Source organism: Clostridium sp. (assembly GCF_018372875.1).
GTDB lineage: Bacteria > Bacillota > Clostridia > Clostridiales > Clostridiaceae > Clostridium.
This window is the reverse complement of record NZ_JAHAIF010000004.1, coordinates 1-107797: the sequence shown is the minus strand read 5'-3', so window position 1 is coordinate 107797 and position 107797 is coordinate 1. Positions and strand designations below refer to the sequence as shown.

Sequence of the window (107797 nt, the reverse complement as noted above, 5' to 3'; positions counted from 1 at the left end):
ATATTAATATTATACGGAAAGAAGAGAATTCAAATTCATGAATTCTCTTCTTTCTTTTTATCGGATTGTATCAAATTTATTTTGATACAGCCCCTTTTTTATTGTATATTATATGTAAAGAAAATAAAAGTAGATAATAGCGAAAAAATATGAAAAATGGATAATAATAAAAAGGTTTTCATAATGAGCGAAAAAAATAGAAAACAAGAGGAAAAGCTAGTAAAATAGTGTATTGATAATATAATAAAGGGAATACTTATAAAGACGTGCTAACTTGACATAATTTGATTTTTCAGATAAAATAATAACAAATACTGGTTTATCATATTCCTATAAACAGTGAGAATTATATGATACCTACTATGCTTTCTTGTTTACTTATAATAGAAAGTTTACAAGCTAGGAGGTGTTTACGTGCAAACGTATATGATAATATTAATAGACATTGTTGTTTTATTAGTTTTAGGAATAGTATTTTATAAAACGATTCAAGCAGCATCAAAAAAGAAAATAGAATTACTTGAAAAAGAAGCTACAACTGTTTTAGAAAATTCAAAGAAAGAAGCAGAAGCTTTAAAGAAAGAAGCTATTTTGGAGGCAAAAGAAGAAGTTCATAGATTAAGAACTGATTGTGAAAGAGATTCACGAGAAAGAAGAAATGAAGTTCAAAGGCTTGAAAGAAGATTAATACAAAGAGAAGAGTCTTTAGATAAAAAGAGTGACTCTTTACAAAAGAAAGAAGATGCACTAAATGAGAGAGTGAACGAAGTTCAAAAAATGGAGGAAAAGGTTCAAGAAGTTTATAATCAAAGAAGAGAAGAACTTGAAAGAGTTTCTGGGTTATCATCTGATGAAGCAAGACAAATCCTTTTAGAAGAAGTTCGTAAAGAAGTATCTCATGATGCAGCTTTAATGATTAAGGACATCGAGAGTAGGGCAAAGGAAGAAGCAGATAAAAAGGCAAGAGAAATCATTACCACTGCTATTCAAAGATGTGCAGCAGACCATGTGTCTGAAACAACAGTACATGTAGTAGCCTTACCAAATGATGAAATGAAGGGTAGAATAATAGGTAGAGAAGGTAGAAACATTAGAACCCTAGAGACATTAACAGGAGTAGATTTAATTATAGATGATACTCCGGAAGCAGTTATCTTATCAAGTTTTGATCCAATTAGGAGAGAAGTTGCTAGGATGGCACTAGAAAAGTTAATAGTGGATGGCAGAATACATCCGGCAAGAATCGAAGAGATGGTTGAAAGAGCTCAAAAAGATGTTGAAAATGACATTAAGGAAGAAGGAGAACAAGCAGCACTAGAAACTGGTGTGCATGGACTTCATCCAGAACTTATAAGACTACTTGGTAGATTGAAATATAGAACAAGTTATGGACAAAATGTTCTAAAACATTCCATAGAAGTTTCATATTTGGCTGGTTTAATGGCTTCAGAATTAGGATTAGATGTTACTCTAGCTAGAAGAGCTGGCTTACTACACGATATTGGAAAGGCTGTAGATCAAGAGCAAGAGGGACCTCACGCTTTAATAGGTGGAGATCTTGCTAAAAAGTATCATGAGTCACCAATAGTAGTTAATGCAATTGCGGCCCATCACGGCGATGTTGAAATGCAATCTTTAGAAGCTATATTGGTTCAAGCGGCAGATGCTATATCAGCAGCTAGACCAGGTGCAAGAAGAGAAACTCTAGAAGCCTATATCAAGAGATTAGAAAAATTAGAAGAAATTGCAAATTCGTATGAAGGTGTAGAAAAATCATATGCCATTCAAGCTGGTAGAGAGATTAGAATTATGGTTAAACCAGATCATGTTGACGATTTAGGTGCGGTTGAACTTGCACATAACATTGTTAAAAGCATTGAAGAACAGCTAGAATATCCAGGACAAATAAAGATAAATGTTATAAGAGAAACTAGAGCAGTAGATTTTGCAAAATAAAGAATCAGAGTTGTTAATATTATTCAATATTAACAACTCTTTTAAATTTATTATTATTTTGGAAAAAAAGTAGATAAAAAAAAGGATTTTAAAAGTTTACATAGAATATATTTAATAGAGAAAGTAATTATATTTTATTTTGTAAACGATTAGTAGGTCTGGGAGGAGAAATAGAAATGGAAGTATTAAAAGTATCAACAAAATCCAATCCAAATTCAGTTGCAGGTGCCTTAGCTGCAATTATAAAAGAAAAAAATATTGTAGAAATACAAGCTGTAGGAGCAGGCGCAATTAATCAAGCTGTTAAGGCTATAGCTATCGCTAGAGGCTTTGTTGCACCAAGCGGTAAAGATATCGTTTGCATTCCAGCATTCACTGATATAGAAATTGATGGTGAAGAAAGAACTGCAATTAAGTTAATTGTACAACCTAGATAAGAAATAGGCTAAACTTTATTATGGTATAAAGATAAGATTTATAAAAGTCTTGAAATTCTTTTCAATCTCATATATAATAATAAAAGTTAAGTGAAAGCTTATAGAATATTTAAAGAGGTGAATGTAATGGTTTCAAAAGAAGTTGTAGTTAAGAATGGAACTGGTTTACATGCTAGACCAGCAACTTTATTAGTTAAGAAGGCTTCATCTTTCAAATCAGATGTAAGCATAGAATTCAATGGTAAGAAAGCAAACGTTAAGAGCTTAATAGGAGTTCTTTCATTAGCTGTAACTAAGGATTCTGTAATAAACGTTATTGCTAACGGTGATGATGAAGCTTTAGCTGTTGAAGAAATAGTTAAGTTAATTGAAAACTTAGAAGACTAGTATGTCAAAAAGGTTTCTCGTAAGAGGAACCTTTTATTTGTTTTCAAAAATATATTTACATCTAAATACTAGTGATATTAGATCAATGCTACTTAAGAATATAAGAAAATAGAAAATTCTAAGTATTAAGGCAGAACCAAATGAAAGCATATAAAAAATATTGATATTTATTAAAGCAAGAATGCCATAATTGAGCCCACCTAAAAGAGAAATTAAAAAGGAAATTTTATCGAAAATATTTAATTTACACATTATATAGTTCACTCCTATCAAAAGTTTATTCTAATTTAATTTATATGTAAACAAAACATAAATATTACTAGGTGAAATATTTTTTTGATAAAGTAATGTAAAACTTAAAAATATATGATATAATACGAATGATGTTTCTAGAAAGTAAAAATATATTCGTATGGAGGCAAGTGATGAGAAATTTATATAATAGTCCATTAAATTCAAGATATGCATCAAAAGAAATGAGTTACATATTTTCAGATGATATGAAGTTCACAACTTGGAGAAAGTTATGGGTTGCTTTAGCTGAGTGTGAAAAAGAATTAGGCTTAAACATAACTGATGAACAAATTAATGAGTTAAAAGCTCATATTAATAATATAAATTATGAAGATGCAATTAAGAGAGAAAAAGAAGTAAGACATGATGTAATGAGTCATGTATATGCCTATGGATTACAATGTCCAAGTGCAAAAGGAATCATACACTTAGGTGCTACAAGTTGTTATGTAGGTGATAATACAGATGTAATAATTATGAGAGATGCACTTTTATTAGTTAAGAAGAAGATAGTAACTGTATTAGATAGATTAAGCAAGTTTGCTATGCAATATAAGGATATGCCTACTTTAGGCTTTACACATTTCCAACCTGCACAATTAACTACTGTTGGTAAGAGAGCTACATTATGGATGCAAGATTTAGTAATGGATATTGAGAATATAGACCATTTATTATCAACTTTAAAGTTAAGAGGAGTTAAGGGAACTACTGGTACTCAAGCTAGTTTTATGAACCTATTTGAAGGAGATGAAGCTAAAGTTAAAGCTCTTGATAAAATGGTTGCTGAAAAAATGGGATTTGATAAGAGCTTTGGAGTAACAGGTCAAACTTATCCAAGAAAGCTTGATTCAATAATCTTAAATACATTATCAGAAGTTGCACAAAGTGCTTATAAGTTCTCAAATGATTTAAGATTGCTTCAAAATATGAAGGAGATGGAAGAGCCATTTGAAAAGCATCAAATTGGATCATCAGCTATGGCATATAAGAGAAACCCTATGAGAAGTGAAAGAATGGGAGCTCTTGCTAGATACGTTATAGTTGATGCATTAAATCCAGCAATAACAGCTTCAACTCAATGGTTTGAAAGAACTTTAGACGACTCTGCCAATAAGAGAATTTCAGTAGCAGAAGCTTTCTTAGCTTTAGATGGTGTATTAAATCTTTATATAAATATATCAGAAAATATGGTTGTTTATGATAAAGTAATAGCAGCTCATGTTAATAATGAACTACCATTTATGGCTACTGAAAATATTATGATGGAATCAGTTAAAAGAGGCGGAGATAGACAAGAACTTCATGAAAGAATTAGAGAACATTCAATGGCTGCAGCTCAAAGGGTTAAGGGTGAAGGTTTAGATAATGATCTTATTAAGAGAATCATTGCAGATGATAGTTTTAATCTTTCAAAAGAAGAAATTTTAGCTATAATAGATCCAACTAAGTTTGTTGGTAGAGCCCCAAGCCAAGTTGTTGAATTTATTGATGAGTATATTACTCCAATCATAGAAGATAATAAGGATGCTGTTGATATTCATAGTGAAATCAATGTATAGTTTAGTAAAAAGCCTGAGCATGGTATGCTTGGGCTTTTCTGCTATAATAGTTGAAGTTAAATTAATGACTTATCTTTGATCATCATTAGAAAGAGTACGAAAAGTAACACACTTATCTACTAAAATTGAAGACAATATCCCCTCATTGATATCATCAAAGTTTGATTTTATCCTTTATGAGAGGGGATTTTTAGAGATTATATAGAAAATAAAGTAATAAAAAGAAAATTAAAGAAAAGAAGGATGCATAAGGAAGATTAATATAATTTATTGCAATAAGGAAATTTGAAGGGCACACAAATTGTGAACTAAATGAATTAAATGTTACAATTGAGTAAATATAAATAATTACAAAGGAAGGTTTAAGCTACTTTGTAATTATACACAAGATAAAAGAAAATAAAATTACAATTTTAGATCCTGCCAAGGGGGAAGAGAAAAAGACAGTTGATGAATTTTTTGAGACCTTTGACGGGATTTTATTACTTTTAGTACCTATATTTAAGAGTCTATTTAAGGAGCAGTTTCCACTATATTATATAAATAAAGGAGGTAATGGAATATGTATTATTTTTTATTTGTAGTAGGAATGTTGATATTAATACCAATTTATAGATACAGTAAAAAATCAGAAGAGCTAAAGAGAATAATGGAGAGTAATTGTGAAGATTCAAATGCACATATCGAGTACATTAGATTAAGAAGAAGAGTAAATATATTAAGTGGCATAGAATTTTTACTTATGTTAGTTTTTGCTATATTATATCAATTTTAGATGATTTAGTTATAGGGGGGTATAAGAATAAGAAATTAGTTTTAAGAATGTTAATATGAGTAGAGTTTAAGAGACGATTATTGATTAAATAAATAATATAATGCAGTGGACTAGGGAAAGATTCTCTAGTCCATTTTTATAGGAGTAAATTATTTTTTTGTATCCTTCATCTGACAAATATTTTGAGTCAACATCCAGTATTTCTGATATAATAGTTATAGTTAAAGAAAACATTTACACCATCTGATAAAAGGAGTAGGAAATTAATTATGAAAAAATATATTATTGCTTTAGATCAAGGAACAACAAGTTCAAGAGCTATTGTATTTGATAAAAATCAAAATATATTAGGGATAAGTCAAAAGGAAATAACACAAATTTACCCTAAAGAGGGATGGGTAGAGCATAATCCTATGGAGATTTGGGCTAGTCAATATGGTGTACTTCAAGAAGTAATGGCAAAGATTAATATTAGCCCTAAAGATATAGCTGCAATAGGCATTACAAATCAAAGAGAAACTACTATAGTATGGGATAAGACAACAGGAGAACCAATTTATAATGCAATTGTATGGCAATGTAGACGTACTTCAAAGATGATTGACCAATTGAAGGATAGTGGAATAGATAAATATGTACAAAAGAAAACAGGTTTAATTCCTGATGCATATTTTTCTGCAACTAAAATTAAGTGGATTTTAGATAATGTAGAAGGTGCTAGGGAAAAAGCTGACAAAGGAGAGTTATTATTTGGAACAGTTGATACATGGATTACTTGGAAGATGACAGAAGGAGAAGTGCATGTTACTGATTATACAAATGCTTCAAGAACTATGTTATATAACATAAGAGAATTAAAGTGGGATGAGGAATTATTAAGGATTTTTAATATTCCACTATCTATGTTACCACAGGTTAAAAATTCTTCAGAAGTATATGGTTATACGAGTTTAAGAGAATGGAGAGCTCCTATTGCAGGAATTGCTGGAGATCAACAAGCAGCATTATTTGGTCAGACTGCTTTTAATAAGGGAGAGGCTAAAAATACATATGGTACTGGATGTTTCTTATTAATGAATACAGGAGAAGAATTGGTAGAAAGTAAAGAAGGTTTGCTTACAACCATTGCAATTGGCATTGAAGATAAGGTTCAATATGCACTAGAGGGTTCTGTATTTGTAGGAGGAGCAGTAATTCAATGGCTCAGAGATGAGCTTAAATTGATAAGTGATGCAAGTGATAGCGAATATTTTGCTAGTAAAGTAAAAGATAATGGAGGAGTTTACTTGGTACCTGCATTTGTTGGATTAGGGGCTCCTTATTGGGATATGTATGCAAGAGGCACTATTTTTGGTTTAACAAGAGGAACTAATAAAAACCATATAATTCGTGCAGCTCTAGAGTCTATTGCTTATCAATCAAAAGAAGTAATGGAGACAATGGAAAAAGAATCAAATATAAAGATAAAAAGGTTAAAAGTTGATGGTGGAGCAAGTAGAAATACACTTTTAATGCAATTTCAATCAGACATTATGAATGTAGAAGTTTCTAGACCAATAATAACAGAAACTACAGCGTTGGGAGCAGCTTATCTTGCAGGATTAGCAGTAGGATTTTGGAAGGATAGAAATGAACTATCAAAGGGATGGTATGAAAGTGAAAGGTATTATCCAAACATGGTAGAGGAAGATAGAAATAAGCTTTATTCTAAGTGGAAAAAAGCTGTAGAGAGAAGTTTAGGATGGGAAGAATAATATAAATAGAAGCATAGTACAAACTATGCTTCTTAATTTTAATAGGTATACTAAAAATTAGCGCCATTCCATCCCCAATTATCAACTTCTTCATACTTGATATATATAGTCTCACCAGGTATTCCAAGTTCTCTAGTGAATAATTCACATAAGTGCTTTGTCATTATATTTAATGAATCCTTTGAGGTTTTGCCGAAAATTTTTACTTCTATAAAAGCTCCAAGTTTAAGTTTTTCGCCTTTAAAATAAAGTGTGTAGTCATCTTCAAAACCTATCATTAAAAAGTTTTCACTTTTCCCAGGAATGTCACAAATTATTTTTCCTAGTTCTTCCTTTAGCTTATTAACTTTATCTTCTGATAAACTTACTGTTACTTTAGAATTAATATATGGCATTTAAATCACCCCTAATCATAAATAATATGTTTTATATCCATATTATAACAATTAATTTTGAACTCTACAAATTAAAATGACTTTTTAAAAATTTTATTTAGATTAAAAAAACAACAAAATAATGGCTTAATTAGTCAAAATATGATAAAATGTAGAAAAAGTAATTTATTAATAGGGGTGAGCATTATGTCCAAGGTTGTTAGTTGTAGCCTGATTATAAGAGATGATTTTAATAACGTGTTATTGCTTAAGAAAAAGGTTAAAAGAGGACAAATTGAAGAATGGTCTCTTTTAAATCAAAAGAAGAGAAGTAAGGAAGAGCATGAGAAAACAATACATAGAGGTGTTAAGGATATATTAAAATCTATTGTTTTTGAGTTAGAGCCTATAAATGAATATTCTATAAATGAAGATGAAAGTGCTATGGTATACTTAGGTATACTAAAAGAAAAAATAACTTTGGATAAGAACTACAAAGAAGCAAAATGGATTAATGTAAATGATATAGATAATTTTGAAATTAATAACTTAGATAAAAAAATTCTTAAGGATTATTTTGCAAAAAGATAGCTAAAGGCTATCTTTTTTACTTGGTATTATGGATATTTTAATAAAATATCTATACTATAGAAGTAGGAAAAGTGTTATAGTATTATGTAATTAATCAATGAAGAAAAGAGGTGAAGCAATGCTACAGCATTTGTGGATAGGTCAGGCTATAATCATCTTAGTAATATTACTTGTATTACTTGGAATAGGTTTTATTTCAGATTTGCCATCAGTGTTAGGTCTTAGTTTCACTAAGAAAGAAACTATAGAAAAATATATTGAAGATAATTTTGTTTCAAAGAAGAAAAAAGAAAAGACAATTTGTACATTTAGAATGATTGGTAGTAGATATTTAAATGATTTAGAAAATGTATATATTTTTATTTGTATATGTAGATATAGAAAAGAAAAAAAAGATTTAAGTTTATTAGATGTAGAATATAGAAAAGGAATAGTTACTTTAATCAGGAAGTTTGGTATTTATAAAGTTATTGGTGTAGAGACAAAGGAAGAAAATATAAGCGGATATTTTCCTGAAGAAATAATGAGTAACAGTGATTATCAGGAATCTACTAATGATAGAGAGAAGAGATTATTAAAAGAAGCAAACCAAAAGAAAGCAAATAAGAAATTTAAGATGAAGAAGGTATATAGAGTATAAAAACGGGAGATTAATTTCCCGTTTTTATTTTGGTTGAATTACACGTATTTTATCGTAGATAAAAGGAAATATTTCACTAAGAGGAAAGTTTAGCTTATCATAGCTATGACAACAATATAAATATTCACCGTAGCCAAGAGCTTTAGTTATTACACCAGAGTGAGAAAAGTATCCTTTGTTATTAGCGTAAAATTGTATTATATCACCTTCTTTATAAGGGTGTTTTGAGGTTATATCAACACCAATATCATTTTTGATAAGATAATTATATAATTCAATAACTCTTATCCAAGAAGTGCTGTAAGGTCTCCAACTATTTGTTATTGGAATATGACCTGCATGTAAACATTGAGATACAAAATTTGTACAGTCTCCTCCAGAGTTATCAAAGCTTTTATATTTAGTATTATAGTTTAAAGCATGTTTTTGAGCATATTCGCTAGCTAATTTAGCATTATAAATGCCTCCCCTAAAAAGGATAGGTGCGTTTGAGGTCATAATAATTCTTTTATAGTCTATAAGAAAAGAATTAAGAGAAGATAATTGCTTTTCTAAAAAGTGTAATCTATAGTCTAAGTCAAGGCATTCCTTAATATTATTAAATAGATATCTTTTTGAAAGCTTATCATATGTAGATGGAAACATATCTTTATTGCACATATCTAATATAGTCCAAAGTCTATTTACTTTTTTTAAAATAAGGATAAAGTACAGTCTTTCAGAAGACTTGGTTTTAACTTTGCTATTAATATAGTTAAAAGAATGAATAGTCGAAATTTTTACTCGGAATATTGATTTTTCTTTCTCTATAGCTATGTTTTCTATTTTATATTTTTCATTTTGAATATTATACCCAAAGGTCTTTCTTATTTTATCTTTATATTTATTTTGTAGAGAAATTTCTTTTAAAATATTATCATTCATTATATGGGATGATAATTTCTTTAAATTAGATGATGGATTTTGTAGAAGATAGAATAATTTGTAGATGTATAGCTTTACCATTATAACCTCCTATTTTCTTGAGATATTACAGTATATATTGAATGTATGGATAAATGTGAATGTAGATGATATAATGTTTTTGAAATTAATTATGTTACAATAAGAGGAGGATTTATAATGAAGATTTTATTAATATCAATAATTTTTGTTATGATAGCAATTAATATTTCTTTATATATATATTTAAGAAAAGTATCAAAGAGAGTAAGAGAGTCAGAAGAAGAAAATGAAGTTATGAGTAAGAAGGCTATGAAGCTTACTATAATATCAATGGTATGTTCTTTTATAACAATTATAGTGGTTAGTATATTAGCAATATTAAATATATGGGCGTAGAAAATAGAATAATAAGATTCAAAGAGAAGTTGTAGAACAATTTCTCTTTTTTTCTTGGCAAATAGAATTATTAAATGGAAAGATAGGAATAATAGTAATGAAGAATATATAGGAGGTAAGATAATGAAAAAGTTTATTTGTACTGTTTGTGGTTATATACATGAAGGTAGCGAACCACCAGAAGTTTGTCCTATTTGTAAAGTAGATAGTTCAAAGTTTGAAGAAATTAAAGGTGATTTACAATGGGCTGATGAACATAGAATTGGAATTGCTAAAGATTTATCATCAGAGGTAATTGATGATTTAAGAGCAAATTTTATGGGTGAATGTACAGAAGTAGGTATGTATCTTGCTATGTCTCGTCAAGCAGATAGAGAAGGATATCCAGAAGTTGCAGAAGCTTATAAGAGAATTGCTTATGAGGAAGCTGAACATGCAGCAAAATTTGCAGAAATATTAGGAGAAGTAGTAGTTGCAGATACTAAATCAAATTTGGAAGCTAGAGTAGAAGCAGAATATGGAGCTTGTGAAGGTAAGAAAAAGCTTGCTACAGTAGCAAAACAAAATAATCTAGATGCTATACATGATACTGTTCATGAAATGTGTAAAGATGAAGCTAGACATGGAAGAGCATTTAAAGGATTATTAGATAGATATTTTAGTGGAAAGAGGTAAGATGTTATGAATAGAATAGATTGTAGTGTTACAAATTGTTCACATAATAAGTGTGGAACCTGTTATGCTAATAGAGTTAATATAGGGGGAAAAGCTGCGGCAGTAGATGAAGAAACATGCTGTGGATCTTTTTTAAATAGGCTTTTATACAGTGATCTTACAAGCAACACAAATTCTGATGGGGAGTGTAATAGCTTGGTATGTTTTGTAAAATCATGCAAGTATCATGATAATAATTTATGCTCATTAGAGGAAATACAAGTAGCTGGAAATAATGTAGAAGTGTATACAGAAACTAAGTGTCATAGTTTTAAACTAGAATAGTTTTCCAAAGAAACCTTCAAGTCACTTAGCAGAATATACAAAAGAATGCTGATAATACTGCTGTATACATTAATAAATTTGTACTAGATGGTCCAACAGAAGAGAATTAATATAAAGAAGGACATACAAGAAATTGAAGATTCTTGTATGTCCTTTTTACCATCCTCCAGAAGAGCCTCCACCACTTGAAGAGCCTCCACCAAAGCCACCAAAGTTCCCTCTGCCACCAGATCCGCCTCGAGGCCCACCTCTACCAATATTACTCCAAAATATTATTTGAAGTAGAGTTGAGGAAATTCTTCCACCATTCAGTATAATATCAATTAAAAATAAAATGAGTATTATACCTCCTGAAAATGCAAAACCTCTTGATGAACTTTCAGATGTATTATCATAACTAGGAACCGTAAGATGTAAGGATTTATCTAAAGTTACATTGTATTCTTTAGCAATTATATCACAAAATGTGCTATAGGAGTTCATTACACCTTTACTATAATTTCCTTCTAAGAAGCTTGGTTTAGCTAAGGTTTCCATAACTCTATTACTTAAAACATCAGGAATAGCACCTTCTAATCCTCTACCAACTTCAACTCTCCAAGTCTTATCATCAATAGAAATAAGAACTAATAAACCATTATCTTTATTTTTTTGGCCAATTCCCCAACTACGAAATAACTCTAATGAATAATCTTCAATAGGTGTTCCTTTAGTTGAGTTAATAATTACTATAGTAGCTTGTGCGCCTGTTTTTAGTTCAAGTTCTCTTCCTATTCCTAATATATTTCCTTTTTCAGGCTCCTTTATAACTCCAACATAATCATTTAAATATTTAAGATTTGTTTGAGTTGGTATAGAAATTGCTGAACTTATGGAGTTGCAGCTTAATAGTAGTATTAATAAAAGAGAAGATAAGAATTTTAATACTTTAGATTTCATATTTATTGTTGATTAAAATCTACTGAAGGCACCTCAACTGCACCTGCACTAGCTTTATATAAAGGTTTTTCTTGAAATCCAAAGAGTGATGAAATAATTGTGGTAGGAAATCTTCTCCTTTTAGTATTATAGTTTGTTACAGCAGCATTATAGTCTTGTCTAGCAATTGCAATTCTATTTTCGGTGCCCTCTAGCTGTACTGAAAGATCCCTAAAGTTTTGATTTGATTTAAGGTCTGGATATCTTTCAACAACAACAAGAAGTCTAGATAATGCATTAGACAATTGGCTATCTGCATCTGCTTGTTCTGTTACTGAAGTGGCTCCAGCAAGTTTACTTCTTGCATTTGCTATATCAGTAAATATATCTTTTTCTTGAGATGCATATCCTTTTACTGTGTTAACAAGGTTTGGAATTAAATCTGAACGCCTTTGAAGTTGGGTATCAATATTTGATTCTGCTTTATTAACACTTTGTTCTAAATTGACTAAGCTATTGTAGCTACCAACAATGGGAATGGCAATAACTAAAATTACAGCTAGAACTATTAAAGCTATTTTTAGTCCATTATTCATTTTGAAATTCATAGTATCACTCCTTTCTTATATTGTTAGTATGTGCAATAAAAAATATATTTATATAATAAAAGTGTGTTGTTATAATAATTAATATTTTTATAACAACACACTTTTAAGTTTTTATATATGATTATTCAAAATCTAATTTATAATCAGCTGTATAATTACCATCTTCACTATCTTTAATGAACATTTTTACTTTAGGCATACCTTTCATACAAACATCTTTCATAAGTATAGAGGTTTGATTGAATATTATTAGCATAGGATATGATATAAACATTTTATTCCCCCTTTTTTATAAGTTTTTAAATATAGTAACATGCTGTGGTGATAAATACGATATATTGTAAATGATACCATAAATGTTATAATGTTAATATATGTATTTTGTTGTGGGGAGATGAATATATGAATTTTATTAGAATGGCAAAAGATAACTTACTTAAAAATTTAAAAGAATATTACGTATGTATGGGAACTTACGCAATTTCAGTTATAGTAATATTTAATATTTTAAATTCTACTTATGATAAAGAGATATTTTATTCTAGTGATATGAGTGGTGAAGTATTAATATCTAATATGACAATAATGCTTGTAATTGTAATTATAGCTTTTTTAATGTGTTGCTATATTAGTAATTATTATGGAACTACAAAAGTACGTGATATAGGTATTATTGGCATAAGTGGAGGATCAGTTGAAAAGACGGCTATTTATATAGGTGTCCAAAATATTATATTACAAGGCATTGGAATTATTATTGGATTATTATTAGCTGTACTATCTTCACCTATATATAATTATTTCATAAAAATAAATTTAGAAATAGAAAGACCAATATTATATATATCTCCAGAGGCAATAGGACTTACTATAGTAGTTATAATAATTGAATTTGTTATGTCTGTTTTAGTATCTACAGGTTTTTGCTATAGAAGAACTATTTTGGAACTTATGAATTATAATAGAACTACATTTGAAAGAGATAAAAGGCTATTTAAAAAGCCAACGGCTATGTATTTTATAACTTATATTTTAGGATTAGTATCAATATATTATCTTGCAGGAGAAAAGGTTGGTCCTGTAATTTGGTTAAATATGATTATGTGTGTTGGAGGTGCTATGGGAACCATAAGATTTGGTATCCCCAAATATTTAGATAAAAAAAGGAAATCAGGAAAGTTATATGATTCTGAAAGAAGTGTGTGGTCAGGAAATGTAATAAATTTAATAATGAAAATATCCCCTCTAATGGCATTTATAATGGTAGCAATATCATCTACAATAGGGCCTGTATTAAATTCTATAGATGTGTCATATTCAACTATATTTATAACTAATATACAATTATTTAGTTTATTAGCATTGTTAAGCTTTGCAATTATTTTTAAGATGTTAATTGAAATAAATAATAGGAAAATAATTTATAGAAACTTAAAGTTTATTGGGTATAGTGATGAAAAGTTAAAATCTATTATAAAAAAGGAAATGTTTATATTTTACTCTATATTTTTAGTATTAACATTTATTCCTTTAATTATAATGGGAGCTTCATCAATAATTAGAAATTGTTTATTAATAAAAGAGCTAATTCAAATAATTATAGCACCCTTAATTACTATTATTATATTAGGGGTTATATCTTATAAGTTATATAAAGATAGAGTGTTTAGAATGATTAAGGGGTGATTAGAGATGGAAAAAGTTATAGAAGTTCAAAATTTAACAAAGATATATGGAACTGCAACAAGTAAGACAATAGCATTAGATAATATAAATTTGGAGGTTTATAAAGGGGAATTTGTAGGGATAATGGGACCATCAGGTTCAGGAAAAACTACCCTTTTAAATATAGTTTCTACAATAGATAACCCATCAAAAGGATTAGTTGAGTTAAATGGAATAGAAGTATGTTCAATGTATGATACTCAATTAAGTAAGTTTAGGTATGAAAATATAGGATTTATATTTCAAGAGTTTAATTTGATTGATAATATAACTGTTGGAGAAAATATAGCTATCCCACTAACTTTATCTAAAAAGTTAGGCACAAAAGAAATTAGGGAAAAAACTGTTGAGTATGCAAAAAGATTAGGAATAGAAGAAGTGGTAGATAAATATCCTAATGAGTGTTCGGGGGGACAAAGGCAAAGGGCTGCAATTGCAAGAGCTCTAGTAAATAATCCTTCTATAATTGTTGCTGATGAACCTACAGGAAACCTTGATAGTAAGAATTCTCATGAGTTGTTAAAGATATTAAAAGAATTAAATAGTAAAGAAGGAAAAACAATAGTAATGGTAACTCATGATTCAATGATAGCAAGTTACTGTGAAAGAATATTGCTAATAAAAGATGGGAAAATAGAAGAATATTTAGAAAGAGAAGATTTATCACAAAAGGAATTCTTTTATAAAATAGTGGACATGACATCTAAGGAATCACAAAGTTTCTTAAGTGAAATGGAATAATAAATAATAAAAAGCTAGAGTATAGAATTTTACTCTGGTTTTTTTAATATTATAGATATGTAAATAATGGTTTATATTGACAGTTATCTACAGTAAAATTAATATTATATTAAGAGATAGGCATAAATAAATGGTATATATAAGGGGGATCTATGAGTATTATAAAAAGATTTACAAACATAATGACATCAAACATTAATTCTATTTTAACAAAGGAAGATGCTCCAGAAAAGCTAGTTAACGAATATTTAAGAAAAATCGAAGATGATTTAGGAAGTGTTAGATCAGAGGCTGCAACTAGTATAACTGAAGAAAAGAGAATGAAGAGAACGTTAAGTGAATGTAGAGATGAGATAAGAAAGGCTGAGAGATATTTAAAAAGAGCTCAAGATGACAGGGATAGTTCAAGGGAAAGTGAGTTTCTAGATAAAATAAATGAGCTAAAGATTAAAGAAAGTAAACTAGTTAGTGATTATAATGTGATTTTAGACAATTCCAATAAGATGAAACAGATGGAAGAAAAATTGACAAAAGATATTAACAGCTTAAAGGAAAGAATGAATACAATTAAAACTACATTAGATAGAGCTAAAGTCATTGAAGAGAGAAATCTTCCAGGAAAAAGTGGTGGGTCTATAGAGGATAAGGTTTCAAAATTAGAGGAAGAGGCAGACAAAAAGTTATTTAAGGCAAAAGCGTTGGAGGAATTAAATAATTTATCAAGTGATAAAGCAGAGGAAGAGGAGTTAAAGAGGCTATTTGATGAGTTAGAAAAAGAATAAGGGGGAGGGTAATATGTCTAGTACAGTTTATAAATGTGAGGGCTGTGGTGGTGTAATGGAGTTTGATGCTAAAGCTCAATGCTTAAAGTGTCCAAACTGTGGTAATAGTGAGAATGTAAAATCTAATGATGGAGTTATAGAAGAACATACATTAACAATAGATGCTAAAAGAAGTATAAAGGTAGAAGTGAAAGAAACTCAAACGATGGAATGTAAAGGTTGTGGGGCTTTAATTGAGGTTTCAGGATTAGAGACGGCTAAAAAATGTCTTTATTGTGGTTCTTCCTATGTTTTAGCAGATAAGCAAGAGGAGACATTAATACCTGATGGTGTTGTTCCTTTTAAAATTGATAAAAATGATGCCCATGAAAGATTTAATACTTGGATGAAAAAAAGATTATTAGCACCAAATGAACTAAAGAATTTATATCAAAGAGGTGGCTTCCAAAGTATTTATGTACCTTATTGGACCTTTGATGCACAAGCTTCTTTTAATTACACTGCAGAAGGTGGAAGAGATAGGACTGTTACTAGAAGAGGAGCAGATGGTAAGACATATCGCAAGGTAGTTACTGATTGGTATTTTACCTCAGGCCATATAGAAAATTTCTTTGATGATATACAAGTGCCAGCTTCAATTAGATATAAGAGTGGGCTATTTAAAGGAATAGAGCCATTTAATTTAAAGCAGTTATTACCCTATTCACCTGATTATATATCAGGACATTTATCAGAGAACTACAGCGTAGATTTAGAAAGTGGACATAGAGATGCAATAGGTATTATGAATGATGGAGTAAGATTTATGGCTGAAAGTAATGTTAGACGTAGATATGATAGAGTTAGGAATGTAAGATTAAGTGGTGGATATTCTAATGAAACATATAAGTATATTTTAATTCCTGTATATTCTACAACATATGACTATAAAGGTAAAAATTATACGGTTATGATAAATGGACAAACAGGAAAAGTTAGTGGATTATATCCATATAGTATTGCCAAAATAGTATTAATAGTGATAGTTTTAATTATAGTATTTTGTTTATTTATGTATTTAAGCAATTCATAGGAGGAGAAGAGCATGGGTTTATTTTCAAAACAATTTTCAAATGTAGTTGAATGGGAAGAGTATAGAGATGATTTGTTATTTTGGAAATGGGATAATAAAGAAATTAAAAAGGGTTCAAGATTAATAATTCGACCAGGACAAGATGCCATATTTATGTATAATGGAAAACTTGAAGGTGTATTTACCGATGAAGGAAGTTATGATATTGAATCTGAAATTATTCCTTTTTTATCTACATTAAAAGGCTTTAAATTTGGGTTTAATAGTGGAATAAGAGCTGAGGTATTATTTATTAATACTAAAGAGTTTACTGTAAGATGGGGAACAAGACAAGCTATAAATATTCCTAATCAAGCATTACCAGGAGGAATGCCTGTAAGAGCAAATGGAACATTTAATTGTAAGCTTTCAGACCATATGGCGTTTATAGATAAAATAGCTGGTATAAAGCATCAATATTCAATTGATGAAACTAAAGAGAGAGTTTTATCTTTCCTTGATCAATTATTAATGAAGTGGATAGTTAAAGAGGGAAAAGATATGTTTAATCTTCAAGCTAATTCTTTTGATATATCAAGAGGAATTTGTGAGGATTTAGACTATGAAATGAGCAAAATTGGAATATCCATAACTAATTTTAATATAGCAAGTTTTTCATATCCTGAAGAAGTTCAAAAAATGATTAACAAAATAGCTTCTCAAAGTATGGTTGGGGATATGAGTAAGTATCAACAAGTTAGTATGGTTGAAGGAATGACATCTGGAAAGATGAATGGTAGTAATGTTGCATCTGATATGGTAGCAATGCAAATGGGTATGTCAATGGGACAACAAATGATGAATAATATGCAACAAAGTAGCAATAATACTACTAAGAATAATAATGTTCAATATTCAAGTAATGGGGCTTATCCAAAGTTCTGCCCAAGTTGTGGGACAAAGACTTCTGGAGGAAAGTTCTGTAGCGAGTGTGGTCAAAAACTTTCATAAATATAAGAACTCTAGTAAATAATTATACTAGAGTTTATTTATATTATTGAAAATTTATTATTCAGATAATATAATAAGTATAAATTTTAAACACAAGAGGTAAAGTGATGGATTTTATAAAAAACTTAGGTGATAAAGAAGCACAGGCTTTTATAGAAAATAATAAAGAATTAGTAATTCTAGATGTTAGACGATATAATGAATTTAAAACAGGCAATATACCTAATTCTATTAATATTCCTGTAGAGGAACTTGAATGGGAAATTGAGCAGTTAGAAGATTATAAAGATAAACCAATTTTAGTTTATTGTAGAGCAGGACATAGAAGTGTTGTTGCATGTAATATACTTAATGATGCAGGATTTGAAAAATTATATAACTTGTCATATGGTACACTAGGATATACAGGAAGATTAGAGCCTATTTAAATGCAATAAATAGATAAAAAAATAGAGCGAATTATTTTCGCTCTAAGTCTGGGTTTAAATCATATATGAAATTAAAATATTGATTTGAAAGTTATTTATATCTTAATTATTGACAGAACAAATTATTTTAAACAAGTAAAGTTAAAAATATAAATTATTAGGGTATAAAAAAATTTTAGTTTGGTAAACTAATAGTAATCCTAAATTCATAAAAAATTATAGTTATTAGGTGGAATAAGTTTAAAATCTATTCCACCCTTTTTTTATAAAAAAAAATGATGTAATATATAATTAAGCTTACAAGGGGAGGAATAAGGATGGGTTTTTTAGAATTATTAAAGAGGTCTCAAAAGGAAAGCTTAATGTTAGTACAAGCTAAAGAAGCAGAAAAATTTTTAAAAATGAAGGAAAAAGATGATAAGCTAAAAATAGAAAAATATACTGAAGAAGGTATTTTATATTGTCCAAAATGTTTAGCTACAAATTTAAAAACCACAAAGAAAAAGTACAAGATTCTAAATACTGGTGGTGAAGCTATGCTTACAGATTTTGATGGAAATGTTTTGGGAAGTGTATCATCTAAAAATTTAGATTTAGTATGTGCATGTTGTGGGCATAAGTGGAATAATAAATTAAATAAGAAATAATAAGATAAATTTATAATATTAAAGGGTTATTGTTGAAACATACAATAACCTTTTCATTCTTTAGGAAAATATAAAATTTTAAATTAGCTATAAATTAAAGTTATTATTACAATTTCATATTAAAAAATATAAAATAAAGGATAATAATTTTATACTTTCCTTACCTTTAGTACGGGTGGGGTGGATATTTGTTTTGATGTGACTTGGAGATTGCGACGGAACAAGCAAAATAAATATCCACCCCACTTTTTTAATATACATTAAGTTTGTAGAATATTGTACCAGTACAATTGAACAAGTGTTCAGTCTATGTTAGTATTTATCTATATTTATAGAGAAAGGAAGATTGGGGATGAATAATAAATTTGTTTATACACCTGGGCCAACAAATGTAAGAGAGAATGTTAGATTAGAAAGAGCTAAAGTAACTACTAATCCAGATATGGACACTAATTTTGTTGAATTTTATAAAAATACATGTGATAAAGTTAGCAAAATTCTTAATACTAAAAATGAAACATATATTTTATGTGGTGAAGGGATATTAGGCTTAGAGGCTGCTTGTGCAACACTAACAGAACCAGGAGATAGGGTTTTAGTCATTGATAATGGTATCTTTGGAAAAGGGTTTATGGATTTTGTAAAAATATATGGTGGAGATGGTGTGTACTATTCATCAGATTATAGAAAAGAAATTGATATTGACAAATTAAATGAGTTTTTGCAAATGGATCATGATTTTAAATATGCAACTTTAGTACATTGTGATACTCCTACTGGAGTTAAAAATAATCTTTCTACAATATGTAGCTTATTAAATGAGTATGGAATTTTGTCTGTAGTAGATTCTGTTGCAGGAATGGGTGGAGAAGAGGTTAAAGGCGATGAATGGAAAATAGATGTAATTTTAGGGGGTTCTCAAAAGGCTTTTTCAGCACCTACTGGATTGACTACAGTAACTTTAAGCAATAGAGCTAAGGAAGTTATGGAAAGTAGGAAAACTCCTGTTATGGGGTTTTATTGCAATTTAAATATATGGAAGAATTATTATAGAGAAAAATGGTTCCCTTACACAATGCCTATTAGTGATATTATGGCACTAGATCTAGCTTTAGATAACATACTTAAAGAAGGAATAGAAAATGTGATACTTAGACATAATAAAGTTGCTGAGGCTACAAGAAAGGCACTCCAAGAGTTTGGATTAGAATTATTTTTAGAAAATGGATTTTGCAATACTGTAACAGCCTTCAAAGTTCCAGAATATATTGGGGCAGTTAAATTAAAAAATTACATAAATGATAAATACAACGCAATAATTTCAACATCACTTAAACCTTATGATAATGAAATAATTAGAATTGGACATATGGGGGAAAATGCTAGAATAGAGGAAATATCCTATGTATTAAACTTGATTGGAAAAGCTTTAAAAGATTTAGGATATGTGTCAGAAAAAAATCTATTAGATATATTTAATGGTTATTATTCATCTATTCATTCTTTGTAAAAAATATTATATAATTGAGAGAAGGAAGTTATTTTTTGGGGGATAAGATGATAAAGAACTACAGAGGAACTACATTAAATATTATATATTCATTAATTTTAAATATTTAAAGAAGGAGAGAAGCTCCTTCTTTTTTAATCTATTTCTAATATGAGAAATTTACATTTAAAGTCTTGGATATTACTTTCTCCAGTATTAAGTATTTTTATATCAGTAGGTGTGGTAGAGGTATAAAAAATATAGTTGTTACAATTAAGGTCACCATTAGTTGAAGTTTCTTGAGTTAAAGAACTTATTGGAATATTATTAGCATAAATAATGAAAGAATTAATGCTATTAGCAATATTTTTTCCAATATATCTAGAAAGAAGAATATAGGTATGGTTTTCAGTTATAGAAAAAGAACTCTCCTCCTTATTATAAGTGATATCATTAGCTCCACCAAACTCAATATTATCAAACTTAATATAAGTATTTATCTCGAATAATGATATGTTAGTATAAGCAGACATAAAGCCTATAAGATCCAATTCTTTGGACAACTCCTCGAAGGTATCAAAAGATTTTGAGTTTATAGTCATAGTATCCTCCTTTGGCCTATTCAGGTGATTGCTTTCTATTATAAGTTATTCAAATTGGATAAAACTTGTGACATTTACATAATTATTGATAAAATACATAAGTGTGATATAATATGAACGTAAGTTTTTTTAAATTAAAGAAAGGCATAGGTATTTAAGAAATGAGAATATAATCTATTGTTAAATTTTAGTGCAATAAGAAAAAAGTCACCTTATAATAAGGTTTTTTTGTTGTGCAAGTTTGAGGGTAGATTAGTTTTACATTACGTTATTTTTCTGCTCTCTCCGTTTAAGATTGGAGGGATTTTTTTGTTGTTAGGAAGCTTATTTAATGTTAAAAAAAGTTATGGGGATAGAATGATTCTAGATATAGATGAATTAAAAATATTCCAAGGTGATAGAATTGGATTAGTTGGGGAGAATGGTTCGGGAAAATCAACCTTGATTAAGATACTTATTGGTGAAGAGGAAAGGGATAGTGGTGAAGTGACTATATGTAATAGTTATTCCTATATAAGCCAAGGTGTAGATTTTGTTGAAGAATGTGACTTTGATTATGAGTGGAATTCTACTAGTATTAAAGCACCAAACCTTTTTGACAAGTATTTGTCTGGAGGGGAAAAAGTAAAGTTTAAGATAGTAAATTCATTAAAGAAGAAATCCAAACTTATAATTGGAGATGAGATAACTTCTAATTTAGATAGAAGTACAATAGATTCTCTAGAAAAACTATTATTACAATATGACGGTGCCCTTCTGCTAGTATCTCATGATAGGGAGTTCTTAGATAATGTTTGCAACATAATCATAGAGCTAAAGGACGGTAAAGTTAAAAAGTATAATGGAAATTATTCTAAATATTTAGAAGTTAAAGAATTGGAAAATTTAAGTAAAGAAAGAGAATATATTAAATATATTAATGAAAAAGAACATCTTGAAAGAGCTATAATTAGAAAAGAAGAAATTAAGAATTCTATAAAGAGAACACCTAAAAGAATGGGAAACTCTGAAGCTAGGCTTCATAAGATGGGTGGACAAAAGGGAAAGAAGAAGCTTGATGGTAATGTAAAAGCATTAAAAAGTAGAATTGAACATCTAGAGATAAAAGAAAAGCCTAAGAAAGTTAAAAATATAAAGATAAAAGTTCAAGATGGACTAGAAATATACTCTAAAATAGTTGCTGAGGGTAAAAATATATGCATAAAGCGTGGTAATAAAACTCTTATAAAAGATAGCAATTTTGTAATTAATAAGGGGGATAAAGTTGCCTTAATAGGAGATAACGGTTCGGGTAAAACCTCATTAATTAAAGAAATTATAAATAATGTTGATAATATAAAAGTTAATAAAAGAGTAAAGATTGGCTATTTTGACCAAGAACAAAAAATATTAAATGACAATTTAACTATTTTAGAAAATATAAAATATAACTCTAGATTTGAAGAGAGTTTTATAAGGATATGTCTTAGTGGATTTGGATTTAAAAGAGATGATGTTCATAAAAATGTGGGAATACTAAGTGGTGGCGAGAAAGTTAAGGTGAGTTTATGTAAAGTATTATTAGATGACAATAATCTTTTAATATTAGATGAGCCTACTAACTATTTAGACATAAACTCTATAACTGCTTTAGAGGAAGCTCTTAGTGGAACTGATAAAGCGTTTATTATAATAAGTCATGATAGAAAATTAATATCTTATATATGTAATAAAATTTTTGAAATTAAAAACTGTAAGCTTATAACTTTTAGAGGAAATTATTATGATTATTCTCAGGACCATAAAAAAGTAAGAGATAACAAAGAAGATGAGAAAATGCTTTTAAGGACGAAACTTTCAGAGGTTTTATCAAGGTTATCAATAGAAAAAAATGATATTATTAAGGAAAAGCTAGAAAAAGAATATAATAAAATCTTAGAAAAGCTGAATAATATCTAATAGATAGAAAAATATCACAGCTAAAGACTAATTTTTAATTTACATTAGAAGAGTTTTGGAGGAACAAGTTTATGACAATTAATTTAGATATATTTGAGACTATGGCACTTGCAACAATAGTGTTTTATATAGGTCTGTATTTAAGAAAGAAAGTAAAATTACTTTCAAAATATTGTATACCAGCTCCAGTAATAGGAGGATTATTATTTGCTGTACTAGTACTGATTTTAAGAATAACTAATATAGCTACAATAAATTTAGATATAACGCTTCAAAATATTTTTATGACTGCATTTTTTACAAGTATAGGATATACGGCAAGTTTAAAAATATTAAAAAAGGGTGGAATTAAGGTAGGAATATTTCTAGCTTTAGCTATGCTTTTAGTGGTATTACAAGATGCTTTGGGTGCCTCTTTGGCTACCATATTCAATCTTAATCCATTATTAGGTTTATGTACTGGATCTATACCTATGGTAGGTGGACATGGAACAGCAGGTTCTTTTGGACCGTTATTAGAAGAGATGGGTGTGGCTGGTGCAACTACAGTTTCCTTTGCTTCAGCTACATTTGGATTAGTTATGGGAAGCTTTATTGGAGGTTTTGTAGCTAAAAATTTAATTGAAAGAAAAAATATAGATACACCAAAGCATTCAGAAGACCATTCATTACCACTTAGCGATTTTCATGAGGACAATCAAGCTATACTTTGTCATAAAAGATTGATGAATGGTGTTGCGTGGATATTTTTAGCCATGGGAATAGGGTCAATTATTTCAAAATTTATTCAAGATTTAGGATTAACTTTTCCGTCATATATTGGTGCTATGGTAGCAGCTGCAGTTATAAGAAATATCTGTGATTTTAGAAAAGTAGAACTTGAGGATAAAGAGATTGAAACTATAGGTGGAATAAGTCTTTCATTCTTTTTGGCTATGGCATTGATGGGGCTAAAATTATGGGAGTTGTTTGATTTAGCACTTCCTATGGTATTTATGTTAATAGCGCAAGCTTTATTGATGGGATTATTTGCATATTTTATAACCTTTAGAATTATGGGGAAAGACTATGATGCAGCTGTTTTTGCCTCAGCCAATTGTGGTTTCGGTATGGGGGCAACTCCCAATGCAGTTGCTAATATGGATGCATTAACAGCAAAGTTTGGATATGCACCAACTCCTTACTTAGTGGTTCCAATTGTAGGGTGCTTATTTATTGATTTTGTTAATTCAGCAGTAATAACGTTATTTATAAATATATTAAGATAATTAAGTAAAAACTAGAGGTGAAATACTCTAGTTTTTATTTTAGGAGGACTTGATATGCCAAAGTATAAAAATAAGTTTGAAGCGATGGTTGAAAATGCAAAAACTAATATTAATGAGATAAGTAATACAAATGATGATGTTGAAATGGTAACCCAAATGAGTAGTGAATTAACAACAATGAATGTAGGAGAAGATTTTTCTAATGGACAACAAATAAAATTACAAATGCCATTGGAAACATATAATTCAAAGAATAAGGTTATGGATTCATTAGATGTATCAGATAGGGGAGATGAAGTAGTAGATAGAACCAAAAATAATCATAATGGCCCAGATTTTGCTTCTACACATCTTATAGATAGGTGATAATAATGAGGTATGTTGTAGTTTCAGTTGTACATGGAGAGGGAGGGGATTTTAATAATGATCTAAGAAGAGAAATATTTGAAAAGTTCAAAGCAAAATCCTCTAAACTTCCTGCACACTTCACAATAAAAGCACCTTTTGAGGTAGAGGGTGAAATAAAAGAAATAGAATATATTCTTGAGAGCTTTACTAAGAATCATAACAAAACCCCTTATAAGATAGACGGATATAACCATTTTGATGATAGAGTTATATATATGGATGTAAAAATGTCTAAGGAAGGGAAAGAGGTCCATGATAGACTTATTGATGAATTATCAAAGGTATCTTATATAAATTTCCATAAAAAAGATGGGAAAAATAAAATAATTCACGTGACTATCTCTTCGAAAAAAATAAGAAATATTTATAATGAACTTTGGGAGTATATAAATGAATATCCTTGTAACTTTGATTGTAGCTTTGATAATGTAACAATATATAAGTGGCAGGATAATACATGGAAGCTCCATAAAGAATACGTGTTTAATGAATAAGACCACACTTTTTGTGTGGATTTTTTTATTCTTTAGGAAATTATATCTATTATTAAATTGTGGATAACTTCAACAATTTAGCTATATATTAGTTCATTTTTTCCTAAAGAATAAAAAATAAAATATATGCCCCTGCAAGATTTTCCTCAGGCAAGCTTCGGAAGCTCTAATAAGTAAGTTCTATTTACCAAATTTAAATTTGGAATATCACTTATGCAGAGTGCGCTGAAAAAAATCGACGACTCGTCAAGCTCGTCTTAACTATTTTTTTAAAAATTTATACCACAGAAATTACTGCAATCCCACACTATTACTATATATTTATATATTTATATGTTTAAAACAATATATAAATATTTCTTGTTACTAGTATTAAAGCTACCAAAATGATTTGTGCAAATATTTTTTATACAGCTGCACCGTGATTATCATATTTAGTTTGGGGTGTAGCTTCGCTACATAATTTATTTATAGCTATATTTATGGGGACTTTAGCCCTACATTATTTTATGCTGGTTAAGTTAAGGATTAATGAGAAGTTAAATAGCCATACTCTCATCAAGTATTTATTTTTGCGTGATTCTGTGTTAATATTTGAGTGGTCTATAGTGATTATCAATTTATAGGTGATAGGATAATACATGGAAGTTCCATAAGTAATATTTATTTTATGGATAGTTTCACACTTATAGTGTGGGTTTTATTTTGAAAGGAGATAATATGAGAAAAGGTGATTTTATATATACAGGTAAAGAGGTTAAGTTTTACCCTTTAGATCCAATAGAAGAGGAAATCCTAATAGAAGATATTGGACATGCATTGTCTTTAACATGTAGGGGGAATGGACATACAAATCATTTCTATAGTGTGGCACAACATTCAATAAATTGTGCTAAAGAAGCAAAAGTAAGAGGGTATTCAAGTAGGGTTCAGCTTGCTTGTTTGTTACATGATGGTTCGGAAGCCTATCTTTCAGATATTACAAGACCTGTTAAAAAGGAACTTAAAGAATATCTTATTATAGAAGATAAATTACAAAATGCAATTTATAAGAAGTATGGTATTGGAGATTTAACAGAGGAGGAACTTAATCTAATTAAAAGTGTTGATGACTCAATGCTAAAATATGAGATGAAGTACCTTATGAATTTTCATGAAATTGTAGGAGAGGATTTAGTAGGTAATTATTCATTAGAGTTTGTTCTTATGAGTGAAATTGAAAAGGAATTCTTAGAATTATTTGATGAAATAAAAATCTATGTATAAAAATAGGACAGTCTTGGTTAGGGACTGTCCTTTGACATAGGGGGATTATATATGGTATTGCTACCATATATAGTAGGTTATTATGATTACATTAATATTATGGACAAATTAAAAAAATATATACAAAGAATAATAAAATTTTTATAAAAAATAAAAGAAGAGTTCAAGGCTCTTCTTATTTTAGTAATAGGTTATTAACTTCATTAAGAAAATTTTCAAGAATATCTTTATTCATACTGTAGTAAATTCTATTATTTTTCTTTTCAACTTTAACAAATCTAGCATTTATTAGTGCAGTCATATGGTGCGATATTGTTGAAGTAGAAAGGTTGAATTTTTCAGATAGTTCTTGGCCATATGCGGAAGTATCTTTAATAGATACTAATATATCAAATTTACTTTTATCACCTAAAAGCTTTAGGTTTTGATATACTTCCAAATGATTTGAATTAACTCTAGTTTCAATAGTAAATTTATCATTAAATAAAACACCGATTTTTATAACATTTTTATATATATTGTCATTATCTAAAGAAAATGAAATGTTTGAAGGATTTAATATTGAGTGACATACAATTATTTCTTCATATCCAGAACCTAAATCATAGTTTAGAGAAGAGGTAAGAAAATGCAATATATCATTTTGCTCAATAAATGCTTCCCAATAATTAGAAAAATCTTTAGTTAACTTAGAGAGTTCTTTATCATATTTTTTTAGTTCTAGCACGCAAGTATTTAACATTGATGAAAGTTCTTCTATTAATGAGTCTATATTTAAAAAAGCCAGTTGAATATTCCACTTATTTTCTATGCTTGTATCTAATGATGATATAAGAGACACAAGTTCTTCAAAAGAAGCAATTTCAGTATTTTTAAGCTCTGTACCTGCAATATCATTGGAAGAAAGAAGTTGGGCAAAGTTATAAATCTTTTCTTTATAACTTAGATTTTTAATTAAAGTCATTTGTTCTTCTAATGAAATATCTAAAAATCTGTTTTGATTTAAAAGTAATATATCTGCAATGCTCAAATCATTTAAGTTTAAATCTTTAAAAAAGAAGTCTAACCTTTCTTTTGAAAAATCTATATTTGAAAATACTTTGGTAGCAACTCTTGATATTATATCTATTACGGTGCTTGTATAGTCATTACATAATGGATAGTTTCTTTTTAATCTATTTTTTAAATCTTCAAAGCTAAAGTCATTAGTCATTAATTTTAAAAGATCTAGTGATTCAGAATAATAATTTATATCTTTTTTTAAAATTGTTTTCAAAATAAACACCTCAAGTATATAATAGCAATTATTGTTAACTTTTGAAAGAATCTAATCAGTATTTATACATCTCTTTTATTTATAAATTTAAATAAATATAGGGAGAATATACAGCTAAGTAAAAAACCATTGATTATGAATATACTATTAACAGACATAGAATATGATGCAATAGAAATAATAAAAGACATAGCTGGTACTGTAGAGCATGAAGAAGCATTAAAAATTGCACTACACCTTGATAAATAGTTTTCTTCTACAGATTTAATAAATAAAACTTGTAAGGAAGCAGAGAGCAATGATACAAATAGTCCAAGTATAGCAGAGATTATTCCCAATAGAATATTTGCCGTAAAGTAGGATAAATTTAAAGTTGATATAAATATTACTAATATATAATAAATCCCTAAAAATAAGCCGGATATAGACATAAGGATTGTATTTTTAATGAGTTTATTTATTGTAGGATAAATAAGAGAACCAATAATCATACCTAAACTAAGGGTAATACTTAAAACAGTAAGAAGTCCTACATTACCATTAAAAACAGTCTTTACAAGTGGAGCTTGAAGTGAATTTAGTGGTACAAGCCCTGTATTTAAAAGTGCACATATAATACATAGAGTTAATATAATTTTTTTTGTTTTTATATACTTAAATCCGTCTTTTAAGTCAGTGAAGTAAGTATTTTTATCACTAAAAGAAGAAAAAGATTTACTAACATGAGTATTTAACTTTATGAAGCTTATTATAATTGCTGACATAATAAATGTAATTGCATCTAATAAAATAGCTATTTGAATACCGAATGCTGTAATAATTCCACCAGCAACTGCAAGTCCAACTAATTCTGAAATTTTACATGCTGTATTACTAAAAGATATAGCATATTCGTAATAATCTTCAGGCAGTAGTTTAGGCAGAATAGAAGAACTTGCAGGAAGTCTAAATGCTTCTACAGATGAGTTTATAAAAGTTATAAACAGCAATATAAATGGATTTAAGATACCTAAAATAAATAGTAGTGATATTAGAGAAACGCATACCCCCCTTATGACATCAGTTATAATCATAATTTTTTTCTTATCCATTCGTTCTACCCAAACACCAGCAAATGGTTGAAATATAATAGATGGAAGCATGTTTACTCCAAATATAATGGCAGACCAAGATGGATTATTTGTAATTTCATAAACTAGCCATGTGAAAGCAATTGAGTCTATAGAATCCCCAAATCTACTAACAATATTGGCAATAAAAAGCTTAAAGGCCTCTTTCTGTTTAAAAATATCTTTATAGGTTATAGAATTATTCATAAAATATAGCCCCCTTTTATTATAGTTAGATAAGCATGAAACATATTGTTCGATTATAGTATAATTATATATTTTATGAATATCAAATAAAAGTGTTCGACAAATATAAAAGAAGCTTAAAAATATATTAAGCTTCTTTTATATTTAAAAATTAATATTATCAGGATCTACTCCAGAGCCTTCACAACCTTTTAAGTTTTGTATTAGGTCCATATCTTCTTTTAATAATTCAAAGTCAAATATCATAGAATTTTCTTTTATTCTACTTGGAGTAACGGACTTAGGAAGTGGAAGAATTTCATTTTGAATATGCCAACGTAAAGTTATTTGAGCAATTGATTTATTATATTTATCAGCTATATCTTGCATTTCTTTAACTTTAAATATTCTACCAGTGGAAAGAGGTCCCCAAGCTTCAACTAATATATTATTATTCCTACAGAATTTAACTGTTTCATCTTGATTATGGCTTGGATGTAATTCAATCTGGTTAACCATTGGTTTAATATTACAATTTTTAAATATCACTTTTAAATGATGAGGTTTGAAATTACTTACTCCAATAGCCCTAATTTTACCTTCGCTATAAAGTTTTTCAAAAGCTTTCCAGGTTTCACAAATTGATTCTTCCCAATCTTCTTTATGTCCTTTCACTACAGGCCAATGAATTAGATATAAATCTAAGTAGTCTAAGCCTAAGTCTTTTATAGTTTTATCAAAAGCTTTTAAAGTACTTTCATATCCTTGATCAGTATTCCAAAGCTTACTTGTTACAAATAACTCTTCTCTATTAGTTCCAGAAAGTTTAATGGCTTTACCAACGCTTTCTTCGTTGCCATAGCAAGCTGCAGTATCAATATGACGATATCCACATTTTATGGCTTCCAAAACTGAATTTATAGCAGTTTCCCCATTTGGAGTTTGCCATGTACCAAAACCTACACAAGGAATATTCACACCATTACTAAGGGTATAGGTATCTTTTAAATTATTCATATTATAAATCCTCTCCTTAATTCTACTATATATAACATTATACCTTATATTACCACGTTATAAAATTATTACTTTTTTTAATTATTATTTTAATGACTAATTGTAAAATGAAATTGAACTAACAAGAAGAATACTGAAATATAAAACTCCAGAAGAGTTATTTGAGTTACATTTAAGTCATGAAGGATATAAAATTCTTAATGACTTTCTTTGTTAATTGTATAAAAATATATTCTTTACGCAAAATATAAGTAAACAATAGTATAATTTAATATCTTGCAAAGGAATGAGATTAATTATATTATAAAATAAGAGATTATAAACGATTTTAAATAATATTAAAATAAAGCAATAAATTATAGAAAAGGATAGGAGAATAAATTTGCAAAAGTATAAGAGCGTAAAAATAATCCCGTTAGGGGGACTTGGAGAAATAGGAAAGAATATAACTGCATTTCAATATGATGATGAGATTGTAGTTGTTGACTGTGGGTTAGCTTTCCCAGATGAAGATTTATATGGAATAGATTTAGTTATTCCAGATATAACATTCCTCAAAAGAAATAAGGACAAGGTTAAAGGAATATTTATAACACATGGACATGAAGACCATATAGGAGCCTTACCTTACATACTAAAGGAATTAAATGTACCAGTGTACGGAACTAGATTAACTTTAGGATTAATTGAAACTAAATTAACAGAGCACAAGATGCTGAATGATTGTACTTTAAATGTTGTTGAACAAGGAGAAACTGTAAAGCTAGACAACTTTAAAATAGAATTTATAAGAACAAATCATAGTATAGCTGATAGTTGTGCTTTAGCGTTACATACTCCAATTGGAGTAATTATTCACACAGGTGATATAAAGGTTGATTATACACCTATAGATGGAAAGGTTATAGATTTAGGTAGATTTGCTGAATTAGGTAAAAAGGGAGTTCTACTTTTAATGGCAGATAGTACAAATGTAACTCATCCAGGTCATACTATGTCAGAAAGTTCTTTAGGTGAAACCTTAAATAGGTACTTTACTAAGGCAACAGGAAGGATAATAATTGCTACCTTTGCTTCAAATATTCATAGACTACAACAAATAATAAATGCTTGTGAGCTTACAAAGAGAAAGATTGCATTTAGTGGACGTAGTATGGAAAAGATATCTGAAGTTGCTATAAAGCTTGGATATTTAAATATGCCAGAAGGTATGTTAATTGGGTTAGATGAAGTGAAAAATTATGCAAATGATAGGATTACTATTGTAACTACTGGTAGCCAAGGAGAGCCTATGTCTGCCTTAACAAGAATAGCTGCTGGAAATCATAGAAGTATTCAAGTTGAAAAAGGTGATATGGTAATAATATCAGCTACACCAATACCTGGAAATGAAAAATCTGTTTCCAATATAATTAACGAATTAAGTAAAAGAGGAGCAGATGTAATTTATAGTTCTATGGAAGCTATACACGTTTCAGGGCATGCTTGTGAAGATGAATTAAAGCTTATCCATGCTTTAGTTAAACCTAAATTTTTCTTACCAGTTCATGGTGAGTATAAACATTTAAAGAAACATGCTCAACTTTCAGAAATCATGGGAGTTAGACCAAACAATATAGCTATTCTAGAAAATGGTGATGTGTTTGAATTAACTAGAAGATGGGGTAAAGTTGTAGGAAAAGTACCATCAGGAAGAATATTAATTGATGGTAGTGGTGTTGGAGATGTAGGTAACATAGTTTTAAGAGATAGAAAATCTCTTTCTCAAGATGGAATTATTACAGTTGTAGTTGCTATAAATAAAGAAAGTAAAAGCATTACATCTGGACCTGACATAATTACAAGAGGATTTGTTTACGTAAGAGATTCTGAAGAACTAATGAAGGAACTTAGAAATATTGCAACAGATTCAGTAGAGAAATGTCTTGATAATGATATTACAGAATGGGCAGAAATAAAGAAAAATATAAGAACTGATATAAATAGTTATGTTTATGAAAAGATAAAAAGAAGACCTATGGTTGTGCCTGTAATTGTAGAAATTTAATATTAAAAGGAGTTTGACTTTAATGTTGAACTCCTTTTAATATATAATAAATTTTGATATAATTTATAAAAAAATATGTGAGGTTAAAAATGAATTATATATATAACATGGATATTACTATTTTAGATTGGATTCAAAATGTTTTTAAGTGTGCTTTTTTAGACTGGTTTATGCCTATTGTAACTTCTTTAGGGAATGCAGGTATAGTTTGGATAATTATTTGTGTATTACTTCTTATATATAAGAAAACTAGAAAATATGGAGTTATGATGGGATGTGCATTAATTCTATGCTTATTAATAGGTAATTTATTTTTGAAACCAGTAGTTGCTAGAGTAAGGCCCTTTGATATTAATACAGCTATAGATATTTTAATTAAGAAGCCTTTAGATTTTTCTTTCCCATCAGGACATACAATGTCTTCATTTGCAGCTGCTACAGTTTTAATTTATATGGATAAAAAAATTGGAGTAATTTCCTTAATTTTAGCTACCATAATTGGATTTTCTAGATTATATCTATATGTGCATTATCCATCAGATGTAATTGTAGGATTATTTATGGGTATTTTATTAGGATTAATAAGTATTAAAGTATGTTCTATAATAAAGTATGAAAAAAATAATATTTAAACTTAAAGTTGGTAATAATACGTAGAAATACTAAGGATATATTTACTAATGGAATGTACCTCCTGAATTTGAGCACCATAATTGTGGAATTAGTTATATAGTAAATATCAAAGGGTTAAAACATAGTATACTATTGAAAAATCCTTGAAGATAGTTGAGAATTTAGGGCATAGAGCTGGCAAAGATGCCAAAGGTTATGGTAGAAAAAGAAGCTTTAGAATTTGATAGAAAACTTTATATTTCAAGAAGAGTATTTGAGCAAAGTAATTATGATACTTATTTAAAGGCATATAGATGCTTCTAAATAGTCATATTTCTCTGAAGATAAAGAAATTATGGCTGTAAAGTTATGTTATTTCTTAACGAGAATATATTATAATTACAAGTGAGGTGAGGTAATATGACTAGTGATATTTTATTAGAATCAGGTACTGGAGAAGTTGAAGTAATTGAATTTAGAGCTAATGACGTTAATTATGCAATAAATGTAATAAAGGTTAAGGAAATTATTGATATGCCAGCAAGTGGTGTTACAAAAATGCCTGAATGCAAAAAAGAAATAGCTGGATTAATTTTATGTAGAGATGAAATACTTCCAGTAATTGATTTAAAATATATTTTAAATAGAGAAAATACCAGCGAATTAGGATCAAGATTAATAGTATGTGAATTTAATAAGGTTAAAGTAGCATTTAATATTGATGATATTATAGGAGTTCATCGTATTAAGTGGAATGAGATTAGGAAGCCAAATAATATATTTGATAAAACATTAGCAGTTGGAAACATTGTATTAAATGGGAAAATTATAGTTATGTTAGATTTTGAAAAGATAGTTACAGATATTAGTCCTAAGTCTGGTATTAGCGAAGATAGACTTGTTTCTGTAGAATATAAGGATAGATCTGATCTTAGGTTAGTTTTAGCTGATGATTCTCCACTAATTAGAAAGCTGTTAAGAGAAACATTAACTAAAGCAGGATTTACAAATATGAAGATATTTGATGATGGAGAACAAGCTTTAAGTTATCTTAAAGGATTAACAAATGATTTGGGAAAATCATTTGTTAAAGAAGTTCAACTTCTTATTACAGATATTGAAATGCCACAAATGGATGGATTAACTTTAACTAGAAAGGTTAAAGAAGATGAAGTGTTAAAGAGATTACCAGTAGTTATATTTTCATCATTAATTACTGAAGATTTAAGACACAAAGGTGAGTCTGTTGGAGCTGATGCTCAGTTAAGTAAGCCTGAAATAGAAGAACTTATAGGAGTTATAGACCAACTTTTAGGTGTATAAGCTAGATAATTTGCAATTTAAAATATTAGTATTGGTTGAAATGTATTTAAGAAAAATATTTAATAGGTATGGAAGTAGGAAGTAATACAAGCATAGAACACTGAAAATGTGATATGACTAAAAAAGTGACCTCTTATCTAAAGGATGGGAGGTCACTTTTTATACTTTATTAAATTAATTTGTAATGCTTAAGTGCATTAAAGATCCCATCTTCATTAATATGAGTTGTAACATAAGATACTAATGGAAGTAGGGCTTCATTACTATTCCCCATTGCAATACTAGTATGTGAGTATTCTAACATTGATAAATCATTTGTACTATCTCCAATAGCAAAAGTGTTTTCATGTGGGATATTTAAATGATTAATTAAAAATTCAATTCCTGTTGCTTTAGAAAAACCTTTAGGTACAACTTCGTAGAAATCATCACTTCTTTTTATAAAGTCAAGCTTATCTTTATATTTATTATAGAATCCTTCAAAATTACTATCTTGGTTTAAGAAAATCACAAATTTATCAAAATAAAGTTCATCTAATTGAGAAAGGGATTTGAAAGGAAATCCTTCTTCAGCTAAATCAACAGTAAGTTTTAAAACTTCTTTATGTTTTATAGTAGATTTTTCTGGGAAGTATATAAAATCTTTTCCTTCACCTATTGCATCTAATTTAAACTCTTTAAAGTCTAATGCAATTTCTTTTGAAAGGGCGTGTCCAAGTTCGTTATCTAATAAAACTTGTCCATCACATTCTATATAAGTTCCACAACCACAAATATATCCATTAAAGCCAGAGTTCTTAATTAATTCAGGTAATATAACTTTAGTTCTTCCAGTATTAATAATAGCTAAATGACCATTTTCTTTAAGTTTTCTTATTGCTTCTAGTGCACTCTCTGGTATTTTATTTGTTTCCTCATCTAAAATTGTTCCATCAATATCAAAAAATATTATTTTTCTATCCATAGTTTTCTCCTATCTTCTGTTATACATAAACTAATTATAAATAAAAAAAATGAAATTTTCTATTATTTATTTGAAACAAAAGGGGATTAATATACACTAATAATATGAGAGGGGGATAAGATGGAGGATTTTGATAAGATTTATAAACTTTACAATAAAAAAATTTATAGTTACCTTCTTTATTTATGTAAGGATTCACTTGTAGCAGAAGAGTTGTTACAGGAAACCTTCTATCTTGCTATTAAAAATATAGAAAAGTTTAGAGGAGAATCTATGGTATCTACTTGGATATACTCTATTAGCAAAAATGTTTATCTTTCATGGCTTAGGGATAAAAAAAAGAGAGATAATATACATGATTATGATTTGAATAATAAATTAGTACAGCAGGATAAAAGTGATGAAAGAATTATACAAGAGGAAGAGCTTAGAGAGTTATTTAAGCTTATAGACAAGATAGAAGAACCATATAGAGAAGTAATTTTAATGAGGGCAGTAAACAAGTTATCTTATAGGGAGATAAGTGAAATAATGAAAAGAAAAGAATCTTGGGTTAGGGTTATTTTTCATAGAGGAAAAGTAAAACTTAAAGCTTTAATTGAGAATAAGGGGGAGATATAGTATGAATATGATTGACTGCAAAGTTATAAGAGATTTAATGACTTTATATGTAGATGGGTTGTCTTCTGAAGAGAGTAATGAAATAATAGAACATCACATAAAAAAATGCAGTAAATGTAATGATTATTTAAATAGTTTATCAGATGAGTGTTTTTTAGAGAAAAATGTAGTTGATAAGTATGAGGTTGATGATAAGGTAGAGCAGAAAATAGTACAGGATATTAAGAGGAGCAATGTTAGTAAGCTATTAATTTATTCTATAGTTGGAGGAGTATTAGCAACCTTATTAACCTCTGGAAGTTTAATATTTAATGGATTTTTGTTATTACCTCTATTTGGAGCAGTTATATATTTAAAGTTTAAGAATAAACTTATAGCACCACTTTCAATATATGTTATTCAATTTCTAAACCTATCAATTGATATGTTTATAGATTTAAGCATTCAAAGCGAAAATATAGGGGTTACTCTTTGGGATTATGTAAGTTATACCTGTGGTAATGCTATATTTGCACTATTTTTTATGGGATTCACCTTTATAGGTGTTGTTATAGGAATATTGATAGAAAAAATTTTTTTAGATAAATAGGAGGTAAAATGAAAGTGAAATTTAATCTTAAAAAGATAATTTATTTTGTTATTTTAGTTGGAATATTAGCTTTCTTATTTTCTATATACAATGCTTTTAATAGTAATCCTATAAGTAAGGGAATTGCTAAAAATAAGCTGAATAAATATATAGAAGAGAATTATAGTGATAAGGATTTTATAATAAAAGATGTAGGATATAACTTTAAGTTTAATGAGTACTATGGAAGGATTATATCCCAAGAGGAAGGATTAGATTATAATATAACCTTAAGTAAGAATGGAGATATTATAGACCTATATAAAGAAAATGGATTTATAGAGGATGTTGAACTTAATAATAGGTTTAATAAAAAGGTTGAAGAGGATTTTAAAGAAGGGCTTAAGGATAAAGTATCTTTTAATAAAGATGGAAATAAGAATGATTATTTATTTGCATATTTCAATATAATCCAAGGAAAATACAAGGATAGAGATATCCAATATTCTAAGGAGCTAGATGATAAATTCTTGATACAATTAAATATACATGATGAAAAGGATGGAGATTATAGAGATAGGTTTGTGGATTTAGCCTCAGAAATTATTAAGTATGCAGAGAGTAATGGATATAAAGGTCTTAGTGCAATATCAGTAAGTACGTATATAAATGATGTTGAATATTCAATTTTAGTTAAAAGAGATGAATTTTCTAAAGATAGGGAAGAACTTTACAATAACATAGTAAAGGGTGGCTATGAGGTTAATAGAAATTCAAAGGGGGAGGTACACTTTAAGTATATTGAAAAAGAAGAGAAGAAATGAAAATAAGATTAGATAGGCTTGAGGATGTTATAAAAGAAAATAAAAATTAGTGTAAATAGAAGGAGATAATCATACTCCTTCTATTTCTATTTGGAGTATAAAAAGTAGACACATTAGTATATAAGATATAGAATTTATGTGTGTAGAGAAGATTATATTTATATAGACTAGGAGTAGGTAGTATGGGAAATATTTTTATTATTGAAGATGATAAGACAATAAGAGAAGAACTAACTATATTTTTAAGCAGATATGGCTATAGTTGTACTTCATCCACAGATTTTGAAAATATAGTAGAGCATGCATTAGAAAGTAAATCAAATCTTATTTTACTTGATATTAATTTACCTTACTATGATGGGTATTATATATGCAGAGAAATAAGAAAGTGTTCTAATGTGCCTATTATAGTAGTTACTAGTAGACAAAGTGAAATAGATGAACTTATGAGTATGAATCTAGGAGCAGATGATTTTATTACAAAACCCTATAATACTCAGATTTTATTAGCTAGGATTTCATCTGTTTTAAGAAGGATGTATCAGAATATAGATATGGATTTTTTAGAGTTTAAAGGGCTAAAATTTAACATCTCTCAAAGCCTTATAGAGTTTAATGGTGAAAAGATTGATTTAACAAAAAATGAATCTAAAATACTTTATTCTCTTATTAAAAATAAAGAAAAGATAGTCTCAAGAAATAAACTTATGGATGAATTATGGCAGTCTGATGAATTTGTAGATGATAATACGTTAACAGTTAATATAAATAGGCTTAGAAAAAAGATGGAGTCAATAGGAGCTATTGACATGCTACAAACTAAGAGAGGACAAGGTTATATTCTACAATGAGATTCTTAATATATTTAAAAGATAGATTTTTATTTATTATATTTACACTTTTAATTGTGTTATTACATATTGGACTATTTTTGGCTTTAGATGTAAGTTATTATGCAATATTTTTAATAGCTACACTATATATATTATGCAATTTCCTTTACCTTTTTATTGAGTATAAAAATACTTATAGGTATATAGATAACTTAAGAGATCAAATAGATTTACTTGAAGAAAAATATTTATTAAGTGAAATGATAGATGCACCTAACTCAAAGGAGAGTAATGAATTTTATAAAATTTTAAAAGAATGTAATAAGTCAATGAATGATAGAATTTCTGAAATTGAATTAAAAAATAAAGAATATAGGGAGTATATTGAACTTTGGGTGCATGAGGTAAAGACTCCAATAGCATCAACTAAGCTAATAATAGAAAATAATCCATCCCCTGTTACTGATATTATACTAGGTGAGATAAATAAGGTTGATGATTATATAGAGCAAACTTTATTTTACACTAGGCTTAATAGTGTAGAGAAGGATTATATAATTAAAATATTAAATCTTGAAGAGGAAGTTAATGCTGCTATAAGAAAGAATTCCAGATATTTAATTCAAAGAAAAGTTAAAATAGTAAAGTCTAAACTAAGAAAAGAAGTATTTTCAGATACGAAGTGGCTTCAGTTCATCTTAAATCAGATAATTAGCAATTCTATTAAGTATTATCATAAGAAAGAGAATATATTGGAATTTTCAGCTGAAGAAATAAATGGGGAAGTGATTTTAAATATTAGTGACAATGGTATTGGTATGAATGAAAAAACTCTAATTAAAGCATTTGAAAAAGGTTATACCGGTGAAAATGGTAGAAAATTCAAAGAATCTACGGGTATTGGACTTTATCTTTGTAAAAACCTATGTGATAAATTAGGTCTTTCAATAAAACTGTCCTCAAAGGAAGGGGAGGGTACTAAAGTTTCTATTCTTTTTCCTAAAAATAAAATGTTACTTTTAGAAAACTAACAAAACTGTAAGATTAATGTTAGTTATATCAATGGAGAAACTTTTTTAATAAATGTAACATTTAGGTATAAGGAAAAGGAGGGATAAAATATGAATAAAATTTTACAGGTTGAGAATATTCATAAATTTTATGGAACTAAAGGAAATGTGACTAAAGCTTTAAACGGAATAAGCTTTACTGTAGAGAGAGGTGAATATGTTGCAATAATGGGGGCTTCAGGAAGTGGAAAAACTACACTTCTTAATTGTATTTCAACTATAGATAATGTTACTAGTGGACATATTTATATAGGAGGAGAAGACATAACGAAGATTAAAGAAAAAAAGCTTGCTAAATTTAGGCGTGAGGAACTAGGGTTTATATTTCAAGACTTCAATTTATTAGATACATTAACTGCATATGAAAATATTGCTTTAGCACTTACAATTAATGATGTTAAAGGAAAAGAGATAGATGATTTAATAAGGGAAATTGCAAGCAGACTTAATATAACAACCGTGCTTAATAAATTTCCATATCAAATGTCAGGTGGACAAAAACAAAGGGTAGCAGCGGCAAGAGCAATAGTAACACATCCAAAGCTAATATTAGCAGATGAACCTACAGGAGCACTTGATTCAAAGTCAGCAAAGATGCTTTTAGAAAGTTTAGAAACATTAAATAAAGCTATGAATGCAACAATTATGATGGTAACTCATGATGCATTTACTGCAAGTTATGCTAAGAGAATTCTTTTCATTAAAGATGGTAAGATATTTAATGAATTAATTAGAGGAAATGATTCTAGAAAAGAGTTTTTTAGTCAAATAATTGAGGTTGTTTCTCTTCTTGGGGGTGACCAAAGAGATGTATTTTAAGCTATCTTTAAGAAATATTAGAAGAAGTCTTAAGGATTATACTATATACTTTTTAACATTAATTTTTGCAGTTTGTATATTTTACACTTTTAATTCTATAGAGTCTCAAAAGTTACTTTTAGACTTAAGTGAATATCAAGGTTCAACATTCACAGCAATTAGTATGGCAATAACTGTAGTATCAGTCTTCATTTCATTTATTTTAGGATTTTTAATTATTTATGCAAATAATTTTTTAATAAAGAGACGAAAGAAAGAACTTGGAGTATATATGACTCTAGGAATGGAGAGAAAGTCAATATCAAGAATTTTGTTTGCAGAAACCCTACTAATAGGTTTTATATCACTTGGAATAGGATTATTTCTTGGCGTTTTATTATCACAATGTTTATCGATAGTTACTGCAAAGATGTTTTCAGTAAAACTATTATCATTTAAGTTTATTTTTTCAGAGTCAGCTTTCATAAAAACAATAATTTGCTTTGGATTAATCTATATAATAATTCTTTTATTTAATTCAAGATCAATAAATAATGTTAAGTTAATAGATTTAATTTATGCTTCTAGAAAAAATGAAGAAACAAAAGTAATAGGATTAAAGATTTCAGTAGTATTATTCATATTAAGTGTTATAACAAACCTTTCAGCCTATGTTATTTTAATTAAAGGTGGTGCTGCAGCTATTACAGTAACTATGTTTATATGTGTAATATTAGGTATAATAGGTACATTTTTATTCTTTATGTCACTTACAGGCTTTTTACTTAAGTTAGTACAAAGTAGTAAAAGATATTACTTTAAAAAGCTTAATATGTTTTTGTTAAGACAAATTAATAGCAAGATTAATACAAACTTTATTTCTATGTCTTTTATTTGTCTTATGTTATTTTTAGCTATTTGTACTTTGTCTGGAGGACTTGGAATAAATTTTGCTGTTAGTTCTCAAGGAAAAGAATTAACACCACATGATGCTACAGTTCAGGATGAGATAAATAAAACTGATCTTGAAAAAGTATTTATGGATGCCAATATTAATTTAAATAAATTTACAAGTGAATTTTCAGCATATAAACAATACAATAGTGGCATTGGTTATAAGGAACTATTTAATGAAGAACTAGTTAATGAATTAAAAAATTTATATCCAGTTACAGCAAATGTTGATGTTAAAGTTGTAGGACTTAGTGATTTTAATGAAGAAATGAAATTAATTGGTAAAGAACCTATTATATTAAATGATAAAAGTTTTGGCTTGTTTCTTAATGATGAGATTTGCTATAAATATATAAGTATATATTTAGAAGATAGAAGAAAAATTAATTTAAACAATAATCAATTAGAGTTTGATAAGAGTAAGGTTGTTTATGTTAATTTTAATAATACTATGATGCAAGGAAATATAGGGACAATAATAGTAAATGATAAATATTTAAATGGACTTAAGATGTATAATTCCTATATAAATTTAGATTTTGAAAATCCTGAGGATTTAAAAATATTAATGGATGAGGTTAATAGTAATCCACTTATAGAAAAAGATAAGTTCTTTTTCGTTCCAAGAGAGATGATAGAAGCTAATTCTCAAATGCTTGGAACAATGGTAGCTTACCTTGGTATTTATTTAGGAATAATATTTATAATAACTTCCGCTGCAGTACTTGCACTTCAACAACTATCAGATTCCTCTGATAACATAGAGAGATATAGATTACTTAAAAAGATTGGAGTTGATGAAGAAGAGATAAATAAAACAATTTTAAAGCAGACAGGAATATACTTTATGCTACCATTATTTTTAGCAATAATTCATTCCATAGTTGGAATTACATTCTCTGAAGAAGTAATAAAGTTATTTGGATCAACTAAGAATATGATTTATGTTATAATAACGGCTATAGTATTTATAATAATATATGGTGGATATTATTTGGCTACCTATATAGGTTCTAAAAATATGATGAAAAATAGAATATAAAAAGCAGTACATTGTACTGTTTTTTATATTCTTTATTACATTCATAGAGAGAAGAATAGCATTATTGAACAGGAGATGAGAATATGAAAAACTTTGATTTAGGGATTACATATAGTGAATATTTGAGCTTGGCAGATGAGGAGCAAATGGGAATAATTGATAGGTTTAATGAACAAGGCCAATTAATTAATAAAGATTTACATAAGGTAAGAAATATAGAAAATAAACTTAATATACTAGTTTTTGGAGAGCCACGCTGTAAAGATGTTGCAACAGAAATACCTTTTTTACTTAAATTAAGTGAACTAAACAAAAATATAGAAGTTAAGTTCTTAAGAAGGGAAGGAAATGAGGAACTATTAGAAGAACTTTCAGGGGAAAGAAAAGTGCCAACATTTTTAATACTTAATGAAAAAGGTAATACAGTTAGAAAATATATTGAGTTTCCTATTGGGGTTAAAGAAATTCTGTTAAATACCGAGAAGGAAAAAGTTCAAGATATTATAGATAATATGAGAAAAGGTAAATACAATAATCTTATTCAAGAGGATATTATTAGATTTCTAACAGGAGAAAATTATAGATATATTAACTTTACTAAATAAATTTTAAAAATAATTTTTTGACTATTGACTTTAACGTTACGTCATAGCTTATTCTATTTTTAGGAGGTGATTTTATGGAGTATACTGTAAAAAGTTTAGCGAAGATAGCCGGCATTAGCAGCAGAACTTTAAGGTACTATGATGAAATTAATTTATTAAAACCCTGCAGGGTTAATTCTTCAGGTTATAGAATTTATGGTGAAGAAGAGGTAGATACTCTTCAGCAAATTATGTTCTATAAAGAAATGGGGTTGCCTCTAGAAAAGATTAAGGAAATAATTTCAAACAAGGATTTTAATCAAAAGAATGCTCTTATAGCCCATAGAAATAAGCTTAAAGAGGAGCAGCTTAGAATAGAAGCCTTATTAAGAAATGTAGAAAAAACAATAAAGTCAATGGAAGGTGATTTAGTAATGTCTAATAAAGAAAAGTTTGAAGGATTTAAAAGAGATCTTATAGAAAAAAATGAAAAACAATATGGTAAAGAAGTTAGAGAAAAGTATGGTAATGAAGCTGTAGATGAAAGCAATAGAAGAATATCAAAGTTAAGTGAAAGTGAATGGAATGACTTAGAGAGTCTTTCCAAGAAGGTTAATGAAAGCATAAAAAAAGCAATGATATTAGGAGATTCTAATAGTGAAGAAGCAAGAGAAGCAGTTAAGCTTCATAAAGCATGGCTTGATCATTATGGAAATTATTCCAAGGAAGCTCATATTGGGCTAGGTGAAATGTATGTCTATGATGATAGATTTAAAAAGTATTATGATGATAATGTTGGGGAAGGTGCAGCAGAATTCTTAAGAGATGCTATAAACAACTTTTATAAATAAACCCTTATTAATATAACTTATATAATTATTTTTTGTTAATGATGAAATATTTATTGATAAACAATAAAAAAGTATTTATAATTAATATATAAGTATGTTGGAGGGATATTTCATGTTTATAAAAAATAAAGTGAGGTTATCTAAAGAAAAAATAATACTAAATTTATTAATTATATTCATTATTCTATCAAATGCCATGGAGATATATTTTATTGTTAGCAATGTACCGAAAGAAATAGCTGTAAATGGAGAAGAAATCATAGCTGTTTTTAGTCGGTTTAGTAAATTTATTTTATCATTATCAAGCATATTAGCTATGATATTAATGGTTTACCCCCTATTCTCATTAAAGAAAATAATATACTCTATAGATAATGATGAGGTATTTAATAATGGGAATATAAACAGATTAAAAAGAAGTGCCATATCAATGGGGGGATATGTATTATTAAAAGTTTTTAATTTAATTGATTCTGGGGGAAAGTTAAGTATACTTTTAGCAGAAAATAGCACAGTGTTATATGGAGTAAATTCAAAAGTGCCAGAGGTTTCTATATTTAAGTTGGGAGTTACATTTAATATGGAAATAATATATTTTATATCGATTATAGTTTTTATAACTATCCTAATTCAAGTAATTAAGATAGGTAAGAACATTAAAGAAGAAAATGATCTAACAATATAGGTGAATTACAATGAGCATTATAGTTAATTTAGATGTTATGATGGCAAAGAGAAAAATTTCATTAAATGAACTTTCTGATAAGGTAGGAATAACCAATGCAAATCTTTCAATATTAAAAACAGGAAAAGCAAAAGCTATTAGGTTTTCTACTTTAGAAAAGATTTGCGAAGTTTTAGAATGTCAACCAGGAGATATACTTCAATATGTAGATGATGAAAGGTAAAAAGAAGCTGCAAGTAGTAGCTTCTTTTCTTATAACAATAAAAGAGGCATAGATAAAATCTATGCCTTAAAAAATAGGGTAATGAGGTAATTTTAATATGTATTAAAATGTTTCATTAAAATTATTGACTCATTATTAAATTTCTAAACATAAAAAAATAAAATTTTATGCATTAGTTGGTGGCGTATAAACTCTACTAGCTAGTTCATCATCCATTAAGTATAATGCAGCAGGATTTCCTTCAGATCTTCTAACCTTCTTAACTAAAGCATTAAAGCTGTTTTCCTCTTCAACTTGCTCATCTATAAACCATTTTAGTAAGCTCATAGTAGCATGTTCTTTTTCATCATGAGCAATATCAGCTAGGTTATATATTTTCTTAGTTACAAGTTGTTCATGCTCGTATCCCTTTTGGAATACATCAATAATACCATCATATTTAGCTGTTGGCATAGGAATTTGTTTTAATTCTACAACGCCATTCTTTTGGAAAATATAATCATAAAGCTTCATTGCATGAGCTAATTCTTCTTGAGCTTGAACTCTAAAGAAGTTAGCAAATCCACTTAGATCAATAGATTCACAATATCCTGCCATTGCAAGATAAGTGTAAGAAGAATAGAATTCAAAATTTACTTGTTCGTTAAGTTCATTTAATAGCTTTTCACTTAGCATATGTTCATCTCCTTTAATCTTATGTTATATACAAGATTATTCTATATACATAATGGAGAAATATCAATTATTTTATGGAAATAAAATTAATATATGAAGAAATTATAGTATAATGTATATTATAAAAATTTTTGGAGGAGTAAAATGAAGCACGATTTTCTTTTAGATAAATTTGAAGGCTTTAGTAAGGCATTAGCTAAAACATTATTTGATGTTAAAGAAGATGTAGATCCAATACAGTTTGATAATCTATCAGATAAAGACATACTTTATATAGTTTTAAAGAAACTACTTAAAGAAGGAGAATTTAATAAAGGAGAAGATTTATTCTATAAGGAGCTTTATAAAAATAAGACTCAAGAGTTTTATGAGTTAGGACAATGGTTCTATAATTATTTATTAAATCAAGATGATAAGTTACTTGAAGAGAAAAACTTCCCTAGAAGAGAAATATATCAAGGGTTAGAAGATTTACAAGAGTTTAAAGATAAGTATTTGATAAAGGGATAGTATCACTAATTTATAACTAGTCAAGCCACTTAGTAATAAAAAATCTATATTGGTGGTACTTTGATTTTAACTTTAAATTATTTAAAATAATAGTATAAGCACAAGGGAAAAAGAGGGGATCTTTACATGGAAAAGATATACAGACCAGTATGGGCAGAAATAGATTTAGATAAGATTGAGTTTAATATAAGAAATATAAAAGAGTTAGCTAAGGATAAAGAAGTCATAGGAGTTATTAAAGCAGATGCTTATGGACATGGTGCAATTGATATTGCTCCAGTTTTATTGAAAAATGGTGTTTCTAGATTAGCAGTGGCAACTCTTACAGAGGCAATGGAATTAAGAAGAGAAAATATAACTGCACCAATAATTATTTTAGGATATACTCCAACGGAATTTGGTGAAGATTTAATTAAATATGATATAGAACAAACTGTTTATACTTTAGAAGATGCTGAAAGGTTTTCCTCTATAGCAGAAGATGTAAAGGGAAAAGTTAAAGTTCATATTGCCCTTGATACAGGAATGGGAAGAATAGGTTTTCTTCCTAATGAAGAAAGTATAGAGGATATAGTTAAAATAGATAAATTAAAAGGAGTAGATATAGTAGGTTTATTTACTCATTTTTCAACAGCAGATGAAGAAGATAAAGAATTTACAAATAAGCAGTATAAAATATTAGAAGATTTTTATAGAGAGCTAAAGAGTAGAGGAGTTAGTATTCCATTTAAACATGCAGCCAACAGTGCTACTATAATGGATTTACCTAATATGTACTTAGATGGAGTAAGAGCTGGCATTGTAATATATGGTTATTATCCTTCAAATGAAGTTAATAAAGACAGATTAAAAGTTAAGCCTGCCATGACACTTAAGGCTAAAATTGCTCACATTAAAACTTTAGAAAAAGGAGCTTTTGTAAGCTATGGCAGAACCTATGAAGTTAGTGAATCTACAAGGGTTGCTACTATTCCCATAGGATATGCAGATGGCTATTTAAGAGCTTTAAGCAATAAGGGAAAGGTTATAGTAAATGGTAAACTTGCACCTGTAATAGGAAGAGTTTGTATGGATCAACTTATGATTGATGTAACTCATATTAATAATGTTAAGGTTGATGACGAGATTATACTCTTAGGAGAATGTGATGATATTAAATATAATGCTGATGATATGGCAAATGCTGTTGGAACAATAAATTATGAAATAATATGTATGATTAAAGGAAGAGTACCTAGGGTATATGTTAAAGATGGTAAGGTAGTTGAAATTAGAAATTATATTTAAATAAAGAGTAGAATAATTAAAAACTTAATAGAATATTTTTAAGAGGAATTAGAAATAATTTCTCTTTTTTGGTTTCTAGGAAAATATTTGATTTTTAATGTTTGACAAAAGATAAAAAAAAATGTACTATTGTATTAAGCTATTAATACAGTAGTACAAAGGGAGTGAAAAAATGGCTTGGGAATTAAAAAGTGACAGACCAATTTATAGTCAGCTTATGGAATATATCAAAATAAGTATTGTATCAGGAAAATATAAACCAGGTGCAAAGATACCATCTGTAAGAGAATTAGCTAGTGAGGCATCAGTAAATCCTAATACAATGCAAAAAGCCTTAACAGAGTTAGAAAGGTTGGGGTTATTGTTTTCAGTAAGAACAAGTGGAAGATTTATTACGGAGGATTCAAAGATGATTGAAGAAATGAAGTGTAATCTTGCTAAAGAAGAAATACAAGCTTTTTTAAAGAAAATGGAACAAATAGGTTTTACTAAAGAGGAAGCTATAGAAACAATAAAAGAAATTGCAGAGGAGATGAAATAATTGGGGGAAAATATTCTAGAGTGTAGAAATCTTGTTAAATCCTATGGTAATAAAGTTGCCTTAGAAGGAATTGACTTATCTATGAAGAGGGGGAGAATAGTAGGACTACTTGGCCCTAACGGAAGTGGAAAAAGTACTTTAATTAAGTTAGCAAATGGATTGTTAACACCAACTAGTGGAGAGCTTCTTATAAATGGTAATAAACCTGGGATAGAGACAAAGAAGATAGTTTCTTATTTACCTGAGAGAACTTATCTTGCTGATTGGATGAAGGTATCTGATATAATTAACTTTTTTAAAGACTTTTATGAAGATTTTAATGTTGAGAAAGCTTATGATATGCTATCTAAGTTGAATATTAATGCTAATGATAAGTTAAAGACAATGTCAAAAGGGACTAAGGAAAAGGTTCAGCTAATACTAGTTATGAGCAGAGAAGCAGAACTTTACTTTTTAGACGAACCAATAGCAGGGGTTGACCCAGCTGCTAGAGATTATATATTAAATACTATTATTTCAAATTATAATGAAAATGCAACAGTAGTTATATCAACTCACTTAATATCTGATATTGAACAGATTTTAGATGATGTAATCTTTATTTCATATGGAAAGATATATTTATCTAAGAGTGTTGATGAGATAAGAGAAGAAGAAGGTAAGAGTGTAGATGCCTTATTCAGGGAGGTATTTAGATGTTAGGAAAGTTATTAAAGTACGAATTTAAAGCAACTGGAAGATTAGTACTTCCTTTATATGGAGCATTATTAGTATTTGGTCTAATAAATAAGATTTTTCTTGAGACAGAAATAGGTTTTGGTAGCGCATCAGGAACTATTGGAAATATAGCATCTCTTATAACTATGTTTGTATATGGATGCATAATGGCAGCAGTATTTATAGTAACATTTTTTATAGTGCTACAAAGATATTATAAAAATCTTTTAGGTGATGAAGGTTATTTAATGAATACTCTTCCAGTTCCTGTATGGAAAAATATATGTAGCAAATTAATCGTTGGTATAGTATGGAATATTTTAAGCGTTATTGTTGCAGTTATATCTATAGTAATTTTAGCCTATTACCCAGGTATGATTGGTAATGCTTTTGAGTTTATGGGAGAAGTATGGAGAGTTGGAATAAGTGAGTTTGGATTTAGAATTCCTTTAGTAATATTTGAAATTATAGTATTAGGAATTTTGTCTTGTGCCTCTTCAACTTTATTACTTTATTCATCTATGTCAATTGGACATTTAGCAAACAAGAGAAAAATACTTTGTTCATTTGGAGCATTTATAGGAATAAGTATGATAACAAGCTTTATTACATCAGTGTTTAATACATCATTTATAAGTTACAATTATGCTTTTGAATTTATGGATTTTCAATGGAGTTTATTAAAAGTAGCAGCTAATTTAATTATTACCTCTGTAATATATTTTGTTATATCTAGCTATATTATGAAAAATAAATTGAATTTAGAGTAGTGTTTAAGATAGTATATCAATATGATTTTTGATATACTATCTTTTTTTTATGCCATAGTAAAGTATAAAATGATAAATAAAATAAGTAATATTTACAAATACTTATTTTAGGTAGCTTAAGGAGTGCACAAAAGATGATGTCAGATATAATTAAAAAATGGGATGAAGATATTTTATATTTAATAAATAAATATTGCAAAAATAGATTTTTAGATAAAGTTATGCCATTTGTAACATCTCTAGGGAACTTAGGGATGGTATGGATTATTCTTGCAATATTAATGATTAGGAAAGTAGATTATAGAAGAATTGGAATTATAGTATTAGTAACATTAGTTTTTACAACAATTATTGGAGAGGGAATAGTAAAGCATATTTTTAAAAGAAAAAGACCATTTATAGGTAAGAAAAATAAAGAATTATTAATAAAAGAACCATCATCATTTTCTTTTCCATCAGGTCATACTGCATCTTCTTTTGCAGTAGCTGTAGTGTTTTTGAAAAGTAATAGCAGCATTAGCACAATTATAGTATTAATTGCTCTTGCTATTGCATTTTCAAGGCTATATTTGAAAGTACATTATCCATCTGATGTTATTGGTGGAATAATATTAGGATTAATTTGTGGAGGAATTGTATTTAATTATCTTTATATTTATTAAAAAGATAATGTATAAAGAAGAACCCTCCTGTACTAATACAGGAGGGGGTGTTATATTGATTTTAGCCAAATTGTTCAATATTGTCTAAGCATACAATTATAACTCTATTATCATCATTAATTAACCAGGCAATATTATTAGTTACAGTAATGACAGTAAATCCAATAAGTGGTTTTTCAAATGCTGATGAAGATATTTTTAGGTTAACAGGTCCTATTGAGTCAGCTAAGAATAATGCTTTACTTGAATTACAACAACAAGAACCGTCCTCAACACAGCATAATGATCTAGGATTTATTGGAGGAATACATCTTGTTATAGCACGAATAAATCTATCTCTATTAAATCCTTGAAAGCAATTGTTTCCATTGTCAGGTTGAAGAGAAAATGCAACTAAAACTAAATCACAAATTGTAGTTGAATTAAATAATGGATTGCAATCGGAATAAGTTACTAGTCCATCACTGCAATTAGATACAGTTTTAAGGGTTGTTGCACAATCCTTAGTATTAAAGTTCTTACCTACTAATGTAAAGCTTGATAAGTCTATTAAACTCCTTATTAAAGGGTTTAAAAGAATATCTAAAGATCTTCTTAGAGATTTTTTACAACAGCAGGTATCTCTGTTTCTTTCATTTCTTTCAAAACCTATAGGTAAAACCTCTTCATTAGCTACTGTAAGATATCTTGAAGAATTATTATTTTGATTCTCATTACATCTACACTCATCATTCCTACCTGAATATCTTCTATTATCCATTTCTAATGTTTCTCTAATGTTTCTCTCTTTGCTCATACTTGTTCTCCCTTCATATAATATGGGGGTCATTACATTATATTTATGAAAGTTGGTAAATGCTACTTAAATATTGAACCTTTTTCCCTTTAGATAATAAAATATGGTAAAGGGGAGATAATAATGGATTTGTTAACTTTATTTGTTTTAGCAATATTGGCTGAAAGTGTATGGGAAACCTTGAAAAATTCCTTGAAATATACTAAACATACCCATTAGTGGCATTGAATATAGGATATAGTTTAAGTATGTAATACCTTGATCTATTACAGTTAAGTCATCCTTAGATTGCATAAAGAAGTTAATAACAAATTCATTATTAAAAAATATAATTAATGAGCCAATGCCCATAGCAGGTTATGATATTACAGATGTAATATTATTAACCTTTATTACTTTGTTTAATATATCTTTATCAAATTTAAAGTTTTTAAAGTTAGGTTTTAAAGATGATTTACTTTTCTTTAGAATTAAATAAGCAAATAGAGCTAATATTATTTTTGATAAAAGTGTAGCATATGCAGCTCCTGTAATACCTAAGTTAAACGGAAAAATAAAAATAGGATCTAAGATTATATTTAACACCGCACTAATTCCACTTAAAACAGTAGGTAAAATAGTGTTACCTTGTGCAATCATAATAGAGTTGAAAACAAAGAAATAAAATGTAAAAGGCATATTTAAAAATACTATTTTTAAGTAAATATTACTATAGTATGATAAATCTCCTGTAGCCCCCATAACTTTAATAACAAATGGAGTTATTAATTAGGCCATATAAATGATGTAGCTGCAAATTGTACTGAACCAATAATACTAACCAAAAATCCATCTGCAAGGTTATAAAATGTCTGTATTAAGTTATTTAGCGTTATTGGTAGTGCTAAGGTTATTAGAACCTTATAAATATTACCATTTAAAATAAGTTCTTTTCTAAATACTATGATACAATTAAATAAAGGAGATGATTTGATGAAATGGTTAAAAGATGGGCATATGCATTCTCACTATTGTCCTCATGGAACTAAAGATACGTTTAAAGCCTATGTTGAAAAGGCATTAGAAGTTGGACTTAACGAGATTACATTTACTGAGCATATGCCACTTCCAGCAATATTTATGGATGAAAAGTTACTTAAAGAGTGTTCTCCTAATGAAGAAGAAATATTATTATATTTAAAAGAAGCTACTAAAATAAAAGAAGAATACAAAGAAAAAATTAAAATAAATGTTGGCCTTGAAATAGACTATGTAGAAGGATATGAAGAAAAGATTAAGAAGATGTTAGATAGTTACGGTGAATATTTAGATGAAGGAATTCTATCTGTTCATTTTTTAAGGTTAAATGATGGATATCATTGCTTAGATATGAGTGTTGATGAGTTTGGAAATATAGCAAAAATCCTAGGTGGAGTAGAAAAGGTTTATGACAAATATTTTGAAACTTTAATTAAATCTATGGATGCAGACCTTGGAATGTATAAACCTAAAAGAATAGGCCATCCAACTTTAGTTAGAATATTTAATGCAAAGTATCCTATAACTTATGATAATGAAGAGTTAATTGATAGAGTTATCAATAAGATAAAAGAGAAAGAATATGAAATAGATTATAATACAGCTGGCCTTAGAAAGCCATATTGTAATGAAACATATCCCTCAGGCCTATTTTTAGATAAGGTAATTAAAAATAATATTAACATGGTTAAAGGATCAGATGCACATAGTGCAAAGGATGTAGGAAAAGGATTTTAACAAAGGTTTAATATAGTTATAGATAAGATTTAATATACATAAGGTAAAGTTAAATTAAGGAGGCTAGTAATGGAGTCAAAATATATGGTTGTAATATCTTTTGATGCTGTATCGTCAGAAGATGTAGAAGTTCTAAAGAATTTACCTAACTTTAAAAAGTTAATAGAGAATGGTTCATGGATTAAATGTGTGGATTCTATTTATCCAACATTAACATATCCAGCCCATACAACAATAGTTACAGGGAAATATCCTAATAATCATAGGATCATTGATAATACTATATTTAAAGTTGGAGATTTTATACCAAATTGGTATTGGTATAGAAATAAAATTAAGGGAGAAACCCTATACGATTTGGCTATGGAAAAGGGATTGACTACGTGTTCTCTTTTATGGCCAGTAACAGGTAAAGCAAAAATAACCTATAATATGCCTGAGATATTTGCAGTGAAACCTTACCAACACCAATTGTTTATGTCAGCTGGTGCAGGAACACTAGGATTTCAATTAGATATAAATAAGAGGTTTGGCAATCTTAGAAAAGGAATAGAGCAACCTTATTTAGATAACTTTGTTATAGAAGCTGCAAAGTATACAATAAAGAAATATGCTCCTAATTTAATTTTAATTCACTTTACAGATGTTGATACAAATAGGCATCATTATGGATATAGAAATAATATTATTGACGATGCTTTTATTAGGCATGATAAAAGGTTAGGAGAAATAATTAATGCGTTAAAAGAACGAGGGATTTATGATGAATGTACTATAGTGGCTCTTGGTGACCATAGCCATTTAGATGCATCAAAGGTTATTAAACTTAATGCTTTATTTAGAAAAGAAGGTTTAATTAAAATAAATGAAAAAGGTAAGGTTTTAGATTATAAGAGTATTTGTAAAAGTTTAGATGGATCATGTTATATTTACCTAAAAGATAAAAATGATAGTGAAACCATAGAAAAGATTAAATCATTAATCGTAGATTTACCTATAGATTTTGTTTTAGAGGGTAACGAAATAAGAGAAGCAGGTGGTGATGAAGAGGCAAGTCTTATGATAGAGGCAAGTCTTGATTATTACTTTGTTGATGATATTTACGGTGAAGTAATTGATGAAATAAAAGATGAAGAGGTGGGAGTAAAACCTCATAGGCATAAGGCAACTCATGGATATTCACCAAAGAAAGAAAATTATACTACATTTTTTATTGGTTCAGGAAGGGGATTTAAAAAGGGAGTAGTTGTTGATAAAGGAAACCTTATAAATCATGGGCCAACTTTAGCAAAGATTTTAGGCTTAAAATTTAGAGACAGCGATGGAGAGGCGATTGAAGAAATCCTTAATATTTAAAAAGGGGTGTTTTATGAAAGGGTTAAGTAAAGAGGAGTTAAGCTGGGCACTATATGACTGGGGAAACTCTGCGTATTCAATGACTATTACTTCCACTATATTGCCCATTTACTTTAAGATGGTTGCAGAAAATAGTGGAATGAGTTCTTCTAATTCTACTGCTGTTTGGGGATATACAATTTCAATTTCTACCTTATTAGTATCACTTATTGCACCAGTTCTAGGTACAATTGCTGATTACAAAGGTAATAAGAAGAAATTTTTTAAGTTCTTCTGTAGTATTGGAATTTTTTCAACTATTATGTTAGCATTAGTGCCAACTGATATGCCAATGATATTGTTATTAAACTATGGATTCACTGTTTTGGGATTTTCAGGAGCAAATGTCTTTTATGATTCATTTCTTGTGGATGCTACTTCAACTGAACGTATGGACAAGGTATCTTCTGCTGGATTTGCTCTTGGATATATAGGAAGTACAATACCTTTCATAATATCCATAGTTATAGTCATTCTTACTCAAAATGGAATATTGGGTATTTCGATATCTTTAGCTTGTAAAATAGCATTTTTAATTACAGCTTTATGGTGGGGAAGTTTTACTATTCCTTTATTAAGGAATGTAAATCAAAAATACTACATAGAAAAGGAACCAAATCCAGTTAAGAATTCTTTTGTAAGAATTGGAAAGACCTTTAAAGATATTAGATCTCATAAAAAAATATTCACATTCTTAATTGCGTATTTCTTTTATATAGATGGTGTTGATACAATTATAGGAATGGCAACATCATATGGGACCGACCTTGGAATATCAATGACATCACTATTAGTTATTCTCTTACTAACGCAGTTTGTAGCTTTTCCATTTACAATTATTTATGGAAGGCTTGCAGAGAAGTTTGGTGGAAAGAAAATGCTATATGTTGGAATTACAACATATGTTATTATTTCAATATATGCTTACTTCCTAAAAACTACTTTAGATTTCTGGATACTTGCAATGGCTGTTGGTTCAGCACAAGGAGGTATTCAAGCAATATCAAGAAGTTACTTTGCAAAACTTGTTCCAAAAGAAAAATCTAATGAATTCTTTGGATTTTATAATGTATTTGGTAAGTTTGCTGCTATTATGGGACCATTTTTAGTTGGAATAGTAACTCAAATTACAGGGCAATCAAATAAAGGAATTATTAGTTTGATAGTTCTATTTGCTATTGGAGGATTTATATTAACAAGAGTAAAAGAAGATTATGTAACCGCAGAAGTTACTGAGCTTGTTAGCGAGAGTATGTAGTTTAGTAAATATTAAAATTAAAAGAAACTGCAATTTAGCAGTTTCTTTTAATTTTATAAAACACATTATTTTTTATCATTATTTAAATAATAATATATTTTTGAAGACTTAAATTCAGAGGCAAGCATGTCCATAAGAATTAAGTCATATTTCTTTCCAGCAATTATTTTTCCTTCTCTAATTTTACCTATCATTTTAAAACCAACTTTCTCATAGCATCTAATAGCTCTTTTGTTATAGGAAAAGGTGGTTAGCCTAATATTATTTAAGTTTAGTATATTAAAACCATAGTCTAAAAGTAAAGTTATAGCTTCACTTCCATAACCATTACCGTGATAATTTTTATCTCCAATGAAAATTCCAAACTCAGCTGTTCTATTTATATGATCAATATTGGCTAAGCTTATTGACCCTAATAGCTTATCTGTCTTTGCTTCAATAATACCAAAGTTATAATCATTAGTTTTGGACTCTAAGTATTCTTTTTCTTCCATTTCTGTTTTTATAATATGAGCAGAACCGCTAAGAGTAGATATTTCTAAGTTATTAATCCATTCTGTATATTGTTTATAGTCTTCGCTATTTCTTGGAGAAAGATAAACCTTTTCCCCAACTAAAACCTTATGATGCATAGTAATTACCTCCTATTAAATAAATATAATTCTACCATTTAGAAATTTTATAGTAAATATATAGGTTATTTTGTATAATTAGGGTGGAGAGAGGAGGGGGAAAATGAATAAAAAGTATAAATGGATAAGTATTATTTCTATTTCTTTAGTATTAGTACTATCTTTCTATAATTTGAAGTCTATTGAAAATGCTACAAAGATAGCTGATGAAAAATTTTGTGAGTACTTAGATAATGCATCTAAGAGCTTAGTATATAATAAGCAGGATATTAATGATGAAGAGATACTTACTATTAATAATTCTGTAGTAAAAAACTTATTTGCGGCATTAGAAATTTATGATTCTACATCATACAAAAGTATTTTTGGTGAGGATTTAAAACAATGTATTGTTAGTCTTGAAGTTGCTATGAATGATTCAGAATCAAATACAACTATATTATATAGAGATAGGCAAAAGGTTCTTGATAGTTTTAGTTATGTAGTTAGTGATGTTATTAAAAATGAAAAGAATATTAATCATATTACTGCTTTTTTAGATGTTATGAAAGGATTATAAGATAGTAATCCTTTCATTTTTCTTAAAAGTGACTTAAGTAATTGATAAAAGTGACTTTAAGTTGTTCCATATCCTCACAATAAAAGTAGAATATAATTAAGGAAGTGACATTAAAATTCTGATTAAAAAGTAAATAATAACTCTTTACAAGGTTATTAATAAAATGTATAATGGTTTTAAAGTTACTATAGTAATATTTACTAATTTGGAGGGGAAAAGAATGAAGTTAGAAGTGAAAAACATAAAGAAGACTTTTGGTGAAACAGAAGTACTTCATGGAATTTCATTTTCTATATCAAGTGGAAAAGCTTTAGGGCTGCTTGGTAGAAATGGAGCAGGTAAAACAACAACAATTAGAATTCTAATGGATGTTTTTAAAGCTAATGAAGGGGAAATCATAATTGATGGTAAAAAGTTTAATCCTAAAGATTTTCAAATAGGATACTTACCAGAAGAAAGAGGTTTATATCCTAAGAAAAAAGTAATTGATCAGTTAATGTATTTAGGAAACTTAAGAGGGATATCGTTAAAGGAAGCCAAAGCAAACGGAAAGTTTTGGCTTAAGAGATTAGGAATTGAAGAATATGAAAATAGATTATTAGAAACTCTTTCAAAGGGTAATCAACAAAAGGTTCAATTAGCACAAACTTTAGTTTGTAATCCTGAAATTGTAATCTTAGACGAACCTTTTAGTGGTTTAGATCCAGTTAATGCACAAACTCTTAAGGATGTAGTAACAGATCTTATTGAAGATGGAAAGCTTGTAATATTCTCAAGTCACCAAATGAATTATGTTGAAGAGTTTTGCGAAGATATAGCTATTATTAATAAAGGTGATGTTGTATTAAGTGGAAATCTTAAAGATATAAAGAAGGATTTTGGTAAAAATAAGCTTATGTTAAGTGCGAATAACTATTCTCCTATAGAACTAAAAGAAAAGTGCGAAGAATACTTTGGAGATATAACAAGAGTAGATGAAGTTATGAAAGAATTCGTAATTTTAGAGCTTAAAGAATCTAGAAGTAAAAATGATTTATTGTCTGAAATTATAAAAAGTGATATTGATGTAGAAAAGTTTGGGGAATATGAACCATCCTTAAATGATATATTTGTACTTAAGGCAGGTGACGAATAATGAAGGGATTTTTATCTGTACTAAGATTTGAATTAACTAATTATTTCAAGAATAAAGGATATCTTATAACAACAGGAATAATTGCAGTAGTTTTAATAGTTGGATTAAGTTTACCATCATTTTTTGATATGTCAGGTTTATTTGGTGGTAATGACAAAAAGGCGGAATCAAGTGAATCTGTTAGTGATGAAGAAAAGAAAAACTTTATAATCTTTGATAAAGAAAATATAATTAAAGATGTTAAAGGACTAGAAAATGTATTTATTGGTTCAAGTTGGAAGGTTGCTACAAATGAGCAAGAGGTAAAGGATGCTGTAAATAATGAGGAAGCTGAGGCAGGATTTATATTAAATTCACCAACAAGCTATAAATATATAGTTCAAAATAGTAGCTTTAGTGATGGAAATCAACAGATGTTTGATTCATATTTATCTAGATTAAATAGAGAAAGTTATTTCAGCAATAAAGGTATAGATGTTAATGAAATAGATGCTTTATATAATACTCAAATAAATTCAGAGGTTGAATTGCTAGGTAAGGATACAGTAAGTAACTTTGCTTATACTTATGGATTAATATTTGTTTTATATTTTATGATTATTTACTATGGTCAATTAATAGCTGTATCTGTTACAACTGAAAAGAGTAATAGAGCTATGGAAATACTAGTAACTAGTACAAGTAGTAATGCATTAATTTTTGGTAAGGTAATAGCTGCTACAATTGCAAGTTTGGCACAAGTAGGTGTAATATTAGCTTCTGCTTTAGTAACTTATAAATTTAATAGTGCAGCATGGGGAGGAAAGCTTGATTTCATATTCAATATTTCAGGTGAAACTCTAGCTACATTTGCTATATTCGGATTACTTGGATATCTATTCTACGCATTTATATTCGGTTCATTAGGAGCTTTAGTTTCCAAGACAGAGGATATTGGTAAAAGTGCATCTCCTGTTACAATGATATTTGTAGTTGTTTTTATGGCTGTAATGTTTGGATTAAATAATCCAGAGTCAATGCTTATGAACATATTATCATATGTACCTTTTAGTTCTTGTATGGCTATGTTTGTAAGAGTTGCAATGGGAAGTGTTAAAACTATAGAAGTAGTAATTTCATTAGTAATATTAGCTGTTTCAACAGGATTTGTTGGAGTTTTAGGTGCTAAGATTTACAGAATGGGAACATTAAGATATGGTAATCCAGTAAAACTTACAAATGCCTTGAAGTCATTAAGAAAAGATGGATAATTAAGATAATATAGATAACAAGGATTAGGAGAGAAATTGCAATTGCAATTTCTCTCTTTTTTCCTTACATTTAGCATGAATGGAGTGGATATTTGTTTTGCGTGACTTGGAGCTTGTGGCTAGAATAGCAAAATAAATATACAATCTACTCTTTCTTTTATAGATTAGAAAGATTATCAGAAGCTTTTATTACTGAATCCATTGCTTGTTCTATTTTTTCTTTATTTTCGTCAGTAGCTTTTGAATGTACTTCTGTTAAACAGGTTTCTATAGAGTTTAGTTTGTTTTTTATTGAATTAATGCTATAATCATTTTTACTCAAATTAATCACTCCTTACAAGATTATATTTTCCTATAGATAAAAATCTAATTCATATTTATAAGTAAAATTAAGTATGTTATAATATTAACAACTTAGTTAAGAGAGAAATCTTTTAGGTGAGTTGAAATTTTGAATAATATCTAACAGAAAAGAGCAATCTAATCTGAAAGAGGCCAAAATTATTATAATACTTACTTAGCTTTGCTAGGTTTATTTTGCGTAAATTTTTAGAGGTCTCTATTAAAGAGACCTCTTTTGCATTATAGGAGGTATAAAAATGGCGAGAATAGCTGTAATTGGATGTATTTTAGAGAACCCAAGAGAATGTCAAAGTGAATTTAATGATGTTGTAGCATCATTTAGAGGAAGCATGAAGGGGAGAATGGGCATTCCATTTGAAGGTGAAATATCAGTAATATCTTTAACAGTTGTTGGAGAGGTTGATGATATAAATACTTTAACAGGAAAGCTTGGTAACATTTCAGGAGTTACTGTAAAAACAGCAATTGCTAAAAAGGAGATTTAAAGTGAATATTAGAGACATTATTGATAAGTTATACAATGAAAACAATGCCTCTAGGGAAGAGCTTATTTATCTATTAGATAATCTAGATGAAGAGTCTAAGTATTATCTAATAGATAAGGCTCATGATACTAGAATGAAAGCATACGGAGATAAGGTTTATATGAGAGGCCTTATTGAGTTTACTAATTACTGTAAAAGAAATTGTGAGTATTGCGGAATTAGAAGAGGGAATAAAGAAGCTGATAGATATAGGCTTTCTGTAGAGGAAATATTATTATGTGCAGAAATAGGGGACAAGCTTGGTTATAAAACATATGTTCTTCAAGGTGGGGAAGATGATTATTTTACAGATGATATAATGGTTGAAATAATAACTAAGATTAAAGAAAGATTCCCCAATAATGCAATTACTCTTTCTTTAGGTGAAAGAAGTTATGAATCTTATGAAAGAATGTTTAAAGCAGGTGCAGATAGATATCTTTTAAGACATGAAACTGCAACTAAAGAACTATATGAAAAATTACATCCAGGAGCGAGTTTTGAAAATAGAAGAGAGTGTTTATTAAATCTTAGGAAAATAGGATATCAAATAGGGGCAGGTTTCATGGTAGGATTACCAAACCAAACTACAGAAGATTTAGTAAATGATTTACTTTATGTAAAAGAGCTAACACCAGAAATGTGTGGAATAGGACCTTTTATACCTCATAAAGATACCAGTTTAAAGGATGAAAAGGGTGGTACCTTAGAAGATACAATAACTATTTTGGCCATAGTTAGATTACTTCTACCAAATGTTTTATTACCTGCAACAACTGCATTAGGAAGTATAAATCCAATAGGAAGAGAACTTGGAATTAAGGCAGGAGCAAATGTAGTAATGCCTAATCTTTCTCCAACAGATGTTAGGGACAAGTATTCTCTTTATGATGGTAAGATTTGTACTGGAGATGAAGCTGCAGAATGTAGAAGGTGCATTGAAGGGAGAATTAATAGAGCAGGATTTCAGGTTGAGATTGGTCGTGGAGATAATATTCAATGGGTTAAGGAGGAAAAATTATGTTTATAAATAAGGACTACATTGAAAGACTTCTAGATGAATCGAAAAATGCTACAAAAGAACAAATACAAGAGGTGCTAGAAAAGGCTAAAAGAAAAGAAGGTTTAAAGCATAGGGACATAGCCCTCCTACTTCAAATTAAAGATAAAGAACAAATAGAAGAAATGTATGAAATAGCTGGACAAATCAAAAAAGATATATACGGAAAAAGAATAGTTATGTTTGCTCCACTTTATGTAAGTGATTATTGTGTAAATAACTGCATTTATTGCGGATATCATAGATGTAATAGCTTTAAAAGAAGAAAACTTACTCAAGAAGAAGTGGCACAGGAAGTAAGAATTCTTGAAAAAATGGGACATAAGAGGTTAGCATTAGAACTTGGGGAAGATCCAGTAAATGCTCCTATTGAATATGTTTTAGAAACCTTGAAAACTATTTATAATACACAAAGGGATAATGGGGAAATCAGAAGAGTAAATGTTAATATTGCAGCCACTACAGTTGAAGAGTATAAAATGCTTAAGGAAGCAGGTATTGGAACTTATATTCTATTCCAAGAAACTTATCATAAACCTACTTATGAAAAAGTACATCCAAATTGCTTAAAAAGTAATTATGAGTATCATTTAACAGCTTTTGATAGAGCAATGGAAGGTGGAGTAGATGATGTAGGGGCAGGAGTTTTATTTGGATTAGCTGATCCTAAATTTGAGGTTCTTGGGCTTATGATTCACAATGAACACCTAGAAGAAAAGTATGGTGTAGGATTTCATACTATATCAGTTCCTAGACTTAGACCGGCAGAAGGTGTGTCATTAGAAAATTTCCCTCATTTAGTGGATGATGAAACCTTTAAGAAGATAGTTGCAATAATTAGAATTGCAGTACCTTTTACAGGAATGATTATATCTACAAGAGAAGATGCTGAAATGAGAAGAGATTTATTAAAGCATGGTATATCACAAATGAGCGCAGGTTCAAGTACAGGAGTTGGCGGTTATAAGGAAAGAGAAGAAGAAAAAGAAATTACACAATTTAAGCTTTCAGATGAAAGAAGTCCTTTGGAAATATTAAAGGAATTAATAGATGATGGCTATATTCCAAGCTATTGTACAGCTTGCTATAGAAGAGGAAGAACTGGTGATAGGTTTATGGAACTTGCAAAATCAGGGGAAATTCAATATTGCTGTGAACCTAATGCATTATCTACCTTAATGGAATATGCATTAGATTATGGTGATGAAGAATTTAAGAATAAAGCAGAAGCTCTAGTAAGAAGAGAAGCAGAAAAAATAAATAAAAAAGAGACTAGAGATTTTGTTATAAGAAATATAGATAGATTAAAAAATGGTGAAAGAGATCTGTATATTTAGGAGGAACTATGAACAATACGCCTAGAGGGAATAGAAAGCACGTAGTTCTATATGGAAAAACTAATTCTGGAAAGTCCTCTCTTTTTAATAGACTTTGTAACTCTAATATCTCAATAGTATCTGAAAGAGAAGGAACCACAACAGATCCAGTTAGTAAAGGTGTAGAGCTTATTCCAGTAGGACCAGTTTTATATATTGATACAGCTGGTCTTGAAGATAATACTGCTCTTGGGGATTTAAGAGTAAATAAAACCTTAGATTTACTAAAAAGGACAGATATTGCTCTTTACATTATTGATGGGAAGGATAAAGATTTATCCTCATTTAATAAAATGAAAAAAGAGTTTAAGAAATACAATATCCCTTACTTACTTGTAATAAATAAAGTAGATATGCTAGAAAATAATGAGATAAAAGAGATGAAAGAAGATTGTGAAAATGCAATATTTATATCTACTAAATATGATAGTGATATAGAAGAAGTTAAAGAAAAGCTTATTGAACTAATAGAAAGAGAAGAGGAAGAATTACCTTTGATAGGGGACTTACTACCATATGGTTCAAAGGTTATTTTAGTTGTTCCTATAGATTCAGAAGCACCGAAGGGAAGGTTAATACTTCCACAAGTTCAATGTATAAGAGATTGCTTAGATCATGGTATAAAGAGTTATGTTGTAAGAGATACAGAACTAAAAGAGGCATTAGAGGAGATAAAAGACGTTGATTTAGTTGTAACAGATTCTCAAGCGTTTAAGCTTGTTAATGAAATTGTTCCTAAAGAAATAATGCTTACAAGTTTTTCTATGCTTTTTGCAAGGCAAAAAGGAGATATAAATGAATTTATAAATGGAGTATGGGGAGTAAGAAATCTTAAACCAGGTGATAAAGTTCTTATTTCAGAAAGTTGTAGCCATAATGTCTCCCATGAAGACATAGGAAGAGTAAAAATTCCAACACTATTAGAAAAGTATGTAGGTGGTAAATTAAATTTTGAATTTAAAATAGGATATGATTTTGCAGAGGATATAGGGGATTATAAGTTAATAATACACTGTGGTGGGTGCATGGTTAATAGGAAGACAATCTTAAATAGAATTAATTTATGTAAAGAAAGAAAAGTATATATTACTAATTATGGGGTTTTACTTTCGTTTCTTACTAATACCTTAGAAAGAAGCAAAGTGATTTTTAATTAATAAAGGAGTAGCTAATGCAAATATTAATACCTTGCATTAGCTATTTGTTTTTGTGTAAATATTTGCGTTATTAGTATAATTGGTGTAGAAAACTGTTATAATATTTAAAAAGTATTACAAATTTACCAATATTCTTTCTTTATTTATATAGATAATAGTGGAAAGGTATACAGAAAAGTGTTTTAATGTAATTAGGGTTATTAATGTTTAGAGGTGATTAATATGGGTAAAAGTGTAAAAGATTGTATAAGAGATGGTGAACTATTTAGACCTGGAGATCCAGAGTTGTATAAAGATATGTGCAATGCACGTAATATACTTTATGAGTTTAATGCAAGAAATGCTTTAAATGTTGGAAGAAACGAACCTATGTTAAAGCAGCTATTTAAAGAGAGTGGGGACGTACATATATTACCACCATTTAATTGTGAGTATGGTAAGAATATTTCTTTTGGAAATAGTTGTTTTGTGAATTTTGATTGCATTTTTTTAGATACAGCTCCAATAAATATTGGAAATCATGTTTTATTTGGTCCAAGAGTTACTTTAATTACAGTTGGTCATCCTGTTGACCCTGATTGGAGAAGTGAAGGAGATATGTATGCATTTCCTATAAATATAGAGGATAATGTATGGATAGGAGCAGGAGTAATAATTAATCCTGGAGTAACAATTGGAAAGAACACTGTAATTGGTTCAGGAAGTGTAGTTACAAAAGACATTCCATCAGGAGTTGTTGCTGTAGGAAATCCTTGTAGAGTTCTTAGAGAGATAAATGAAGAAGATAAGGTTAGATATTTTAAAGATAAGAGAAGATAGTAACTTATATGAATATGATAAAAAGATAATGAGGAAACACCGTTATTGATGGTGTTTCTCTTAATGTATAAAAAGCATTGTGGGTAATTATGTGGGGGATAAGATGAAAAAGATACTAATAATTGAAGATGATAGAGCATTAAATAAAGGCATTACTTTTAATTTAAAAGAAGAAGGCTTTGATGTAAGGGGAGTATATTCTCTTTTTGAAGGTAGATTAGAAATTGAAAAGGACTATGATTTAATAATTTTAGATGTTAATCTTCCAGATGGAAGTGGGTTTGATTTATGTAGCGAGATCAGATTAAAGAACAAAAATACTGCAATTATATTTTTAAGTGCTTGTGATATGGAGTTTGATATTGTTAATGGTTTTAAACTTGGAGCAGATGATTATATAACTAAGCCATTTAGCTTAAGTATTATGAAGGAAAGGGTACAAGCTGTATTGAGAAGGTATGAAGGAAATAAAAAAACTTATATTTATAAGATTAATAATTTAGAGATTGACTTTGATAAATTCATACTTAATAAAAGTGGTGAAAGAATTGATATTACGCCAACAGAGTTTAAGCTTTTAAGGGTTTTTGTTAATTCAAAAGGAAAAGTTCTTACAAGAAATAATCTTTTAGAAGAACTTTGGGATAAGGATCAGAACTTTATTGATGAACATGCTCTAACAGTAAATATAAATAGATTGAGAAGTAAAATTGAAAGTAAGGATGATGGAGTGAAGTATATAAAGACTATATATGGTATAGGTTATATGTGGATTGGAGAGGATGTATAGAATGAAACTTTTTTCGAAAAAGCTATTTTATTTTTATATATCCATTTCTTCCTTCATGCTACTTATAGGTTATTGTTTTATGTTGGACAAGGAAAATGAATATTTAATGATTGTATTTGCCATAAATGTTGTAATTTCAGTGCTAACAGTTTTAATAAACTTTATGTACATAAAGAAAGGCTTAGTTAAAGCCTCAGATAAAAGATGTGATTTTTTAGAAGAAGTAATGGATAAAAAGATTGAGGCTAGATTTAATATTACAGAGGATACAATATCATCAAGGGAAGACAATAAGCTAAAGGAGTTAATAACCATACTTCAATCTGAAAAGAATAAGTATGAGGAAGAAAAGAGTAGAATTCAATCTTTTATTACTGATTTGTCCCATCAAGTAAAAACCCCTTTAACAAATATTTCTATGTATAATTCTACTTTAATAGAAAAGAACTTAGATTCTAATCAAAGTAAGGAGTTTTTATTATTAATGGATGGCCAAATTAATAAGTTAAGGTGGCTTATTGATGGACTTATAAAAATATCTAGGCTTGAAAGTGAGCTGATTTCATTAAGTGAAGGGGAATATTTTATTGAAGAGGTTTTAGCATTAGCTTTAAGTGGAGCTTTTTCTGAAGGAGAAAAGAAGAATATTTCTATAGAAGTGGAGTGTGACAGAACTATTAAAGGAATATTTGATTTAAAGTGGACATCTGAAGCTTTACTAAATTTAATTGAAAATGCAATTAAGTATTCTCATAAAGGAAGTAATATTAAAGTTAAGGTAATTCCTTTAGATATGTTTATTAGAATTGATATAATTGATGAAGGAATAGGAATACATAAGAGTGAGATAAATAATATATTTAAAAGATTTTATAGAAGTGAAGATGTCAAAGAGGTTAAAGGACTTGGTGTTGGTTTATATTTAGCTAGGGAGATAATATACAAGGAAGGTGGATATATCAAGGTATCATCTCAAAAGAGAGTAGGATCTACTTTTTCAGTATTTTTGTTAAAGAAATAGTAAGTTAAAAGAGGTGTTTATCACCTCTTATTTTATAAAAGTAACAAAAGTGTGATATTTAATTTTATTTTGAGATTAGAATGTTATTTTCATTTTATAAAATATAAATGAGGGGAAAAGTTATGATAGAGGCAATTGGTTTAAAAAAGTATTTTGGCAGTGGAGAAAAATTAGTAAAAGCAGTGGATAACATTAGCTTAGAAATAAAGAAGGGGGAGTTTGTAGCAATTATAGGTTCTTCAGGTAGTGGTAAAACTACTTTACTTCATATTTTAGGTGGATTAACTAGGCCAGATGAGGGTAGGGTAGTAATTGATGGTGAGGATATTTATTCTTTAGATGAAGATAGACTAACTGTTTTTAGGAGAAGACAAATAGGTTTTATATTTCAAAATTATAGCTTAATTAATGTGCTAAAGGTGTATGATAACATCGTTTTGCCAATAGAACTTGATGGACTTAAAGTAAATAGGGAGTATATTAATGAAATAATAAAAACTCTAGGGCTTGAAAATAGAATTAACTTTTTACCATCTCAGCTTTCAGGTGGTCAGCAGCAAAGAGTTGCAATAGCAAGAGCATTAGCTTCAAAACCAGCTTTGATTTTAGCTGATGAGCCAACAGGTAATTTAGATTCTAAGATGAGCCAAGAAGTAGTTGGCTTATTAAGGTATTCAGCTCAGAAATATAATCAAACTATTGTAATGATTACTCATAATGAAGATATATCTCAATTAGCTCATAGAACTATAAGAATAGAAGATGGAAAAATAGTAGAGGATTAAAATATGATTGATATCAAGAATAGAAGGATTTTATTTAAGTTATGTAATAAAATATCTAGTAATTGTAAGATGAGAAATATCTTTTTAACCTTAGCAATTATGTTTTCTACTTCTCTTATAATGATTACTTTTATTATTGGTTACAATGCTATAGAAACTATTAAGTTTTATGAAGGCCAAGAATATATACAAGGAGATACTAATGGAGATGTAAATGAATTTATAAATGGGGGTAGTGTATCTTATGATTTTTTTAAGGTTAGGAATATATCCTTTACTACTCAAGACGTTTATAGTAGTTTAAATAACAAAACTTTAATATATGAAAAGAATGGGATAGTGTTAAAACAAACTTCATCACCAGAGTTTTTTAAAAAGGAAGGGATAAATCTTTTAGTAGGAGACTTTCCAAGAAACTCAAATGACCTATTATTAAGTTATGAGGCATATAAATCCTTAGAGGGTGTCAAAATTGGAAGTAAGGTTAATGTAGGGGTTATACTTAATGATGATGGAAGTATTATACAGAACAATGAATTTAATGTTGTAGGTATTATTAAAGACAGTAATGATAATTTAAGTATATATTCTGGTAATATGACAATGCTTAAAAATTGTAATATGGCAATAACCTTTCTAATAATGTTAATATCCTTTGCATCATATCTCATAATATACACTATTTTATATATCCATGTAATTACAGAAAGAAGTACTTATAAATTATTAAGAATTGTTGGTATGAAGGGTAGGAATGTAAGAAAGCTACTATTCTATCAAGGAATGAGGTGCAGTGTTATAGGTATTCCTTTAGGAATAGCAATTGCATACTTAATAAGTAATTTTATATGTAAAGATGTAGTTAATATTACTGGATATACATTAATAGGAGAAGTAAGGTATCCCTGTTTTTTAATAGTATTAACTTTAATTGTTATTACTTTAATTATTAATTTTAGTAGTAGTAAACCATCTGATACAGTTGAAAATATAAAATTTGATTATAGTGATAGCTCTGAGACCTTAGATAAAAGTATGAGCTTTTCTTTAACAAATGGAAGAATTAAATTAAAAGATATTGCTATTTCTAATATACTTAGTAATAAGAAGAGAAGTATATTAACAATAGGATCTATTGTTTTTGCATCAATAATTATAATATTTGCAATTAATGCTTATTTATCTTTGGATATAGAGAAAAGCTTGAATATGTTTTTTAATGAAAATACAGATGGATTTTCTAGTATAAGTATTAGAAACGATATTATAAAATTACAAAATGGTTTTGCTAAAATAGGATTAATAATATCCTTGATTATAGAAATTATAGCCATAATAAATATTACTAATAGTACTTTGACAAGCCTTATATCAAGAAGAGTAGAGTTTGAAACCTTAATGGCAATAGGTATGCACAGGAGAGATGTTAAAAAGCTAGTTGTTATGGAAGGCTATTATACATTTATTATATCTTCTGTACCAATACTTATATTTGGACCCTATATAGGAAGTTATATTATTATGTTAGTTCCCTATAGTGTTGTTATTAGTGCTGTGAATATTTTTATACCTTTAATATTTTCATTAGTGTTAGGTTTAATAATAAATATTACAGTTCCGTATTTATCTTATTTATTTTTATCTAAGAAAAACTTTTTTTATGACACAGATATATAAACTTTAAAGGGGGAGAAAAAAATGGGAATGTTAAGATACGCTTTATTAAATATAAAGAAAGATTTAAAAGATAATTCTATTTATGTATTTGCTATAGTAATTTCATTTATTACTGTGTTAATGGTGTTAAATTGTTTTACAAATGCTACTTATTTTGAAGGAGTAGATACTGTAATTATTGATGAAAGCCAGAAAGAAATAGTTCAACTTGATTCTAAGCTGCAATTTTTTATAGAAGAACCTACCTTGCTTCATGGGCAAAACTTTTTAATCTTATTTTTAGTAGTTTTAGTATTTACTTATTTTTGTAATTCATATTTTATAAAGAATAAGGGAAAAGAGTTTGCCTTCTTTACAATAAATGGTGCAACTATTGGAGATAGAGTAAAGTATATAATGTTTGAAAATAGTATATTCTTTCTTGTAGGAGGAGCTATCGGAACAGTACTTGGATTTATATTTGTTCCTTTAAGCAACATTTTAATGTATAGCATTTCAGGCCATTGGGGAGATATTTGGACCATTAATTTTTATATGTTTAAGTATACTTTACTAGTGTTTTTGTTCGAATTTGGAGTGGTAGGTCTTTTAAATTTAGGTGATGTTTATAGAAGAGAACCTGTTGAATTATTAAATCTTAATAATAATAGATCTCAAATAGATTCAAGACATGTTAAAGTTCCTAATATAATTTTTGTGATTTTATTTTTAATACCAATTTTATTTGCAATTTTTTGGGGAAATACTCAAGGCGCTGAATATGCTGTATATATCCTATCCTTCGGTGGATTATTTGGATTATATGGAATTATAAAATATTTTGTCCCAACCATAGGGAAAAAGCTTAGCAGAATGAGTTTTACTTATAAGGGGTTAAGAAAAATTTATATAGGAAACTTTATAAGCTCCTTAAGAGGTTCGTTATATTTCATACTAGGTTTAGTTTTATCTCTTCTTTATTACAGTATGATTACTGTAAGATATAGTATAGTAGATGGTGCTATATCAAGTTCTCTTTATTGTTATATTATAACAAGTATGTTAGTTGGATTAGCCCTACTTTATAAAACTATTGTAGAGTGGGAAAAAAAGATAAGGGAATATAAACAATTAAAAATTCTTGGTTATAGTAAAGAGGAGATTATAAGCATTATATATAAAGAAAATATACTTTTCTTTGGATTAGGTTTAATGCTACCTGTTATACTACTTTTATCAAATTTTATTGTATATATAATAGCAGGTTATTTTTCACCAATATTCTCAGTATTTTTAATTATAAGTGCTGTTGGGCCTATAACAATTATAGGTATTCTAGCTACAATTAGAAATAAGAATAAAATTATAAAAGAAATATATCCAGTAGAATAAATATTTAAGAAAGAGAAATTGCATTTATTTGTAGTTTCTCTTTTAATTATTATTTATATAGAGCTATAATTATCGTTATTTTAAAGCACTATTTTTAGCTACTTAGTAAAAATGTTTTTTATTTTTATAAATACTCCTTGATAACTAGGCGCAATATATCTTTCCTTTGGTTTTAGATCTTCTACTGCTCTAATATATTGGGTAACTATAGAAGAAAAATTTGAAGAAGAAGTTATTTTAAAGTATCTAAATTGTTTTTTTTCTAACTTTCTAATTTTATTTTTAAAATATGAGTTTACCTTCATCCATTCAAATTGTTTACTTATATTTTTTTCATTAAAGCCTGTAGAATAGGCGCCTGGTTCTATTAAAATTACAGGAATATCAACCTTATTTAATTCTTTAAGCTCCATATTTAAGGCGGGAACTATACCTTCTATGGCAAATTTGCTACTACAATAAGGAGATAAAAATGGAATAGGAGAACGTCCAGCAAGGGAGGATAAGAATATAATTCTTCCTTCTCCTTTAGAAATCATACCTTTTAAAACTTCTTGAGTTAATTCAATGGCAGAGAAAACATTAGTTTCGAAGACATTTCTATATTTATCAACATTAATTTCACAAACAGAGCCTGAATCACCTATAGCAGCATTATTAATAAGGATATCTAAATTTAGTCTTCTTACTTTATATCTATCATTCGGATTTCTAATATCTAATTTAAATGCATACATAGGGAGACACCACTTTTTATTTAATTTATTTAAGTGGTCAGCTTGTTCCTGAGTATGAGTAGTTGAATATACAAAATGTCCTCTATTAGCTAGTGCAATTGCAGCCTTTCTTCCAAGGCCAGATCCACATCCAGTTATAAGTATGTTTTTCATTATACTTCACCTCTTATAAGTATTTTTTCACTTAAAGAAATAATAATGATAGGAAATATAATGAAACTAAATAGAGTATAACTTGAGAATACTTCTTTCCTTATGTATACTAATAGAGGAAAACGTAAGATGAGAGGAGAAAAAATGAGGAGTAAATCATTAAAAACAGTTACGGTTCTAACTGCATTAACTTATATAGTATTAAATATGGCTCATCCAGTAACGCCAATGTTTATAACTCAAAATAAATTACCTTCATATTTATTTGGAGTTTTTTTTGCAGCTATGTCTATAGGGAATTTTATTTTTTCACCAATTTGGGGAAGGTTATCTGATAAAGGTGGAAGAATTAAATTTATGATTTTAGGTATTTTGGGATATGGGATATCTCAAGTAGGTTTTGGATTTAGTAGTAATACAGTTATTATTGTTTTTTGGAGATTTATAGGTGGAGCATCAGTTATAAGTTTTTTAACAGTAATTCTTGCCTATATTGCTGATATTACAGATGAAGAGGGAAGATTAAAAGGTATGACCTATTATGCTGCTGCATCAACTTTTGGTGGAGCTATAGGGTCTCTTCTAGGTGGAGTTATAGGAAATAATAATTATAAAATAACCTTTTCTGTACAATTTGTTTTAAGTATAGTTATTTGCATACTATTTTATCTTTTCTTAGAAGAAACTGTTACTAATAAAAATATAGAAAAAGTAGAGAAGGAAAAAATGTATTCTAAATCTATAAATTCACTTAATCCAAAAGTTATTTTTATAATGAGCCAGGTAGTAGTATTTTTCTTTGCTGTAACTAGCTACAATTCAAGTATTAATTATTATATAGAGTCAGTATTATCACTTCCACCAACAGTTAATGGTATATTCTTAGCTATAGCTGGAATTTTTGGATTCTTAATTAATATATTTTTTACTGGAAAGCTTGCAAAAAGGTTTGGAGAGGTCAAAGCCTTAAGAATTTCAGGAATTTCAATGGCTTTATGTATAGGAGGAGCAACATTATTTAATTTAGTTCCATTATTCTTCCTATTTATTCTACTATTCGTAGGAAGTTCTGCTGTTTATCAACCTATGCTTCAAAATATTATTTCAAAGGTATCAAATAAGGATAATGGAAAGATAGCTGGAATACAAAACTCAGCAAGAGCAATTGGGATGATAATTGGTTCCTTATACTCAGGGTTTATATTTGCTTATGGAAGCAAGCTACCATTTTTAACTGCTTCAATAGTTATTCTACTTGGATATTTAATATTTAAATTAGGCTATAAAAAGTATGAGATAATTTAATTAATAGATGAGATGACAACTATGAAAAATTATAAAATGTATAATAATATTTTTATAATTTCATTACCTTCAGTATAAGAGGAGTGGATATTTGTTTTGCTGTGACTTGGAGCCTTGTGACAGAACAAGCCAATAAATATCTACTTCTCTTTTTTCATTGTAACAAAATTGTTATATTTTGTTTTGAATTTGAGATTAGATTGTGATTTTTCTTTTATAAAATATAGTTAGGGGGGTAACAATGGGATTTCAAAATACCCACGTCTTATAGGAAAAGAAATTTATGGAGGGATATAAATGGGAAAAATAATTGAAGCTAAAAATGTAATTAAGGAGTATGGAAGTTTTAAGAACCCATTCCAAGCCTTAAAAGGGATTGATCTTGATATTGAAGAAGGAGAGTTTCTTGCTATAATGGGACCTTCTGGTTCTGGTAAAACAACTCTTTTAAATTTATTAGCCACAATTGATCAAGCAACTAGAGGAAAAATATATATTGATGGTAAATATATTAGATCTTTTACAGAAAAGCAATTAAGTATTTTAAGAAGAGAGTATATTTCTTTTATATTTCAGGATTGTAATCTATTAGACAACTTAACCATAAGGGATAATATAACATCTCCATTAATAATTATGGGAGCTGAAAAGGAAGAATGCGATAAAAGAGCAGAGTATGTTTCTAAAAGGTTAGGAATTGATACTATACTAGATAAATATCCTTCAGAATGTTCAGGAGGACAAAAACAAAGAGTAGCAGCATGTAGAGCTTTGATTACTGATCCTAAAATTATAGTAGCAGATGAACCTACAGGTGCATTAGATACAAAGAATTCTGATGAGTTATTATCAATATTAAGAAAATTAAATGAAGAAGATAATATTACAATAGTAATGGTTACTCATGACCCATATATAGCAAGTTTCTCTAATAGAGTAATAATGATAAGAGATGGACTATTAGATGCAACAATAGAGAACAAGAACAATAATCAAACTAGATTTTATAATAGTATATTAAAGGAGTCTGCAAGACAGACAATTTTTAAAGATGAAGAGGCGGCTTTATCTATTGATGATTATGAAGAACTGCTTAATGAAAACAAGAAGTTAAAAAAGAGAATCATAGAACTAGAATATAAAGAAAAGTTAAATTCAAGATAGTATAAAGATTAAGAAGTAATAAAGGCATAAGGTTTTTATTACTTTTTTCGTTCATATATATAAATTAAGATTGGTGAAAATTAAAGAAATAAGATGATTTAGAGAGGATAAATTTGAAAATTAAATAATTTGATTATCAAATAATTTGAATTTGTTAAAGGTATCATTTATACTATCTGTAACACTATGAAAAATGGAGGAATTAATAGTGAGTATTAAAATTTATACAGATTCAGCAAGTGACTTACCTTTAAATATAGTTAAGGAAAATAATATTGGTTTAGTTTGTCTAACAGTAAATATTAAAGGTGAATTCTTAGAAGATGATTTAGGACAAACTATAAAGTATGATGACTTTTATAAATCTTTAAGAGAAGGTGAATTAACATCAACTGCACAGGTTAATGTATTTACTTTTGAAGAAGCTTTTAAGAAAGAACTTGAAAAAGGAAATGACATAATTTATATATCTTTAGCTAGCGAACTTAGTGGGACATATAATAGTGCAAGAATAGCTAGGGAAAATCTTTTAGAGTCATATAAAGATAGAAGAATTGAAGTTATTGATTCTAAAGGTGTAACTTTAGGTCAAGGATTATTAGTTTATTATGCAAATGAGCTAAAAAAAAGTGGAAAAAATATAGATGAAATTGTAAAGTGGATTGTAGATAATAGAACAAAAGTACAATATGCTATTATTCTTGATGATCTTCAACATTTAAAAAGAGGGGGAAGAATATCTGGAACAACTGCAGCAATTGGAGGGTTACTTGGGGTAAAGCCTACACTAAAAGTTACTAAAGAAGGTAAGGTTGTACCTGGAGTTAAGTTAAAAGGAAGAAAGAAAGCAATAAATTATTTATTAAATGAAATAGAATTAAAATCTGTTAACTTAGAAGAACAGATAGTGTTTATTGCTCATTCAGACTGTGAAGAAGATGCTAATGCCTTAAGAGAAAAGGTAATTGAGAGATACAAATTTAAGAATGTGATTTTAAATAATATAGGTCCTGTTATTGGTACACATGCTGGTCCAGATGCACTAGCCGTAATGTTTATTGGAAAGGAAAGAGGATAAGTGAAAGGAACTGTTGCTGAGATTTGCAACAGTTCCTTTTTAAAATAAATCAGAGTATTCAAGATTTGTCTTTTGGAATACCAATACCAGTATTCCATACTCTAATGCTTAAGTCTTTATGGTTATATGTTAGCGTTAAAAAGATATTTCCATTAGTTGAAGTAAACTTTAAAGTATTAGAAAGAAGATTTAAATTTATCAAACAAACAATAAAGTTCTTCCATATTAGTATCAAAAATAAGGAACAGTACTTAAAGTTAAGTTTTCTATAACGCTTACAATATCATAATTATCTTTAGCAATGTTAAATAATATTTATTTTATTAGAATCTGAACTTTCAACTAGAGTTTTACCTGAGCCAATTTTTATGTAAGAAGTATTAGGAAGGGCGGTAGGTAGATTATACCTTTCATTCATGTAAGTATTGAATTAATGTTGTTATTCATAATAAAACCTCCCATATCACAAGTGATATTTTACAATTATGTATATAAATGGTTGAAATATATTGTAATATTTTGTATATATTAGGGGTGTTTGATTTATTAGAAATATTGATATAGAATAGAGGTAAAATTATGTTAACAAGGAGGATAAATGCGTAAATTATTAAAACTTATTTTTAATAGAATATTTATAGTTGGGGTATTAGTACTTATACAATTAATAATTTTAATATTAGGAATATGGAAATTAAGTGAATCTTTTGTTTATATGTATGCTTTATTTGTAATATTAAGTTTAGTAGTTGTAGTTTATATAGTTAGTAGAAAAGATAATCCATCATATAAATTAGCCTGGACAATTCCTGTTTTATTAGTTCCTGTTTTTGGGGGACTATTTTATCTTTTATTTGGTGGTAACAAAATTGGGAGAACCTTAAAGAAGCAAATAGATGCAGAGTATTACGAAGCTAAAGAATTACTAAAACAAGATGAAGCTATTATTGAAGAAATAAAAGACATAGATAAGAGTGTATATAATCAGGTGAAATATATTAATGATTATGCAGCTTACCCTATATATAAGAATTCTACCACTGAGTTTTTATCTCCAGGAGAAGTATTTTATGAAAAGCTATTAGAAGAACTTAAGAAAGCAGAACATTACATATTTATGGAATATTTTATTATTCATGAAGGTAAAATGTGGGACAGTATTTTGGAAATATTGGTTGAGAAAGTAAAAGAGGGGGTAGACGTAAGACTTCTTTATGATGATATGGGGTGTATAACAACATTACCTAATAAGTACCATGAAAAGATGGAGAAGCTAGGTATAAAGTGTCAGGTATTTAATAAATTTATACCTATTCTTTCTATAATCGTTAATAATAGAGATCATAGAAAAATTACAGTAATTGATGGACATACAGCTTTTACAGGTGGTATTAATCTAGCAGATGAATATATTAATGAAATTGTAAGGTTTGGTCATTGGAAGGATGCTTCTATTATGATAAAAGGTGAAGCTGTGTGGAATTTAACTGTAATGTTTCTTCAGGTTTGGAATTTCGTTGGATTTAATAGAGAGGATTATAATAAGTATAGACCTAAAATGTATCATTCAGATGACTTTGCTACTGATGGATATGTACAACCATATGGTGATAGTCCTTATGATAATGAGCTAGTGGGAGAAAATGTATATTTGAATATAATTAATAAAGCCAAGGATTATATTTACATAAATACTCCATATTTGATAATAGATAATGAGTTAGTAACTGCTCTAACTTTAGCTGCCAAAAGTGGGGTTGATGTAAGAATTGTAACACCATTCATTGAAGATAAATGGTATGCACATATTGTAACAAGGGCATATTACGCTCAGCTTATTGAGGCTGGAGTAAAAATCTATGAATATACCCCAGGATTTATTCATTCAAAAACTTTTGTTTGTGATGATGAGATAGGTGTAGTAGGAACTATTAATATGGATTATAGAAGTCTTTATTTACATTTTGAATGTGGTGTTTTCTTATATAAAACTAAATCTGTAATGCAGATTAAAGAAGATTTCTTAAACATATTAGAGGTATCGCAAAATATAACTTTAGAGGATACTAAGAAGGTTAAATGGTCCAATAGATTCCTTAGGGCAATACTTCGAGTATTTGCACCACTTATGTAAAATTAATATCACTCAATCTCTCCCTAAATTGTTGAAGTTATCCACAATTTAATAATAGATATAATTTCCTAAAGAATTAAAAAGGCTCCCTTCTAAAGGGAGCTTTTTTTGTGGAATTTCTTATAATACATAGTTATTAATGTACTTAACGCATAATCGTATACTAAAAATACTGGTTGAGCTAAAATATACATAATTCCAACTGAGAATTTCATATCTATACCAACTCCAAATAGCTTTAGAGCTAATAGTCCAATAGTCAAAACTATATTAAAAAATAAAAGTTTAATAATTATTTCAACAGGTATTTTATTTAACTTCTCTATGAAATGCTTAACTAATCCATATACCCCAAAAAATAAGGCATACATTATGGAATAGTTAATAGGCAATATAAAGAATGATATTATAGTTGAAGCAACATAAACAAAAATAGATGTTTTAATATTACTTCTTATTAAACAAATAGGTATATATACGGAGGCAAGTGTCATAATAGCTATTGTGTTTGTTGGAATAAGCAGTGTTAAATATAGTGTAACAATAGTTAATGCAACTAAAATTCCTCCAAGGGAAATATCTTTAGCTTTCATAATAAACCTCCATTATTCTACTAACAACAAGATATTAAATCTCCACCCATTGCTTCACAACAACAGTCTAAGCAAATTAAGTTGGCACAACAATCTGCTGAGTTACCACCAGTTGTTCTGTAGTACGGTTGGCCATATCCTCTAGCTCTTGAACTTAATTGCTGTAATGTTTGTCTATATTCAAAGTTATTTGGATCCATATTTGCAGCAGTTGTTATATTTTGAAGAGCAGAATCATACCAACCTTTATTAGAGTGAACTACTCCCATTAAGAAGTACCATTCAGCATTTCTATCAGAAACTCTATTTAATATAGCTTCGGCAGCCGCTGTATTTCTTCTTTGAAGGTAAGCTCTTGCTTGTGATAATTCAGAAGCAGAGTTACCATATGAATTATTATTTGAATAAGAACTTGATGTATTTGAGCTATAATTTCCTGAAGACTTACCATTTGTTAATTGGTTATAAGCATCATTTACTTCAGCTAGCTTTTGTTGAGCTAATTCTTGAAGAGGGTTATCTCTATATTGATCTGGATGATATTGCTTTACTAATTTTCTATAAGCACTTTTAATTTCCTCTTGTGATGCACCTGGTTTTATACCTAAAACTTCATATGGATTCATTAAGAATCACTTCCTTTCATCTTTTTGCAGTTATTTATTATGGCAAGATATTTGTCCATCATTCCTAAGTTAATTATATTTTCTAAAATTTCTTTGTTTTTATGTAAATTAAGCTTATCTAAGGACTCTTTACATCTGCAACCACAACTTAAAATATTAAATTCAATTCTATCTCTAATTTGTATAATTAATTCCTCATATGTAAGATTATTTGTATTATATAAATAATTTATTGGATTAAATTTATTCTTTTCCATATCTTCTTTAAGGTCATCTAAAGCGTCAACTAGATAAATCCATTTTCCAAGACCATATCCTAAATCATAGAGATTACTTCTTGATTCCTCTGAATCATTTAATATTTCATTAGGATAGTTTTTTAGAATTTCTCCAACAATTACACTAAAAGGATGACAAATCTCATCAATAGAAGAAAAGTTTTTATTATCTTCATAGTTAGACAGAATTGATAAATTTTCTTTTATTATATCATTAATTTTTTGTACTGAGTGTGAAAATTTTCTTTTATAAGGTAATAAAGTAAGAGATAAAAATTTACTTTTTAAATCATTATCATCCTTCACATCGTCCAATACTTTAAAATAGAATAGTGATATATTCATTGCAGCAGCATAATCTATTGCTTCATTTTCAATTACTATATTTCTCTTTTGTAGTGGGTGAACTATACAGTTTTTATGAACTATATTTATCTTATTTTTATTTAAACTATCTAATAATATAGCTAAGAATGTCATATCATAGTTTAGAGTCATTCTTGGTATATTGCCGAAGTCTCTTTTTATGCTGTTACAAACACCACAGTAATATGCTCTAAAAAGTTCATATTCCTTAACTTTTAATTCACCCTTTAGAGGAGTTACATATCCAAACATTAATATCTCCTTTTAAATAAATTTTTTGAAGAATGCTTCATTTAATAATTATTATTATACATAATAGGCAAAAATGGTACAATACAAACATTGAGATTATTATGAAGCTTTAGTATACTTTAAATAACATAATAAATAAGGGGAATAATGCTAAAGATTAGTAGATTATTTGGAGGCGATTTTTTATTGAAGGATTATATTCAGTTTAAAGATGTAAAAAAGATTTATAAAATGGGTGAAGTTGAAATAGAAGCGTTAAGCGGCGTTGACTTTTCTATAAATAAAGGGGAATTTGTTGTTGTTGCAGGGGCAAGTGGAGCTGGAAAATCAACAATATTAAACATATTAGGGGGAATGGATTCTCCAACAAGTGGTGAAATAATTGTTGATGGAGTTGAAATTAGTAAATACAGTTCTAAAGAATTAACTACATACAGAAGATACGACATTGGGTTTGTATTTCAATTTTATAATTTAGTTCAAAATCTAACTGTTACTGAAAATGTTGAGCTTGCAACTCAAATTTGCAAAAATCCATTAGATGTAGCTGAAACTGTAAAAGCAGTAGGGCTTGAAAAAAGAAAGGATAACTTTCCAGCTCAATTATCAGGAGGAGAGCAACAAAGAGTTGCTATAGCAAGGGCATTAGCTAAGAATCCTAAACTACTTCTTTGTGATGAACCAACTGGAGCATTAGACTATAATACTGGTAAGGCTGTATTAAAGCTGTTACAAGATACATGTAGGGAAAAAGGAATGACAGTAGTAGTTATTACTCATAATCTTGCATTAACTCCAATGGGAGACAAGGTTATTCAAGTTAAGAATGGCAAAGTTCACTCAATCAAGGTTAATGAAAATCCAGTTCCTGTAGAAAGGATTGAGTGGTAGTATGAAAAATGCACTGGTAAAAGATACAGTAAGAGAGATAAAAAAATCTTTTGGTAGATTTCTTTCTATATTTGCCATTGTAGGTATAGGGGTAGCTTTTTTTGCAGGAGTAAAAGAAGGTGAGCCTGTAATGAAAGCATCGGCAGATAAATACTTTGATGAGTATAACTTAATGGATATAAGAGTTGTATCTCCTATAGGATTAACTGATGGTGATGTAGCTGAAATTAAAAAGCTTGATGGTATAAAGGGGATTTTTCCAACTCATAGCATTGATGTTTTAACAGAGATAAATTCATCAGAGTTTGTACTAAAGGTGCATGGAATACCCTTAGAGGATGCTAAAAATGATACTGATAACTACATTAATAGGGCAGAAATTAAGGAAGGTAGACTTCCTGAAAAGTCTGGAGAGTGTATAGTAGGCGCAGGTAATTTCAATGGTATGGGGGTAAAGGTTGGAGATAAGATTAAGCTTACATCTGGAACAAAGGACGATATAAGTGAAAATCTTAAAGTTAGTGAATTTACAATTGTAGGTATAGCTAATACACCTAACTACCTTTCTTTTGAAATGGGAAGTTCCAATATTGGACATGGATCTATTAATAATTTCATCATGATTCCAGAAGAAGATTTTAATATGGATATTTATACTGAGGTTCTACTTACAGTGGATGGAGCAAAAGAACTAAATAGTTACAGTGATGAATATTTTAATGTTACAGATAAGGTGACTAAGCCTTTAGAAAACTTAAGCCATGAAAGAAGTCCAATTCGTTTTAATGAGATTCTAGAGGAAAGTAGAAAAGAATTAGAAAATGGTAAAAAGGAATATGAAGAGAATAAAATAAAGTATGAAAATGAAATAAAGTCAAATGAAGAAAAACTTCAAGAGGGAAAAATTGATCTTATTATTAGTGAAAAAGAATTAGATAGACAAGAAATGGAATTTCCTACTCAAATTCAAGAAGGTAAGGATAAAATAGCAGCAGCAGAAAAAGAGTTACAGGCTGGAGAAGAGGAGTACAATACAAATCTAAAAGCCTTTAATCAATTAAAGGAAGCAACAGAAGGTAGTATTAAAGAATCTGAAGATTACTTAAAGAATAATAAAGAAGAAGTTGATAAGTTAAGAGAGGAAGTTAAGGAATTAAAGGAAAAGCTTAATGATCCTAATCTAAGTGAATCCCAAAAAGTCATAATTCAATCTGAAATTAAGGCTAAAGAGTCTAGAATAAAAGCTTATGATACTGTTTCATATGTTGTAGAGGCTGGAAAGAATCAAATAGCTAATGCAGAACAGAAATTAAAAGATGGAAGAGCTACATTAGACTCAGGATGGGCTACTTTAAAGAATGAAAAAGCAAATCTCCAAAAAGCCGAGATTGAGGGGAAAAATGCTTTTGTTGAGGGAAGAAAAAAGATTGAAGAAGGAAAACAAGACATAAAGCAAGGTGAAGAAGAGTTAGAGAGAGCTAAAAAGCTTGGTGAGGAAGAACTTTCTCTTGCAAAAGAGAAGTTAGATAAGGCTGAAAAAGACCTTCAAGATGCAAAAGCACCAGATTGGTATGTTTTAGATAGACATAGTCACTATAGTTATATGGATTATGGTGCTTCAGCTGATAAAATAGGAGATATTGCTAATGTATTCCCAGTATTCTTCTTTTTAGTTGCAGCATTAGTTTGTTTAACTACTATGACAAGAATGGTAGATGAACAAAGAGGAACTATTGGCACATTAAAGGCACTTGGTTATAGTAAGTTAAGTATTTCTTCTAAATATATAGTTTATGCAGCTGTGGCAAGTACATTAGGAGCAGTTGTAGGATTAGCCATTGGGGTAGTTCTTTTTCCAACAGTAATATTCTATGCATGGGGAATTATGTACACAGTTCCAAAGGTAAAGTTATTAGTAGATCTACCTTTAAGTATGATAGCTATTTTGGTAGCTGTGTCAGTTACAACTTTAGCAGCTGTACTTGCTTGTTATAAAGAGCTTATTGAAACACCATCACTTCTAATGAGGCCTAAGGCTCCAAAGGAAGGTAAGAGAATTTTCTTAGAAAGAATATCTTTTATATGGAAGAGATTGAACTTTACAGAGAAGGTTACAGCGAGAAATATATTTAGATATAAGAAGAGATTCTTCATGACAGTAATAGGTATATCAGGGTGTACTGCATTACTTTTAGCTGGCTTTGGAATAAAGGATTCTATTAGTACAATTGCTTCAAAGCAATTTGGAGAAATTATTAAATATGATGGCCAAGTATCAATTGATAAAGAGTCTGCTTTAATTGATAAAGAAGATTTGTTTGATAAGTATAAGAATGATAGTAGAGTTGAAGATATTTTCGAAATGAGCACTTTTAATAGCAAGGCAACAGATGATGGAGAAGATAAGTCAGTAAAATTAATTGTACCTAAGAATATAAGTGAATTTAAGGACTTTATATCTCTTAGAGAAAGAAGTAGCCAAAAGGAAATACAGCTCGATAATAGTGGAGTTGTTATAACTGAAAAACTTTCTAAGTCCCTTGGTGTTAAAAAAGGTGATAAGATCACTATAGAAAATGAAGATGGAGATAGAAAAGAAGTAGAAGTATCAGCTATTAGTGAAATGTATGTTGATCACTATGTATTTATGTCACCTGAATATTATAAGTCTACTTTTGGTGTGACTAATGAAATAAATACACTAGCTTTAAAACTAAATGACACCTCAACAAAGGTAGAAGAAGTTTTAGGAGCAGAGCTTATGGATAATGATATAGTTAAGTCTGTTTCTTTCTATAGTGGATTAGTTAATAATTTTGATAATATGATTAGCAGTTTAAATATTGTAGTAATAGTACTAATTGTTTCTGCAGGGGCTCTAGCCTTTGTTGTACTTTACAATTTAACAAATGTTAATGTAAGTGAGCGATTAAGAGAAATAGCTACAATTAAAGTTCTTGGGTTCTATGATAATGAAGTTTCAGCTTATGTATATAGAGAAAATCTAGTACTTACTGCTATTGGTTCCGTAGTTGGTCTTGCCCTGGGAACTATACTTCATAGATTTATAATGATAACTGTTGAGTTTGATGCAATGATGTTTGGAAGAAATATAAACATTTTAAGTTATCTAATAGCTGTTGTGATTACTATGGGATTTGCTGTTTTGGTAAATTTAGTAATGTATAAGAAGCTTAAGAAGATACCTATGGTTGAATCGTTAAAATCTGTAGAGTAGATTAAGATAAGAAGAATAAAAAAGATAATATTGATTAGAAGGAAACACCGCTACATACTGGTGTTTCTTTTTATTTTTAAAGTATATAAATATACAAATATAAGAATATATATTTATGTGTTTATATATTTACATATTTATTTAGGAAAGAAGTTTTTAAAATGGGATTTAGAAAAGATTTTCTATGGGGTGGAGTAGAATTTTTCCAAATGTGGATGATGCTGAACCAAATTAAGAAGGAGAAAATAAGGAACAAGTTAAGTATCAAGAAGCTCATCATGAATTAGTTGCAAGTGCATTAGCTACTAAAATTGCTAATGAAGTAGATCAAAATAATATGTTTGGATGCATGTTAGCAGCAGGTCAGTATTATCCATACCCATGTAAACCAGAGGATGTATTTGAAGCTTTAAATAAGGATAGAGAAAATTATTTAGGCTAGTGAATGGGGATGGAAAATAGATCCCTTGGATTAAGAATAACAATGAACAATTTATATGATAGATATCAAAAGCCATTATTTATAATTGAAAATGGATTAGGGGCAGTGGATATACCAGACGAAAATGGTTATGCAGAAGATGATTATAGAATTGATTATTTAAGACAACATATAAAAACAATGAAGGATGCTGTAGAGCTTGATGGAGTTGATGAGAAGTAAGAAGAAGAGTTTTTAATGGTATAAGAAGGTTATAGCTTCTAATGGCGAAGATATAGAATAGTCTGATTTTTCTTCATTTTTATTTAATATCTATAGAACTAGTATATGTTATAATATGTATAATTTATTGGAGGTGTTAAGATGAAGAAAAAGACTGTAAGAATGGTTACTTTAGCAGTTTTATCATTCTTGTTAATAGGTTGTGCTAAAACAGAAGAGAGTAGTGCTAAAAAAAATAAAATTGAGCCTACCATTCCAAAGGTTACAACACAGCAAGATGTGGGGGCAGACATGGTTATGCTTGATTTTGCCTCTGATGATAAAATTATTTTTCATGGATACTTTGGACTTTTTGTATATGATTTAAATACAGAAAAGATTACTCAAAGTATTGATTTAAAACCAATTAATTGTAATTTTACTCAAGGTGATAATACATGTGTAGTTACAGTTAATAAAGATGGAAGTGAAGTAAATCTTCATCCTATATCAAGTGAAAATATGTATGTATATAAGCTTGATGATAATACCTTAGAAGAGAAGGTTTATATAGAAATGTCAGATCCCTTCAAGATGTCAGCAGCACCAACAGATATTAATGAGAAAAACTATTCATATGTTTCTGGAAGTGTAAAATTTTCTGATGGAGATATAGGATATCTAGCGGGATATGATATGACTTTAGGGTCATTAAGATATGTTAGAGGAGATAAAGAATACTTTATTTTTAAATAAATAAGGGAAGGTGCATCTAAGTAATACTACTTTGATGCACCTTCTCATTTTGGAAATTAGGTGTTTATTTTTTATAAATAAGTCAATCCTTAAAATGTATAACATTAAAATTTGGAGTGACTTATGAATACATTTATTAAGAATTATAGTTATGAAAGCATAGTGAAAAAATTCAAGATATTATACTTTCTTAATGTAGCTGACATTATATTTACCATAGTTTTATTGCAAACAAACCTTTTTGAAGAAGGAAATAAAGTTATGGCAACCATAGTAGATAATCCTTTAAAAGCAGTATTTATTAAAGTGATTTTAGTATTTTTTCTTATAAGGTTTATATTATACAGGATGAAAGATGCAACCTTAAAGCAATTAAAGATATCAAACTATATATTAATAGTAATAACTATATTATATTCTTTGGTTTTGCTTACACATATTTTAAACATATCATTAATAATAAGTATATTTTTAACATATAGTTAGGTCAGTGTCAAAACGAGAATTACACCAATGGCAACCACGATAGTTTTCAGTTTCACATAGGATTTGAACATCATCTTCACTTTCTAACATTATAATCTTTTCTTCACTTATGTTATTTATGTAGCATAAAGATGATTCATTATCAAGGTCATGAATGAGTTTCGTATCTTTATCAACTATGTATCTCATTCCATCATAAGGTAAGTTATAGCGTAGCATAAAAATAATCCTCCTATGACTTGTTTTAATATAGAAATATGTTTAAAACATATAAAAAATTACTGAAATAACTAGAAAATTTCTATACTTGAAGGAAAGTTAAGGTAGCATTATAATAGTGTTAATAGAATAAAAAGGGGAGAGTAGTTTGCCTAAGAAAATATTAAACCTAGATGAAACAATTTTCCAAGCTGCATGGAAGTTATTTAGTAATGATGGATATGATAATGTAGATATGAAAGCTATAGCAAAGGAATGTAATATAGCAGTAGGCACTTTATATAATTATTATGATAATAAAAGGGATTTGTTTTTAAAAGTTTTAGATGCTAGTTGGAACAATACCTTTGAAAAGATAGAAAAAGTAGTAAATGAAGATAATAATAGTGATAAAGTATTAGAAAGTATAATTAAAATTTTATATGAGGATATAAAGGTTAGGCGAGGAATTGGTAGTAATCTTTTAAAAAATGAGTCAATAAGTAAAACAGAAAATCAAAATATAGAAAATGTTATTATAGAAAAGATTTATAGTTATGTAATTCATGCAATTAATATAGAAAACCAATACATAAATATAGAGTATAGAGCGCAAAAGCTTACACACATTATTTTGTGTAATATAGTTTTGCTTGCAAGGATGTATCCTGAAGATGATAAGGCTAATATAGACTTTTTAATTAAGATAGTTAATGGTAATTTAAAATAGAAAAAGTTAGTTCTCTAGTAATATAGAGGACTTTTTTTTTATATGCTTTAATATAATCTAAATGAGGCAAATTTAAATTTTAGCTAGAGGTGTGATAAAGTGAATAGTGTTTATGAAAGCTTAGATCTAGCTAAAGAAATGATTAATTTTGAAGTAAATGATAAAATATTGACTTTAGCTTCTAAGGATTTATGTAAATTGTTAAATGGGAAATGTTTAATATATAAGCTTTCTTGTGGAGGAGAATATATAAACCACTATACAAAGCATATAATCAATAGACTTATATATAATAAGCAGTTAAAGGGAATATATCTATATAATATGTATTCTATTTTACTATTACTACAGGACGAATGTAATGGTAAATATCTATCAAGTACCGGACTAAGTAGGTATGATATTCCTAAGGTACGAGGTTTTGTATTAAGGGCTTTAAAGGATGAAAGATGGAAAGAGGTTATTTTAGCTGAATTAAATTCTTGCAGTGAAGGACAGGTAATTAAATTAGCTAAAGTTAATAATTTAGCTGATTTTAAAATTAATGATAAATTATTTATAATGTTAAGGGATAGTCATTCATTAAAGTGGAGGTATTATATTTTTCTTATATTTACTTTGGATAGTGAGGGGCTAGAGAAGCTGTTAAAACTATTTATTGAAAAGGCCGATATAGTAAATATAAAGTATCCAATACTTGAACCAAAAGAGAAAAGAAGTGATGAATATATAATTATTAATAGACTACTATCTAGTAGGAGGGAATATTCAAAAATATATGAGGATATTATTGATTTAGTTATTGATTGTAAGGATGAAGGAATAGTTTTAAAAGCATTAAATATAGTTAATAAGTGGAATATACCATATTATAAGAAAATCAATAAAGCAAGAATAGATGAGTTAATTAATAGCTCTGGGGATGAAAGATATAAATGCATGTTTATTAAGATAAAGGAGTCACTTAATGAGGAGGATTTTTTATGTTAGATTTTAAGATATTTAAAGAAGAAGAGGAGCTAGAAGAGGAAAAAAAGGAACCTCTTATTTGTACAGGCTGTAAAAATGTAATTACAGAAAATTATTTTTATGATAAGATAACGCAACAAATTTATTGTTCAAAAGAATGTTATTTGGAACAAATTGAAAAAGAGTATTTTGATTAATGGCTGTATTATCTAACCTTTTCGGTACATACTAACATTGTACTAATGAGGAAAGGAGTAGATATTGTGCCTATACCTATAGTTACTTCAATTATTTCTGCAATCTCTATTATTATAGGTTCTTTAGTTGGAGCGTATTGCAGTTGGATTATTAATAAGAATATGCACAACAAGGAGATAGAAGATCAACAAAAGATTTTAAAAGAAAATAGGTTTTATGAGGAAAAATATAGAGTTAAAGAAGTCTGTAATAATGCTAATGTAATAAGGTTAGATATAGCAACTTCACTTTTTCAAAGTATAAGAAGTCTTCAAAATACAGAGGAAGAGAAGAAATATCTATATTTGTTACCTATAAATAAAAATTACTCTGCTTCTGTAGCAAGTTTAAGCGATAAGTACTCATTAAAAGAGCTTAGTTATCTTTATCAACTTTATGGTATTATTGAGAAGGTAAATAGAGATATTTATAGCTGGAATACTTCAGATAATTATGCTTATGAAAGAGTTAAGAAGGGGTTTAACTGTATACTATATAAAATTTATGGTGACAATGTAGATAAAATTTTGAAGGTAGATGCAGATAAAATATCCTATAATGAGCTTTATAATAATGAATATATAAGAGAGTCTTATAAAAATCTATTAAGTAAATTAGATGATTTATGTTTAGTTGAAAATCTTCTTAAAGAAAAAGAGAATACTGAGATTAAGAAATAATTAAGAAATGCTAAGAATTTATTAATTGACCTTTATAATAGATGTATATAGAATTAAAGTGTACTACTAGAAGTAGTACACTTTATTTTTTAGGAGGTTATAATCTTGAAAAAATCAATGATGATTGCTTTAAGTGGTTTGTTTGTTGTGGTAACTATAATGCTATGTACAAATACCAATAAAGTATATGAAAAGAAGAAATACTTTAGCTCACCCAATGAAATTATTGATATAATAAACCATAAACAATTAGGAGCATTAAATAAGGATGGAGTTTTTGTTACTACATCTGATTTTAAGGAATGTTTATCTAAAAGGAAGAGGGTAACAGATTCAAATTTTAATTATTATAAAATTGATGGGGAAATACTTCCTGAAAATAATACTAAAGAGAGCAAAGAATTTATTCTAGATGATTATAGAAGAAGAGTTAGTATGTTAGAAGGTTATACTGTACCTGAGAAATTAGAAGTTTTAACGCTAACAGGTATAGGGTATTCTACTAGTGATTTATATATACAGAATAAAGAGGTTGAATGTAGTAATCCAGAAAATATAGATATTAACATTGTCTTTATAGATGAGGGTGAAGGTTGGGTAATTGATTATTTTTGGATTTCAACTAATGGGGGAGAAGATGTTTTATATAATCAATAATAATAGACCCATATATGAGCAAATTAAAGAAAAATTTATTGAACTTATTATAAATAATGCCTTAAGAGAGGGTGATAAATTACCTTCTGTTAGAGAACTTGCTTCAATGCTTACAGTAAATCCTAATACTATTAGTAAAGCCTATAGTCGATTAGAAGATGAAGGTATGATTGAAACCTTAAAAGGTAAGGGAACTTTTGTAAGGGCAGGAGCTAAGGAATTAGTTTTGGCTTATAATTATGATATTTTAATGAAAAAGATTAAAGATGTATTAGAATCAGCAAAAAGTTTAAATATTAAATTTAATGTGCTAGTTGATTTAGAAAAACAAGTCTTAGATAAGTTGGAGGGAAATTAAGTGATAGAGATTAAGGACTTAACCCTTAAATTAGAGGATAAGGATATATTAAAAAATATTAATTTATCCATAGATGAAGGGAAGATATATGGACTTATTGGACCAAATGGAGTTGGTAAGACATCTCTTATAAAATGCTTAACTGGAATTTACAAAATGACTACAGGGGAAATACTATATGATGGAATCAATGTATATGATAATGCTGAAGTAAAAAAGAATATAGCATATGTAGCTGACGAAAATAATTTCTTTACTTCTTTTTTAGTTAGGGATGTTATAAAGTATTATAAATTAGCCTATGATAATTTTAATGAAGAGAAGTTTCACAAAATAAACAAAGTTTTTAAAATACCTTTAAATAAAAGACTTCATCAATTGTCCAAGGGTATGAAAATGAGAGTATTTTTAATGCTTGGGTTTGCACAAGAAGCAAAATACATAATTTTAGATGAACCCACCTCGGGTTTAGACCCAATATTAAAAAATAAATTACTTAAATTAATAATAGAAGAGGTATCAACTAGAGGAACAACAGTTTTAATTAGTTCTCATCACTTAAGTGAACTCGAAAAAATTTGTGATGAAGTTGTTATTTTAGATGGAGGAGAAGTTTCATATAAAAATACTCTAGAAGAGATGAAAAAGAAGATTAAAAAGATACAAGTTGCTTTTGATGGCCCTGTTTACGAAGAGGACTTAAATATTGAAGGCATATTTAAAATGTCCAAGGTAGGTAGAGTATTTACTATATTAGTTGATAATTATGGAGAAGAATTTATAGAAGAAATTAATAGGTTTAAACCACTATTTATAGAAGAGATAGACTTAAACTTAGAAGATATATTCATATACAGGTTAGATGAGGGGGATATTAATGAAAAAATATTATAATAAAGCACTTTTTTATCAATCCTTCTATAATGGAAAATGGGGAATATTAGGGGGGAGTATTCTTTTCTTTTTAATTATGTATTCTAGTATGAATAGTTATATAAATAACTTAAAATATCAAATAAGTAATTTAGAAGGTAACTCTATATATTTAGATAGTTCAATTTTTGTCATTACTACATTTTTAATAATACTATTAGTATATGTTATGATTACTGGCTTTAATAAAAGAAACAATATTACCTTTATTACAGGTGGCCCTTACACCAAGGAAGAGGTTAAGAAAAATGAGTTTTTATTTTTATTTTTAACTTTATGTTTATTTGTATTTGTAGCAGCTTATGCAATTATATGTGTTTATATAAGTAATAAAGAATTATTACCTTATATTTTTAACCCTTGGGAATATTCTATATTTATTATAATTAAAATTTTTACTTTAGGATTAGCTTTTATTGTTTATTTGTCATTTATGGATATGTTTTTTTCAAATTTAATATTCACATTGATAGCATTAGTAGGTTTTCCTATGGCAATTTTCTTTGATGCGTTAGTAATTGGTCAGATATATTTTTATAGAGTAGATATCTATAATACAGTTGCATTAAGGACTTATGATATATTAAATAGTATTATTAATTATATAGGAGATATAATTAGTTTTATAAGCTATGATTATACATTTTATAGAGGTAGTAGGAATGTTTTATTAATAATAATAGCTTATTTAATAGGATCCATTTTTGTATATTATTTATCTAAATTTATTAATAAGAAGATCATTATTAATAACATAAATAAGTTTTTTGTTTTTCCTTTAGTGGGAAAGATAACAATTTTTACTGGTGTGTTTTCTCTTTTATTAGGAGGGCTTTATTACATAATAGTATTGGGGGACTTTAATTGGCTTTTATTAAAAAATGAAATATATATTAGTAATTTCGTTTATGTATTAGGTATTACTTTCATATTAGGATTAATTATAGTTGTTTCTATACATTTAACCCAAATAATCTTAAAGAAAGTTAATAAATATATTTAATAATTGAGTTATGTAAAATTTTTTTGATGTAGAACAAATTTCCATTCTTAAGAATACAATATATTAAACTAAAGAATAGGAGTTGATTTACTATGTCAAGAGGATGCTGTAGATGCAACAATTGCGGCGGTTGTTGTAATAATGGTTGTGGAGGAAGACGTGTTAACCCAGGCTGGAACTGCGGCGGCTGTGGTGGATTCGGCGGCGGCTTTGGCGGCGGAGCTTGGTGGCCAATTTGGATCTTATTATTATTTGGATTTGGTGGCTTCGGTGGCGGCTTTGGCTGTGGCGGCTTCTGGTAGGATTTAGAAGGTAAAGGGCATCTATTATGATGCCCTTTAAATTTATTGTAATAAAAAAAGCGAAATTACTTACCAATTTCGCTTTTTATATATTCCATTAAAGTGATTCATAAGTGTCTTTTAATAATTTTGCATCTCTTTCAAGTATTGGACTTTCGCAAATTACACATCCTTTTACCTCATAATCAATAAAGGCCTTCATACATGCTTGGTAGTTAAAATCACTTTCTAAGAAAGGAAGGTGATGCTTTTCTCCTTTTTCGCTATATGCAATACCAGCAAGGTGAATGTGTAAATCATCTAAAGCTTCTCTACCTAAACCTTCGCCAACCTTTTCTAATATTCTAGCAAAATCATCATATTCTTTTAAAGCACCATTTCCTCTTGCGTGAACGTGTGCAAAGTCAATACATAGCTTACAAGTATCAATTTCTTTACATATATGAATTAGTTCATCAATATCACCAAATTGAGTACCTTTACCTGTTGTTTCTAGTCTATAATCAACTCCAAAGTATGGAAGCTTCCTTAAGTTTCTTTTAACTTCTTCAAGAGCATCCTCTTTTGTAGATTTTAAATAGAAACCAGGATGGAAGATTAAGCTTCTTCCTCCAACTGATTTTAAAGCTTCAGCTCCAAGTGTTATTCTTTCTAAGGACTTTTCTTTTTTATCATCTTCAACTGCATTTAGATTTATAAAGTATGAACCATGTGCAGAAAGGTAAAAGTTATGTTTTTCCTTAGCTTCAATTATTGAGTGCATATTTTTGGGAGTTACATTAACAGAGCGTACAAAAGGTAGCTCCATAGCATCTAAGTTCATGTTACTTAAATATTCAATTCCAGTTGCATATGTAAATTTATCTCCTTCATTACCTAAAGGAAGACCAGATATTCCAAACAAAAGTTTCTCCATAATAATAATTCTCCTTAAGTCTTTTTATAAAAGTATATCAAATTTCAAGTTTTTATACAATCCTTCATAGTGTTTCATAAAAGTTGTAATTTATTTGACATAAAGATATAATCTATTTGAATATAAAAGTGGAGTGATTTAGATAATGGAAGAAAGATTACAGAAGTACATGGCAAGATGTGGTGTTGCATCTAGAAGAAAATGTGAAGAGATTATTTTAGATGGAAAAGTAAAGGTTAATGGAGAAGTAATTAATGAACTTGGTACTAAGGTTAATCCAAGTATAGATAAAGTAGAATTTGAAGGAAAGATTATTTTACCTGAAGAAAATAAGGTTTACATATTACTAAATAAACCAGAAGGATATATAACATCAGTTAAGGATGAGAAGGATAGGAAAACTGTTATTGATTTAGTTAATGTTCAGGAAAGAATTTATCCAGTAGGTAGATTAGATTATGATAGTTCAGGTTTAATTATTTTAACTAACGATGGTGATCTTTATAATAAAATAATGCATCCAAGAGTTAAAGTGGTTAAAAGATATATAGCAGTATGTAAGGGAGAGTTTACACCTAGAGAGCTTGATAAGTTTAGAAAAGGAATAGATATTGGAGGATATATTACTGCTGATGCTAATATTAAAGTTATTAAAGTGGAAGATGGAAAGAGTACAGTAGAAATTGGAATTCATGAAGGGAAGAACAGACAAATTAGAAGAATGTGTTCTGCATTAGGTCATGATGTGCAGTCTTTAAAAAGAGTTGCAGTAGGTAAAATTAAACTTGGATATCTTAGAAGAGGAGAATGGAGAAACTTAACTAAGGAAGAATTAGATTATATAAATAGCTTATAGAGAGGTAAATATGTTTAAATACGTTGGAGATATAAGTGAGATTTCTCATCATATAATAAATAACTTTTTGGAAAATAAAAATGTAGCCATTGATGGAACTTTAGGTAATGGCTATGATACTGACTTTTTATCAGAAAATTTTAATAGGGTTTATTCTTTTGATGTACAAAAGATAGCCTGTGATAATTATAAGGGTAAGAACAAAGAGAATGTTAATGTTATAAATGACTCTCATCATAAATTTAAAGAATATATAGATGAGGGAGTAGATTGTATAATGTATAATTTAGGGTTTCTACCAGGAGGAGATAAGAGCGTAACAACTATGCATGAAACTTCCCTTCAAAGTATTAAGGAGGGGCTTCAGCTTCTTAATAATGGAGGCATTATGACAATATGTATTTATAGAGGGCATAATGAAGGTAAAAAAGAGGAATCTTGCATTTTGGATTATGTAGTAAGCCTTCCAAAGAATAAATTTGGAGTTATGGAACATAGTTTTCTAAACAGAAGTGAAGTGGCACCAATGCTTATTGTTATAGAAAAGAAGTAATTGTAATATGTCAAAAATGAATGGAGTTTGTTAAAAGACTTTCAATTATTTATTGATTAATTATTAACATAATGATAAAATTAAATTGCAAATTATATAAGTTTTTATGAATAGGATGGTACATGATGGATAACGAGCTAAATGAACAAGGCAAAGACTTAATGAGATTGATTCAAGTAAAATTTCCTAGGTTAAGTAAGGGACAGAAGTTAATTGCTGAATATATACTAAAAAATTATGACAAAGCTGCTTTTATGACAGCTGCAAAACTTGGAATTTCTGTAGGAGTTTCAGAATCTACTGTTGTAAGATTTGCTAATGAATTAGGGTTTTCAGGATATCCCAAGCTTCAAAAAGCATTACAAGAGCTAATAAAGAATAAATTAACTACTGTGCAGAGACTTGAACTTTCTAATGACTTTGCATCTCATGGGGCAGCTCTAAAAGGTGTATTAAAGGCTGATATGGAAAATATAAGAGCTACTTTAGAAAAAATTAATCCTTACACCTTTGAAGATGTGTTAAATTCTATATTTGAAGCTAAGAATATTTACATTATAGGTCTAAGAAGTTCTACAGCACTTGCTGAATTTTTAGGGTTTTATTTAAATATAATACTTCAAAATGTAAGAATAGTTAGTTATGGAATTTCAGATATATTTGAGCAAATGATAAATATAGGGGAAGGGGATTTAGTTATTGGAATCGGGTTCCCTAGATATGCTACAAAGACAATTGATGTTTTGGATTTTTCTAAAGCTAGAGGAGCTAAGGTAGTTGCTATAACAGACAGCTTACTTTCGCCATTGGCTGCAAAGGCTGATAGCACTTTGATAGCTCAAAGTAATATGGCATCTTTTGTTGACTCATTAGTAGCGCCACTTTCCGTTATAAATGCACTTATAATAGCAGTGGGAATGAGAGAAAAGGAAAACATTGCAGATATATTTGCAAACTTGGAAAATATATGGCAAGAATATAATGTGTATTCATACAATAATAGGAATGTAGCAGATGATTAATATTTTAAAGTACTATGAGAATAGTAGTTATAGGTTAGGAGAAGTTGTTTTTGCAACTTCTCCTAATTTGTTATTATTTATTTAACTAAAGGAGATACTAAATGTAAATTCTTTTAGGAGGTTTAAATAATGATTGAAAAAACATTTCCAAAAACATTTCCTACTAATACAATTAAGGAACAACCTGGTATTGAGAAAAATATGAATCCTAGACCTATTTTTCAACATGAGGAGTATGACGTAAGAGGGGATAGACTCAAAAATAAAGTTGCTATAATAACAGGTGGAGATAGTGGAATTGGAAGAGCTGTTTCTGTAGTATATGCTAAGGAAGGAGCCAAAGTTTGTATAATTTATTTTAATGAAGATGAGGATGCAAATGAAACTAAAGTAATTATAGAAGGGATAGGAGGAGAGTGTCTATTAATAAAAGGTGATATTGGGGACGAATCCTTCTGCAATAACACTGTAAAAACAGTAATTGAGAAATACAATAAAATAGATATTTTTATTAGTAATGCAGGTGAACAACATCCAATTAATAATTTGGGAGAATTGACTTATGATCAAATAGATAGAACTTTTAGAACTAATATTTATGGAGCATTATTTATGTGTAAGGCTTTAGAACAACATTTAAAGGATGGGGCAAGTATTATATTAACAACATCAATTACAGCCTATAATGGTCATGAAAGGTTAATTGATTATTCTGCAACAAAAGGAGCCTTAACTTCCTTAACAAGGTCTCTTGCTCTTATGTTTGCACCAAAGGGAATAAGGGTAAATGCTGTTGCACCAGGCCCTATATGGACTCCTTTAATTCCATCAACTTTTACAGCTGAAGAGCTTTCTAAGTTTGGTTCTAAGACAGCTTTAAAAAGGGCAGGGCAACCAGTTGAACTTGCAGAAGCATATGTGTTTTTAGCTAGCCAAGGAGCTTCCTTTATAACAGGAGAAACTATTCATGTTAATGGAGGGGAAATAGTTAATAGTTAATAAAGGTAAAAAGAATAATAGAAAGAAGGAGGAGAGATTGCTTTGCAATTTCTCTTTTTCTATATAATTGTACAATGGGATAGAATAATAATTTAGTTTGTGTAATTATCCCATATGAAAAGCTATAGCATAAGATGTATTAAAGAGAGTACGAGGTGATATTATGAATTCGCTTGAAATTGGTATTTGTATCACTGTAGCTTTAATGACAACTTTTGTTGAAGTATATCCATATATACAACCAATGATAAAAAATCGTAGGGAAAATAGATAAAAATTTGGTGAGAAGCTTCTTAAAATTAAATTTATCTTAAAACTTTGTAGGAATGTATAAAATACATGTAAAAGGTGGTAAAATTAAGGTGTAAGTATAAAAGGAGGGATAATTATGATAGATCAATTAAAAGTAGCTATTAGTGAAAAGGATATAGACAAGGCACGTAGGGTGATGATAAGTGAGTTACTTACAACTGATTATCCCCATGAAGTATTCAGGGATGCTATTGATTTAGCTGATGCATATGTGATTTTTGAAACACATGATAAAGAAAAATTATTATCAGACCCTAAAGATTGGACTGAAAGTTATTTTGAAAAGCTTAAAGATGGTTTAAATAATAACTTTTCTAAAGAAAGATTTATGAAGGCATATTATGTTGCTAGAAAGCTTGAAAAAGAAACAGGTACACCTAAAGAGGAATCATGTCCTGTTAGTGTATATGATGAATACAAAGATTTCTTTTTATTAGCTCAAATAGGAGCAGCAGTAATTGGTGCTGCAGCTGTAGGTATTGGTGTTTGGCTTTATAAAAGAAATAAGAAAAAATAGTTCGTAAATATTTAAAACCCCTGATTTATTCAGGGGTTTTTACATATTTAGCATAAAGTTCTTTAAATATTTTAAGATGAAGCTCTTCATCTAGAATTATTCTTTCTATTATTTTAACTATGTTAGGATCAGAAATTTCATTCAGTGCTTTATTGTAGTCTCTTATGGCAACAACTTCAGCTTGTATATCGTAATCTAGGTATTCTTTTAGAGTATTTCCATAATCAACAAATTTAGCATTCCAATAATAACGTTTATCTTTTTTCTTTATCCAATAGCGAGGGTCTTCTCCTAATAGTAAAATGAGTTCCCCTAGCATTTCTAAGTGGTGCATTTCAACCATAGCAATTTCTCCAATTGCTTGTGAAACAGCAGGACAATCTTTGAATAATTTAAACTTGTGGTATACATATTGATCTACTGCTGTAAATTCAGATACTATACCTGAGTAATTGTGTAATAATATGTTAGCATAACGTGAGTTTTCTTTTTCAACTTTTATGTCTGGATAAGGTAGATCTACATGGTAAGATATATTAGTCTCATTATTTAACATTTAAATTCTCCTTGAAAAAGTTCTTATTATAAAATATGAGTGAGTTTGGAATAATATTAGTTATAAAAATAATAAAAGGAGAAGATTTTATGGCACATAAAAGTAATTCTGATAATTTTGAGAACATGGCTAGAGTAGGAAACTTTACGAAGAATGCAGTTGAAAATTTTGAGAAAAATATAATAAATAAAAAGAATTATTTAGAAGAAGTGAATTCTAAAAAATCTCAGTAGGTTTAATCCTACTGAGAAAAGATTAAGTTATGAGCTATAAGGAGGATTACTTGCTGTGTGTCCAGCGTTATACTATATACTATGAGTAATTTACAATTATGTGATTATGTAAATGAAAAAATATGATATAATTTTTGAGGGAGTGGTGATATGGAGAGTATAACTTTTAAAAATAATGATTTAAGTGAGTGGGACAAGACCTTTCTTCAGAGCTTATCTCTTTATGAGAGGCATTCCAAGTGTGCTGCTAAAAATGTAGCTTGTATACTTACTAAAGATAATAACATTCTTTCTATAGGTATTAATGGAACATTACAAGGCAAGATAAACTGTAATGAGCTATTTAGAAAGAATAATAATAAATGGTTTAAGAAAGATAAGAATGGTGAATGGATAAATGCAGATAATGGAGAGCATTCAAAGTGGTCTCTTTTAAATGAGATTCATGCTGAAATGAATGCAATAAAGAAGGCATCTCAGAATAATGGGTTCAATTTAGGGGGAGCTACAGCATATGTTTCATATTCACCATGTTTTAATTGTGCTAAAATGTTAGTTCTATTTGGTATAAAAAGAATTGTATTTAGAGAGGCTTATGATGATATCAATGAGGTAAGTGAGTTTCTTAAAGAAAATGAAATAGAATTTATTAGAGGATGAAAAGATAATAAATATGATGAAGAAACACTGCTAGAGCTTGTGTTTCTTTTTAGGTGTGCCCAGCATGGGCACGTACTAATCGGTGAAAGTGCGTGTTCTTATCTGAGGTAGTCTGACAGATACGTACCAAAAAAATTACAAAGAAAGCAGAAAACTAAATATATAGACCAAGAGGTGGAAGTAGAAATGGAACTTCAAGGTAAATCAAAGGTGCCAAGTAATTTTATGGTTTTACCAAATAGGGCAAGCGTAAACGGTGAAGAGTTAGCAAATACCTAGATCCATTAGGATTTGTTACTTTAACACAAACATATCAAATGAAACATTAAATTCTAATGAACCGGGTACATATGGTTGTGTGAGAGGTCGGTAGATAAAATAAGTATCTACCTCCTACTCCATTTTAACCTCTATAATAATTTTATAATTTACTTACCTTTATTATGAGTGGGGAGTTAATATGATTGATATAAAAATGAGTATATGGTAAAATATAGAAGAATAGTAGTGCGAAGTTGTTAGAAGGAGATTACTATGCTGAAAGATAAAAAGACTATAATTTTATTTATGTTTTTTATTTTACTTGTTATAGTTGGTGGTATTTACTTTACTTCCTTTAAAAAAGATGGTAAGAATATATATTATTCTGGTAATAATGATATAGCTGATATAAAAATTATAGGATATAAGGATTATTATGAATTTTGTGAAAATATACCATCATCATATATGCTATATGATGATAAAAAAGAGTTTTCAAAGAAGGAATATGGGTTTGTAGGTGAAATAAAATTTTCTAGTGATAATTTTAATAAGGAATCGAATTATTGTTTGAACATTATTACAAAAAATGGACAGAGTTACAATTTAGTTTTGTTAGCTATTGATAAGGAAAGTGAGAATGGCATTGTAACAATACCATTTATATTCTATAATTTCTTAGATTCTAATGGTAAGACAATAGATAAAGCTGTCTTAACTAAGGATGGAGATGAAATAACTTCAATTGATATAATTAAAAATTAGTATTTCACTGATAAATTTAAACTCCCCCTGCGTAAAGCAGAGGGAGTTTCCTTACCTTTAGTACGGGTGGGGTGGATATTTGTTTTGATGTAACTTGGAGCTTGCGACGGAACAAGCAAAATAAATATCCGCTACACCTTTTTTATTCTTTAACGAACTGGCTATTATAAAGATTAGCATAGAAGCCGTTAGCTGCTAATAGTTCTTCATGTTTTCCTTGCTCAATTATCTTACCAGCATTCATAACTAGGATAAGATCAGCTTCTTTTATAGTTGAAAGTCTATGGGCTACAATGAAGCTTGTCCTTCCTTCCATCATTTTATCAAAAGCCTTTTGAATATATATCTCTGTCCTTGTATCAATGTTACTTGTAGCTTCATCTAGAATTAGCATTGGTGGTTTTGTAAGCATGACACGAGCAATACATAACAGTTGCTTTTGTCCTTGAGATATATTGCTTCCATCATCATTTATAAGAGTATCATATCCATTTGGTAATCTCATTATGAAGTTGTGAGCATGAGCAGCTTTAGCAGCTTCAATAATTTCTTCATCTGTAGCATCTACCTTACCATAAGCTATATTTTCCTTTACAGTACCAGAGTATAACCATGTGTCTTGAAGTACCATTCCAAAGTTTCTTCTTAAACTTTCTCTAGTTAAATGAGTTATATTAGTATTATCAACTTTAATTTCTCCTGATGTTACATCATAGAACCTCATTAAAAGGTTTATTATTGTGGTTTTACCACATCCAGTAGGGCCAACAATAGCAATTCTATTACCTGGTTTAACCTTTAAATTAAGGTTTTCTATAAGTTTTTTATTTTCTGAATAAGAGAAATTAACATTATTTATTTCTAGATAACCATCTGCTTTAACTAAGGATATTGCATCCTTATCTTCTGGAGTTTCTGGTAGCTCATCTAAAAGATTAAATACCCTCTTAGCTGATGCAAAGGCTGTTTGAAGTTCAGTAACAACTCCTGATATTTCATTAAATGGTTTAGTATATTGATTAGCATAGGAAAGGAAACAAGATATATCTCCAATAGTAAGTTTTCCTTTTATAGCCAATAATGCACCAATAACACCTACTGCAGCATATACAATACCATTTACAAATCTAGTAGAAGGATTAGTAAGTGAGGAATAAAATTGAGATTTTACTCCAGATTCATATAGCCTAGCATTTATTTCTTTAAATTTTTCCTCGGCTTCATCTTCATAAGAAAAAGCTTTTACTACCTTTTGATTACCAAGTATTTCTTCAATGTAACCACTTAATTCACCTCTTGTTGCAGATTGAACCTTAAAGCTATTGTGTGATTTTTTAGCAATAAAGGAAGCTACAAATAGTGAAAGTGGAGTAACAAGTACAACAACTAGGGCTATGGAAACATTTATTGATAGCATAAATAGTAGTGTTCCAATAATTGTTACAATACCTGTAAAAAGTTGAGTGAAACCTTGGAGTAACCCATCAGATATTAAATCAATATCACTTACAACTCTATTTATAATATCACCATGGGGATTACTATCTATATATTTTAAGGGAACTTCATTTATTTTATTAAAGGAAGCTATGCGTAAATCCTTAACTGTTTTTTGAGTAACAATATTTGTACATAAACTCATTAACCATTGAAATAAAGCACCTAAAATAATTGTTGCCATAAGAATAACTATTATTTTTAAGATTCCATTAAAATCTACATTGTTTGGTCCAATTATTAAATCTATTCCTTTACCTATTAAAACTGGTCCTAGTAATGTAAATGTAACTGAAAAAAGAGCGCAAATTAAAGCCATGATTAAGTAACCTATATATGGCTTTGTAAACTTTAAAAGCCTTTTAATAACTTGTTTATCCATATTAATTATAAGCCTCCTCTCTAGTCAGTTGGGACAAGCATATTTCTTTATAGACTTCTGAGTTTTCAAGAAGTTCTTCATGAGTTCCAATTCCAGCTAACTTTCCATCATCTAAAACTACAATTTTATCTGAGTTTTTAATTGAAGATGCACGTTGAGAAACTATTATTGTAGTTATATCTTTAGCATATGTATTTAATGCTTGTCTAAGTTTTAAATCAGTAGCAAAATCTAATGCGCTTGAGCTATCATCTAAAATTATTATCTTAGGAGAACCTACTAAAGCTCTTGCTATAGTAAGCCTTTGCTTTTGGCCTCCAGAAAAGTTTTTGCCTCCTTGAAGAACAGAGGTATCAAGGCCGTCCTTAAGATTACTTAAAAAATCACTACATTGTGCAATATCCAGTGCCATTAAAATTTCTTCATCACTAGCATTCTTATTAGCCCACTTCATATTTTCTCTTAAGCTTCCAGTGAATAATACAGCTTTTTGTGGAACTATTCCAAATAGATTTCTTAAGTTTTTAAGAGAGTAATTTTTAATGTTTTCTCCATTAATAAAAATTTCACCTTCAGTACTTTCATAGAATCTTGGAATAAGGTTTACTAGAGTAGACTTTCCTGAACCTGTTCCCCCTATAATTCCTATGGTTTCACCTTTATTTATTGATAATGAGATATTCTCTAAAGAATATTGCTTTGAATTATTATAGGAAAAAGAAACATTCTTAAATTCAATTATTTTAGATGAATTATTAGTAGCTTGTACCTTAGTTGAGCTAGAAGCTTCTTTAATACTTGATTTTGTATCAAGAACCTCATTAACTCTAGTTGCAGAAGCAGATGCTTTTGTAAATATAATAACAAGGTTTGCAACTACTATAAGAGTTAGAAGTATTTGAGTCATATAGTTTACGAAAGCTATTATTTCACCTTGTGTAAAATTACCGTTATTTACGCCAATACCTCCAAACCAAACTATAAAAGCTATGGAGAAGTTCATAATCATGAAGGTTAATGGATTTAAAAGTGCAGATAGTTTACCTACCTTTATAGCTGTATTACTGTGGTCTAATGCTGCTATATTAAATCGATCTTTTTCAACCTCTTGTTTAGAAAAAGCTCTTACAACTCTTACCCCCTCTAAGTTTTCCCTAGTAATTAAAGAAATTTTATCTAGCTTTTTCTGAATTACCCTATATAGTGGAATAGCTTTTCCCATTACCAAATATAAAGTAAGTACAATTAGAGGGATAGATAGGAAGAATATTAGTGAAAGTTTTAGATTTATAAACATAGCCATTATTGCTGAACCTAAAATTATGAATGGAGCTCTAACCCCAAGTCTTATAGCCATAGCTACAGCAACTTGTAGTTGGTTTACATCATTTATTATTCTTGTTATTAATGATGGAGTTCCTATATTATCAATTTCTGAGTGAGAAAGACTATTTATATGACGGAAAAGCTCATTTCTAAGCTTTGTTCCAAAACCTTGAGAGGCTTTAGCAGCAAAGTACTGACAAACTAGGGCAGATCCTAATCCTACTATACCAAGAATTATAATCAATATACCCATTTTAATTATGTATGATGTATCATAAGATTTAACTCCAATATCAATTATTTTTGCCATTACTAGAGGAACAATAAGTTCTAATATTGCTTCTAGTAGCTTAAATAATGGACCTAAAAAGCATTCCTTTTTAAAGTCCTTTAAATAAGGTATTAGTTTAAACATTTCTATCAAATCCTTTGTATCGCTTATTTTTAACGAATTTATTATAGCATTATCAAGTTGGTAAAGGAAGGAAATTAAGTAGAGAAAAAGGGGATAAATCAAAAAATGAAGGTAATGTGGTATAATATTAAAAAGTTTCTTATCTGGATTTAAGTAATAGGACATAAAGATGTCTTATTTATAGATTTGAAATCCTTGTAAGAGGAGGATGAAAATGTATTATATAGATGCAAAGCAAATACTTTCGGGTTATGCAGAAAACAATAGATGGTTTGGATTAAATTACAATATGAATCTTTATAAAGGGTGTTCACATGGATGCATCTATTGTGATTCAAGGAGTGAATGCTATGGAGTTAAGAATTTTGATTCAGTTAGAGCTAAAAGAAATGCATTAGATATTTTAAATAAAGAATTAAAGAGTAAGAGAAAAAAGGGAGTTATAGGTATTGGAGCTATGAGCGATACATACAATCCTTTTGAAAGGAACCTTAACTTAACTAGAGGAGCCTTAGAGCTAATTAATAGATATGGATTCGGAATAAGTATTGCAACTAAAAGTGACTTAATTCTTAGAGATATTGATATACTTAAAAAAATTAGTAATCATTCACCAGTTTTAATAAAGATAACTATAACTACTTTCCACGATAGTTTATGTAGAAAGGTTGAGCCTAACGTAGTTCCTTCTTCAAATAGATTTGAAGCAATTAGAAAGTTAACGAGTGAAGGGATTTTTACAGGTATATTACTAATGCCAGTACTTCCTTTTATAAATGATAATGAAGAAAATATTAGATTCATTGTTAGAAAAGCTAAGGAGTGTGGCGCTAAATTTATATTTGCTTATGGAATGGGAGTAACATTAAGAGGTAACCAAAGAGAATATTATTATGAAAAAATATCAAAACTATTTCCTAATGAGCTTTTAGTAAAGAAATATATGGATATTTATGGAGAAAAGTATGAATGTCCTTCTCTAGAGTATAAGAAGTTATGGGATATATTTAAAAATGAATGTGAAAGATGTGGAATTCTTTATAAGATGAATGATATTATAAATGCATATAGAAAAGATTATGAGGAAACTCAAATTTCATTATTTTAAACTGCAAATGAGGAAATTTATATGAGAATTAATAAGTTATTAAGCAATTATGGATACTGCTCTAGGAAGGAAACTAATAAGCTTATTCAAGATAAAAGGGTTATAGTGAATGGAGAACTAGCAATAGAGGGACAATGGGTTGAGGAAAGTGATACTATACTTTTAGATAATGTAAGAGTAAAACCTAAGGATAAGGTATATGTTGCTTTTAATAAACCAGTAGGAATTGTTTGTACAGCAGCAAAGGAAACTGAAAATAATATTATAGATTATGTTGATTATCCTGAATATATTTTTCCAATTGGAAGGCTAGATAAACCTTCTCAGGGATTGATTTTATTAACTAATGATGGAGATTTAGCTGATAAAATATTAAGCTCTGAAAACTATCATGAGAAGGAGTATATAGTTGAAGTAGATAAAGATATAGATGATGAATTTATTTTAAATATGTCCAATGGAATTAAAATAGGGGATAGGATAACTAGAAAATGTAAGGTTAAAGCTTTAGGTGAAAAGAAGTTTTCTATTATATTAACAGAAGGCATGAATAGGCAAATAAGAAAGATGTGTAAGTCTTTAGGATATGAAGTTACATTGTTAAAGAGAATTAGAATTATGAATATTTTAATTGATGGAATAGAGGAAGGAAAGTGGAGAAATCTGAGTATTAAGGAAATAAATACTTTGAAAAATGGATAAAATTTAAAACTATATTGATATTGAAGGAAGTTTGTGGTATTATTGATGCGTAAAAATAAAGAGTTTAGATTATGAGTGAATATATATTTCTCCTTTATGAGAGTTATATTAGTCAAATTTGAATCTCTTTATAATTTAAGGAGGAATATCAATGCAAGATAAAGTAATTACATGTAAAGATTGTGGTCAAGAATTCACATTCACAGTAGGAGAACAAGAATTCTACAAAGAAAAAGGATTCGAAAATGATCCAGTTAGATGCCAAGCTTGTAGAAGAGCTAAGAAAGAAAGAAACAGACAATAATTATGATTGTTATGAGCTATAAATTTAATTTATAGCTCTTTTTTAATGTAAGGAAACTATAAAATTTTAATTAGCCATATTAAAAAATATAAAATAAAGGATAGTAATTTTATATTTTCCTTACCTTTAGTACGGGTGGGGTGGATATTTGTTTTGATGTGACTTGGAGCTTGCCACGGAACAAGCAAAATAAATATCAGCTATACCTTTTTTAATAAATATAATTAGATAGATAACGCAGAATAAATATTGTAAGGTATAAGTATTTGCTATATACTAGTAAAAGTTAGTAATAAAAAATGAAGTTAGGTATTTGGAGGCAAAATGGATAAGAATAAAAGTAAGGGATTCCATTATAATAAAGAAATAAAGCAAAATAAAAACTTTATGTATAGTGATTTAAGAAGAAGCAATTGTTATGGCACAGATTTTACAGGATCAAACTTTAACTTTTCAAGTTTTAGAGGAGCACATTTTAAAGGCTGTAATTTCTTTAGTTGTACTTTTAGGGGAGCAGAGTTTATAGGAACTAATTTTAAAAAGAGCAAGTTTAGAAGAGCTGTATTTGAGAATGTTGTTTTTGAAGGTGTTAACTTAGGTGATGTTGATTTTAGAGATGCAGAATTTAAGAATGTTATATTTGTAGGATGTGACCTATCATCTGCAAAGAGCTTAGAGTATAAGGAAAGTGAAGTAAGAGTTTTTGATGAGATTCCAGAATTAGATATAAGTAAAGAGCTAGAAGAGGCAGTACTTAAAGCTATGGGAAATGAGAAGGTAAAGAGTTCAAGAGTATTAGATACTAAGAATGGAGGAATTAATCCTATAAGCATCATTATATTATTAGAAAAATTCAGTGAGAAGAATTTAATTTCGGGATTAAATATATTGGCTGATAGATTAGATAGAGATTTCTGTACCTTAAGTTACATAACAAAGTGTATTGAAACTTATGGTAAAGAGGGAATTCTATAAGATACAAAGCGCTTGCATTGCAGTGCACATTATAGATAGAAGATTAGAGGAACACTACTAGTAGTGTTCCTTTTTGTATACCACATGTTACAGGGCTTAAAGAGCTTTTAGTGATTAGTAGATCAAATGGAATAATAAATTATAATATAGTATTTATATGAAAAATAATACAATATATAGTAGTGTAATTATACATAAAGTATATTTACATTAAATGTAATAAATGGTAGAATTGTTAATAAGAAGGGGGATGATTAAATGTCAGGAAATATTAAATTTAGTCCAGAACAAGGAAGAGAGATGGCATCAGAAATTATTAGAAGAAGAGATACAATTGAAGGTGAATTAAATGCTCTTTCTAATCTAATTTCTGGTGAGTTATGTGCTCAGTGGGAAGGTGCAGCAAGTAGGCAATATGCAGATCAATATGAACAATTAAAATCTTCCGTTATGGCAAACTTTGTAACAATGCTTGAAGATTTAAGTGCACAATTAAATTCTATTGTTGAAGCAATGGAAGCAGCAGACCAAGATATAGCTAGTAAAATTAAAATGGTCTAACATAAGATGAGGCTGTATTAAAATGATAAACCATTTTGATACAGCTTTTTAATTTAGGGCCTTATTTAAATATAAATGATTGTGAGGGGAGAATATTTTGGGGTACTCTTATGAGAGAAATACAGACGCATATTATATATATAAGGATAAATATAAAAAATATAAAGATTTAAGCAAGAATCTTAATGAATACTATAATGAATTAATAGTTAAACTTAACAAGCTTGATGGATATTTAAGCGCTTTGAGAAAAGTTAGCACAACAAATTATGATAATATTTATGGAAAGCCTATTAATGTTTTTAATGATAAGTGTATTAGGACAAGTAAGGATATTCAAGTGAGAATAAAAGACTATAAAATTATTTGTAGCAGTATAAAAAATAGTCTTGATACTGCAATATCAAAGAGAGATTATTATAAGTCTAAAAGAGATTATGAGGAGTCTAATCCTGAAATTGTTTATGTGAAGTGGTGGTGGGAAGATTGAATTTTAGGGGAAGTGATGAAATGCAAAAAGCTTACGATTATATAAAAAAAGCTAGTAACAATATTAGCGATAGTAAAGATAAAATTAGTGAGATAGTGAGCTTAGTAGAAAATTCTTCTTGGAGTGGAGAGTCCAAGAAATCATTTCTTAACTTAATTATGTTATGTGAGCAGTTAAATGATAAGTTAAAGGATGCTGCAGAAGAAAATGTTAGAAAAATATCTAAGTTTATTGATGAACGTGATGAGTTTATAAATAATTCGCTAGTTATAAAGGAGTTGGAGGAATAGTTATGCTTAAAGCAAGTGAAATATACTTACTTAATGAAGCGTTAGATGGAAAAGATATCTATGGTTTAGATAAAGAAGCAGCTCTAAGAGAAAATTTATATTCTGAAGTAAAAGCATTAGATAGCTTAAAAGAAAAAATGATTTTAAATGAAGATAATACTATAAATGCTTGTTCATATCAATTAATAAAAGGCTTAGAAAAATTTAAGATGGCAAAATCTTATATTTGGGTAAACGATATATTATTATCAAAAGATGATACAGATTATATGATATTTTTCAAAAAAGATACAGAAAGTAATGTGTTTGAACTTAAAAAAATGGCAAACTTTCATTTGGTTTTAACTATACTTAAGGAATATGAGTTTCTAAGAGGAAGAGATACCATAGTAGATAGTTCAATTAATAATATGGAAGTTGAGGAGTTTATAGAAAATTATATTATAAAAAATGATAATCAAAATTTTTTAATATTAAAAAAAGAGGAAAATGTAAGAATTCCTTACGTTAGCCTTTATATAACATATATTGAGGTTGAAGGTAAAACATATAAATATGACCTATTAAAAAAAGAACTATGTGAAGTAAGTCCTAAAGTAGCAAGGTTAGATATAAGCAAATTATTGGGGGTAGAGGTGAAATAATTGAATGAAATAATAGATATACCTGTACAGGATTTATCTGAAATATATTATGGAATTGAACTTACAAAGAAACAAATATTTGAAGCTGTAATGTATTACTCAACTGCTTTAGCTATATTAGAAAATGAAAGAAACTATACAGGAGGAGCTCAGGAATTTCTCAAAGTTGTTAATAGTTCAATGAATGCAGATTTAGATAAGTTAAGCCAATATTATGAGATATGTTATATGTATATTATGAATGTTATGAATACATTTATAAATGTGGATGAAGAAATTACTAGAAAAATATATAAAGAATTTTTAGAATTAGAATAATATGGTGAGGTAAAAGGGAATGTCCGATTTTTGTATTGAGGAAGAATCAACTCAAGCAAAAGCAAAAATAGCTACTGATGCTATAGAGAACATAATTGAGACTATGATGAGGGCAGAAAACTATATAAACTATGCAATTAGTCTTATAAATGAAGATGAAGAATTAAGTAACCTCAATTTTCCATCACAAAGGGCTTTTTATGATAAACTTAGAGAAGATAAAGATAAGTTATCAAGATTTGGAAAAATATGCTCCCAATATGATGATGAAGTAGATAAGCCATTTACAAAAGATTATGAAAAGCTGGTAGCTCAAATAAGTGATATAAAATCTGAAGAAATTATAGTTCCCAATAATATAGGAGCAACAGAGGTTGAATATTATAAAGATGAAAGAAATGGAGGACGTGATTGGAAATCTAGAGTTAAGCTTAAGGATACTATTTCTTTTGAAGATGTATTAAGTTATGGTGATATTGGAGAGCTAATGAAGAAAAACTATGAGCAATACTGCATCAGCTTAGAGGGGAAAGAGGGTAATGAAAAAGGTGAGGATGTACCACCAAAGTTCGAAGAGTACTTAAATGAGCTAATACATCAAGGTGAATTTGACTATAAAATAGTGGAGCCTTGGCAAGAATACGTTTCATTAGCCATAGATTGTATTCCAGTAATTGGGGATGGGAAAGCAATTATAGAAGCAGCGTTAGGACAGGAATTTTTCACAGGAAGAGAATTAAGTTCACTAGAAAGAGGCTTATGTTTAATATCAATAATACCTTTCTTTGGGGACGGAGCCAAAATATTTGGAAAAGGTGCCAAAGAGTTAACAGAAGTAGGACTAAAAAGAGGAATACGATTTAACAGTAAAGTATTTGGTACTGAACTACTAAAAAATGTTGCTATAATATCAGGGACAACCACTCTTTCTTCAATTGGGATTAATCCACTTGTATGTATGGTGCTATACTCAGGAGGAAAAGGTGCTAAAGGAGCAATAAATCTAATTCAGTCAACGGATTTATTTAAGAATTTTGAATTACCAAAAAGGAACTTTTTAAATACAATTAAATTTAAAAGTAATAAAGTAATGGAGTATCTTCAAGATTCAAAGTTAATAAATGGAGAGTACCATATTACCTTAAAAGAAAAAATTAATGGAGTAGTTGGAATAATCTTAAAAGAATCAGATTTAACACCTCTAGAAAGGTTTGGGTGTTCAATAGGCTGTTTTACAGAAGAAACTTTAGTGCTAACAGAAAAAGGATTTAAGAGAATAAAGGAAATAAGTGAAAGTGATAGGGTATTATCTCAAAATGAAGCTACTGGAGAGCAAAGCTATCAGGTAGCAAAGTTAATAAGAAAAAAGAGCAAAGAAATAGTAAGTGTAAAGATAAAAGGACAAATTAT

At 28.6% G+C, this 107797-nt stretch carries 122 protein-coding genes and 1 pseudogene; 96 read left to right on the top strand and 27 right to left on the bottom strand.

The genetic code is table 11. The features are described 5' to 3' along the window. Positions 1–414 precede the first annotated feature (414 nt). The 3 genes from rny (at position 415) to KIB46_RS02855 (ending at position 2780) form a co-directional block, all read left to right on the top strand. Positions 415–1956 (top strand): ribonuclease Y, encoded by a 1542-nt coding sequence (gene rny, locus KIB46_RS02865; protein WP_291670725.1) that lies wholly within the window; start codon positions 415–417, stop codon positions 1954–1956. Positions 1957–2132: 176 nt separating this feature from the next. Beyond that, positions 2133–2393, top strand: coding sequence for a stage V sporulation protein S (locus tag KIB46_RS02860; protein ID WP_027097560.1), 261 nt, complete (start codon positions 2133–2135; stop codon positions 2391–2393). Positions 2394–2519: 126 nt separating this feature from the next. After that, positions 2520–2780, top strand: coding sequence for an HPr family phosphocarrier protein (locus KIB46_RS02855; protein WP_027097561.1), 261 nt, complete (start codon positions 2520–2522; stop codon positions 2778–2780). Positions 2781–2813: 33 nt separating this feature from the next. Here KIB46_RS02855 and KIB46_RS02850 read toward each other — a convergent pair whose 3' ends face one another. Then, entirely contained in the window at positions 2814–3032 is a 219-nt protein-coding gene (locus KIB46_RS02850) for a DUF378 domain-containing protein (RefSeq protein ID WP_156559353.1), read from the bottom strand. A gap of 173 nt (positions 3033–3205) precedes the next feature. On the opposite strand from KIB46_RS02850, the gene purB reads away from it, so the two are divergent. From purB to glpK, 4 genes are all read left to right on the top strand, one after another. Continuing rightward, positions 3206–4636, top strand: a complete 1431-nt coding sequence (purB, locus tag KIB46_RS02845; protein ID WP_291670720.1) for an adenylosuccinate lyase — start codon at positions 3206–3208, stop codon at positions 4634–4636. A 344-nt stretch (positions 4637–4980) separates the two neighbouring features. After that, the gene (locus tag KIB46_RS02840; protein WP_156559391.1) at positions 4981–5220 is read left to right on the top strand and encodes a cysteine peptidase family C39 domain-containing protein; all 240 of its coding nucleotides are present in this window, start codon (positions 4981–4983) and stop codon (positions 5218–5220) included. After that, a complete protein-coding gene (locus KIB46_RS02835; RefSeq protein ID WP_291670719.1) occupies positions 5199–5411 on the top strand; it encodes a hypothetical protein in 213 nt (70 codons plus the stop codon). Before KIB46_RS02840 ends, KIB46_RS02835 begins: the two co-directional genes overlap by 22 nt. A 269-nt stretch (positions 5412–5680) precedes the next feature. After that, a complete protein-coding gene (gene glpK / locus KIB46_RS02830) occupies positions 5681–7165 on the top strand; it encodes a glycerol kinase GlpK (RefSeq protein ID WP_291670716.1) in 1485 nt (494 codons plus the stop codon). Positions 7166–7215: 50 nt separating this feature from the next. On the opposite strand, the gene KIB46_RS02825 is transcribed toward glpK, so the two are convergent. Next, on the bottom strand, positions 7216–7560 hold the full coding sequence (locus KIB46_RS02825; RefSeq protein ID WP_156559361.1) for a phenylpyruvate tautomerase MIF-related protein: 345 nt from the start codon (positions 7558–7560) through the stop codon (positions 7216–7218). A gap of 186 nt (positions 7561–7746) precedes the next feature. On the opposite strand from KIB46_RS02825, the gene KIB46_RS02820 reads away from it, so the two are divergent. After that, a complete protein-coding gene (locus KIB46_RS02820) occupies positions 7747–8130 on the top strand; it encodes a hypothetical protein (protein ID WP_156559362.1) in 384 nt (127 codons plus the stop codon). A gap of 118 nt (positions 8131–8248) precedes the next feature. Continuing rightward, complete coding sequence (locus tag KIB46_RS02815; RefSeq protein ID WP_156559364.1) at positions 8249–8770, top strand: hypothetical protein; 522 nt, start codon at positions 8249–8251, stop codon at positions 8768–8770. A 24-nt stretch (positions 8771–8794) separates the two neighbouring features. On the opposite strand, the gene KIB46_RS02810 is transcribed toward KIB46_RS02815, so the two are convergent. Continuing rightward, entirely contained in the window at positions 8795–9775 is a 981-nt protein-coding gene (locus tag KIB46_RS02810; RefSeq protein ID WP_291670712.1) for an amidase domain-containing protein, read from the bottom strand. A 117-nt stretch (positions 9776–9892) separates the two neighbouring features. Here KIB46_RS02810 and KIB46_RS02805 point away from each other — a divergent pair, with 117 nt between their 5' ends. The 3 genes from KIB46_RS02805 (at position 9893) to KIB46_RS02795 (ending at position 11110) form a co-directional block, all read left to right on the top strand. Continuing rightward, positions 9893–10111 (top strand): hypothetical protein, encoded by a 219-nt coding sequence (locus tag KIB46_RS02805; RefSeq protein WP_156559368.1) that lies wholly within the window; start codon positions 9893–9895, stop codon positions 10109–10111. 123 nt (positions 10112–10234) lie between these two features. Then, a complete protein-coding gene (locus KIB46_RS02800; RefSeq protein WP_156559370.1) occupies positions 10235–10786 on the top strand; it encodes an NADH peroxidase in 552 nt (183 codons plus the stop codon). A gap of 6 nt (positions 10787–10792) precedes the next feature. Further along, positions 10793–11110, top strand: a complete 318-nt coding sequence (locus tag KIB46_RS02795) for a DUF1540 domain-containing protein (protein ID WP_156559372.1) — start codon at positions 10793–10795, stop codon at positions 11108–11110. A 156-nt stretch (positions 11111–11266) separates the two neighbouring features. Here the strand turns inward: KIB46_RS02795 and KIB46_RS02790 are convergent, their stop codons facing one another. The 3 genes from KIB46_RS02790 to KIB46_RS02780 all read right to left on the bottom strand — a co-directional run bounded on the left by KIB46_RS02790 (position 11267) and on the right by KIB46_RS02780 (position 12910). Further along, entirely contained in the window at positions 11267–12049 is a 783-nt protein-coding gene (locus KIB46_RS02790; RefSeq protein WP_156559374.1) for a TPM domain-containing protein, read from the bottom strand. A 2-nt stretch (positions 12050–12051) separates the two neighbouring features. Continuing rightward, on the bottom strand, positions 12052–12624 hold the full coding sequence (locus KIB46_RS02785; RefSeq protein ID WP_291670735.1) for a LemA family protein: 573 nt from the start codon (positions 12622–12624) through the stop codon (positions 12052–12054). Between the two features lie 133 nt (positions 12625–12757). Then, positions 12758–12910 (bottom strand): hypothetical protein, encoded by a 153-nt coding sequence (locus tag KIB46_RS02780; protein ID WP_291670708.1) that lies wholly within the window; start codon positions 12908–12910, stop codon positions 12758–12760. A gap of 128 nt (positions 12911–13038) precedes the next feature. On the opposite strand from KIB46_RS02780, the gene KIB46_RS02775 reads away from it, so the two are divergent. The 8 genes from KIB46_RS02775 to KIB46_RS02740 all read left to right on the top strand — a co-directional run bounded on the left by KIB46_RS02775 (position 13039) and on the right by KIB46_RS02740 (position 20531). Then, positions 13039–14322 (top strand): hypothetical protein, encoded by a 1284-nt coding sequence (locus KIB46_RS02775; protein ID WP_291670706.1) that lies wholly within the window; start codon positions 13039–13041, stop codon positions 14320–14322. A gap of 6 nt (positions 14323–14328) precedes the next feature. Then, positions 14329–15102 (top strand): ABC transporter ATP-binding protein, encoded by a 774-nt coding sequence (locus tag KIB46_RS02770; RefSeq protein WP_291670704.1) that lies wholly within the window; start codon positions 14329–14331, stop codon positions 15100–15102. Between the two features lie 152 nt (positions 15103–15254). Continuing rightward, positions 15255–15884 (top strand): PspA/IM30 family protein, encoded by a 630-nt coding sequence (locus KIB46_RS02765; protein ID WP_291670702.1) that lies wholly within the window; start codon positions 15255–15257, stop codon positions 15882–15884. A 13-nt stretch (positions 15885–15897) separates the two neighbouring features. Further along, on the top strand, positions 15898–16956 hold the full coding sequence (locus tag KIB46_RS02760) for a hypothetical protein (protein WP_291670700.1): 1059 nt from the start codon (positions 15898–15900) through the stop codon (positions 16954–16956). A 12-nt stretch (positions 16957–16968) separates the two neighbouring features. Next, the gene (locus KIB46_RS02755) at positions 16969–17946 is read left to right on the top strand and encodes an SPFH domain-containing protein (RefSeq protein ID WP_291670698.1); all 978 of its coding nucleotides are present in this window, start codon (positions 16969–16971) and stop codon (positions 17944–17946) included. A 107-nt stretch (positions 17947–18053) separates the two neighbouring features. Continuing rightward, positions 18054–18374 (top strand): rhodanese-like domain-containing protein, encoded by a 321-nt coding sequence (locus KIB46_RS02750; RefSeq protein ID WP_027097581.1) that lies wholly within the window; start codon positions 18054–18056, stop codon positions 18372–18374. 317 nt (positions 18375–18691) lie between these two features. Continuing rightward, positions 18692–19021: a hypothetical protein gene (locus KIB46_RS02745; RefSeq protein ID WP_156559389.1), complete on the top strand. Its 330-nt coding sequence runs from the start codon at positions 18692–18694 to the stop codon at positions 19019–19021. A gap of 352 nt (positions 19022–19373) precedes the next feature. Then, positions 19374–20531: an alanine--glyoxylate aminotransferase family protein gene (locus KIB46_RS02740; RefSeq protein WP_291670690.1), complete on the top strand. Its 1158-nt coding sequence runs from the start codon at positions 19374–19376 to the stop codon at positions 20529–20531. Positions 20532–20665: 134 nt separating this feature from the next. Here KIB46_RS02740 and KIB46_RS02735 read toward each other — a convergent pair whose 3' ends face one another. Continuing rightward, the gene (locus tag KIB46_RS02735; RefSeq protein WP_291670688.1) at positions 20666–21112 is read right to left on the bottom strand and encodes a hypothetical protein; all 447 of its coding nucleotides are present in this window, start codon (positions 21110–21112) and stop codon (positions 20666–20668) included. Positions 21113–21421: 309 nt separating this feature from the next. On the opposite strand from KIB46_RS02735, the gene abc-f reads away from it, so the two are divergent. The 5 genes from abc-f to KIB46_RS02710 all read left to right on the top strand — a co-directional run bounded on the left by abc-f (position 21422) and on the right by KIB46_RS02710 (position 26486). Continuing rightward, positions 21422–23050, top strand: coding sequence for a ribosomal protection-like ABC-F family protein (gene abc-f / locus KIB46_RS02730; RefSeq protein ID WP_363290062.1), 1629 nt, complete (start codon positions 21422–21424; stop codon positions 23048–23050). Positions 23051–23121: 71 nt separating this feature from the next. Next, positions 23122–24318 carry a sodium/glutamate symporter gene (gene gltS / locus KIB46_RS02725; RefSeq protein ID WP_156559171.1) on the top strand — a complete coding sequence of 399 codons (1197 nt, stop codon included), beginning with the start codon at positions 23122–23124 and terminating at the stop codon, positions 24316–24318. Between the two features lie 54 nt (positions 24319–24372). Next, complete coding sequence (locus KIB46_RS02720; protein WP_291670685.1) at positions 24373–24684, top strand: hypothetical protein; 312 nt, start codon at positions 24373–24375, stop codon at positions 24682–24684. Between the two features lie 5 nt (positions 24685–24689). Further along, positions 24690–25220 (top strand): 2'-5' RNA ligase family protein, encoded by a 531-nt coding sequence (locus KIB46_RS02715; RefSeq protein WP_156559167.1) that lies wholly within the window; start codon positions 24690–24692, stop codon positions 25218–25220. 720 nt (positions 25221–25940) lie between these two features. Further along, entirely contained in the window at positions 25941–26486 is a 546-nt protein-coding gene (locus KIB46_RS02710; protein WP_291670682.1) for an HD domain-containing protein, read from the top strand. Positions 26487–26661: 175 nt separating this feature from the next. On the opposite strand, the gene KIB46_RS02705 is transcribed toward KIB46_RS02710, so the two are convergent. The 3 genes from KIB46_RS02705 to KIB46_RS02695 all read right to left on the bottom strand — a co-directional run bounded on the left by KIB46_RS02705 (position 26662) and on the right by KIB46_RS02695 (position 30074). After that, positions 26662–27762, bottom strand: a complete 1101-nt coding sequence (locus KIB46_RS02705; protein WP_156559163.1) for an ArsR family transcriptional regulator — start codon at positions 27760–27762, stop codon at positions 26662–26664. 62 nt (positions 27763–27824) lie between these two features. After that, on the bottom strand, positions 27825–29078 hold the full coding sequence (locus KIB46_RS02700) for an MFS transporter (RefSeq protein WP_291670679.1): 1254 nt from the start codon (positions 29076–29078) through the stop codon (positions 27825–27827). A gap of 144 nt (positions 29079–29222) precedes the next feature. After that, positions 29223–30074, bottom strand: a complete 852-nt coding sequence (locus tag KIB46_RS02695) for an aldo/keto reductase (RefSeq protein ID WP_291670676.1) — start codon at positions 30072–30074, stop codon at positions 29223–29225. A gap of 382 nt (positions 30075–30456) precedes the next feature. Here KIB46_RS02695 and KIB46_RS02690 point away from each other — a divergent pair, with 382 nt between their 5' ends. The 3 genes from KIB46_RS02690 (at position 30457) to KIB46_RS02680 (ending at position 34056) form a co-directional block, all read left to right on the top strand. Continuing rightward, complete coding sequence (locus KIB46_RS02690) at positions 30457–32121, top strand: ribonuclease J (protein WP_291670674.1); 1665 nt, start codon at positions 30457–30459, stop codon at positions 32119–32121. 89 nt (positions 32122–32210) lie between these two features. Beyond that, positions 32211–32753, top strand: coding sequence for a phosphatase PAP2 family protein (locus KIB46_RS02685; protein WP_156559156.1), 543 nt, complete (start codon positions 32211–32213; stop codon positions 32751–32753). Positions 32754–33153: 400 nt separating this feature from the next. After that, positions 33154–34056 carry a chemotaxis protein gene (locus tag KIB46_RS02680; RefSeq protein ID WP_291670671.1) on the top strand — a complete coding sequence of 301 codons (903 nt, stop codon included), beginning with the start codon at positions 33154–33156 and terminating at the stop codon, positions 34054–34056. Positions 34057–34225: 169 nt separating this feature from the next. On the opposite strand, the gene KIB46_RS02675 is transcribed toward KIB46_RS02680, so the two are convergent. Continuing rightward, entirely contained in the window at positions 34226–35020 is a 795-nt protein-coding gene (locus KIB46_RS02675; protein ID WP_291670669.1) for a Cof-type HAD-IIB family hydrolase, read from the bottom strand. A 120-nt stretch (positions 35021–35140) separates the two neighbouring features. Between KIB46_RS02675 and KIB46_RS02670 the strand changes: the two genes are divergently transcribed. From KIB46_RS02670 to KIB46_RS02620, 11 genes are all read left to right on the top strand, one after another. After that, positions 35141–35641, top strand: a complete 501-nt coding sequence (locus KIB46_RS02670; RefSeq protein ID WP_156559150.1) for an RNA polymerase sigma factor — start codon at positions 35141–35143, stop codon at positions 35639–35641. Between the two features lies 1 nt (position 35642). Continuing rightward, positions 35643–36230 carry a zf-HC2 domain-containing protein gene (locus KIB46_RS02665; RefSeq protein WP_156559149.1) on the top strand — a complete coding sequence of 196 codons (588 nt, stop codon included), beginning with the start codon at positions 35643–35645 and terminating at the stop codon, positions 36228–36230. Positions 36231–36238: 8 nt separating this feature from the next. After that, on the top strand, positions 36239–37033 hold the full coding sequence (locus KIB46_RS02660) for a hypothetical protein (RefSeq protein WP_291670664.1): 795 nt from the start codon (positions 36239–36241) through the stop codon (positions 37031–37033). A gap of 182 nt (positions 37034–37215) precedes the next feature. Further along, positions 37216–37884 (top strand): response regulator transcription factor, encoded by a 669-nt coding sequence (locus KIB46_RS02655; protein WP_049178684.1) that lies wholly within the window; start codon positions 37216–37218, stop codon positions 37882–37884. Beyond that, a complete protein-coding gene (locus tag KIB46_RS02650) occupies positions 37881–38897 on the top strand; it encodes a sensor histidine kinase (RefSeq protein ID WP_156559145.1) in 1017 nt (338 codons plus the stop codon). Before KIB46_RS02655 ends, KIB46_RS02650 begins: the two co-directional genes overlap by 4 nt. Before the next feature lie 90 nt (positions 38898–38987). After that, complete coding sequence (locus KIB46_RS02645; protein ID WP_111918856.1) at positions 38988–39755, top strand: ABC transporter ATP-binding protein; 768 nt, start codon at positions 38988–38990, stop codon at positions 39753–39755. Then, complete coding sequence (locus KIB46_RS02640) at positions 39745–41730, top strand: FtsX-like permease family protein (RefSeq protein ID WP_291670659.1); 1986 nt, start codon at positions 39745–39747, stop codon at positions 41728–41730. Before KIB46_RS02645 ends, KIB46_RS02640 begins: the two co-directional genes overlap by 11 nt. 83 nt (positions 41731–41813) lie before the next feature. Further along, positions 41814–42335: a thioredoxin family protein gene (locus KIB46_RS02635; RefSeq protein WP_291670657.1), complete on the top strand. Its 522-nt coding sequence runs from the start codon at positions 41814–41816 to the stop codon at positions 42333–42335. A 74-nt stretch (positions 42336–42409) separates the two neighbouring features. After that, positions 42410–43165 carry a MerR family transcriptional regulator gene (locus KIB46_RS02630; protein ID WP_291670655.1) on the top strand — a complete coding sequence of 252 codons (756 nt, stop codon included), beginning with the start codon at positions 42410–42412 and terminating at the stop codon, positions 43163–43165. Positions 43166–43277: 112 nt separating this feature from the next. Beyond that, positions 43278–43850, top strand: a complete 573-nt coding sequence (locus KIB46_RS02625; protein WP_291670654.1) for a DUF2975 domain-containing protein — start codon at positions 43278–43280, stop codon at positions 43848–43850. A 10-nt stretch (positions 43851–43860) separates the two neighbouring features. Then, positions 43861–44073 carry a helix-turn-helix transcriptional regulator gene (locus KIB46_RS02620; protein ID WP_291670652.1) on the top strand — a complete coding sequence of 71 codons (213 nt, stop codon included), beginning with the start codon at positions 43861–43863 and terminating at the stop codon, positions 44071–44073. 165 nt (positions 44074–44238) lie between these two features. Here the strand turns inward: KIB46_RS02620 and KIB46_RS02615 are convergent, their stop codons facing one another. Then, positions 44239–44748 (bottom strand): ferritin, encoded by a 510-nt coding sequence (locus tag KIB46_RS02615; protein WP_156559137.1) that lies wholly within the window; start codon positions 44746–44748, stop codon positions 44239–44241. A gap of 144 nt (positions 44749–44892) precedes the next feature. Between KIB46_RS02615 and KIB46_RS02610 the strand changes: the two genes are divergently transcribed. From KIB46_RS02610 to KIB46_RS02585, 6 genes are all read left to right on the top strand, one after another. Beyond that, on the top strand, positions 44893–45258 hold the full coding sequence (locus tag KIB46_RS02610) for a DUF6483 family protein (protein WP_156559136.1): 366 nt from the start codon (positions 44893–44895) through the stop codon (positions 45256–45258). 126 nt (positions 45259–45384) lie between these two features. After that, positions 45385–46545, top strand: coding sequence for an alanine racemase (alr, locus tag KIB46_RS02605; protein ID WP_291670648.1), 1161 nt, complete (start codon positions 45385–45387; stop codon positions 46543–46545). Positions 46546–46717: 172 nt separating this feature from the next. Then, on the top strand, positions 46718–47086 hold the full coding sequence (locus KIB46_RS02600) for a GntR family transcriptional regulator (RefSeq protein ID WP_156559132.1): 369 nt from the start codon (positions 46718–46720) through the stop codon (positions 47084–47086). Continuing rightward, the gene (locus tag KIB46_RS02595; protein WP_049178703.1) at positions 47087–47788 is read left to right on the top strand and encodes an ABC transporter ATP-binding protein; all 702 of its coding nucleotides are present in this window, start codon (positions 47087–47089) and stop codon (positions 47786–47788) included. After that, on the top strand, positions 47782–48573 hold the full coding sequence (locus KIB46_RS02590; RefSeq protein WP_156559130.1) for an ABC transporter permease: 792 nt from the start codon (positions 47782–47784) through the stop codon (positions 48571–48573). Before KIB46_RS02595 ends, KIB46_RS02590 begins: the two co-directional genes overlap by 7 nt. Before the next feature lie 134 nt (positions 48574–48707). Then, positions 48708–49235 carry a phosphatase PAP2 family protein gene (locus KIB46_RS02585; RefSeq protein ID WP_156559128.1) on the top strand — a complete coding sequence of 176 codons (528 nt, stop codon included), beginning with the start codon at positions 48708–48710 and terminating at the stop codon, positions 49233–49235. Positions 49236–49296: 61 nt separating this feature from the next. Here the strand turns inward: KIB46_RS02585 and KIB46_RS02580 are convergent, their stop codons facing one another. The 3 genes from KIB46_RS02580 to KIB46_RS02570 all read right to left on the bottom strand — a co-directional run bounded on the left by KIB46_RS02580 (position 49297) and on the right by KIB46_RS02570 (position 50772). Further along, entirely contained in the window at positions 49297–50031 is a 735-nt protein-coding gene (locus KIB46_RS02580; RefSeq protein WP_291670639.1) for a hypothetical protein, read from the bottom strand. A gap of 147 nt (positions 50032–50178) precedes the next feature. Further along, the gene (locus KIB46_RS02575) at positions 50179–50325 is read right to left on the bottom strand and encodes a hypothetical protein (protein ID WP_291670731.1); all 147 of its coding nucleotides are present in this window, start codon (positions 50323–50325) and stop codon (positions 50179–50181) included. 63 nt (positions 50326–50388) lie between these two features. Next, on the bottom strand, positions 50389–50772 hold the full coding sequence (locus KIB46_RS02570; protein WP_291670637.1) for a polysaccharide biosynthesis C-terminal domain-containing protein: 384 nt from the start codon (positions 50770–50772) through the stop codon (positions 50389–50391). A gap of 231 nt (positions 50773–51003) precedes the next feature. Between KIB46_RS02570 and hisJ the strand changes: the two genes are divergently transcribed. From hisJ to KIB46_RS02555, 3 genes are all read left to right on the top strand, one after another. Then, positions 51004–51786: a histidinol-phosphatase HisJ gene (hisJ, locus tag KIB46_RS02565; protein WP_291670635.1), complete on the top strand. Its 783-nt coding sequence runs from the start codon at positions 51004–51006 to the stop codon at positions 51784–51786. Between the two features lie 69 nt (positions 51787–51855). After that, entirely contained in the window at positions 51856–53142 is a 1287-nt protein-coding gene (locus KIB46_RS02560) for an ectonucleotide pyrophosphatase/phosphodiesterase (RefSeq protein WP_156559122.1), read from the top strand. A gap of 13 nt (positions 53143–53155) precedes the next feature. Continuing rightward, positions 53156–54439 (top strand): MFS transporter, encoded by a 1284-nt coding sequence (locus KIB46_RS02555; RefSeq protein WP_156559120.1) that lies wholly within the window; start codon positions 53156–53158, stop codon positions 54437–54439. 65 nt (positions 54440–54504) lie between these two features. Here the strand turns inward: KIB46_RS02555 and KIB46_RS02550 are convergent, their stop codons facing one another. After that, a complete protein-coding gene (locus KIB46_RS02550; RefSeq protein WP_156559118.1) occupies positions 54505–55071 on the bottom strand; it encodes a GNAT family protein in 567 nt (188 codons plus the stop codon). 103 nt (positions 55072–55174) lie between these two features. On the opposite strand from KIB46_RS02550, the gene KIB46_RS02545 reads away from it, so the two are divergent. From KIB46_RS02545 to KIB46_RS02535, 3 genes are all read left to right on the top strand, one after another. After that, a complete protein-coding gene (locus KIB46_RS02545) occupies positions 55175–55630 on the top strand; it encodes a hypothetical protein (protein WP_291670631.1) in 456 nt (151 codons plus the stop codon). A 220-nt stretch (positions 55631–55850) separates the two neighbouring features. Next, a complete protein-coding gene (locus tag KIB46_RS02540; protein WP_156559114.1) occupies positions 55851–56765 on the top strand; it encodes an ATP-binding cassette domain-containing protein in 915 nt (304 codons plus the stop codon). Continuing rightward, the gene (locus KIB46_RS02535; protein WP_291670628.1) at positions 56765–58015 is read left to right on the top strand and encodes an ABC transporter permease; all 1251 of its coding nucleotides are present in this window, start codon (positions 56765–56767) and stop codon (positions 58013–58015) included. The genes KIB46_RS02540 and KIB46_RS02535 overlap by 1 nt, the downstream gene beginning before the upstream one ends. A gap of 157 nt (positions 58016–58172) precedes the next feature. Here KIB46_RS02535 and KIB46_RS02530 read toward each other — a convergent pair whose 3' ends face one another. Then, a complete protein-coding gene (locus KIB46_RS02530; RefSeq protein WP_156559110.1) occupies positions 58173–58337 on the bottom strand; it encodes a hypothetical protein in 165 nt (54 codons plus the stop codon). Between the two features lie 277 nt (positions 58338–58614). Here KIB46_RS02530 and KIB46_RS02525 point away from each other — a divergent pair, with 277 nt between their 5' ends. The 10 genes from KIB46_RS02525 (at position 58615) to KIB46_RS02480 (ending at position 68958) form a co-directional block, all read left to right on the top strand. Next, complete coding sequence (locus KIB46_RS02525) at positions 58615–58863, top strand: TM1266 family iron-only hydrogenase system putative regulator (RefSeq protein ID WP_156559108.1); 249 nt, start codon at positions 58615–58617, stop codon at positions 58861–58863. 7 nt (positions 58864–58870) lie between these two features. Beyond that, complete coding sequence (gene hydE / locus KIB46_RS02520; protein WP_291670729.1) at positions 58871–59932, top strand: [FeFe] hydrogenase H-cluster radical SAM maturase HydE; 1062 nt, start codon at positions 58871–58873, stop codon at positions 59930–59932. After that, the gene (gene hydG, locus KIB46_RS02515) at positions 59923–61299 is read left to right on the top strand and encodes a [FeFe] hydrogenase H-cluster radical SAM maturase HydG (protein WP_156559106.1); all 1377 of its coding nucleotides are present in this window, start codon (positions 59923–59925) and stop codon (positions 61297–61299) included. Before hydE ends, hydG begins: the two co-directional genes overlap by 10 nt. Positions 61300–61307: 8 nt before the next feature. Continuing rightward, a complete protein-coding gene (gene hydF, locus KIB46_RS02510) occupies positions 61308–62495 on the top strand; it encodes a [FeFe] hydrogenase H-cluster maturation GTPase HydF (RefSeq protein WP_291670624.1) in 1188 nt (395 codons plus the stop codon). Positions 62496–62717: 222 nt separating this feature from the next. Beyond that, positions 62718–63314, top strand: a complete 597-nt coding sequence (locus tag KIB46_RS02505) for a sugar O-acetyltransferase (protein ID WP_291670622.1) — start codon at positions 62718–62720, stop codon at positions 63312–63314. Positions 63315–63417: 103 nt separating this feature from the next. Continuing rightward, positions 63418–64104, top strand: a complete 687-nt coding sequence (locus tag KIB46_RS02500; protein ID WP_156559100.1) for a response regulator transcription factor — start codon at positions 63418–63420, stop codon at positions 64102–64104. Positions 64105–64183: 79 nt separating this feature from the next. After that, positions 64184–65125, top strand: coding sequence for a HAMP domain-containing sensor histidine kinase (locus tag KIB46_RS02495; protein WP_291670619.1), 942 nt, complete (start codon positions 64184–64186; stop codon positions 65123–65125). Positions 65126–65247: 122 nt separating this feature from the next. Then, entirely contained in the window at positions 65248–65910 is a 663-nt protein-coding gene (locus KIB46_RS02490) for an ABC transporter ATP-binding protein (RefSeq protein WP_049178249.1), read from the top strand. A gap of 3 nt (positions 65911–65913) precedes the next feature. Then, entirely contained in the window at positions 65914–67587 is a 1674-nt protein-coding gene (locus KIB46_RS02485; protein WP_291670615.1) for an ABC transporter permease, read from the top strand. 21 nt (positions 67588–67608) lie between these two features. Continuing rightward, complete coding sequence (locus KIB46_RS02480; RefSeq protein WP_291670612.1) at positions 67609–68958, top strand: FtsX-like permease family protein; 1350 nt, start codon at positions 67609–67611, stop codon at positions 68956–68958. Positions 68959–69056: 98 nt separating this feature from the next. Here the strand turns inward: KIB46_RS02480 and KIB46_RS02475 are convergent, their stop codons facing one another. Next, on the bottom strand, positions 69057–69848 hold the full coding sequence (locus KIB46_RS02475) for an SDR family NAD(P)-dependent oxidoreductase (protein WP_156562540.1): 792 nt from the start codon (positions 69846–69848) through the stop codon (positions 69057–69059). 144 nt (positions 69849–69992) lie between these two features. On the opposite strand from KIB46_RS02475, the gene KIB46_RS02470 reads away from it, so the two are divergent. The 3 genes from KIB46_RS02470 to KIB46_RS02460 all read left to right on the top strand — a co-directional run bounded on the left by KIB46_RS02470 (position 69993) and on the right by KIB46_RS02460 (position 73395). Further along, complete coding sequence (locus KIB46_RS02470) at positions 69993–71153, top strand: MFS transporter (protein WP_291670609.1); 1161 nt, start codon at positions 69993–69995, stop codon at positions 71151–71153. A 297-nt stretch (positions 71154–71450) separates the two neighbouring features. Continuing rightward, a complete protein-coding gene (locus KIB46_RS02465; protein WP_291670608.1) occupies positions 71451–72317 on the top strand; it encodes an ABC transporter ATP-binding protein in 867 nt (288 codons plus the stop codon). Positions 72318–72525: 208 nt separating this feature from the next. After that, a complete protein-coding gene (locus KIB46_RS02460) occupies positions 72526–73395 on the top strand; it encodes a DegV family protein (protein ID WP_156562536.1) in 870 nt (289 codons plus the stop codon). A 58-nt stretch (positions 73396–73453) separates the two neighbouring features. On the opposite strand, the gene KIB46_RS16355 is transcribed toward KIB46_RS02460, so the two are convergent. Then, positions 73454–73597: an ATP-binding protein gene (locus KIB46_RS16355; RefSeq protein ID WP_363290045.1), complete on the bottom strand. Its 144-nt coding sequence runs from the start codon at positions 73595–73597 to the stop codon at positions 73454–73456. A 396-nt stretch (positions 73598–73993) separates the two neighbouring features. Here KIB46_RS16355 and cls point away from each other — a divergent pair, with 396 nt between their 5' ends. After that, positions 73994–75529, top strand: coding sequence for a cardiolipin synthase (gene cls, locus KIB46_RS02455; RefSeq protein ID WP_156562534.1), 1536 nt, complete (start codon positions 73994–73996; stop codon positions 75527–75529). A gap of 92 nt (positions 75530–75621) precedes the next feature. Here cls and KIB46_RS02450 read toward each other — a convergent pair whose 3' ends face one another. From KIB46_RS02450 to KIB46_RS02440, 3 genes are read right to left on the bottom strand one after another with little or no spacing between them, the layout of a single operon-like run. Beyond that, the gene (locus KIB46_RS02450; RefSeq protein ID WP_156562533.1) at positions 75622–76122 is read right to left on the bottom strand and encodes a hypothetical protein; all 501 of its coding nucleotides are present in this window, start codon (positions 76120–76122) and stop codon (positions 75622–75624) included. Between the two features lie 20 nt (positions 76123–76142). Next, a complete protein-coding gene (locus KIB46_RS02445) occupies positions 76143–76748 on the bottom strand; it encodes a J domain-containing protein (protein ID WP_291670604.1) in 606 nt (201 codons plus the stop codon). Next, positions 76748–77644 (bottom strand): DUF5685 family protein, encoded by an 897-nt coding sequence (locus KIB46_RS02440; RefSeq protein ID WP_291670602.1) that lies wholly within the window; start codon positions 77642–77644, stop codon positions 76748–76750. Before KIB46_RS02440 ends, KIB46_RS02445 begins: the two co-directional genes overlap by 1 nt. Positions 77645–77830: 186 nt before the next feature. On the opposite strand from KIB46_RS02440, the gene KIB46_RS02435 reads away from it, so the two are divergent. The 5 genes and pseudogenes from KIB46_RS02435 to KIB46_RS02415 all read left to right on the top strand — a co-directional run bounded on the left by KIB46_RS02435 (position 77831) and on the right by KIB46_RS02415 (position 83658). Next, the gene (locus tag KIB46_RS02435; RefSeq protein WP_156562546.1) at positions 77831–78535 is read left to right on the top strand and encodes an ABC transporter ATP-binding protein; all 705 of its coding nucleotides are present in this window, start codon (positions 77831–77833) and stop codon (positions 78533–78535) included. Between the two features lies 1 nt (position 78536). Further along, positions 78537–81773 (top strand): FtsX-like permease family protein, encoded by a 3237-nt coding sequence (locus KIB46_RS02430; RefSeq protein ID WP_291670600.1) that lies wholly within the window; start codon positions 78537–78539, stop codon positions 81771–81773. Positions 81774–82008: 235 nt separating this feature from the next. Continuing rightward, positions 82009–82453, top strand: a pseudogene (locus KIB46_RS02425) (family 1 glycosylhydrolase); the annotation flags it as partial. 125 nt (positions 82454–82578) lie between these two features. Then, positions 82579–83172, top strand: coding sequence for a hypothetical protein (locus tag KIB46_RS02420; RefSeq protein ID WP_291670599.1), 594 nt, complete (start codon positions 82579–82581; stop codon positions 83170–83172). Positions 83173–83295: 123 nt separating this feature from the next. Beyond that, positions 83296–83658: a DUF5658 family protein gene (locus KIB46_RS02415; RefSeq protein WP_156562522.1), complete on the top strand. Its 363-nt coding sequence runs from the start codon at positions 83296–83298 to the stop codon at positions 83656–83658. On the opposite strand, the gene KIB46_RS02410 is transcribed toward KIB46_RS02415, so the two are convergent. Beyond that, on the bottom strand, positions 83644–83877 hold the full coding sequence (locus KIB46_RS02410) for a hypothetical protein (RefSeq protein WP_291670596.1): 234 nt from the start codon (positions 83875–83877) through the stop codon (positions 83644–83646). The genes KIB46_RS02415 and KIB46_RS02410 overlap by 15 nt on opposite strands. Before the next feature lie 148 nt (positions 83878–84025). Between KIB46_RS02410 and KIB46_RS02405 the strand changes: the two genes are divergently transcribed. From KIB46_RS02405 to KIB46_RS02370, 8 genes are all read left to right on the top strand, one after another. Then, the gene (locus KIB46_RS02405) at positions 84026–84586 is read left to right on the top strand and encodes a TetR/AcrR family transcriptional regulator (RefSeq protein ID WP_156562520.1); all 561 of its coding nucleotides are present in this window, start codon (positions 84026–84028) and stop codon (positions 84584–84586) included. A gap of 99 nt (positions 84587–84685) precedes the next feature. Beyond that, positions 84686–85576 carry a hypothetical protein gene (locus KIB46_RS02400; RefSeq protein ID WP_291670593.1) on the top strand — a complete coding sequence of 297 codons (891 nt, stop codon included), beginning with the start codon at positions 84686–84688 and terminating at the stop codon, positions 85574–85576. After that, on the top strand, positions 85570–85752 hold the full coding sequence (locus KIB46_RS02395) for a hypothetical protein (RefSeq protein ID WP_156562518.1): 183 nt from the start codon (positions 85570–85572) through the stop codon (positions 85750–85752). Before KIB46_RS02400 ends, KIB46_RS02395 begins: the two co-directional genes overlap by 7 nt. Positions 85753–85818: 66 nt before the next feature. Further along, positions 85819–86472, top strand: a complete 654-nt coding sequence (locus KIB46_RS02390) for a hypothetical protein (protein ID WP_156562517.1) — start codon at positions 85819–85821, stop codon at positions 86470–86472. Positions 86473–86577: 105 nt separating this feature from the next. Continuing rightward, a complete protein-coding gene (locus KIB46_RS02385; RefSeq protein ID WP_291670591.1) occupies positions 86578–87129 on the top strand; it encodes a hypothetical protein in 552 nt (183 codons plus the stop codon). Beyond that, entirely contained in the window at positions 87110–87487 is a 378-nt protein-coding gene (locus tag KIB46_RS02380) for a GntR family transcriptional regulator (RefSeq protein WP_156562513.1), read from the top strand. The genes KIB46_RS02385 and KIB46_RS02380 overlap by 20 nt, the downstream gene beginning before the upstream one ends. After that, positions 87488–88381 carry an ABC transporter ATP-binding protein gene (locus KIB46_RS02375; RefSeq protein ID WP_291670587.1) on the top strand — a complete coding sequence of 298 codons (894 nt, stop codon included), beginning with the start codon at positions 87488–87490 and terminating at the stop codon, positions 88379–88381. Further along, positions 88365–89423, top strand: coding sequence for a hypothetical protein (locus tag KIB46_RS02370; protein ID WP_156562508.1), 1059 nt, complete (start codon positions 88365–88367; stop codon positions 89421–89423). The genes KIB46_RS02375 and KIB46_RS02370 overlap by 17 nt, the downstream gene beginning before the upstream one ends. Positions 89424–89822: 399 nt before the next feature. Here the strand turns inward: KIB46_RS02370 and KIB46_RS02365 are convergent, their stop codons facing one another. Next, on the bottom strand, positions 89823–90641 hold the full coding sequence (locus KIB46_RS02365) for a TIM barrel protein (RefSeq protein WP_156562505.1): 819 nt from the start codon (positions 90639–90641) through the stop codon (positions 89823–89825). A 145-nt stretch (positions 90642–90786) separates the two neighbouring features. Between KIB46_RS02365 and KIB46_RS02360 the strand changes: the two genes are divergently transcribed. The 5 genes from KIB46_RS02360 to KIB46_RS02340 all read left to right on the top strand — a co-directional run bounded on the left by KIB46_RS02360 (position 90787) and on the right by KIB46_RS02340 (position 94900). Then, positions 90787–91497, top strand: coding sequence for a pseudouridine synthase (locus tag KIB46_RS02360; protein ID WP_291670583.1), 711 nt, complete (start codon positions 90787–90789; stop codon positions 91495–91497). Between the two features lie 10 nt (positions 91498–91507). Further along, complete coding sequence (locus KIB46_RS02355; RefSeq protein ID WP_156562501.1) at positions 91508–92050, top strand: class I SAM-dependent methyltransferase; 543 nt, start codon at positions 91508–91510, stop codon at positions 92048–92050. A 122-nt stretch (positions 92051–92172) separates the two neighbouring features. Continuing rightward, on the top strand, positions 92173–93072 hold the full coding sequence (locus KIB46_RS02350) for a MurR/RpiR family transcriptional regulator (protein WP_099328259.1): 900 nt from the start codon (positions 92173–92175) through the stop codon (positions 93070–93072). Positions 93073–93201: 129 nt separating this feature from the next. Continuing rightward, entirely contained in the window at positions 93202–94071 is an 870-nt protein-coding gene (locus KIB46_RS02345) for an SDR family oxidoreductase (RefSeq protein WP_291670578.1), read from the top strand. Between the two features lie 388 nt (positions 94072–94459). Next, positions 94460–94900 (top strand): hypothetical protein, encoded by a 441-nt coding sequence (locus KIB46_RS02340; protein WP_156562496.1) that lies wholly within the window; start codon positions 94460–94462, stop codon positions 94898–94900. A 25-nt stretch (positions 94901–94925) separates the two neighbouring features. Here KIB46_RS02340 and KIB46_RS02335 read toward each other — a convergent pair whose 3' ends face one another. Further along, a complete protein-coding gene (locus KIB46_RS02335; RefSeq protein ID WP_099313337.1) occupies positions 94926–95456 on the bottom strand; it encodes a ferritin family protein in 531 nt (176 codons plus the stop codon). 89 nt (positions 95457–95545) lie between these two features. Between KIB46_RS02335 and KIB46_RS02330 the strand changes: the two genes are divergently transcribed. The 3 genes from KIB46_RS02330 (at position 95546) to KIB46_RS02320 (ending at position 97375) form a co-directional block, all read left to right on the top strand. Continuing rightward, complete coding sequence (locus KIB46_RS02330; RefSeq protein WP_291670573.1) at positions 95546–95689, top strand: hypothetical protein; 144 nt, start codon at positions 95546–95548, stop codon at positions 95687–95689. 150 nt (positions 95690–95839) lie between these two features. Continuing rightward, entirely contained in the window at positions 95840–96349 is a 510-nt protein-coding gene (locus tag KIB46_RS02325) for a deaminase (RefSeq protein WP_099313338.1), read from the top strand. A 534-nt stretch (positions 96350–96883) separates the two neighbouring features. Continuing rightward, entirely contained in the window at positions 96884–97375 is a 492-nt protein-coding gene (locus tag KIB46_RS02320; RefSeq protein ID WP_291670569.1) for a hypothetical protein, read from the top strand. A gap of 142 nt (positions 97376–97517) precedes the next feature. Here the strand turns inward: KIB46_RS02320 and KIB46_RS02315 are convergent, their stop codons facing one another. Together KIB46_RS02315 and KIB46_RS02310 are read right to left on the bottom strand one after the other, a co-directional pair. After that, positions 97518–99254, bottom strand: a complete 1737-nt coding sequence (locus tag KIB46_RS02315; RefSeq protein ID WP_291670567.1) for an ABC transporter ATP-binding protein — start codon at positions 99252–99254, stop codon at positions 97518–97520. A 1-nt stretch (position 99255) separates the two neighbouring features. Next, the gene (locus KIB46_RS02310) at positions 99256–100995 is read right to left on the bottom strand and encodes an ABC transporter ATP-binding protein (RefSeq protein WP_156558655.1); all 1740 of its coding nucleotides are present in this window, start codon (positions 100993–100995) and stop codon (positions 99256–99258) included. A 208-nt stretch (positions 100996–101203) separates the two neighbouring features. On the opposite strand from KIB46_RS02310, the gene KIB46_RS02305 reads away from it, so the two are divergent. The 10 genes from KIB46_RS02305 to KIB46_RS02260 form a co-directional block, all read left to right on the top strand. Then, positions 101204–102103 (top strand): radical SAM protein, encoded by a 900-nt coding sequence (locus KIB46_RS02305; protein WP_156558656.1) that lies wholly within the window; start codon positions 101204–101206, stop codon positions 102101–102103. A 21-nt stretch (positions 102104–102124) separates the two neighbouring features. After that, on the top strand, positions 102125–102805 hold the full coding sequence (locus KIB46_RS02300) for a pseudouridine synthase (RefSeq protein WP_291670564.1): 681 nt from the start codon (positions 102125–102127) through the stop codon (positions 102803–102805). Between the two features lie 151 nt (positions 102806–102956). Then, positions 102957–103109 carry a zinc-ribbon domain-containing protein gene (locus KIB46_RS02295; protein ID WP_027098363.1) on the top strand — a complete coding sequence of 51 codons (153 nt, stop codon included), beginning with the start codon at positions 102957–102959 and terminating at the stop codon, positions 103107–103109. Between the two features lie 324 nt (positions 103110–103433). Then, positions 103434–104084, top strand: a complete 651-nt coding sequence (locus KIB46_RS02290) for a pentapeptide repeat-containing protein (RefSeq protein ID WP_291670558.1) — start codon at positions 103434–103436, stop codon at positions 104082–104084. A gap of 258 nt (positions 104085–104342) precedes the next feature. Next, a complete protein-coding gene (locus tag KIB46_RS02285) occupies positions 104343–104645 on the top strand; it encodes a WXG100 family type VII secretion target (protein WP_099329551.1) in 303 nt (100 codons plus the stop codon). A gap of 97 nt (positions 104646–104742) precedes the next feature. Next, positions 104743–105135, top strand: a complete 393-nt coding sequence (locus KIB46_RS02280; protein WP_195260847.1) for a hypothetical protein — start codon at positions 104743–104745, stop codon at positions 105133–105135. Further along, positions 105132–105425: a hypothetical protein gene (locus tag KIB46_RS02275; RefSeq protein ID WP_195260846.1), complete on the top strand. Its 294-nt coding sequence runs from the start codon at positions 105132–105134 to the stop codon at positions 105423–105425. Before KIB46_RS02280 ends, KIB46_RS02275 begins: the two co-directional genes overlap by 4 nt. Positions 105426–105427: 2 nt before the next feature. Next, complete coding sequence (locus tag KIB46_RS02270; RefSeq protein ID WP_156558661.1) at positions 105428–106069, top strand: DUF5081 family protein; 642 nt, start codon at positions 105428–105430, stop codon at positions 106067–106069. After that, on the top strand, positions 106070–106387 hold the full coding sequence (locus KIB46_RS02265; RefSeq protein WP_156558662.1) for a hypothetical protein: 318 nt from the start codon (positions 106070–106072) through the stop codon (positions 106385–106387). A 19-nt stretch (positions 106388–106406) separates the two neighbouring features. After that, the coding region (locus KIB46_RS02260) for a pre-toxin TG domain-containing protein (RefSeq protein ID WP_291670553.1) at positions 106407–107797 on the top strand (1391 nt) is incomplete at its 3' end.

What these genes read in the sequence shown, in the direction of transcription:
- KIB46_RS02580 (WP_291670639.1), bottom strand. Translation starts at nt 50,031, where the DNA reads ATGAGCAAAGAGAGAAACATTAGAGAAACATTAGAAATGGATAATAGA.
- KIB46_RS02825 (WP_156559361.1), bottom strand. Translation starts at nt 7,560, where the DNA reads ATGCCATATATTAATTCTAAAGTAACAGTAAGTTTATCAGAAGATAAA.
- cls (WP_156562534.1), top strand. Translation starts at nt 73,994, where the DNA reads ATGCGTAAATTATTAAAACTTATTTTTAATAGAATATTTATAGTTGGG.
- KIB46_RS02360 (WP_291670583.1), top strand. Translation starts at nt 90,787, where the DNA reads ATGGAAGAAAGATTACAGAAGTACATGGCAAGATGTGGTGTTGCATCT.
- KIB46_RS02660 (WP_291670664.1), top strand. Translation starts at nt 36,239, where the DNA reads ATGAAAGTGAAATTTAATCTTAAAAAGATAATTTATTTTGTTATTTTA.
- KIB46_RS02745 (WP_156559389.1), top strand. Translation starts at nt 18,692, where the DNA reads ATGGGTTTTTTAGAATTATTAAAGAGGTCTCAAAAGGAAAGCTTAATG.
- KIB46_RS02365 (WP_156562505.1), bottom strand. Translation starts at nt 90,641, where the DNA reads ATGGAGAAACTTTTGTTTGGAATATCTGGTCTTCCTTTAGGTAATGAA.
- KIB46_RS02815 (WP_156559364.1), top strand. Translation starts at nt 8,249, where the DNA reads ATGCTACAGCATTTGTGGATAGGTCAGGCTATAATCATCTTAGTAATA.
- purB (WP_291670720.1), top strand. Translation starts at nt 3,206, where the DNA reads ATGAGAAATTTATATAATAGTCCATTAAATTCAAGATATGCATCAAAA.
- KIB46_RS02765 (WP_291670702.1), top strand. Translation starts at nt 15,255, where the DNA reads ATGAGTATTATAAAAAGATTTACAAACATAATGACATCAAACATTAAT.
- KIB46_RS02600 (WP_156559132.1), top strand. Translation starts at nt 46,718, where the DNA reads ATGGCTTGGGAATTAAAAAGTGACAGACCAATTTATAGTCAGCTTATG.
- KIB46_RS02285 (WP_099329551.1), top strand. Translation starts at nt 104,343, where the DNA reads ATGTCAGGAAATATTAAATTTAGTCCAGAACAAGGAAGAGAGATGGCA.
- KIB46_RS02655 (WP_049178684.1), top strand. Translation starts at nt 37,216, where the DNA reads ATGGGAAATATTTTTATTATTGAAGATGATAAGACAATAAGAGAAGAA.
- KIB46_RS02480 (WP_291670612.1), top strand. Translation starts at nt 67,609, where the DNA reads ATGGGAATGTTAAGATACGCTTTATTAAATATAAAGAAAGATTTAAAA.
- KIB46_RS02850 (WP_156559353.1), bottom strand. Translation starts at nt 3,032, where the DNA reads ATGTGTAAATTAAATATTTTCGATAAAATTTCCTTTTTAATTTCTCTT.
- KIB46_RS02805 (WP_156559368.1), top strand. Translation starts at nt 9,893, where the DNA reads ATGAAGATTTTATTAATATCAATAATTTTTGTTATGATAGCAATTAAT.
- KIB46_RS02335 (WP_099313337.1), bottom strand. Translation starts at nt 95,456, where the DNA reads ATGTTAAATAATGAGACTAATATATCTTACCATGTAGATCTACCTTAT.
- KIB46_RS02720 (WP_291670685.1), top strand. Translation starts at nt 24,373, where the DNA reads ATGCCAAAGTATAAAAATAAGTTTGAAGCGATGGTTGAAAATGCAAAA.
- KIB46_RS02345 (WP_291670578.1), top strand. Translation starts at nt 93,202, where the DNA reads ATGATTGAAAAAACATTTCCAAAAACATTTCCTACTAATACAATTAAG.
- KIB46_RS02310 (WP_156558655.1), bottom strand. Translation starts at nt 100,995, where the DNA reads ATGTTTAAACTAATACCTTATTTAAAGGACTTTAAAAAGGAATGCTTT.
- KIB46_RS02495 (WP_291670619.1), top strand. Translation starts at nt 64,184, where the DNA reads ATGTTGGACAAGGAAAATGAATATTTAATGATTGTATTTGCCATAAAT.
- gltS (WP_156559171.1), top strand. Translation starts at nt 23,122, where the DNA reads ATGACAATTAATTTAGATATATTTGAGACTATGGCACTTGCAACAATA.
- KIB46_RS02340 (WP_156562496.1), top strand. Translation starts at nt 94,460, where the DNA reads ATGATAGATCAATTAAAAGTAGCTATTAGTGAAAAGGATATAGACAAG.
- KIB46_RS02485 (WP_291670615.1), top strand. Translation starts at nt 65,914, where the DNA reads ATGATTGATATCAAGAATAGAAGGATTTTATTTAAGTTATGTAATAAA.
- KIB46_RS02675 (WP_291670669.1), bottom strand. Translation starts at nt 35,020, where the DNA reads ATGGATAGAAAAATAATATTTTTTGATATTGATGGAACAATTTTAGAT.
- KIB46_RS02785 (WP_291670735.1), bottom strand. Translation starts at nt 12,624, where the DNA reads ATGAATAATGGACTAAAAATAGCTTTAATAGTTCTAGCTGTAATTTTA.
- KIB46_RS02550 (WP_156559118.1), bottom strand. Translation starts at nt 55,071, where the DNA reads ATGCATCATAAGGTTTTAGTTGGGGAAAAGGTTTATCTTTCTCCAAGA.
- KIB46_RS02355 (WP_156562501.1), top strand. Translation starts at nt 91,508, where the DNA reads ATGTTTAAATACGTTGGAGATATAAGTGAGATTTCTCATCATATAATA.
- KIB46_RS02560 (WP_156559122.1), top strand. Translation starts at nt 51,856, where the DNA reads ATGGAGTCAAAATATATGGTTGTAATATCTTTTGATGCTGTATCGTCA.
- KIB46_RS02610 (WP_156559136.1), top strand. Translation starts at nt 44,893, where the DNA reads ATGAAGCACGATTTTCTTTTAGATAAATTTGAAGGCTTTAGTAAGGCA.
- KIB46_RS02790 (WP_156559374.1), bottom strand. Translation starts at nt 12,049, where the DNA reads ATGAAATCTAAAGTATTAAAATTCTTATCTTCTCTTTTATTAATACTA.
- KIB46_RS02860 (WP_027097560.1), top strand. Translation starts at nt 2,133, where the DNA reads ATGGAAGTATTAAAAGTATCAACAAAATCCAATCCAAATTCAGTTGCA.
- KIB46_RS02710 (WP_291670682.1), top strand. Translation starts at nt 25,941, where the DNA reads ATGAGAAAAGGTGATTTTATATATACAGGTAAAGAGGTTAAGTTTTAC.
- KIB46_RS02415 (WP_156562522.1), top strand. Translation starts at nt 83,296, where the DNA reads ATGAATACATTTATTAAGAATTATAGTTATGAAAGCATAGTGAAAAAA.
- KIB46_RS02750 (WP_027097581.1), top strand. Translation starts at nt 18,054, where the DNA reads ATGGATTTTATAAAAAACTTAGGTGATAAAGAAGCACAGGCTTTTATA.
- KIB46_RS02590 (WP_156559130.1), top strand. Translation starts at nt 47,782, where the DNA reads ATGTTAGGAAAGTTATTAAAGTACGAATTTAAAGCAACTGGAAGATTA.
- KIB46_RS02695 (WP_291670676.1), bottom strand. Translation starts at nt 30,074, where the DNA reads ATGAATAATTTAAAAGATACCTATACCCTTAGTAATGGTGTGAATATT.
- KIB46_RS02835 (WP_291670719.1), top strand. Translation starts at nt 5,199, where the DNA reads ATGTATTATTTTTTATTTGTAGTAGGAATGTTGATATTAATACCAATT.
- KIB46_RS02545 (WP_291670631.1), top strand. Translation starts at nt 55,175, where the DNA reads ATGAATAAAAAGTATAAATGGATAAGTATTATTTCTATTTCTTTAGTA.
- KIB46_RS02305 (WP_156558656.1), top strand. Translation starts at nt 101,204, where the DNA reads ATGAAAATGTATTATATAGATGCAAAGCAAATACTTTCGGGTTATGCA.
- KIB46_RS02535 (WP_291670628.1), top strand. Translation starts at nt 56,765, where the DNA reads ATGAAGGGATTTTTATCTGTACTAAGATTTGAATTAACTAATTATTTC.
- KIB46_RS02325 (WP_099313338.1), top strand. Translation starts at nt 95,840, where the DNA reads ATGGAGAGTATAACTTTTAAAAATAATGATTTAAGTGAGTGGGACAAG.
- KIB46_RS02470 (WP_291670609.1), top strand. Translation starts at nt 69,993, where the DNA reads ATGAGGAGTAAATCATTAAAAACAGTTACGGTTCTAACTGCATTAACT.
- KIB46_RS02540 (WP_156559114.1), top strand. Translation starts at nt 55,851, where the DNA reads ATGAAGTTAGAAGTGAAAAACATAAAGAAGACTTTTGGTGAAACAGAA.
- hydF (WP_291670624.1), top strand. Translation starts at nt 61,308, where the DNA reads ATGAACAATACGCCTAGAGGGAATAGAAAGCACGTAGTTCTATATGGA.
- KIB46_RS02780 (WP_291670708.1), bottom strand. Translation starts at nt 12,910, where the DNA reads ATGTTTATATCATATCCTATGCTAATAATATTCAATCAAACCTCTATA.
- KIB46_RS02775 (WP_291670706.1), top strand. Translation starts at nt 13,039, where the DNA reads ATGAATTTTATTAGAATGGCAAAAGATAACTTACTTAAAAATTTAAAA.
- KIB46_RS02370 (WP_156562508.1), top strand. Translation starts at nt 88,365, where the DNA reads ATGAAAAAATATTATAATAAAGCACTTTTTTATCAATCCTTCTATAAT.
- hydG (WP_156559106.1), top strand. Translation starts at nt 59,923, where the DNA reads ATGTTTATAAATAAGGACTACATTGAAAGACTTCTAGATGAATCGAAA.
- KIB46_RS02770 (WP_291670704.1), top strand. Translation starts at nt 14,329, where the DNA reads ATGGAAAAAGTTATAGAAGTTCAAAATTTAACAAAGATATATGGAACT.
- KIB46_RS02525 (WP_156559108.1), top strand. Translation starts at nt 58,615, where the DNA reads ATGGCGAGAATAGCTGTAATTGGATGTATTTTAGAGAACCCAAGAGAA.
- KIB46_RS02760 (WP_291670700.1), top strand. Translation starts at nt 15,898, where the DNA reads ATGTCTAGTACAGTTTATAAATGTGAGGGCTGTGGTGGTGTAATGGAG.
- KIB46_RS02445 (WP_291670604.1), bottom strand. Translation starts at nt 76,748, where the DNA reads ATGAATCCATATGAAGTTTTAGGTATAAAACCAGGTGCATCACAAGAG.
- KIB46_RS02420 (WP_291670599.1), top strand. Translation starts at nt 82,579, where the DNA reads ATGAAGAAAAAGACTGTAAGAATGGTTACTTTAGCAGTTTTATCATTC.
- KIB46_RS02315 (WP_291670567.1), bottom strand. Translation starts at nt 99,254, where the DNA reads ATGGATAAACAAGTTATTAAAAGGCTTTTAAAGTTTACAAAGCCATAT.
- KIB46_RS02270 (WP_156558661.1), top strand. Translation starts at nt 105,428, where the DNA reads ATGCTTAAAGCAAGTGAAATATACTTACTTAATGAAGCGTTAGATGGA.
- KIB46_RS02630 (WP_291670655.1), top strand. Translation starts at nt 42,410, where the DNA reads ATGGAGTATACTGTAAAAAGTTTAGCGAAGATAGCCGGCATTAGCAGC.
- KIB46_RS02350 (WP_099328259.1), top strand. Translation starts at nt 92,173, where the DNA reads ATGATGGATAACGAGCTAAATGAACAAGGCAAAGACTTAATGAGATTG.
- KIB46_RS02735 (WP_291670688.1), bottom strand. Translation starts at nt 21,112, where the DNA reads ATGACTATAAACTCAAAATCTTTTGATACCTTCGAGGAGTTGTCCAAA.
- KIB46_RS02800 (WP_156559370.1), top strand. Translation starts at nt 10,235, where the DNA reads ATGAAAAAGTTTATTTGTACTGTTTGTGGTTATATACATGAAGGTAGC.
- KIB46_RS02685 (WP_156559156.1), top strand. Translation starts at nt 32,211, where the DNA reads ATGAATTATATATATAACATGGATATTACTATTTTAGATTGGATTCAA.
- KIB46_RS02585 (WP_156559128.1), top strand. Translation starts at nt 48,708, where the DNA reads ATGATGTCAGATATAATTAAAAAATGGGATGAAGATATTTTATATTTA.
- KIB46_RS02715 (WP_156559167.1), top strand. Translation starts at nt 24,690, where the DNA reads ATGAGGTATGTTGTAGTTTCAGTTGTACATGGAGAGGGAGGGGATTTT.
- KIB46_RS02575 (WP_291670731.1), bottom strand. Translation starts at nt 50,325, where the DNA reads ATGCAATCTAAGGATGACTTAACTGTAATAGATCAAGGTATTACATAC.
- KIB46_RS02290 (WP_291670558.1), top strand. Translation starts at nt 103,434, where the DNA reads ATGGATAAGAATAAAAGTAAGGGATTCCATTATAATAAAGAAATAAAG.
- KIB46_RS02475 (WP_156562540.1), bottom strand. Translation starts at nt 69,848, where the DNA reads ATGAAAAACATACTTATAACTGGATGTGGATCTGGCCTTGGAAGAAAG.
- KIB46_RS02500 (WP_156559100.1), top strand. Translation starts at nt 63,418, where the DNA reads ATGAAAAAGATACTAATAATTGAAGATGATAGAGCATTAAATAAAGGC.
- KIB46_RS02680 (WP_291670671.1), top strand. Translation starts at nt 33,154, where the DNA reads ATGACTAGTGATATTTTATTAGAATCAGGTACTGGAGAAGTTGAAGTA.
- KIB46_RS02640 (WP_291670659.1), top strand. Translation starts at nt 39,745, where the DNA reads ATGTATTTTAAGCTATCTTTAAGAAATATTAGAAGAAGTCTTAAGGAT.
- KIB46_RS02330 (WP_291670573.1), top strand. Translation starts at nt 95,546, where the DNA reads ATGGCACATAAAAGTAATTCTGATAATTTTGAGAACATGGCTAGAGTA.
- KIB46_RS02505 (WP_291670622.1), top strand. Translation starts at nt 62,718, where the DNA reads ATGGGTAAAAGTGTAAAAGATTGTATAAGAGATGGTGAACTATTTAGA.
- KIB46_RS02430 (WP_291670600.1), top strand. Translation starts at nt 78,537, where the DNA reads ATGAAAAATGCACTGGTAAAAGATACAGTAAGAGAGATAAAAAAATCT.
- hisJ (WP_291670635.1), top strand. Translation starts at nt 51,004, where the DNA reads ATGAAATGGTTAAAAGATGGGCATATGCATTCTCACTATTGTCCTCAT.
- glpK (WP_291670716.1), top strand. Translation starts at nt 5,681, where the DNA reads ATGAAAAAATATATTATTGCTTTAGATCAAGGAACAACAAGTTCAAGA.
- KIB46_RS02635 (WP_291670657.1), top strand. Translation starts at nt 41,814, where the DNA reads ATGAAAAACTTTGATTTAGGGATTACATATAGTGAATATTTGAGCTTG.
- KIB46_RS02490 (WP_049178249.1), top strand. Translation starts at nt 65,248, where the DNA reads ATGATAGAGGCAATTGGTTTAAAAAAGTATTTTGGCAGTGGAGAAAAA.
- KIB46_RS02465 (WP_291670608.1), top strand. Translation starts at nt 71,451, where the DNA reads ATGGGAAAAATAATTGAAGCTAAAAATGTAATTAAGGAGTATGGAAGT.
- KIB46_RS02665 (WP_156559149.1), top strand. Translation starts at nt 35,643, where the DNA reads ATGAATATGATTGACTGCAAAGTTATAAGAGATTTAATGACTTTATAT.
- KIB46_RS02810 (WP_291670712.1), bottom strand. Translation starts at nt 9,775, where the DNA reads ATGGTAAAGCTATACATCTACAAATTATTCTATCTTCTACAAAATCCA.
- KIB46_RS02755 (WP_291670698.1), top strand. Translation starts at nt 16,969, where the DNA reads ATGGGTTTATTTTCAAAACAATTTTCAAATGTAGTTGAATGGGAAGAG.
- KIB46_RS02820 (WP_156559362.1), top strand. Translation starts at nt 7,747, where the DNA reads ATGTCCAAGGTTGTTAGTTGTAGCCTGATTATAAGAGATGATTTTAAT.
- KIB46_RS02620 (WP_291670652.1), top strand. Translation starts at nt 43,861, where the DNA reads ATGAGCATTATAGTTAATTTAGATGTTATGATGGCAAAGAGAAAAATT.
- KIB46_RS02410 (WP_291670596.1), bottom strand. Translation starts at nt 83,877, where the DNA reads ATGCTACGCTATAACTTACCTTATGATGGAATGAGATACATAGTTGAT.
- KIB46_RS02450 (WP_156562533.1), bottom strand. Translation starts at nt 76,122, where the DNA reads ATGAAAGCTAAAGATATTTCCCTTGGAGGAATTTTAGTTGCATTAACT.
- KIB46_RS02625 (WP_291670654.1), top strand. Translation starts at nt 43,278, where the DNA reads ATGTTTATAAAAAATAAAGTGAGGTTATCTAAAGAAAAAATAATACTA.
- KIB46_RS02740 (WP_291670690.1), top strand. Translation starts at nt 19,374, where the DNA reads ATGAATAATAAATTTGTTTATACACCTGGGCCAACAAATGTAAGAGAG.
- KIB46_RS02795 (WP_156559372.1), top strand. Translation starts at nt 10,793, where the DNA reads ATGAATAGAATAGATTGTAGTGTTACAAATTGTTCACATAATAAGTGT.
- KIB46_RS02700 (WP_291670679.1), bottom strand. Translation starts at nt 29,078, where the DNA reads ATGAATAATTCTATAACCTATAAAGATATTTTTAAACAGAAAGAGGCC.
- KIB46_RS02615 (WP_156559137.1), bottom strand. Translation starts at nt 44,748, where the DNA reads ATGCTAAGTGAAAAGCTATTAAATGAACTTAACGAACAAGTAAATTTT.
- KIB46_RS02670 (WP_156559150.1), top strand. Translation starts at nt 35,141, where the DNA reads ATGGAGGATTTTGATAAGATTTATAAACTTTACAATAAAAAAATTTAT.
- KIB46_RS02295 (WP_027098363.1), top strand. Translation starts at nt 102,957, where the DNA reads ATGCAAGATAAAGTAATTACATGTAAAGATTGTGGTCAAGAATTCACA.
- KIB46_RS02555 (WP_156559120.1), top strand. Translation starts at nt 53,156, where the DNA reads ATGAAAGGGTTAAGTAAAGAGGAGTTAAGCTGGGCACTATATGACTGG.
- KIB46_RS02855 (WP_027097561.1), top strand. Translation starts at nt 2,520, where the DNA reads ATGGTTTCAAAAGAAGTTGTAGTTAAGAATGGAACTGGTTTACATGCT.
- KIB46_RS02380 (WP_156562513.1), top strand. Translation starts at nt 87,110, where the DNA reads ATGTTTTATATAATCAATAATAATAGACCCATATATGAGCAAATTAAA.
- KIB46_RS02650 (WP_156559145.1), top strand. Translation starts at nt 37,881, where the DNA reads ATGAGATTCTTAATATATTTAAAAGATAGATTTTTATTTATTATATTT.
- KIB46_RS02570 (WP_291670637.1), bottom strand. Translation starts at nt 50,772, where the DNA reads ATGGGGGCTACAGGAGATTTATCATACTATAGTAATATTTACTTAAAA.
- KIB46_RS02300 (WP_291670564.1), top strand. Translation starts at nt 102,125, where the DNA reads ATGAGAATTAATAAGTTATTAAGCAATTATGGATACTGCTCTAGGAAG.
- KIB46_RS02320 (WP_291670569.1), top strand. Translation starts at nt 96,884, where the DNA reads ATGCTGAAAGATAAAAAGACTATAATTTTATTTATGTTTTTTATTTTA.
- KIB46_RS02440 (WP_291670602.1), bottom strand. Translation starts at nt 77,644, where the DNA reads ATGTTTGGATATGTAACTCCTCTAAAGGGTGAATTAAAAGTTAAGGAA.
- KIB46_RS02395 (WP_156562518.1), top strand. Translation starts at nt 85,570, where the DNA reads ATGTTAGATTTTAAGATATTTAAAGAAGAAGAGGAGCTAGAAGAGGAA.
- alr (WP_291670648.1), top strand. Translation starts at nt 45,385, where the DNA reads ATGGAAAAGATATACAGACCAGTATGGGCAGAAATAGATTTAGATAAG.
- KIB46_RS02645 (WP_111918856.1), top strand. Translation starts at nt 38,988, where the DNA reads ATGAATAAAATTTTACAGGTTGAGAATATTCATAAATTTTATGGAACT.